This is a genomic window from Shewanella japonica, from assembly GCF_002075795.1.
In the GTDB taxonomy this organism is placed as follows: Bacteria; Pseudomonadota; Gammaproteobacteria; order Enterobacterales; family Shewanellaceae; genus Shewanella; species Shewanella japonica.
Window position 1 is genome coordinate 1,544,457 of the sequence record NZ_CP020472.1, and the last position, 115,343, is coordinate 1,659,799.

98 protein-coding genes (2 of these 98 cut by a window edge) are annotated in these 115,343 nt (G+C 39.9%); 57 read left to right on the forward strand and 41 right to left on the reverse strand.

Annotated features, from left to right (window positions below):
- The 3 genes from SJ2017_RS06665 to mutY all read right to left on the reverse strand — a co-directional run.
- Nucleotides 1-914, reverse strand: partial view of an aryl-sulfate sulfotransferase gene (locus SJ2017_RS06665; protein ID WP_080915245.1) — the 5' portion only. It extends 889 nt beyond the left edge of the window; the window shows 914 of its 1,803 coding nt (coding positions 1-914); the start codon lies at nucleotides 912-914; the stop codon falls past the left edge of the window.
- Between the two features lie 324 nt (nucleotides 915-1,238).
- Nucleotides 1,239-1,517 carry an oxidative damage protection protein gene (locus SJ2017_RS06670; protein WP_055026356.1) on the reverse strand — a complete coding sequence of 93 codons (279 nt, stop codon included), beginning with the start codon at nucleotides 1,515-1,517 and terminating at the stop codon, nucleotides 1,239-1,241.
- A gap of 9 nt (nucleotides 1,518-1,526) precedes the next feature.
- Nucleotides 1,527-2,636 carry an A/G-specific adenine glycosylase gene (mutY, locus tag SJ2017_RS06675; protein ID WP_080915246.1) on the reverse strand — a complete coding sequence of 370 codons (1,110 nt, stop codon included), beginning with the start codon at nucleotides 2,634-2,636 and terminating at the stop codon, nucleotides 1,527-1,529.
- A 268-nt stretch (nucleotides 2,637-2,904) separates the two neighbouring features.
- Here mutY and trmB point away from each other — a divergent pair, with 268 nt between their 5' ends.
- From trmB to SJ2017_RS06700, 5 genes are all read left to right on the forward strand, one after another.
- Nucleotides 2,905-3,621: a tRNA (guanosine(46)-N7)-methyltransferase TrmB gene (trmB, locus tag SJ2017_RS06680; protein WP_080915247.1), complete on the forward strand. Its 717-nt coding sequence runs from the start codon at nucleotides 2,905-2,907 to the stop codon at nucleotides 3,619-3,621.
- A gap of 58 nt (nucleotides 3,622-3,679) precedes the next feature.
- Nucleotides 3,680-4,006: a 50S ribosome-binding protein YggL gene (locus SJ2017_RS06685; RefSeq protein ID WP_055026353.1), complete on the forward strand. Its 327-nt coding sequence runs from the start codon at nucleotides 3,680-3,682 to the stop codon at nucleotides 4,004-4,006.
- An 8-nt stretch (nucleotides 4,007-4,014) separates the two neighbouring features.
- The gene (gene glsB, locus SJ2017_RS06690) at nucleotides 4,015-4,929 is read left to right on the forward strand and encodes a glutaminase B (protein ID WP_080915248.1); all 915 of its coding nucleotides are present in this window, start codon (nucleotides 4,015-4,017) and stop codon (nucleotides 4,927-4,929) included.
- 467 nt (nucleotides 4,930-5,396) lie between these two features.
- Nucleotides 5,397-6,227 carry a YggN family protein gene (locus SJ2017_RS06695; protein ID WP_055026351.1) on the forward strand — a complete coding sequence of 277 codons (831 nt, stop codon included), beginning with the start codon at nucleotides 5,397-5,399 and terminating at the stop codon, nucleotides 6,225-6,227.
- Between the two features lie 499 nt (nucleotides 6,228-6,726).
- Entirely contained in the window at nucleotides 6,727-7,668 is a 942-nt protein-coding gene (locus SJ2017_RS06700) for a LysR family transcriptional regulator (protein WP_080915249.1), read from the forward strand.
- A gap of 642 nt (nucleotides 7,669-8,310) precedes the next feature.
- Here SJ2017_RS06700 and SJ2017_RS06705 read toward each other — a convergent pair.
- The 8 genes from SJ2017_RS06705 to SJ2017_RS06740 form a co-directional block, all read right to left on the reverse strand.
- Nucleotides 8,311-10,158: a DUF885 domain-containing protein gene (locus SJ2017_RS06705; protein ID WP_080915250.1), complete on the reverse strand. Its 1,848-nt coding sequence runs from the start codon at nucleotides 10,156-10,158 to the stop codon at nucleotides 8,311-8,313.
- Between the two features lie 265 nt (nucleotides 10,159-10,423).
- Nucleotides 10,424-11,563, reverse strand: coding sequence for a radical SAM family heme chaperone HemW (gene hemW, locus SJ2017_RS06710; protein ID WP_080915251.1), 1,140 nt, complete (start codon nucleotides 11,561-11,563; stop codon nucleotides 10,424-10,426).
- 5 nt (nucleotides 11,564-11,568) lie between these two features.
- Nucleotides 11,569-12,165, reverse strand: a complete 597-nt coding sequence (gene rdgB / locus SJ2017_RS06715) for an RdgB/HAM1 family non-canonical purine NTP pyrophosphatase (protein WP_055026347.1) — start codon at nucleotides 12,163-12,165, stop codon at nucleotides 11,569-11,571.
- A gap of 180 nt (nucleotides 12,166-12,345) precedes the next feature.
- Nucleotides 12,346-12,780: a DUF4426 domain-containing protein gene (locus tag SJ2017_RS06720; RefSeq protein ID WP_080915252.1), complete on the reverse strand. Its 435-nt coding sequence runs from the start codon at nucleotides 12,778-12,780 to the stop codon at nucleotides 12,346-12,348.
- Nucleotides 12,781-12,978: 198 nt separating this feature from the next.
- On the reverse strand, nucleotides 12,979-13,272 hold the full coding sequence (yggU, locus tag SJ2017_RS06725; protein WP_080915253.1) for a DUF167 family protein YggU: 294 nt from the start codon (nucleotides 13,270-13,272) through the stop codon (nucleotides 12,979-12,981).
- A 104-nt stretch (nucleotides 13,273-13,376) separates the two neighbouring features.
- A complete protein-coding gene (locus tag SJ2017_RS06730; protein ID WP_065109082.1) occupies nucleotides 13,377-13,925 on the reverse strand; it encodes a YggT family protein in 549 nt (182 codons plus the stop codon).
- 175 nt (nucleotides 13,926-14,100) lie between these two features.
- Nucleotides 14,101-14,919 (reverse strand): pyrroline-5-carboxylate reductase, encoded by an 819-nt coding sequence (proC, locus tag SJ2017_RS06735; RefSeq protein ID WP_080915254.1) that lies wholly within the window; start codon nucleotides 14,917-14,919, stop codon nucleotides 14,101-14,103.
- 210 nt (nucleotides 14,920-15,129) lie between these two features.
- Nucleotides 15,130-15,819: a YggS family pyridoxal phosphate-dependent enzyme gene (locus SJ2017_RS06740; protein ID WP_080915255.1), complete on the reverse strand. Its 690-nt coding sequence runs from the start codon at nucleotides 15,817-15,819 to the stop codon at nucleotides 15,130-15,132.
- Nucleotides 15,820-15,854: 35 nt separating this feature from the next.
- Between SJ2017_RS06740 and SJ2017_RS06745 the strand changes: the two genes are divergently transcribed.
- From SJ2017_RS06745 to hemH, 4 genes are all read left to right on the forward strand, one after another.
- Nucleotides 15,855-16,892 carry a type IV pilus twitching motility protein PilT gene (locus SJ2017_RS06745; RefSeq protein ID WP_055026341.1) on the forward strand — a complete coding sequence of 346 codons (1,038 nt, stop codon included), beginning with the start codon at nucleotides 15,855-15,857 and terminating at the stop codon, nucleotides 16,890-16,892.
- A gap of 12 nt (nucleotides 16,893-16,904) precedes the next feature.
- Nucleotides 16,905-18,017 carry a PilT/PilU family type 4a pilus ATPase gene (locus tag SJ2017_RS06750; RefSeq protein ID WP_055026340.1) on the forward strand — a complete coding sequence of 371 codons (1,113 nt, stop codon included), beginning with the start codon at nucleotides 16,905-16,907 and terminating at the stop codon, nucleotides 18,015-18,017.
- 211 nt (nucleotides 18,018-18,228) lie between these two features.
- Nucleotides 18,229-18,771: a glutathione peroxidase gene (locus SJ2017_RS06755; RefSeq protein ID WP_055026339.1), complete on the forward strand. Its 543-nt coding sequence runs from the start codon at nucleotides 18,229-18,231 to the stop codon at nucleotides 18,769-18,771.
- A 149-nt stretch (nucleotides 18,772-18,920) separates the two neighbouring features.
- On the forward strand, nucleotides 18,921-19,934 hold the full coding sequence (hemH, locus tag SJ2017_RS06760; protein ID WP_080915256.1) for a ferrochelatase: 1,014 nt from the start codon (nucleotides 18,921-18,923) through the stop codon (nucleotides 19,932-19,934).
- A gap of 154 nt (nucleotides 19,935-20,088) precedes the next feature.
- Here the strand turns inward: hemH and ruvX are convergent, their stop codons facing one another.
- The 3 genes from ruvX to yciH all read right to left on the reverse strand — a co-directional run bounded on the left by ruvX (nucleotide 20,089) and on the right by yciH (nucleotide 21,571).
- Nucleotides 20,089-20,520 carry a Holliday junction resolvase RuvX gene (ruvX, locus tag SJ2017_RS06765; RefSeq protein ID WP_080915257.1) on the reverse strand — a complete coding sequence of 144 codons (432 nt, stop codon included), beginning with the start codon at nucleotides 20,518-20,520 and terminating at the stop codon, nucleotides 20,089-20,091.
- Between the two features lie 66 nt (nucleotides 20,521-20,586).
- Complete coding sequence (locus tag SJ2017_RS06770) at nucleotides 20,587-21,147, reverse strand: YqgE/AlgH family protein (RefSeq protein WP_080915258.1); 561 nt, start codon at nucleotides 21,145-21,147, stop codon at nucleotides 20,587-20,589.
- 94 nt (nucleotides 21,148-21,241) lie between these two features.
- A complete protein-coding gene (gene yciH / locus SJ2017_RS06775; RefSeq protein ID WP_080915259.1) occupies nucleotides 21,242-21,571 on the reverse strand; it encodes a stress response translation initiation inhibitor YciH in 330 nt (109 codons plus the stop codon).
- Between the two features lie 284 nt (nucleotides 21,572-21,855).
- Between yciH and SJ2017_RS06780 the strand changes: the two genes are divergently transcribed.
- From SJ2017_RS06780 to rfbD, 27 genes are all read left to right on the forward strand, one after another.
- A complete protein-coding gene (locus SJ2017_RS06780; RefSeq protein ID WP_080915260.1) occupies nucleotides 21,856-22,416 on the forward strand; it encodes a DUF4136 domain-containing protein in 561 nt (186 codons plus the stop codon).
- Nucleotides 22,417-22,723: 307 nt separating this feature from the next.
- Nucleotides 22,724-23,218: a transcription/translation regulatory transformer protein RfaH gene (rfaH, locus tag SJ2017_RS06785; protein ID WP_080915261.1), complete on the forward strand. Its 495-nt coding sequence runs from the start codon at nucleotides 22,724-22,726 to the stop codon at nucleotides 23,216-23,218.
- A gap of 536 nt (nucleotides 23,219-23,754) precedes the next feature.
- On the forward strand, nucleotides 23,755-26,496 hold the full coding sequence (locus SJ2017_RS06790; RefSeq protein WP_080915262.1) for an SLBB domain-containing protein: 2,742 nt from the start codon (nucleotides 23,755-23,757) through the stop codon (nucleotides 26,494-26,496).
- Nucleotides 26,497-26,624: 128 nt separating this feature from the next.
- The gene (locus SJ2017_RS06795) at nucleotides 26,625-27,599 is read left to right on the forward strand and encodes a Wzz/FepE/Etk N-terminal domain-containing protein (protein ID WP_080915263.1); all 975 of its coding nucleotides are present in this window, start codon (nucleotides 26,625-26,627) and stop codon (nucleotides 27,597-27,599) included.
- A 223-nt stretch (nucleotides 27,600-27,822) separates the two neighbouring features.
- Nucleotides 27,823-28,899, forward strand: coding sequence for a dTDP-glucose 4,6-dehydratase (gene rfbB, locus SJ2017_RS06800; RefSeq protein WP_080915264.1), 1,077 nt, complete (start codon nucleotides 27,823-27,825; stop codon nucleotides 28,897-28,899).
- A 48-nt stretch (nucleotides 28,900-28,947) separates the two neighbouring features.
- Nucleotides 28,948-29,820, forward strand: a complete 873-nt coding sequence (gene rfbA, locus SJ2017_RS06805; protein ID WP_080915265.1) for a glucose-1-phosphate thymidylyltransferase RfbA — start codon at nucleotides 28,948-28,950, stop codon at nucleotides 29,818-29,820.
- Between the two features lie 2 nt (nucleotides 29,821-29,822).
- Entirely contained in the window at nucleotides 29,823-30,395 is a 573-nt protein-coding gene (locus SJ2017_RS06810) for an acyltransferase (RefSeq protein WP_080915266.1), read from the forward strand.
- Nucleotides 30,382-31,518 carry a dTDP-4-amino-4,6-dideoxygalactose transaminase gene (gene rffA, locus SJ2017_RS06815; protein WP_080915267.1) on the forward strand — a complete coding sequence of 379 codons (1,137 nt, stop codon included), beginning with the start codon at nucleotides 30,382-30,384 and terminating at the stop codon, nucleotides 31,516-31,518. The genes SJ2017_RS06810 and rffA overlap by 14 nt, the downstream gene beginning before the upstream one ends.
- Nucleotides 31,505-32,935, forward strand: coding sequence for a lipopolysaccharide biosynthesis protein (locus SJ2017_RS06820; RefSeq protein WP_080915268.1), 1,431 nt, complete (start codon nucleotides 31,505-31,507; stop codon nucleotides 32,933-32,935). The genes rffA and SJ2017_RS06820 overlap by 14 nt, the downstream gene beginning before the upstream one ends.
- Before the next feature lie 4 nt (nucleotides 32,936-32,939).
- Nucleotides 32,940-33,992, forward strand: a complete 1,053-nt coding sequence (locus SJ2017_RS06825; RefSeq protein ID WP_080915269.1) for a TDP-N-acetylfucosamine:lipid II N-acetylfucosaminyltransferase family protein — start codon at nucleotides 32,940-32,942, stop codon at nucleotides 33,990-33,992.
- Nucleotides 33,992-35,098: an EpsG family protein gene (locus SJ2017_RS06830; protein ID WP_080915270.1), complete on the forward strand. Its 1,107-nt coding sequence runs from the start codon at nucleotides 33,992-33,994 to the stop codon at nucleotides 35,096-35,098. The genes SJ2017_RS06825 and SJ2017_RS06830 overlap by 1 nt, the downstream gene beginning before the upstream one ends.
- An 11-nt stretch (nucleotides 35,099-35,109) precedes the next feature.
- Nucleotides 35,110-36,228: a glycosyltransferase gene (locus tag SJ2017_RS06835; protein ID WP_167692896.1), complete on the forward strand. Its 1,119-nt coding sequence runs from the start codon at nucleotides 35,110-35,112 to the stop codon at nucleotides 36,226-36,228.
- 7 nt (nucleotides 36,229-36,235) lie between these two features.
- On the forward strand, nucleotides 36,236-37,276 hold the full coding sequence (locus SJ2017_RS06840) for a polysaccharide biosynthesis protein (RefSeq protein WP_080915272.1): 1,041 nt from the start codon (nucleotides 36,236-36,238) through the stop codon (nucleotides 37,274-37,276).
- The gene (gene wbjC / locus SJ2017_RS06845) at nucleotides 37,277-38,386 is read left to right on the forward strand and encodes a UDP-2-acetamido-2,6-beta-L-arabino-hexul-4-ose reductase (protein WP_080915273.1); all 1,110 of its coding nucleotides are present in this window, start codon (nucleotides 37,277-37,279) and stop codon (nucleotides 38,384-38,386) included.
- Nucleotides 38,387-38,401: 15 nt separating this feature from the next.
- Nucleotides 38,402-39,532 (forward strand): non-hydrolyzing UDP-N-acetylglucosamine 2-epimerase, encoded by a 1,131-nt coding sequence (gene wecB / locus SJ2017_RS06850; protein ID WP_080915274.1) that lies wholly within the window; start codon nucleotides 38,402-38,404, stop codon nucleotides 39,530-39,532.
- A 67-nt stretch (nucleotides 39,533-39,599) separates the two neighbouring features.
- Entirely contained in the window at nucleotides 39,600-40,808 is a 1,209-nt protein-coding gene (locus tag SJ2017_RS06855) for a glycosyltransferase family 4 protein (protein ID WP_080915275.1), read from the forward strand.
- Entirely contained in the window at nucleotides 40,805-41,401 is a 597-nt protein-coding gene (locus SJ2017_RS06860; RefSeq protein ID WP_080915276.1) for a sugar transferase, read from the forward strand. Before SJ2017_RS06855 ends, SJ2017_RS06860 begins: the two co-directional genes overlap by 4 nt.
- Complete coding sequence (locus SJ2017_RS06865) at nucleotides 41,394-42,044, forward strand: acetyltransferase (protein ID WP_218919244.1); 651 nt, start codon at nucleotides 41,394-41,396, stop codon at nucleotides 42,042-42,044. Before SJ2017_RS06860 ends, SJ2017_RS06865 begins: the two co-directional genes overlap by 8 nt.
- 136 nt (nucleotides 42,045-42,180) lie before the next feature.
- Nucleotides 42,181-43,356 (forward strand): DegT/DnrJ/EryC1/StrS family aminotransferase, encoded by a 1,176-nt coding sequence (locus tag SJ2017_RS06870; protein ID WP_080915277.1) that lies wholly within the window; start codon nucleotides 42,181-42,183, stop codon nucleotides 43,354-43,356.
- 17 nt (nucleotides 43,357-43,373) lie between these two features.
- Complete coding sequence (locus tag SJ2017_RS06875) at nucleotides 43,374-44,540, forward strand: nucleotide sugar dehydrogenase (protein ID WP_080915278.1); 1,167 nt, start codon at nucleotides 43,374-43,376, stop codon at nucleotides 44,538-44,540.
- A gap of 27 nt (nucleotides 44,541-44,567) precedes the next feature.
- A complete protein-coding gene (locus tag SJ2017_RS06880) occupies nucleotides 44,568-45,572 on the forward strand; it encodes an NAD-dependent epimerase (protein WP_080915279.1) in 1,005 nt (334 codons plus the stop codon).
- 310 nt (nucleotides 45,573-45,882) lie between these two features.
- Nucleotides 45,883-47,814, forward strand: coding sequence for a polysaccharide biosynthesis protein (locus SJ2017_RS06885; protein ID WP_080915280.1), 1,932 nt, complete (start codon nucleotides 45,883-45,885; stop codon nucleotides 47,812-47,814).
- 62 nt (nucleotides 47,815-47,876) lie between these two features.
- Entirely contained in the window at nucleotides 47,877-48,755 is an 879-nt protein-coding gene (gene galU, locus SJ2017_RS06890) for a UTP--glucose-1-phosphate uridylyltransferase GalU (protein ID WP_080915281.1), read from the forward strand.
- A gap of 419 nt (nucleotides 48,756-49,174) precedes the next feature.
- The gene (gene glmM / locus SJ2017_RS06895; RefSeq protein WP_080915282.1) at nucleotides 49,175-50,530 is read left to right on the forward strand and encodes a phosphoglucosamine mutase; all 1,356 of its coding nucleotides are present in this window, start codon (nucleotides 49,175-49,177) and stop codon (nucleotides 50,528-50,530) included.
- Nucleotides 50,531-50,879: 349 nt separating this feature from the next.
- Nucleotides 50,880-51,071, forward strand: coding sequence for a hypothetical protein (locus SJ2017_RS06900; RefSeq protein ID WP_080915283.1), 192 nt, complete (start codon nucleotides 50,880-50,882; stop codon nucleotides 51,069-51,071).
- Complete coding sequence (gene rfbC, locus SJ2017_RS06905) at nucleotides 51,055-51,594, forward strand: dTDP-4-dehydrorhamnose 3,5-epimerase (protein ID WP_338057690.1); 540 nt, start codon at nucleotides 51,055-51,057, stop codon at nucleotides 51,592-51,594. The genes SJ2017_RS06900 and rfbC overlap by 17 nt, the downstream gene beginning before the upstream one ends.
- On the forward strand, nucleotides 51,591-52,481 hold the full coding sequence (gene rfbD, locus SJ2017_RS06910) for a dTDP-4-dehydrorhamnose reductase (RefSeq protein WP_167692897.1): 891 nt from the start codon (nucleotides 51,591-51,593) through the stop codon (nucleotides 52,479-52,481). The genes rfbC and rfbD overlap by 4 nt, the downstream gene beginning before the upstream one ends.
- A gap of 83 nt (nucleotides 52,482-52,564) precedes the next feature.
- On the opposite strand, the gene SJ2017_RS06915 is transcribed toward rfbD, so the two are convergent.
- The 3 genes from SJ2017_RS06915 to SJ2017_RS06925 all read right to left on the reverse strand — a co-directional run bounded on the left by SJ2017_RS06915 (nucleotide 52,565) and on the right by SJ2017_RS06925 (nucleotide 56,418).
- On the reverse strand, nucleotides 52,565-53,929 hold the full coding sequence (locus SJ2017_RS06915; RefSeq protein WP_080915286.1) for an RsmB/NOP family class I SAM-dependent RNA methyltransferase: 1,365 nt from the start codon (nucleotides 53,927-53,929) through the stop codon (nucleotides 52,565-52,567).
- Between the two features lie 181 nt (nucleotides 53,930-54,110).
- Complete coding sequence (locus SJ2017_RS06920; RefSeq protein ID WP_244899780.1) at nucleotides 54,111-55,469, reverse strand: BamA/TamA family outer membrane protein; 1,359 nt, start codon at nucleotides 55,467-55,469, stop codon at nucleotides 54,111-54,113.
- Nucleotides 55,470-55,746: 277 nt separating this feature from the next.
- A complete protein-coding gene (locus SJ2017_RS06925; protein ID WP_080915287.1) occupies nucleotides 55,747-56,418 on the reverse strand; it encodes a DUF2461 domain-containing protein in 672 nt (223 codons plus the stop codon).
- A 535-nt stretch (nucleotides 56,419-56,953) separates the two neighbouring features.
- On the opposite strand from SJ2017_RS06925, the gene SJ2017_RS06930 reads away from it, so the two are divergent.
- The 5 genes from SJ2017_RS06930 to SJ2017_RS06950 all read left to right on the forward strand — a co-directional run bounded on the left by SJ2017_RS06930 (nucleotide 56,954) and on the right by SJ2017_RS06950 (nucleotide 61,351).
- On the forward strand, nucleotides 56,954-57,385 hold the full coding sequence (locus SJ2017_RS06930) for an ATP-dependent zinc protease family protein (protein ID WP_065109246.1): 432 nt from the start codon (nucleotides 56,954-56,956) through the stop codon (nucleotides 57,383-57,385).
- A gap of 4 nt (nucleotides 57,386-57,389) precedes the next feature.
- A complete protein-coding gene (gene rimK / locus SJ2017_RS06935; RefSeq protein WP_065109116.1) occupies nucleotides 57,390-58,295 on the forward strand; it encodes a 30S ribosomal protein S6--L-glutamate ligase in 906 nt (301 codons plus the stop codon).
- Nucleotides 58,295-59,305, forward strand: a complete 1,011-nt coding sequence (locus tag SJ2017_RS06940; RefSeq protein WP_080915288.1) for a succinylglutamate desuccinylase/aspartoacylase family protein — start codon at nucleotides 58,295-58,297, stop codon at nucleotides 59,303-59,305. The genes rimK and SJ2017_RS06940 overlap by 1 nt, the downstream gene beginning before the upstream one ends.
- A 204-nt stretch (nucleotides 59,306-59,509) precedes the next feature.
- Nucleotides 59,510-60,187, forward strand: coding sequence for a fumarylacetoacetate hydrolase family protein (locus tag SJ2017_RS06945; RefSeq protein WP_080915289.1), 678 nt, complete (start codon nucleotides 59,510-59,512; stop codon nucleotides 60,185-60,187).
- A gap of 174 nt (nucleotides 60,188-60,361) precedes the next feature.
- On the forward strand, nucleotides 60,362-61,351 hold the full coding sequence (locus SJ2017_RS06950) for a GGDEF domain-containing protein (RefSeq protein ID WP_080915290.1): 990 nt from the start codon (nucleotides 60,362-60,364) through the stop codon (nucleotides 61,349-61,351).
- A gap of 90 nt (nucleotides 61,352-61,441) precedes the next feature.
- On the opposite strand, the gene SJ2017_RS06955 is transcribed toward SJ2017_RS06950, so the two are convergent.
- Nucleotides 61,442-62,002 carry a CBS domain-containing protein gene (locus SJ2017_RS06955; RefSeq protein WP_080915291.1) on the reverse strand — a complete coding sequence of 187 codons (561 nt, stop codon included), beginning with the start codon at nucleotides 62,000-62,002 and terminating at the stop codon, nucleotides 61,442-61,444.
- A gap of 248 nt (nucleotides 62,003-62,250) precedes the next feature.
- On the opposite strand from SJ2017_RS06955, the gene SJ2017_RS06960 reads away from it, so the two are divergent.
- Nucleotides 62,251-62,925, forward strand: a complete 675-nt coding sequence (locus SJ2017_RS06960) for a PilZ domain-containing protein (RefSeq protein WP_065109121.1) — start codon at nucleotides 62,251-62,253, stop codon at nucleotides 62,923-62,925.
- A 37-nt stretch (nucleotides 62,926-62,962) separates the two neighbouring features.
- On the opposite strand, the gene SJ2017_RS06965 is transcribed toward SJ2017_RS06960, so the two are convergent.
- Both SJ2017_RS06965 and SJ2017_RS21690 read right to left on the reverse strand, forming a co-directional pair.
- Nucleotides 62,963-63,352, reverse strand: coding sequence for an MmcQ/YjbR family DNA-binding protein (locus SJ2017_RS06965; protein ID WP_080915292.1), 390 nt, complete (start codon nucleotides 63,350-63,352; stop codon nucleotides 62,963-62,965).
- 5 nt (nucleotides 63,353-63,357) lie between these two features.
- On the reverse strand, nucleotides 63,358-64,005 hold the full coding sequence (locus SJ2017_RS21690) for a hypothetical protein (protein ID WP_244899781.1): 648 nt from the start codon (nucleotides 64,003-64,005) through the stop codon (nucleotides 63,358-63,360).
- 276 nt (nucleotides 64,006-64,281) lie between these two features.
- Here SJ2017_RS21690 and SJ2017_RS06975 point away from each other — a divergent pair, with 276 nt between their 5' ends.
- Nucleotides 64,282-64,701 (forward strand): hypothetical protein, encoded by a 420-nt coding sequence (locus tag SJ2017_RS06975; RefSeq protein ID WP_080917424.1) that lies wholly within the window; start codon nucleotides 64,282-64,284, stop codon nucleotides 64,699-64,701.
- A 160-nt stretch (nucleotides 64,702-64,861) separates the two neighbouring features.
- The gene (locus tag SJ2017_RS06980) at nucleotides 64,862-65,119 is read left to right on the forward strand and encodes a GIY-YIG nuclease family protein (protein WP_080915293.1); all 258 of its coding nucleotides are present in this window, start codon (nucleotides 64,862-64,864) and stop codon (nucleotides 65,117-65,119) included.
- 295 nt (nucleotides 65,120-65,414) lie between these two features.
- Here the strand turns inward: SJ2017_RS06980 and yghU are convergent, their stop codons facing one another.
- The 9 genes from yghU to SJ2017_RS07025 form a co-directional block, all read right to left on the reverse strand.
- Nucleotides 65,415-66,272 (reverse strand): glutathione-dependent disulfide-bond oxidoreductase, encoded by an 858-nt coding sequence (gene yghU, locus SJ2017_RS06985; protein ID WP_080915294.1) that lies wholly within the window; start codon nucleotides 66,270-66,272, stop codon nucleotides 65,415-65,417.
- Nucleotides 66,273-66,547: 275 nt separating this feature from the next.
- Entirely contained in the window at nucleotides 66,548-68,122 is a 1,575-nt protein-coding gene (locus tag SJ2017_RS06990; protein WP_080917425.1) for a methyl-accepting chemotaxis protein, read from the reverse strand.
- A 211-nt stretch (nucleotides 68,123-68,333) separates the two neighbouring features.
- Nucleotides 68,334-69,815, reverse strand: coding sequence for a CotH kinase family protein (locus SJ2017_RS06995; RefSeq protein WP_080915295.1), 1,482 nt, complete (start codon nucleotides 69,813-69,815; stop codon nucleotides 68,334-68,336).
- Between the two features lie 313 nt (nucleotides 69,816-70,128).
- The gene (locus SJ2017_RS07000; RefSeq protein ID WP_055023117.1) at nucleotides 70,129-70,386 is read right to left on the reverse strand and encodes a hypothetical protein; all 258 of its coding nucleotides are present in this window, start codon (nucleotides 70,384-70,386) and stop codon (nucleotides 70,129-70,131) included.
- A 48-nt stretch (nucleotides 70,387-70,434) separates the two neighbouring features.
- Complete coding sequence (pfaD, locus tag SJ2017_RS07005) at nucleotides 70,435-72,063, reverse strand: eicosapentaenoate synthase subunit PfaD (RefSeq protein WP_080915296.1); 1,629 nt, start codon at nucleotides 72,061-72,063, stop codon at nucleotides 70,435-70,437.
- Nucleotides 72,064-72,073: 10 nt separating this feature from the next.
- Nucleotides 72,074-78,133: a hotdog fold thioesterase gene (locus tag SJ2017_RS07010; RefSeq protein ID WP_080915297.1), complete on the reverse strand. Its 6,060-nt coding sequence runs from the start codon at nucleotides 78,131-78,133 to the stop codon at nucleotides 72,074-72,076.
- Nucleotides 78,130-80,409 (reverse strand): PfaB family protein, encoded by a 2,280-nt coding sequence (locus SJ2017_RS07015; RefSeq protein WP_080915298.1) that lies wholly within the window; start codon nucleotides 80,407-80,409, stop codon nucleotides 78,130-78,132. The genes SJ2017_RS07010 and SJ2017_RS07015 overlap by 4 nt, the downstream gene beginning before the upstream one ends.
- On the reverse strand, nucleotides 80,406-88,769 hold the full coding sequence (locus SJ2017_RS07020) for a type I polyketide synthase (protein WP_080915299.1): 8,364 nt from the start codon (nucleotides 88,767-88,769) through the stop codon (nucleotides 80,406-80,408). The genes SJ2017_RS07015 and SJ2017_RS07020 overlap by 4 nt, the downstream gene beginning before the upstream one ends.
- Nucleotides 88,766-89,638 carry a helix-turn-helix domain-containing protein gene (locus SJ2017_RS07025; protein ID WP_080915300.1) on the reverse strand — a complete coding sequence of 291 codons (873 nt, stop codon included), beginning with the start codon at nucleotides 89,636-89,638 and terminating at the stop codon, nucleotides 88,766-88,768. Before SJ2017_RS07025 ends, SJ2017_RS07020 begins: the two co-directional genes overlap by 4 nt.
- Before the next feature lie 372 nt (nucleotides 89,639-90,010).
- Between SJ2017_RS07025 and fusA the strand changes: the two genes are divergently transcribed.
- Complete coding sequence (fusA, locus tag SJ2017_RS07030) at nucleotides 90,011-92,038, forward strand: elongation factor G (protein WP_080915301.1); 2,028 nt, start codon at nucleotides 90,011-90,013, stop codon at nucleotides 92,036-92,038.
- Between the two features lie 193 nt (nucleotides 92,039-92,231).
- Nucleotides 92,232-93,110, forward strand: a complete 879-nt coding sequence (locus tag SJ2017_RS07035; protein ID WP_156003184.1) for a 4'-phosphopantetheinyl transferase family protein — start codon at nucleotides 92,232-92,234, stop codon at nucleotides 93,108-93,110.
- Between the two features lie 193 nt (nucleotides 93,111-93,303).
- Here SJ2017_RS07035 and SJ2017_RS07040 read toward each other — a convergent pair whose 3' ends face one another.
- Entirely contained in the window at nucleotides 93,304-95,298 is a 1,995-nt protein-coding gene (locus SJ2017_RS07040; RefSeq protein ID WP_080915303.1) for an alkyl/aryl-sulfatase, read from the reverse strand.
- 129 nt (nucleotides 95,299-95,427) lie between these two features.
- Here SJ2017_RS07040 and SJ2017_RS07045 point away from each other — a divergent pair, with 129 nt between their 5' ends.
- The gene (locus tag SJ2017_RS07045; protein ID WP_167692898.1) at nucleotides 95,428-96,387 is read left to right on the forward strand and encodes a LysR family transcriptional regulator; all 960 of its coding nucleotides are present in this window, start codon (nucleotides 95,428-95,430) and stop codon (nucleotides 96,385-96,387) included.
- A 38-nt stretch (nucleotides 96,388-96,425) separates the two neighbouring features.
- On the opposite strand, the gene SJ2017_RS07050 is transcribed toward SJ2017_RS07045, so the two are convergent.
- Both SJ2017_RS07050 and queF read right to left on the reverse strand, forming a co-directional pair.
- Nucleotides 96,426-97,064, reverse strand: a complete 639-nt coding sequence (locus SJ2017_RS07050) for a pseudouridine synthase (RefSeq protein ID WP_080915305.1) — start codon at nucleotides 97,062-97,064, stop codon at nucleotides 96,426-96,428.
- 86 nt (nucleotides 97,065-97,150) lie between these two features.
- Nucleotides 97,151-98,005 carry an NADPH-dependent 7-cyano-7-deazaguanine reductase QueF gene (gene queF, locus SJ2017_RS07055; RefSeq protein ID WP_080915306.1) on the reverse strand — a complete coding sequence of 285 codons (855 nt, stop codon included), beginning with the start codon at nucleotides 98,003-98,005 and terminating at the stop codon, nucleotides 97,151-97,153.
- A gap of 59 nt (nucleotides 98,006-98,064) precedes the next feature.
- On the opposite strand from queF, the gene syd reads away from it, so the two are divergent.
- Nucleotides 98,065-98,712 (forward strand): SecY-interacting protein, encoded by a 648-nt coding sequence (syd, locus tag SJ2017_RS07060; protein ID WP_080915307.1) that lies wholly within the window; start codon nucleotides 98,065-98,067, stop codon nucleotides 98,710-98,712.
- Between the two features lie 137 nt (nucleotides 98,713-98,849).
- On the opposite strand, the gene SJ2017_RS07065 is transcribed toward syd, so the two are convergent.
- Together SJ2017_RS07065 and SJ2017_RS07070 are read right to left on the reverse strand one after the other, a co-directional pair.
- Complete coding sequence (locus tag SJ2017_RS07065) at nucleotides 98,850-99,623, reverse strand: Zn-ribbon-containing protein (RefSeq protein ID WP_080915308.1); 774 nt, start codon at nucleotides 99,621-99,623, stop codon at nucleotides 98,850-98,852.
- Between the two features lie 79 nt (nucleotides 99,624-99,702).
- Nucleotides 99,703-100,038: a DNA-binding protein gene (locus SJ2017_RS07070; RefSeq protein WP_080915309.1), complete on the reverse strand. Its 336-nt coding sequence runs from the start codon at nucleotides 100,036-100,038 to the stop codon at nucleotides 99,703-99,705.
- Nucleotides 100,039-100,232: 194 nt separating this feature from the next.
- Between SJ2017_RS07070 and SJ2017_RS07075 the strand changes: the two genes are divergently transcribed.
- A complete protein-coding gene (locus SJ2017_RS07075; protein WP_119968756.1) occupies nucleotides 100,233-100,619 on the forward strand; it encodes a DUF3192 domain-containing protein in 387 nt (128 codons plus the stop codon).
- 13 nt (nucleotides 100,620-100,632) lie between these two features.
- Here SJ2017_RS07075 and SJ2017_RS07080 read toward each other — a convergent pair whose 3' ends face one another.
- Nucleotides 100,633-100,863 (reverse strand): DUF2789 domain-containing protein, encoded by a 231-nt coding sequence (locus SJ2017_RS07080; RefSeq protein WP_055023101.1) that lies wholly within the window; start codon nucleotides 100,861-100,863, stop codon nucleotides 100,633-100,635.
- Nucleotides 100,864-100,990: 127 nt separating this feature from the next.
- Here SJ2017_RS07080 and SJ2017_RS07085 point away from each other — a divergent pair, with 127 nt between their 5' ends.
- Together SJ2017_RS07085 and SJ2017_RS07090 are read left to right on the forward strand one after the other, a co-directional pair.
- Nucleotides 100,991-101,620 (forward strand): GNAT family N-acetyltransferase, encoded by a 630-nt coding sequence (locus SJ2017_RS07085; protein ID WP_080915310.1) that lies wholly within the window; start codon nucleotides 100,991-100,993, stop codon nucleotides 101,618-101,620.
- Nucleotides 101,621-101,677: 57 nt separating this feature from the next.
- Nucleotides 101,678-102,001, forward strand: coding sequence for an Mpo1-like protein (locus tag SJ2017_RS07090; RefSeq protein WP_055023099.1), 324 nt, complete (start codon nucleotides 101,678-101,680; stop codon nucleotides 101,999-102,001).
- Between the two features lie 1,660 nt (nucleotides 102,002-103,661).
- On the opposite strand, the gene SJ2017_RS07095 is transcribed toward SJ2017_RS07090, so the two are convergent.
- On the reverse strand, nucleotides 103,662-104,048 hold the full coding sequence (locus tag SJ2017_RS07095) for a DUF3301 domain-containing protein (RefSeq protein ID WP_055023098.1): 387 nt from the start codon (nucleotides 104,046-104,048) through the stop codon (nucleotides 103,662-103,664).
- A complete protein-coding gene (locus SJ2017_RS07100; protein WP_080915311.1) occupies nucleotides 104,045-105,070 on the reverse strand; it encodes a DUF3549 family protein in 1,026 nt (341 codons plus the stop codon). The genes SJ2017_RS07095 and SJ2017_RS07100 overlap by 4 nt, the downstream gene beginning before the upstream one ends.
- Nucleotides 105,071-105,190: 120 nt before the next feature.
- Here SJ2017_RS07100 and SJ2017_RS07105 point away from each other — a divergent pair, with 120 nt between their 5' ends.
- Together SJ2017_RS07105 and truC are read left to right on the forward strand one after the other, a co-directional pair.
- Nucleotides 105,191-105,508: a YqcC family protein gene (locus tag SJ2017_RS07105; RefSeq protein WP_080915312.1), complete on the forward strand. Its 318-nt coding sequence runs from the start codon at nucleotides 105,191-105,193 to the stop codon at nucleotides 105,506-105,508.
- 10 nt (nucleotides 105,509-105,518) lie between these two features.
- Nucleotides 105,519-106,367, forward strand: a complete 849-nt coding sequence (gene truC / locus SJ2017_RS07110) for a tRNA pseudouridine(65) synthase TruC (RefSeq protein ID WP_080915313.1) — start codon at nucleotides 105,519-105,521, stop codon at nucleotides 106,365-106,367.
- A 228-nt stretch (nucleotides 106,368-106,595) separates the two neighbouring features.
- On the opposite strand, the gene SJ2017_RS07115 is transcribed toward truC, so the two are convergent.
- A complete protein-coding gene (locus tag SJ2017_RS07115) occupies nucleotides 106,596-106,778 on the reverse strand; it encodes a hypothetical protein (protein ID WP_055023094.1) in 183 nt (60 codons plus the stop codon).
- Between the two features lie 157 nt (nucleotides 106,779-106,935).
- Between SJ2017_RS07115 and SJ2017_RS07120 the strand changes: the two genes are divergently transcribed.
- The 3 genes from SJ2017_RS07120 (at nucleotide 106,936) to purU (ending at nucleotide 109,950) form a co-directional block, all read left to right on the forward strand.
- Nucleotides 106,936-107,397 (forward strand): flavodoxin, encoded by a 462-nt coding sequence (locus SJ2017_RS07120; protein WP_080915314.1) that lies wholly within the window; start codon nucleotides 106,936-106,938, stop codon nucleotides 107,395-107,397.
- Nucleotides 107,364-108,821 carry a PTS transporter subunit EIIC gene (locus tag SJ2017_RS07125; protein WP_080915315.1) on the forward strand — a complete coding sequence of 486 codons (1,458 nt, stop codon included), beginning with the start codon at nucleotides 107,364-107,366 and terminating at the stop codon, nucleotides 108,819-108,821. The genes SJ2017_RS07120 and SJ2017_RS07125 overlap by 34 nt, the downstream gene beginning before the upstream one ends.
- A 259-nt stretch (nucleotides 108,822-109,080) precedes the next feature.
- Nucleotides 109,081-109,950 (forward strand): formyltetrahydrofolate deformylase, encoded by an 870-nt coding sequence (gene purU, locus SJ2017_RS07130; protein WP_080917426.1) that lies wholly within the window; start codon nucleotides 109,081-109,083, stop codon nucleotides 109,948-109,950.
- A gap of 105 nt (nucleotides 109,951-110,055) precedes the next feature.
- Here the strand turns inward: purU and dapD are convergent, their stop codons facing one another.
- Genes dapD through map form a run of 3 tightly spaced genes read right to left on the reverse strand, consistent with a single transcriptional unit; the run spans nucleotide 110,056 to nucleotide 114,296 of the window.
- Complete coding sequence (gene dapD, locus SJ2017_RS07135) at nucleotides 110,056-110,880, reverse strand: 2,3,4,5-tetrahydropyridine-2,6-dicarboxylate N-succinyltransferase (protein WP_080915316.1); 825 nt, start codon at nucleotides 110,878-110,880, stop codon at nucleotides 110,056-110,058.
- Nucleotides 110,881-110,900: 20 nt separating this feature from the next.
- Complete coding sequence (gene glnD, locus SJ2017_RS07140) at nucleotides 110,901-113,480, reverse strand: bifunctional uridylyltransferase/uridylyl-removing protein GlnD (RefSeq protein ID WP_080915317.1); 2,580 nt, start codon at nucleotides 113,478-113,480, stop codon at nucleotides 110,901-110,903.
- Between the two features lie 24 nt (nucleotides 113,481-113,504).
- Nucleotides 113,505-114,296 carry a type I methionyl aminopeptidase gene (gene map, locus SJ2017_RS07145; RefSeq protein ID WP_080915318.1) on the reverse strand — a complete coding sequence of 264 codons (792 nt, stop codon included), beginning with the start codon at nucleotides 114,294-114,296 and terminating at the stop codon, nucleotides 113,505-113,507.
- 335 nt (nucleotides 114,297-114,631) lie between these two features.
- Between map and rpsB the strand changes: the two genes are divergently transcribed.
- Nucleotides 114,632-115,343: the 5' portion of a 30S ribosomal protein S2 gene (gene rpsB, locus SJ2017_RS07150; RefSeq protein WP_055023088.1), read on the forward strand. 17 nt of this gene lie beyond the right edge of the window; 712 of the gene's 729 nt are visible here — the first part of the coding sequence; it begins with the start codon at nucleotides 114,632-114,634; the stop codon falls past the right edge of the window.

Below are 115,343 nucleotides of genomic sequence, written 5' to 3' on the forward strand. Positions count from 1 at the left end.
CCGGTATTATCGACCTCGATGATTTGATCTCTAATCGTGTTAACTAGCATGCCATCAGGACGACGATAATCTTTGGCGGCGGCTCTGATAAAGATATTGCCGTTGCTAGCTTCAATACCTTCATGGGATGCATCAATAAAGTTACCTGGTAGGCTATGCTCAGATATCATTCTGCCCATTAAGGACATTTTCTTCCAGCCTTGACCTTGTACCCAAACCATATTGCCATCGGCGGTTATGTTCATTCCCATGGCGTAACCTGCATTTTCAAAACTCTTTGAGTCATGAGTGGTATACGGGTTTAAATACCAGCGAATATCGCCCGCGGTATCAATAATAAAAAAGCCTGGTTTACCGTCCCAAGAAAAAGCACCTGGTGCGTCGGGATTATTGTGCGCTAATTGACCTGTTTTACCGTCAGGGTTGGTCCAATTTACAAAATATAAGCGGTCTTTAAAATCTGCATCGACATGTTCAACTTCAACGATAGGGGCTTTGGCCCATTGGCTCTCGGAAAAGCCCATATCAATATCAGGGGTAAGCATTTGGTAATCATGACTATGTTGTTGGCCATTTTCGGTCCATTTCACGGTAAAGTGATTCATTAGCGCAGGGTATAAACCAAAAATGGGCACACCGCCTTCATTCATGACGCGCATGTCATCGACTTGATAGTTAATCGCAACTCCCGTGTCATCCTTAGCATGAACTGTCACTTCCACATTGGAGATCTTATGACCGTTAAGCGTCACTAATGCTGTTAACGGTGCATTTTCATATGGGTTATGCACGAGATAACCTAAAGGCGCATCCGGTACCGGAATGGGTTTCATACCTAGTGGATCAGCGGCTAAGTTAGGAGCTGATAAGCAAAGGCTTAGTGCTAAAATTGAATGAACGAGAGGCTTAAACATACAAAATCTCTTTAAGGTAATATGCTGCATATTATAGAGAGAAATAGACCTTTTTAATGTTGCCTAACTGACATATTGTTGAGTTTATTTAATTATTAATAGCGGGGTCACGGTTTTAACATTTGATGAAGAACAATTGAAAATAAAGGGAACTTTTAGCAATGAGAGAAATAGTGAGATAGTAATAGTGAGATAGTAATAGCAACCAAATGAGAAAACTGACCGAATAGGAGGTTAGCGCTTATGACTATTAAAACAGTTATATTAAGAAAACTTGTATCAGCGCAGGTTGAACTGATACAAGCAATAAACCAGCGTTAACAATTACTCATCTTCAGCTGGTGGTACATAACCTTCAATTTCAACGTCTTTACCTTCAAATAAAAAGTTAACCATTTGCTCTTCGAGGAACTTACGGTCATCAACATTCATCATGTTCAATTTATTTTCGTTAATTAGCATCGTTTGCTTTTTTTGCCACAAACCCCAAGCTTCTTTACTAATTGAATCAAAAATACGTTTGCCGACTTCACCTGGATAAAGTTGAAAATCGAGTCCTGCTGCTTCTTTGTTTAAATATGCGCAATTAACATTACGAGCCATGATGTTTCCTTAACGGGATCCTGATGTTGGATCTGCTGCTGAAAGTGCGACTAAGTGAGATAAAATCCGCTCTGTTGCTGCGGCTAATCCGACTTTAGCTGGATGATGTATGTTATACCAGAGTGTCTGGTTTTGTTCCATTGTCGTGTTTTCAAATGGGTGATTATTTTGCTCTGTTTCAATCTTTACTAAAACGGGTTGAATATCTAAATGAAAATGACTAAATGTGTGTCTAAACCCAGCAAGCCACTCAGGTTCGCAATGGTCAATGTTTTTATCGCTAAATTCTTTAGAAACATAATCTTGCAAAGCTTGTTGTGACTCAAACTGAGGGAAACACCATAACCCTCCCCAAATACCCGTTGGCGGCCTTTTAAAAAGTATAACTTCGCCTTTATGCTGTTGCACCAACATAAATGCTGACTTGGTCGGTATCGTCTTTTTAGGTTTTTTCCCTGGGAATTCGGTTTGTCTGCCAGATAGCTGCGCTTGGCAATCAATAGCGACAGGGCAGCGTTCACATTGAGGTTTACTGCGAGTACAAACCGCAGAACCTATATCCATCATTGCCTGATTAAATTTTCGTATCTCTTTTTTGGGTGTCAGTTTATCGGTAAGCGTCCAAAGCTGTTGTTCAACAGACTTTTTACCAGGCCATCCCTCTATGGCTCCATGTCTTGCTAGAACGCGCTTTACGTTACCGTCTAAAATGGAATGATGTTGCCCAAGGGAAAGTGACAAAATTGCTCCAGCGGTAGAGCGACCAATACCGGGAAGTGCGATGACATCGTCTATGTTTTCGGGAAACTTCCCTTGGAACTGTTCACAGACTGTTTTAGCCGCTTTGTGAAGGTTTCTTGCTCGTGCGTAATAGCCAAGGCCTGTCCAATGGTGAAGCACATCATCTTCACTTGCTGCAGCCAAGTCAGCGATAGTTGGAAAACTAGACATGAACTTTTCGTAATACGGGATCACGGTAGCAACTTGAGTTTGCTGCAACATGATCTCTGAAATCCATACTCTATATGGGGTTTTATTCAATTGCCATGGCAAGGATTTACGGCCATTGATATCGTACCAAGCGATGATACGCTCGGAAAAAGAGTTAACATTTTTCATCGAGGCAGTGTATATGGCAAGGTTAGCTTAAACAAGTCAGCATGTAATTTGCTGAAACAAAATACTCGTTAAAATGGAGGGTTGAAGCATTAAGGTGATTTTTAGTGGTTCAATATATGTAAATTGCCAAAATAACGATAAGAATCTTGCTATCAAAGTGGCTTAAGTAGTTTAGTCATACTCATTTTACGATATACTTACTGACTATTTTATGATTTGAAGTGACACATTGGGCCACTTTATATAGCACCCAATTGATGAGGCAATAATGAGCGACGTTACTACCGCTGAATATAACGAAGATGGTAAATATCTTCGTAAGATTAGAAGTTTTGTATTAAGAGAAGGGCGCCTGACTAAAGGTCAAGCACAAGCCATTGAGTCATATTGGCCAACGATGGGCTTAGATTATACCCCTGAACCTATCAATCTTACTGAGATTTTTAATCGTGACGCGGATACAGTGTTAGAAATTGGTTTTGGTATGGGGGCATCACTTGTTGAGATGGCTAACGCTGCGCCAGAACTAAACTATATTGGTATCGAAGTGCATAAACCGGGTGTTGGTGCTTGTTTAGTCGATGCTGGTAAAGCTGGGGTAACTAACTTACGTGTTTATCATCATGATGCGATGGAAGTATTAGAAAATAGTATTGCTGATGGTTCGTTAGCGAGAGTCCAACTATTTTTCCCTGACCCATGGCACAAAAAACGTCATCATAAGCGCCGTATCGTACAAGCTGAGTTCGCTCAACTAATCCGTCGTAAGCTTAAAGTTGGTGGTGTCTTCCACATGGCGACAGATTGGGAAAATTACAGTGAACATATGCTAGAAGTGATGTCTGCTGCTGATGGTTATAAAAACCAGTCAGCAACTAATACTGTCGTTGAGCGTCCTGAACATCGCCCATTAACTAAATTTGAAGCTCGAGGCCATCGCTTAGGTCATGGTGTTTGGGACTTGATGTTTGAGCGAGTAAGCTAAGCTTATTCCTCAACTTGTTATAACAATATCTTTATTTAATACTAACTAGGATAAAAACATGGCTAAGAATCGTACTCGCCGTTTACGTAAAAAGTTACGCGTTGATGAGTTCCAAGAACTTGGTTTTGATGTCAACTGGACGTTCGAAGAATCAATTTCTGAAGAGGATATTGATAAAGCTGTTGACGAGTTTATCGATCAAGTTATCGAGCCTCGTAAATTAGGCTTCCATGGCGGCGGTCATAAAATGTGGGAAGGTATTATTGCAACGCAGCAAATCGGTAAATGTACTGAAGAAGACGTTGCTGCTGTGAAAGCATTTTGGGAATCGAAAAAAGTGCCTCAACTTGAAGTTAGTGCACTTTATGATATCTGGTGGGGCTAATATAGCCGATGCCTGAGCAAATATTGCTAGAACAAGTGGTCGACAAAGTTCGGCCACTTATTGGTTCTGGGAAGGTCGCAAACTACATACCAGCATTGGGTAATGTCGATCCGAATAAAATTGCAATAGCAGTCACCACAGCTGATGGTCAAACTGTGGGCGCTGGCGACTATCTTGAGCCATTTTCAATTCAAAGTATCTCCAAAGTATTTAGTTTAACTCTGGCGTTGAGTTTGTATTCTGAAGATGGAATTTGGTGTCGAGTAGGTAAAGAACCTTCGGGTCAGTCCTTTAATTCGCTTGTACAAGTTGAATTAGAACGCGGGATCCCTCGAAATCCCTTTATTAATGCCGGTGCTTTAGTGATTGCCGATTTAATTCAAGCAAGACAAAGCGCCCCTAAGCATCGTATGTTGGAAGAAGTACGAAAGCTTAGTGGTAACTCACATATTTGTTTTGACAAGAATGTGGCTAACTCTGAGTTCAAATTCAGCGCTAGAAATGCCTCTATTGCTTACTTAATGAAGTCTTTTGGAAATTTCGAAGGTAATGTTGATACGGTATTAAAAAGTTGCTTTCATTACTGTTCATTAAAAATGAACTGCGCGGATTTATCAAAAGCGATGTTCTATTTAGCTAATCGAGGGAAAACCTTACAAGGTCATCAGTTGATTACACCTGTACAAACTCGTCAGCTGAATGCTTTGCTTGCTACATCAGGTTTATATGATGGTGCAGGGGAGTTTGCCTATCGAGTTGGTATGCCGGGTAAAAGTGGCGTAGGCGGTGGCATCATTGCTGTAATTCCTGGAGACATGTCCATTTGTGTTTGGTCACCTGAACTTGATCAAAATGGCAACTCACTCGCTGGCACACACATGCTAGAACACCTTTCGCAATCTCTAGGCCGCTCGATATTTTAAAAGCGGCTTAATGCTTTTTTACTTCAATACGTCGTATTTCAAGTCTTTCCTCTTCAATACTTTCAGTCTCAATACTTTCAGTTTCAATACTTTAGGTTTCAAAACCTTCAGCCAAGAAGGCTGAATTATAACCTGCTCTAATTAGGCTATCTATATTCTGCTATCGGCGCAGAAAAGCGCTGATGAACTTATATTATTAATGTGTGAAATAAACCACTTTATGGTTAATTTCACGCAAACTGAGTAAACTTTTTTAGCAATTCCGCCTAATTTGTTGCTATAACATTTTCTTAACCACTTGAAATCTAATGATTTATATATTTTGGCACGCTGTATGCTTTATATGGATTAAGTAAAGCGTTCTTTAACTGGCGCTAAGTCACTTAATAGAGTTTGGGTTCACTTATTATTAAAAATGCAGTCTAGTCGTGAAAGATTGTATTTGTTTAACAGCAAGGAAATGGCTAATGAAAACGTTAAATTATACCAACACAGGGTTACTTAAAGGCATTGCATTATCAGGATTAATTTTTACAGCTGGCGCCTTCAACCCTGCAATGGCTAAACTGTCAATTGAAGATCAGCAATGCAATGTAACCTTAAATTATGATGTGACAGTAGAACCGAAAAAACTACTCGTTAGTGAAAAAGGCCAAGAGTTATATCGTGTCGAAATGGGCGAATTATTTGTTGAAGGTAATAAAATTAAACTTAACGCTAAGCAACAAAACTTAGTGTCAGATTATTCTGAAGGCTTATCTAAGCAAGTTCCAGAAATTATCGATCTCGTTAATGAAGTCGTCGTACTTGCCACCGATGCTGTGAGTTTAGCGCTTACGCCAATTTTTGGTGATGCGACAGGGGCTAAGCTTGATGAAATGTTAGCAGGCATTCAAAGCCGCTTGGATGAAGCTGCTTATCAGCAAGGCGATAAATTCTATCTAGGAGCGACTGAATCATCAATTGAGCAAGCATTTAATGAAGACTTCGAGAAAGAAATGGAAGCGATGATAGAAAATTCTATGGGCAGCTTTATGATGGCCCTTGGTGCTGAAATGATGTCTTCAGAAGGCGGTAGTTTCGAAGAGAAAATGGACTCGTTCGGAAAGAAAATGGAAAAAATGGGCGAGGATATTGAGTTACAAGTTGCTGAGCAATCAGAGGCTATCGAAGCGAAAGCTGAAAAGATTTGTGAAGACTTTGAAGAACTTATGATTATAGAAGGTGAGATGCGCCAGTCTATCCCTCAGTTGTCTGATTACCAATTAGCAACATTAGATCACGAGTTATATGAGTAATTTACTTTGAGTGACTCTTTAAGCTTGAGTGAAGCTTAAGGTAATAACAATTACCTATTCTTTAGCGGTAATTATTCATTATCTTGATTGTTCAATTTATAGCATTGTTAAAATGTACCTGACCTTCCCCTGCAACCTTTTGCAGGGGCTTTTTCGTTATTAATCCGCTTAATCCCCTTATTCAACGACATTTCTAAGAAACTAATTATTTGTTCTGATAAAAAAATTGTATATTATAAATATAGAGCCATTTATAGTTTTTTTGGTATACTCCTAAAATTATAAAACTGAATTGCTAACCTATTAACTTATTGTTTTAGTTTTGGTTGGTTATTCAAGATAACGGATTATCTGTATTTAATTTCTTTTTTGGTGTTCTGTGTATTATTTTTACACTGCATTCCTGACTGATTTTTGCTCAGTTTTGTTTCGGGCAAGTTACAGTTATTTGCATACCAAAAACTATTTTTAATGTCGTAAACAGCGTAAGGCGACTCCAATGTTAGAACTGTTAGAACCTATTGCTATTTTTACTCATGTTGCCCGTGCTGGTAGTTTCAGCGCTGCAGCGAGAAGACTGAGTATATCTAAATCCAAAGTAAGTACTCAGGTTGCTGATCTTGAACATAAACTTGGGGTTCAACTTATTCAACGTACTACACGTAGTTTGAGTCTTACTGAGGCCGGGAACTTACTTTATATCCAAGGTGAAGAGCTGCTAAGAGATGCAGAGCAAGCCGTGGCGAGTGTGCACAATCTTAATGATGCTACTCGTGGTGTATTGAAAGTAGGTATTTCGCAGTCGTTCGGTACTATGCATATTATCCCTGCATTACCTGAGTTTATGGCTAAACACCCTGAGTTAGAGCTACAGGTTAGCTTATTGGATCATAAGGTTGACGTGGTCAGCGAAGGGTTAGATTTACTATTAACTATGTCTGAGCAATTACCTTTGGGCATGGTGGCACGTCCTTTAATGAAGTGTCAGTTCCTTTTAGCTGCATCACCTGAGTATATTGCTCAACATGGCACAATTTCTCGCCCAGAACAGTTAGTTGATCATAACTGTCTTGTATATCAAGGTGAGTGGCATGAACACAGTATGTGGCAGTTCAAGAAAGCTGAAGATTACTGTGAGATCGGTGTTTCTGGTAACTTCCGTGTTGATAATGCACCTGCACTTAAATCCGCCGCTGTCAGCGGCTTAGGCATTGCGTATCTTGCAAGTTACCTCATGGAAGATGAAATTGAGCAAGGGACTTTAGTTCCTTTACTACCTGATTGGCAGTTAACCAATAACTTACCACTTCAAGCGGTTTACCCTCGTCGTAAACATCTTGCACCAAAAGTCAGCGCATTCATTGACTTTATTAAGGGGCACATTGGTAGCACGCCATACTGGGATGCTAAATTTGATCACTTATACAAATTACGTAAATAAATACGCATATAAGGGTTAAATTACGTAAGAATATATGGAAACATTGTTCGAAATTTAAAATAAAGCCGCTCATTATTGTGCGGCTTTTTTATTTTTCATTAAAAAAACAGGTGGTTAATTGTTTGTGTTTGAAAAATGTACAGTGTGTTTTTTGTTTTGTAGCTAAAACAATTTAAACGGTACGACTTGAACTATGTTCTTAAATCAATACAATAGATTTCAGTTGATTCGGAATGGTTTGAGTCACGCATCTTGTTGAGAAATGACCCCTTTTCATCAAAATGTGCAAACCAGCAACTTCGCAAGTTTTGAATCACTGCTGGCAACGGTTTTAAAATTAGAACAATGCCGGCTTTGAAACCATCATCCTAGTTTATATTGGTTTACCCCAGACTTTGTGCTGGGGTTATTTTTATCTAAAATAACCTAGCTACAGTGTTAGGGTGTTGATTTCAAATAGTCTTACTTTGTTACATTAGCTGCTAATGTGAGATTGAGTGACTAGATTCTTCCTATATTCCTAACCCAGAATATAAAGCTATTTTTTTATTCAGCCAACGGCTTGAATGTGAATTAGATAATATAAAAAAGCCACTGATATCAGTGGCTTTTTTGTCTTGAAAGAAAGCAGTCAGCGAGTTGTTACTTACTGGCATTTACCCAGTCAGTTACTTTCGCTTCTAATACATCTAGCGGTACAGGGCCATTTTCTAGGATCAGTGTGTGGAATTGGCGAATATCAAATTTATCACCCAATTGCTTTTTAGCATCTTCACGTAGCTCTAGAATTTTTATCATACCAACTTTGTATGCCGTTGCTTGTCCTGGCATTACAATATGGCGTTCTACCATTTTGATAGCGTCAGATTCCGCATTAGGTGTATTGTCCACATAGTATTGAATACCTTGTTCACGCGTCCACTTTTTAGAGTGAATACCCGTATCAACGACTAAACGACAAGCTCGCCATAATTCCATTGCTAAGCGACCAAAGTCAGAGTAAGGATCGGCATACAAGCCCATTTCTTTAGGGAAGTACTCAGTATATAAGCCCCAACCTTCGATATATGCAGTATAGCCACCGTATTTTCTGAACTTCGGAATGCCTTCTAGTTCTTGAGCAATAGCGATTTGCATATGGTGACCAGGAATACCTTCATGGTAAGCCAATGCTTCCATTTGATAAGTTGGCATGGCCTTCATATCGTATAAGTTTGCGTAGTAGGTACCAGGGCGAGAGCCATCAGGTGCAGGTGCATCATAAAACGCTTTACCTGCTGACTTCTCACGGAAGGCTTCGACTTGTTTTACGATTAGTTTAGCTTTTGGTTTGATGTTAAAGACTTCATCAAGGCGTGACTCCATGTTGTCGATAAGTTCTTTAGCTTCAGTCATGTAGCGAGTTTTACCTTCTGCAGTATCAGGGTAGTAAAACTGATCATCATCACGCATGAAGGCCATAAACTCTTGCAAGTCACCGTCAAATTTCACCTTTTTCATAATTGCACGCATTTCGTCATGAATACGAGCGACTTCCGCTAAGCCTAACTTGTGGATAGTTTCTGAGGTCATGTCAGTGGTAGTCACACGACTTAAGCGCATATTAAAAAAGTCATCACCTTCAGGTAGCTTCCAGACACCATCATGTGTATCAGCTTTTTTCTCAAGCTCATTAAGATAGGCGATAAGGTTGGTATATGCTGGTTGAACACTGGTCAGTAATGCTTGTTTAGCATCTGCAAGTAGCTCATCTTTTTTCGCTTGTGGTGCATCTAATGCAGCAACCTTTTTATTGATATCAGCCCATAGCGTGCTTTTTTCCTCAGTATCGCTAAAAGGAGCACCAGTAATGATATTTTGGCTGTCTGATATGACATAAGGGAATACAAACTTAGGTGCGATAATCCCTTTATCAGCACGAAGTTTTAAACCTTCGACGAGTTGCTCACTGGCAAGCTTAACGCCGTTTAAACGACTGATGTAGGCTTCTGCATCGCTTACACTGGCAACTTGATGTTGATTGATTAAGAAGGTCGCTATGAAGGTATGGCTACCGTACATTTGATTGACTGGGTAAGTATGGTGGCGCCATTTATCATCAGCGATATCTTGCTCTAAACCTTGCTTCATTAGCTTGTAGCTTAGTGCAGTTTGTTCATCGAGTTTGCTAACATCTATGCTATCTAGCTGTGCTAAGTGCTTTTTGGCACGAGCTAAGTCTTCGTCTTGCGCCTTTTCACTAAAATCACCCCATTTGTCGTAATCTTTTTTAATACGCATATAGGTTTGAGAGATAGGGCTAGACATGACATTTTCCATGAAAATGTTTTCAAATAGCTCATTGGCTTTTTCTGATTCAGTGGTCGCTTTTTTAGTTGATTCAGTTGGGCTCATTACCGTTTGTCCGTGAGTTCCATGAGCGATAACTGAAGTCGATAAAAGGCTTGATAGGGCTACGGCTATAAGTGTCGTTTTTGTTTTTAGTCGCATAAAATGTCCGTTAACTTAGTGAAATAGAGTCAATATTAGTAATATTGATAGTTATCCTAATAGAGCAGGATAAAAAAAGGTAAAGTGAAATGTTAGCAATTGTGTATTAATTGTTGCTGAATGAGGTCGAGGGAGATTTAGCGTGCTTTCGTCATGATCTATAAAAGTAATAATGGAATAAAAAAGCCACTAATTGTAGTTGTAGTGGCTTTAATATGTGCTGCTTTGAGAACAGCTGTATTGTTACAGGAATAGGTAAGTGAAGTTAGTCGATAAATTGCGACAAAAGATCATTCACGAACATATGCCCTTTGGTGGTTAATTGCCAATGCGTACTAGAGTCAGTTAATAAACCACGTTCGATAGACTTTTTCATTCCATCATTAAGCACTGTATGAGATAACCCTGTTCGCTGTTCAAACTCTGCTTTTGGAATAGGGGTCATTAAACGGAGCCTATTCATTAAGTATTCCAGAGCCCTATCTTCATGCTCGACAACGCTAGTCTCAAAGGTAAAGTTATCAGTAGCTAAATACCCTTTAGGGTGTTTAATCTTTACGGTGCGGATAATCGTATCTTGTTGGACTTGGGTGATTTTACCGTGTGCGCCACAACCGATACCCAGATAATCCCCGAATTGCCAATAGTTAAGATTATGTCTGCACTGAAAACCTGGTTTGGCGTAAGCTGAAATCTCATATTGCTCGTAACCTAACTGTGCTAATTTCTTTTGCCCTTGCTCATAGATATGCCAAAGGTTTTCGTCATCAGGTAGTTGTGGTGGCTTCGAGTGAAATAGCGTATTGGGCTCAATAGTTAATTGATACCAAGAAAGATGAGGCGGCATTAAGTTGGCCGCCGTATCAATGTCTGCCATAGCTTCATCAAAACTTTGATTGGGTAAGCCGTGCATAAGATCTAAATTAAAGCTTTGATAACCTGCATTTGACGCCGTATTTGCAGCAGTAACGGCTTCATTTTCATCATGAATTCGGCCAAGCAAGTTGAGTTTATCTTTTGAAAAGCTTTGAACACCTATGGATAAACGAGTCACTCCAGCTGCTTGATAGGCGGCAAAGTCATCATGTTCTAAGGTGCCAGGATTCGCTTCCATTGTGATTTCAATATCGTCTTCAAACCCTATTTGAGATTTAGCGGCCTCAAGAATACGTTTGATTTGCGAAGCCTCAAATAATGATGGCGTGCCACCGCCAATAAAAATGCTATGAAGCTTACGGCCTTGTACGTAATGTAAGTCTAAAGATAAATCGGCTAATAGCGCATCGACATATTGCTGCTGCGGTAACTCACCATGTTGCCCATGGGAATTAAAATCACAATAAGGACATTTTTGTACACACCAAGGGATGTGAATATAAAGACTTAACGGAGGAAGCGTCAGCATACTAATTAAATAATTCCTTTCGCTTTTAATGCATCTACTAGCAAATCCAAGGCTAAACCACGATGGCTTAATTGATTTTTTTGCTCGCTAGTCAGTTCTGCTGCTGAACAGTCAAAACCATGTGGAATAAATACAGGATCGTAGCCATGACCTTGTTCGCCTTGTGGCGCAATACTAATTTGTCCTTCCCATGCAGCTTGACAAACGATAGGGGTTGGATCTTTTGCATGACGCATATAAACCAGTACACATTGAAAACGTGCATTGCGGTTTGATTGACCCTCAAGAGCATTGAGTAATTTTAAGTATCTGTCTTTTTCTGTAGCGTTTTCACCGCCATATCTTGCTGAGTATATTCCAGGTGCACCTTGCAATGCATCCACCTCAAGACCAGAGTCATCAGCAATGGCTGGCTTGCCAGTCACTTCGGCGGCATGCCTTGCTTTGATAATGGCGTTTTCGATGAAAGTTGTTCCTGTTTCTGCCACTTCTGGTACGTTAAATTGGTTCTGCGGTAAAACTTGAATGTTGAATTTAGCCAACATTTGATCGAACTCTTTAAGCTTACCTTTGTTGCCACTGGCTAAGACAATCTGTTGCATGAAAAGACCTTGATAAGAAAAATTTTGCTAATGATACCTAAGGGCACAAATGATAGATAGTTTGAATCAAGAGAGTAACGCTTTGGGAAAATTATTTATCCATTGACCAAATGAATTAAAGCCAATACTGAAGGGTATTGGCTTTATGTCATATCAGACTGTTATTGGGGCTCCGCCTAACTATTCAACAAAGAATTTTTGTTTGAACTTGACTGAAGTATTGAGTTTATTGCCATATTTTATGGCTATGTTGAAATTAATTTCTTGATCGTCGCGGTAAGGAACTTGCGCAATGTAATAAATGGCTTTGCCTTCTTTTATTTCTTTAAAATCAAGCGTGATTCTTGCATCAAGTAAATTGTTAGCTATCCCTGATATCTCAACTGCAACAGGTGGGTTGCCTTCTTGGCTGGTATCTAACACTGCAATATTAACAATGCCATTGTAATTGCTTCGTTCAATACCATAGGTTTTGGCAATACTAGGTGTGATAAAGGTGCTGCTTAACGCCATGTAGTGAATATCAAAATTTCCGACTTGCTGTTTTTGCTCAGCAAAAGCATGACTTATTACGGTAAGGCTGAGTAACAAGCTCAATAAAATTGTTCGCAACATAACTAACGTCCTCAATTAACTTATGTGTTTACTGACTGAACAGCTTGCAAGCACATAAGCTTAACAATAATCTTTATAATATAAGTATAGAGAATTTTCCCTCCGCCGACCTTATTTTAATCGTTTCTAAATGTAAGATGCTGATTATATAGTGCATGTTGTAGATACAAAATGATAAGTACAAAAGCTGAAATGAGCTTAACTCAAAAGGGCGGATATTGCCTCTGGTAGCTGTTTTGGTTGGATTATTTTGACTTGTTTGTGGCGCCCTTGAAGTCCTTTTAGCAGCATTACATCCGATTTACTGACTTTAAAGGATTTAGCGAGATACTTGATTAAATGTTGATTGGCTTTACCGTCAACAGGTGGCGCAGTAATTGCGATTTTTAACTCATGGCCATGCAAGCCAACGATAGTATCTCTGCTGGATTTAGGTTGAACATAAAGGTTCAGCAGCAAATCATCTTGCTGCTGAGTAATGGCCTTATTAATGCTATAGCCCTTTAATTATTAACTGATAAGTTGTTACAAATATTGCTTAAGTATTGCTGACTATATTAAGCAAAGGTGCCAAGTACTTATAAGCATGAGTGCCTTTACACTATGTTCCAATATGGAATGTATTGCGCAAATAAGATATTGATAAAGTTCATTGCAATCAGAACAATCATGACTGATAAATCAAGACCACCCATTGGAGGCAATATTTTACGTACCGGGCGTAAAAATGGCTCTGTAAGTTGATCCATAACCATCACAATAGGGTTATGCCCTTGATTGAACCAGCTTAACAATGCACGAATAATCAATACCCAGAAAAGCAGCATTCCAGCTTCTTTTATTACCGATACTGCTGACAATATGATGAGTGAAACGGCATCGATTTTAAAATCGACCAATAGACCTAGTGTGACAAATTTGAGCACAACCACTAAAAATGCCAGTGCAATTGAAGCAGTATCAATACTACCAATTGAAGGTAAAACGCGGCGCATTGGAGCAATAATAGGTTGTGTCGCTTTAACTACAAACTGGCTAAAGGGATTGTAGAAGTCGGCTCTGGCGAGTTGTAACCAAAAGCGTAAAATGACCACCATTAAATAGAGGTCAAAGATGGTGGTGACCAGAAATTGCATTGCATTCATTTTGTTGAGCCCTGTTGTTACAATTTTTAAATAGCTGATATAACTCGTTTAGCAGTAAATCACGTTAATCAGTCATCAATTAATAAAGCCTATTATCGGATTTCTTACTGAATATTGCCTTAATACGTTATCAAACGTAATGGAATATCATCAGTTTGGCTGAAACAGCATTAATTTAAAACGTTTTTGCCATTTCTTCTGCGCGTTTTTTGCAGTTTGTCATAGCTTGGTCAGCTAAACCCCGTAAGTTTCCTTGCTCAAAAGTTTCAACTGCTTGAGCGGTTGTCCCACCTTTTGAGGTGACATTAGTGCGTAACTCTTCAAGTGATAACTGTGGGTTTTGAACCACCATTTGAGCAGCCCCTAAAGCAGCTTGCTGGGCAAGCTCGCGCGCAGTGACTTCATCTAGACCCGTTTTAACGCCGTGCTGAATCATAGATTCAATAAATAAGAAGAAGTAAGCGGGTGAACTACCAGCAAGTGCGATGACCTGATTTAACTCATCTTCTTGTTTTACCCAAACTGTTTTACCACCGCTTTGCATTAAGGTTTCACATATTTGTTTGTTAGCAGCTGAAATCGATTCATCAGCAAAGAGTCCTGTCATGCCAGCACCAATTTGAGTTGGGGTATTTGGCATGGTGCGGACGAGTTTAATGGGTTGTTTAAAGTAATCTTGGTAGCGAGATGCTGGAATACCTGCCGCGATAGTAATCATTAACTTACTTGATAAATCTAGGTGGCTCATTTGCTCACAAACCATTTGCATTAATTGCGGTTTCACACTGAGCACAATCACATCAGCAGCTTGAGCTGCAACAATATTGTCATGAGACACTTGGATGCCAAAATCAGCTTTTAACGCATCGAGCTTTCCCGCACTTGGGTTAGTTGCATGCACAAGCTCTGCAGGATATCCATTTGAAATCAGTCCGCTAATAATTGAACGAGGCATATTTCCTGCGCCAATAAAACAGATTTTTGCTTGAGTCATAAATTAAGATCGCTTTTATTGTAGGGTGAGTCGTGGTTAATGTGTTTACAGATAATGCGTTATTGGTATTCATACGACATTTCTAAATACGGTTAAATAATATATTTGGGTGCTAGTGACTTTTTACAAGTCACTAGAGGTTAAAAAATATTCATAACTTATACGCATTTAATCGTACTAAAGGAGCCTAGGATAAAACGGCAGCCTTATTTATTTTCTAGAGCCAAAAATGGCGGTTCCAATTCTCACCATGGTAGAACCATGAGCGATGGCTACGGTTAAGTCATTGCTCATTCCCATCGACAGTGTATCGACCGTTGGATAATCATTTTGCAGTTGATGGTAAAGCGCTTGAAGCTTGGTAAATTCCGCTTTTTGCACATTAATGTCATCTGTAGCCGTTGGAATTGCCATCAAGCCACGCAAAGTTAGGTTTGGAAGTTGACTGATGGCATTTGCTAATGCGTTTATTTCACTGGCTTGCAGTCCAGACTTAGTGTCTTCATTACTGATATTGACTTGAATACATATTTGCAAAGGTGCTTTGGTTGCTGGACGCTGATCATTTAATCGTTTAGCGATTTTTTCTCGACTCACTGTGTGCATCCAGTCAAAGTGTTCAGCAACAATCCGTGATTTATTTGATTGAAGCGGGCCAATAAAATGCCACTCTATATCAGCGTAGTCTTGCTTAAGTGCAATGACTTTTTCTTCACCTTCTTGGACGTAGTTTTCACCAAAACAACGCTGGCCAGCTTCATAGGCGGCAATAATATCTGAAATAGGTTTTGTCTTACTTACTGCAAGCAAAGTGACTTCTTCACTGTTACGTGAACAATTTTGCGCCGCTTGAGCAATTTGGCTCTGGGCGATTGATATTCGGTCTGCTATTGTTGTCATATTGTTTTTATTTGTTTAAATGGGTGTCATTGACCATGGAAATAACTGAGTTACTTGCCTTTAGTGTAAAACACAATGCCTCGGATCTACACCTTTCAGCAGGTGTTTCGCCGATGATTCGAGTTGATGGTGAAGTCAGAAAGATTAATCTACCTGCCTTAGACCACCAAGCAGTTCATGGTCTGGTGTATGACATCATGAATGATAAGCAACGTAAGGACTATGAAGAGCATCTAGAAATCGATTTCTCATTTGAAGTGCCTAACTTAGCTCGTTTTCGTGTGAATGCTTATAACCAATCTCGTGGTGCTGGTGCGGTATTTCGTACCATTCCAAGTGATATTTTATCATTAGAGCAATTAGGCGCACCTGAAATCTTTAAGAAGATTTCGAGTTTTCCTCGTGGGCTTGTATTGGTTACAGGGCCTACTGGTTCGGGTAAATCAACCACATTGGCTGCGATGGTAGATTATATTAATAATGAACGTCATGATCACATATTAACCATTGAAGACCCAATAGAATTCGTTCACCAAAACAAACAATGTTTGGTCAACCAACGTGAAGTACACAAGCATACCCATAGTTTTGAAGCGGCGCTTCGAAGTGCACTTCGTGAAGATCCTGATGTCATTCTGGTTGGTGAGATGCGTGACCTTGAAACCATTCGCTTAGCAATGACAGCAGCAGAAACCGGTCATTTAGTATTTGGTACCTTGCATACAACTTCTGCGGCTAAAACCGTTGACCGTATTGTGGATGTATTCCCAGCGGGTGAGAAAGACATGGTACGTACTATGTTATCTGAATCATTACAGGCGGTAATTTCGCAAACCTTGATTAAGAAAGTCGGTGGTGGCCGAGTCGCTGCCCATGAAATTATGATGGGCACACCTGCGATTAGAAACCTAATTCGTGAAGATAAAGTCGCGCAAATGTACTCTGCTATTCAAACCGGTATGGCGCACGGAATGCAAACACTTGAGCAATGCTTACAAAACTTAGTTAACCGTGGCTTAATTAGCCGTGATGATGCGATGTCTAAAAGCTCAAATAAACAAGCTAACTTTTAAGGGATAAAGCAGATGGATGTTCGTCCTTTTTTAAAGGTCATGGTAGACCGTAAAGCATCAGATTTATTTGTTACTGCGGGCTTTCCGCCGAGTGCAAAAATTGATGGTGAATTAAGACCGTTATCAGAAAGCAGTTTTACGCCTGAGCAGTCGTTAGATTTTGTAGAGTCTTTAATGACTGATGTGCAAAAACAAGAGTTTCATGAATCTCGCGAATGTAACTTTGCTTTTGCGGCTAAAGAATTAGGCCGTTTTCGTGTTAGTGCTTTTTGGCAACGTGAATCACCTGGTTGTGTGATGCGCCGTATTGAAACAAAAATCCCAGAAGTTGAAGATTTAAAGCTACCGCCCATTTTAAAAGATTTGGTCATGAGTAAACGTGGTCTGATTATTATGGTCGGTGGTACCGGTACTGGTAAATCAACCTCGTTGGCTTCGCTTGTTGGTTATCGTAATTCACATGCTCGAGGTCATATTTTAACGATTGAAGACCCAGTGGAATTTGTGCATGACCATCGTAAAAGCATTATTACTCAGCGAGAAGTCGGTATAGACACTGACTCTTTTGATGCTGCGCTTAAAAGCTCACTTCGTCAGGCGCCAGATGTTATTTTGATTGGTGAAATTCGAACTCAAGAAACCATGGAGTTTGCGCTGTCATTTGCTGAAACGGGTCACTTATGTATGGCAACACTCCATGCTAACAATGCTAACCAAGCGTTAGACCGTATTATGCATTTAGTGCCTGAAAATAAGCATAACCAACTCTTATTCGATTTGTCGCTAAACTTACGTGGCATTGTCGCTCAGCAGCTTGTGCCTAAATCAGATGGCTCTGGGCGTCGCGCTGCTATTGAAGTGTTAATCAACACTCCTCGTGTGGCGAGTTTGATTGCAAAAAATGAGCTGCATTTACTCAAAGAAACCATGAGTAAGTCACGAGAGCAGGGCATGCAGACTTTTGACCAAGCGTTATTGGATTTATACTTGGAAAAAGAAATTAGCTATGCAGATGCGCTGCATCATGCTGATTCTCCAAACGATTTACGCCTAATGATAAAACTGCAAAATAATGAGAGTAGCAGTTCTGGCATTATGGATGGTGTCACGTTAGACATGGATTAGTTGAATGCTGAATGCCTGTCAGTGATTCATAATATGAGACCAAGGTAAGCTATCGTTTACTTTGGTTTTTTTGTTTTAAATTTAGCTAAAATGTTTTCAACAAATGTTGAACCTTCAGCAGATTTATACCGTATTGGCATAACAAGATTCATGCTAACTTTCTTACCATCAAGGTATTGTAAAAAATTAAAGAATTTCAAAAGGGAATATTATGAAAAACAAATTATTAATAACAAGCCTGCTAGCATCTACTACATTACTTAGCGGCGTTACTTTTGCTAATTCTTGCCCAGACTATTTAAATGTAGAAGCGCGCAAGTTGCACTCTGAAGAGACGGTTGATTTATGTGAATTAACTCAAGGAAAGCCGGTGCTTATTGTTAACACGGCCAGTAATTGTGGTTTTACCCCTCAATTTGAAGCATTAGAGGCGGTTCACAAACAATATCAGGATGATCTCGTTGTGATTGGCTTTCCATCAGATGACTTTTTTCAAGAAGAAGATGATGAAGCAAAAACTGCAGATGTGTGCTTTTTAAACTATGGCGTGACTTTTACTATGGTATCGACATCGGCAGTTAGAGGTAATGATGTTAATTCTGTGTTTGCCTATTTAGGTGACAAAACCGCAGCACCTAAATGGAATTTTTACAAATACTTAGTCAGTGCAGATGGCGAAAGTGTGCAGCAATTCAACTCTAGAGTAAAACCGGATAGCGAAGAGATGAAAAAAGCGATAGAGTCTGTTTTATAAATTTTCATTGCTATTGAAACTATTTGTTTACAGTTTGATTACGCTGCTAAGGAATCAATAACTGTGTTAGTTAATAGCCTCTAAAATTCACCATATTGTTGTTTGAACCTCATCAACAAAGTGGTGAATGACTTTTTTCGGAGATAGTTTTGTATAAATTTTCTGGTTTAAGTAAAGAAGACGGTCACAAGTCTCGCGGTAAGACTGGCGTATTATTAATGAACTTAGGGACGCCAGATGAACCAACCCCTTCAGCAGTTAGACGCTACCTTGCTGAGTTTTTATCAGATCCACGTGTTGTCGAAATACCGAAATTAGTATGGATGATTATCTTACACGGGATTATTTTACGTGTTCGTCCTGCTAAGTCAGCGGCGCTTTACAAAGAAGTTTGGACAGACGAAGGCTCACCTTTAATGGATATCAGTTTGCGTCAACAGCAAAAGTTAGCCAAAGTTTTTGAAGATAACGATGTTGATGCCTCAGTTCATTTAGCTATGCGATATGGTAACCCTTCAACGCCATCAGTACTGCAAAAAATGCATAAAGATGGAATTGATAGAGTGATTGTATTGCCGCTATATCCTCAATATGCAGCACCAACAACCGCATCAGCATTTGATGCAATTGCAAAAGAGTTATGTAAATGGCGCTACATTCCTGCACTGCATTTCATTAATACATACCATGACGATCCGACTTTTATTGATGCATTAGCTGAATCGATTCAAGCTGATTTCGATGCTAACGGTAAGCCTGAAAAATTAGTATTGTCATATCATGGAATGCCAGAGCGTAATTTACATTTAGGCGATCCATATTATTGCTTTTGTGTAAAAACAACGCGATTAGTGGTAGAAAAGCTAGGCTTAGACGAGAAAGAATACGTCATGACTTTCCAGTCTCGTTTTGGTAAAGCTAAATGGCTACAGCCTTATACTGACGCAACAATGGAAGCATTACCTAAAGAAGGTGTTAATGATATCGCCGTCGTGTGCCCTGCGTTTAGTGCCGATTGCTTAGAAACCTTAGAAGAAATTAAAGGCGAAAATCGTGAAGTCTTCGAAGAGGCGGGAGGTAAGAAGTTCCGCTATGTCGAGTGTTTGAATGACAATGATGCCCATATTAATATGATGGCGAACTTGGTTAAGCCATACCTATAATTGGCCGTTATAAGTAAATTAAAGGAGCCGTTTGGCTCCTTTATTGTTTCTATTGATATTGCGCTTTACTGTTTTGATGGCCTTTTAAAGCAGACAGCATTAATCTGAGTCCTGATTTTCAATATAGTGGTTTTCAGCTATATTAGTTTTCAAATTATTTGTTCTCAAGATAGTGGTTTTCAAAATAGCTTTCGATGATTAACACGGCCGATACCGCATCAACTTGGCCTTTTGTTAGCTTTTTATAACCACCAAGTTCGAACAAACGAGCTTTGGCATCAGTAGTGGTTAAGCGCTCATCTTGGGTGACGACTTTAATACCAAAACGGCCACTGACTCTGTTAGCAAATTTCCGTGCCCGTTGAGTCATTTCCTGCTCAGTTCCGTCCATGTTTAACGGTAACCCGACAACAATAAAGTCAGGTTTCCATTCTTTGATTACTGCTTCTATTTCATCCCAATTTGGAATACCGTCGTTAGCTTTTATGGCTGACACGGGGGCGGCGCTTGCTGTGACTTCTTGTCCGACAGCAACACCGATACTTTTGGTACCAAAGTCAAAACCTAAAACGGTTTTTGATTGCATAGAAATCAATGCCTTATATTAATCTTAAAATAATGTTCAACATTTAGCTAAACAATTGTGGCTGTATTATGAATGACCGACTTGAGAAGATATTTGCCAAATATCAAATCCGAGCTTTTTAGTTGCCTCTGCCCATAATGCTTCATGATCTTGGCAAAATAGTAACTCTGATGTGGCGGGTATCGTCAACCAGGTGTTTTCAGCAAGTTCTTGTTCAAGCTGATCTTTACTCCAACCTGAGTAACCTAATGCCACAACAAATTGTGATGGTGATTCATTAGTGCCGAGGGCATTCAGTACGTCACGTGAGGTGGTAAGCATACAAAAGTCGCTTATCGCCTCACTATTAACCCATTGTTCTTGTGGTGTATGTAATACGAAACCTCTGTCTGTATCGACAGGGCCACCTAACAACACCGGCCCTTCTAAATCCAAACTCAGTCCGGACTCTTTGGTTAGCCCTATTTGGTCCAGTAACTCATCAATTACGATATTAGTAGGGCGGTTAATCATCACGCCCATTGCACCTTTATCGTTATGTTCACAAATATAGATAACAGAACGTTCAAAGAAGGTATCTTCTAATGACGGCATAGCAATTAAAAGGTGACCTTGTAAGCTATCCATAAGTTTTCCTTTCACAAATTAAAATAGAATGCGGCAAACGTTTTAAAAAATAAAAGCTATACCTTAAATTTGTAAATTAAGGTTATTGAGGTCTTTAACCTCCAGCAAGCTTCACGGTGTAATTTTGCTTCTCTAGCAGTAACTTGATTTTTTCTCTATCGTCAGTTTGTACTTCGATATCGAATCCTTTTACTGTTCCGCCACAGCCACATTGTTTTTTTAGCTTTTGAGCTAGCGCTTTAAGTGCTTTAGCATCAAGCCCTAAGCCTTTAATTACACTTACGCCTTTTCCCTTACGTCCTTTACTGTCTTTATGTATGCGGACAATCCCATCACCTTGAGGAATTACTTCTTTTTGTTTGGGTTGGTCTATTTTGCCGCCATCAGTGCTATAAACTAATGATATGTTTGGATCGATTCTCATAATAAACAGAAGTCATTGGGTGTTAATACCAGTTTAGCAAACTAAATCAGGACGCTAAAGCTCCTTCGTTTGTCGCGTTGGGATAAATTGACCAGATACTAGTTTAATTGTTTATCAGTAAAACGGTGGAAAGCCAAAGCGTTGCATTTAGCTTGTTTAGACACATTTTGTTTATATTATCGGTTGATGATTAAGACTTACCTAGGTAAGCTAAATATTAATCATGAATCCATCTTACATCGTAAATGAAACAAGCCTTTAGCTCGTTATCGTTTGGAGACACTATGAAAAAGCTTTTCGTTGCCGCAGCTGTTTTAGCATTAAGTGCATGTAGTACATTAAAAACGAACTCTGATTATGATCCAGCAGTTTCGTTCGACCAATACAAAAGTTTTGCTTGGGTAGAAAAGAAAACTGAAGACAGCACATACCATCTTGATGGTTTGATGGATCAACGTGTTAGAGATGCAGTTAATAACCAGCTGACTCAAAAAGGCTTATCTAAGGTAGACGTTGAAAAAGCCGATATACTTGTTAATTACCTTACCAAAGTGGATAAAAAGATTAACGTTGACACATTCAACACCAGTTATGGCTATTACCCATATTATGGGCGTCGTGGTTGGGGCGGTGCGGGTATCAATACGCAAACAACAGTTCGCGAATATGAAGTTGGCACGTTAATTATCGATTTTGTTGATAAAGAAACTGGCAAGCTGGTTTGGCGTGGTAGTGTCGCAGATACGATTCGCGACCAAAATACTCCTGAAGAACGCGTTGAAATTATCAATCATGCGATAGGGCAAGTGATGTTGAATTTTCCGCCAAAGCCAGAGAATAACTAATTTTAACGCTACTTTAGTTTAGCACTTTATTTTTGAAGGTTTTGATAGAAACATTGTAAGACATTGTATTAGTGATTGTTAAGCCACCTGGTATTTGAGGTGGCTTTTTTGTTTGTATTTCGTTTTATTTAAAATTAAATGCAATTTGGAATGTGCGTTTACATAGCTGCAAAGTATTTTTTTGTATCAAAACTCGCCAAATAGGAGCATAAAAGCCAAAAGACATTTCTTTACATTACCAGCTTTGCTAAAATCTGCAGCTTGGTGATAACGGAAGTCACCACTGGATGAATGAAGAGTAATTAAGATGAAGTCATGGTATTTGTTATATTGTAAACCACGTAACGAGATACGTGCGCAGCAAAATTTAGCCATGCAGCAAATTGAAAGCTATTTACCTGTCATTCAAGAAGAGAAAACATCTCAAGGAAAAACCAAGCTTGTTGAAGTGCCGCTATTCCCTTGTTATTTATTTATCTATTTTGATCCTACAGAAGTGAGCGTTAGCCGCATTCACTCAACTCGTGGTGCGTCAAGGATAATTGGTTGTCGTGAAGATATGACAGCAATTGATGACAGGATCATTCAAGGTATTAAAAATAGAGTAAAACAACACAAGCCGGATATCGATAATGGTTTGCAACACGGCGATAAAGTTAAGTTTACTGACGGGCCGTTTGTGGATTTAGAAGCGATTTTTGAAGAGAAAAATGCCGAAAAGCGCTGTTTCGTTTTATTTAATATTATGGGGCAGCAAAAACGCATGTCAGTAGAAGAAGCGAGTATTAAAAAAGTGCTTTAGAGGCTGTTTATGTGAATGAGTGAGCAAATAGATTTCAAAGCTTTAGCCGGGTAAGATATTGACAGCTTTTTGTGTAAGACATTCGCTATTGTTTTGGCCTTTAATTTGACGATGTAAAATATTTTCTGGTGTTTTGTTTGTTATTTTGAATGAGTGTGATTAGCAGGAAGGTAGCTACATCCGATTTAGTGAATACTGCTATCAATGAGTCCACTAGAGTCATTTGAATTTTTCAACTAACAAACAACATAGAATAAGATATAGTACATTTCGAAATTGAGACGACTTACTAAAAAGAACTAGTACAAAATGGTTGTTTTAGTCAGTTGTTTTTTACAAATATGAATATCGAATTTTCGATGGGCACTATAGAAGCCGTAATCTATGGGCGGTAGCGTGTCCGAAGGACATCGAATGAATAATTTCATTCGTTTAGTGAAAGCTGAAGGCCTCTGGCCGCCATGCGGCTCGGTAGCATGTCTTAATTACAGTATGTTTGAAGATAAATTGTTCGTCTTAACTTGGAGATTTATAAGGTGTTTCAAAAAGCTAAAAGTTTAGCCATTGCCGCAGTGAGTGCTGTAATATTATTCAGTTTACCTACACAAGCGGTGACTCCGTCTCCACAAATGATTGAACAATTTAAATCATTACCCGCATCAGAACAGCAACGACTTGCAAAACAATATGGCATAGATACTTCAGTATTAAATGGAAGTGTTGGCCAAAGCACTGCCATTTCTGCTCCGTCACAGGTTCCAAGCAGGGATGTTGCAAAGCCTACTAAAGAAAAAGACGTTGAGTTAGATTTTGAGCAGGATAGTAGAAAGACTGAGCTCGCTTTTTTTGGTTATGACATGTTTGCGGGCGAGCCAATGACTTTTTCTCCTGTATCTGATGTTCCTGTTCCGAGTGATTATTTAGTCGGTCCTGGAGATACAGTTAATGTTCAACTTTATGGAAAAGATAACCGTGAATATACACTGACTATTGGGCGTGATGGGACGATCCAATTTCCTGAGTTAGGTCCTATATCAGTAGTCGGATTAAACTTTGTCGAATTACGCGAGTATTTAAGTGAGCGAATTAGCAAGCAGATGATTGGTATTGAATCGAATATCACCATGGGCGAGCTTCGTTCTATTCGTATTTTCATTGCTGGTGATGCATACAAACCTGGAGCATATACGGTATCAAGTTTGTCTACTATTACTCAGGCTTTGTTCGTTGCTGGCGGTGTCAATGAAATTGGTAGTTTAAGAAATATCCAAGTTAAGCGTAAAGGTAAACTGATTGCCTCATTTGACTTATATGACTTACTACTTAATGGGGATGCATCAAAAGATATTAACCTTCGCTCAGGTGACGTTGTATTTATACCTTCTGTTGGAGGTCGCGTAAGCGTTACTGGCGAAATAAGAAGACCTGCTGTATACGAAATTAAGCAAGATGAAACCATTAATGACGTCATCAAAATGGCTGCTGGAGTTAACCCTGGTGCATACCCGAGAAGAAGTAGCATTGAGCGTTATAATCAAAATGGATTAAAAACCATTGTTAATGTTGATTTAACGTCAGAAAAAGCAAAGCAAAAGCAAGCTAAACCGGGTGACTTTATTAGAGTGAAAAGCGCGTCGACCCAGTATGAAGATGCCATCACTTTAGTTGGTGCTGTGGTAAGGCCTGGAAAGTATCAATGGTTCCAAGGACAAAAGATTAATGATTTAATTCCAACCATTTGGGGAGATTTAGCGATCTCAGCAGATTTGAATTATGGACTTGTGATTCGCGAAGTTGATAAATTTGGCAAAATCGAAGTTCACCAGTTTTCACCTGGTAAAGCAATTGCACAACAAGATGTAACACAAAACATCACTCTAAATGCTAGAGATAAAGTGATTGTGTTCAACCATGATGACTCTTCTGTTAATCGATATGAATTAAATAAATTAGTATTAAATCGTGCTAAAAAAATCAAACAATTAAGTGGTGATTCTTTAATTGGATCTGATTTATTTAAAGCGGGCTTCAAATCAATGAATGTTAATAAGCAATCTTCAGTGTTAGGTAAAACTGAGATTGGTGGTGTGGTTATGCCGGGAGCTGTTGCTGAATTAGACGAGGAAGAGAAGCTTGTCGGAGACGAAGTCTCAAAAATGTTGTCAAATTTATTTGAAGACAGAGATCTTATTAAGCTCAGCTCGTCATTAAGTCGTGAAGAGTTATTATTCCCAATAATTACCAAGTTATCTTTGCAAAGTGGTGTATCAGAAAAAGTTAACGTTATTGCCGTTACTGGCAAGGTTAAACACTCTGGTATTTATCCATTAAGTGTTGGCGGCAGAGTTAGTGATTTAATTACTTCTGCAGGGGGGTTAGTTGAAGGCGCTTATACGGCACGTGCTGAATTAACCCGTACAGAAACGGATACTAGCATTTCAGATATACAGCATTTACATATTAATGTTGGCAACGCTATTAATGGAGTCGCAGAAGATAACCTAGCACTTGAAGGCAGAGATATGCTGGTTGTGCTAACAACACCTGAATGGCAAGAGCGCAAGTCTGTTGAAATTCGAGGCGAAGTAAGATTTCCTGGAGTCTACAACATCCGCCGTGGTGAAACATTGGCTGATGTGATGAAACGTGCTGGCGGCTTTACTGATTATGCATTCCCCCAAGCTTCAGTTTTTGTGCGTGAATCAGTAAGAAAACAAGAACAACTAGAAATAAAGAAGTTAGCTGATCAACTACGTCGTGATATTGCAACTCGTGGTGTTTCAAAAGACGGCACTGTAGTTAATTATTCTGAAGCGCAGTTGATGCTAACTGATCTTGAAAATATCCAAGCTCTCGGTCGTTTAGTTGTTGATTTAAATGCTATTCAAGTCGGTATTGAACAAGCTGATTTACAATTAGAAGATAAAGATGTGCTTTATGTACCGACAGTAAAACAGATTGTCTCTGTTATGGGAGAAGTGCAGCATCCGGCAACACATAGATTTAAAGAAGGTATGACATTAAATCAGTACTTAGCTATGTCTGGCGGAGCTCGTGAGCGCGGAGATGACGATAGAACTTATATCATTAAAGCTGATGGTTCCGTTATGTTACCTGAACAGAACTTCTGGTTTAGTAAAACCGCTGCAATTTCTGCTGGCGATACCGTTATTGTTCCACTCGATACCGAATACAAAGATAATTTGACCTTATGGACTCAAGTCACTCAGATTATTTACAACACAGCGGTAGCTGTGGCTACGATTTCAGGTTTATAAATTAGTTAATTAAAACTTCCATCCAACTACAGTATCTAATGTAGGTGCTTTAGTGGGTTAACTATTTTGCAAAATGTTTCTAAGGAAATTAATAAAAAGCAGCTAAGTACTTTTTATTAAAAAATGCGATGACAAAACAGATAACACAAAATTATACCGAAGCAAATTTTGGCTTAAATCAGCAACACAATGCTGATGATGAAATCGATTTAAGAGAATTATTTGCCGTTATTTGGCAAGGTAAATGGCTAATTATTGCAATAACGTCAATATTTGCTGTTGGTTCAGTTATATTTGCATTGAGTCAGCCTAATACCTATAAGTCAGAGGCTTTATTATCCCCAGCTGACTCTGAGCAAGGTGGTGGCGGACTGGCTGCCTTAGCTGGACAGTTTGGTGGCCTTGCAAGTATGGCTGGAATCAACCTTGGTGGCGGTGGTGGAGTTGACAAAACTCAAATGGCCATAGAAGTGGTAAAATCTCGCAAATTTACCAGTGAGTTTATTCAAAAGCACCAAATACTGGCAGACTTGATGGCAGCAGAAAAGTGGAACATGGAATCAGACTCACTGGTTTATGATCCTGAAGTATTTGATATGGATAACCAAAAGTGGGTGCGGGAAGTTAAAGCACCATTTAAACCTGAACCTTCAATGCAAGAAGCATATAAAGAATTCAGTCAGTTAATATCAATCAATAATGATAAAGAATCGGGAATGGTAAAAGTCGCTGTTGAGCACCTGTCACCAACCGTTGCCCAACAGTGGGTAAATTGGTTAGTTGAAGATATCAATTTAGAAATGAAGCAACGAGATGTTGCCGAAGCTCAGCGAAGTACGGCGTTCTTAGAAAATCAAATCGCGCAAACAAATATTGCTGATATTCGCACTATTTTATATCAGTTAATCGAAGAACAAACCAAAACGATTATGTTTGCTGAAGTGCGTGAAGAATACGTATTTAAAACCATAGATCCAGCATTAGTCCCAGAAGAAAAAGCTGGCCCTAAACGAGCCTTGATTTGCGTATTGGGTATCATGTTGGGTGGAATGTTAGCGATAATGATTGTATTAATCAGACACTTTGTAAGAAAAGAAGATTAAAAAAGATACATAAAAGAAAAAAAGAGCCTATTGGGACTGTTTGAAGAAAAACAGTAAAACCTAGGCTTTCTAGGAGATAGCGGCAATGTCGCTGTCTCAAAATGGATAAAAAGTGTCTCAGCTCTGTTTCAAGCGCTGAGATTTAAAAGTGTAACCCTTCAGTATTTGTCACTAAAAGATAACCATTCATTGTGGTTGAATTCATCAAATTCGGTAGTAAAAAATGAAAATTCTAGTCACCGGTGGTGCAGGCTTTATTGGCTCTGCAGTTGTTCGTCATATTATCAAAAATACTCAAGATAGCGTTATTAATGTAGATAAATTAACTTACGCGGGCAATCTAGAATCATTGATTAGCGTTGAAAATGATGAACGATACACATTTGATCAAGTTGATATTTGTGATGCTGTAGAACTTGAACGTGTATTTACAGAACACAGACCAGATGCTGTAATGCATCTTGCTGCAGAGTCTCACGTAGACCGTTCAATCACGGGGCCGTCAGATTTCATCCAAACTAACATCGTGGGTACTTATACACTGCTTGAAGCTACTCGTTCATATTGGAACGAATTATCAGATGAAGCTAAAAAAGCATTTCGTTTTCATCATATCTCTACAGATGAAGTATATGGCGACTTACCTCATCCTGATGAGGTTCAAAGTAAAGATGAATTAACCTTATTCAGTGAAACCACCCCATATGCGCCAAGCAGTCCATATTCGGCATCTAAAGCATCGAGTGACCACTTAGTTCGCTCATGGTTACGAACCTATGGCTTACCTACTATCGTCACCAACTGCTCGAACAACTATGGTCCTTACCACTTTCCAGAAAAGCTGATCCCATTAGTTATTCTTAATGCCCTAGAAGGTAAAGACCTACCAATTTATGGTAAAGGTGATCAAATCCGCGATTGGTTATATGTTGAAGATCACGCTCGTGCCTTATATAAAGTGGTCACCGTAGGTAAAGTTGGCGAGACCTATAATATTGGCGGCCATAATGAAAAGCAGAATATTGAAGTGGTAAAAACAATATGTTCTATTTTAGACAAATTAGTGCCTAAAGAGTCCGCTTATGCAGATCAAATAACTTATGTAACCGATAGACCTGGTCATGATCGTCGTTATGCAATCGATGCTACAAAAATGAGCAAAGAGTTAAATTGGGATCCTGAAGAAACTTTTGAAACTGGATTATGTAAAACTATCGAGTGGTATTTAAGTAACCAAAGATGGTGTAAACACGTTCAAGATGGCAGTTATCAAAGAGAGCGTTTAGGTATTAATGCTTGATTAGTTATTTTGTCTCTAGGTATAACTACCATTAAAAATTGAGGATTTATGAAAGGTATTATTTTGGCAGGTGGTTCTGGTACTCGCTTATACCCATTAACATGTGGTGTTTCAAAACAACTGTTACCAGTATATGATAAACCTATGATCTATTATCCGTTATCAGTATTAATGTTAGCTGGTATTCGTAAAGTTCTGATAATTACCACACCTGAAGATAATTCAAGTTTTAAGAGACTATTAGGTGACGGAAGTCAGTTCGGGATTCAAATCGACTATGCTGTTCAGTTTACTCCAGACGGTTTGGCTCAAGCATTTATTATCGGTGAAGAATTTATAGGAGACGACTCTGTCTGTTTAGTTTTAGGTGATAATATATACTATGGCCAAGCATTTTCACCGATGTTAATAGAGGCAGCGCAACAAAAAATAGGTGCTACAGTTTTTGGGTATCAAGTTAAAGACCCTAAAAGATTTGGAATAGTTGAGTTTGATAAAGAATTAAAGGCAATATCTATAGAAGAGAAACCTATAAAACCCAAATCAAATTATGCTGTTACTGGTTTATATTTTTATGATAATCAAGTTGTTGAAATTGCTAAATCTATTACGCCTTCGGAAAGAGGGGAGCTTGAGATTACAAGTATTAATCAAGAGTATTTAAAACGTGGCTTACTAAATGTGAAGCTACTTGGTCGTGGTTTCGCTTGGTTGGATACTGGAACTTATGAAAGTTTGTTAGATGCCGGTTTATTTGTTTCTACTATTGAACATAGACAAGGCTTTAAAATTGCTTGTTTAGAAGAAATTGCATTTAATCAAGGGTGGATCGATAAAATAAATTTGATGAACATTGCAGACAAATTTAAAAAGAATTCTTACGGTGATTACTTATTGTCATTAGTAAATGAAAGGACTTAGATATGGCGTATTATACTAAACTCGAACTTGAGGAAATAGGTTTTAAGTATCTAGGTAAAAATATAAAAGTAAGCACAAAAGCTATAATTTATGATGCCGAATTAATCTCAATAGGTGACTTCTCTCGAATTGACGACCTATGTATTTTATCTGGTAAAATTGAAATTGGCGCATATTGTCACATTACACCTATGTGCTTAGTTGCAGGTGGAAAGCCTGGAATTAAGCTAAGTGACTTTTGCACTTTGGCTTATGGAGTGAAAATATTTGCACAATCTGATGATTATACAGGGGAGTCGATGGTTAATTCTCTAATTTCAGCAGATTTTAAAAAAGAACATTTTGCAGCTGTTCATTTAGATAAGCATACAATTATAGGTACGAATTCTGTGATATTTCCTGGTGTTACAGTCGGAGAAGGGACCTCTATAGGAGCCATGTCTCTAGTCTTAAAGAGTACAAAGCCATGGGGAATATATGTTGGTACTCCTGCGAAAAGAATAAAAGATAGAAATAAAAATATTTTAAAATTAGAAAGCCAATTTTTATATGAGAAAAATAATGATACCATTTAATATTCCACCTTGTACTGGCACTGAAAAAGAATTTATTTTAGATGTTATAGATGGTAGTAAAATGTGTGGAGATGGCAAGTATACAAATCTTTGTCACGCTTGGTTTGAACATGAATTTGGATGCATAAGAGCTCTATTAACACCTTCCTGTACGGCTGCTTTAGAAATGGCGGCAATATTAATCGATATAAAACCTGACGATGAAGTTATTATGCCATCTTATACTTTTGTATCAACAGCAAATGCTTTTATATTAAGAGGGGCAAAAATTGTTTTTGTAGATATTCGACCAGATACAATGAATATAGATGAAAACCTAATAGAGCAAGCTATTACCAGGAAAACAAAAGCGATAGTACCAGTTCATTACGCCGGGGTGGCATGTGAAATGGATACGATTATGAAAATAGCTGAGAAATTTAATTTGTGGGTCATAGAAGATGCAGCACAAGGTGTTATGTCTACTTATAAGGAGCGTCCATTAGGTACAATTGGGCATATAGGTTGTTATTCATTTCATGAAACTAAAAATTATTCATCTGGTGGTGAAGGTGGTGCTATCATAATAAATGATTCAAGATTTGTAGAGCGGGCAGAGATTATAAGAGAAAAGGGAACTAACAGAAGACAGTTTCTAGATGGTGCTGTAGATAAATATACTTGGGTAGACATTGGTTCTAGTTTTTTGCCTTCAGAATTACAAGCTGCTTATCTTTATGGGCAACTAACTTCAGCTAGACTCATTAATGATAAAAGATTGATGTTATGGTCTAGATACTACGAGGGTCTTTATCCATTAGTGCAGAAAGGATTTTTGGAGATCCCCACCCCGCCAATAGACTGCAAGCATAATGCTCATATGTTTTATATAAAACTAAATGATAAAGATGTCAGAAAACTGATGATTGAATATTTAGGGATAAAAAATATTCAAACCGTTTTCCATTATATACCTCTACATAGTTCGCCTGGCGGGCTGAGTTACAGTGTTTTCAATGGTGATGATAAATATACTACAGAAGAAAGTCTTAAATTAGTAAGGTTGCCTATGTTTTACAGCCTAACGGTTAGTGATGTTGATAATGTTATAGAAGTAATTAAGGCTTATTTTGAAACTTGTTGAAATGTTTAAATACTCAATAGGTCCTGTAGGTGCGGCATTATTAAGTCTATTTACAATCCCTATTATGGCGTGGGTATTTAATGCTGAAGATATTGGGAAGTATAATCTTTACATAGTTTCTACATCATTTGCAATGATGTTTTTAACAATGGGCTTACATCAATCATTGGTAAGGGAGTTTAACGAGTCTGTAAATATTGAATCTTTATTGAAGTCTATATTTGTTCCAATTTTAATATTGCAAATTTCTTCCAACTTTATATTTTTTCTGCTTTATTGTTCTGATTTCGATCTTTCATTTATATTGTTCGGTACAGTTGACTTGCAACTCTCGTTACTTATCAGTACTTCATTCTTTATCATTACATTTAATTGTATTATCTCTCATTTAGTAAGAATGCAAGAACGGCCTTTGCTTTTTTCTTTTATACAGTTTGCTCCTAAGGCCACTTTGTTTATTCTGATTGCTATATCTTATGCATATAATGGTGATTTAGATTATAAGTATCTTGTTTTTAGTTATTTATCTTCGATATTATGCGTTTTTATCGGCCTAGTTTTATTTTACAAAAGGTTATTGATTAGAGTTATTTTTTCAGAATTCAATAAAGAGATAATGGCTAAGTGTTTGAGGTTTGCTACTCCTTTAATGTTTGGTGGAGTAGCTTATTGGTCTATGACTGCCATAGATAGAGCTTTACTCCGTTATTTTAGTGGCTTTAGTGAACTTGGTGTTTATGCTCTTAGTATTAGTCTTGCTAGTTTTACTACGATATTTACCGCCGTTTTTTCAAGTATATGGCATCCAATAGTTTACAAATGGGGGGTGGGGAAAAAAAGCATTGTTAAAGTCCAGGCGGTAACAGATTATTTATTTTTATTTGTTATTTTTATATGGTCACTTGGAGTAATAACATCGATCTTTTTACCTTTTCTATTTCCTGCTGAATTCTCAGACATTCAATTTTTGTTTGTTGCTTGTTTGGCTATGCCATTATTGTTTTTATTGTCAGAAGCTACGGTTGTTGGGATAGGCTTATCTAAACGAACAATATTTTCAATGTATACTTCATTAATCGGGTTCGCCATAAATATTGTGTTAAATTTAGTTTTAATCCCTGTAATCAACGCAAAAGGTGCTGCAATAGCATCTTGTATATCTTTTTTTATATTTTTCATTTTAAGAACTGAGTTTTCATGTATAGCCTGGTACTCCCTGAAAAGAATCAAAATGTATAGTTTTATTACATTGTATATTGTTTTTACCGTTATTTATATTTTATTTGAAAATGTTAGCAGTATTATTATTACCTCTTGGTTTATTTTGTTGTTGTTATGTTGTTTTTTTTATCGTGAAAGGCTTTTTGAGTTAAAGGCAATGATCTTAATAAAAATTAATAGAAAAATAGGTGGATAAATAAATGATTAAGGTACTTCATATTTCTATCAATGCGCATAACTGTAAGAATAAATTTCTACCAAACTATAAAGTATTCTTGGAAGCAGAATTTTCGAAAGTTCATAACGATTTTATTTACTTAGGAGATCACACTGGTTTGGTAATCGATGAGAAAACTTTAATTATTCCTGATGAATTTTATTCAGCTATAAAAATTTTAATTTCTGTAAATAAGTACAATAAGGTGATTTTTCATTCTTTACCTTCAAATAAAATTCTTTTTGTCCTATCATTTTTTATTGGTCGGTTTTCTCACATCGACTTTGTCCTGTGGGGAGGAGAAATTCACCATAAGAATGTTATGGCATCATCAATTCGTTCTAAAGTTAAAAATTATTTTGCTAAACAATTTCTTAGAAAAATAAAAAATTATATAACATATATTAAAAGCGATTTTGAATTGATTCAACTCATATCTAAAAATTCAAACTTGATTAACTTGGGGGCTATTTATCCTAGTAACATCTGTGGCCAAATAGAATCAGATACTATAATTCATAAGACCGATAATCGAGTTTTAATAGGGAACTCTGCGATAAAAAGAAATAACCACTTTGATGTGATTAAAAAGTTAGCCAGTAAAAAACTGAATAATATTGATGTTTATCTTCCTCTAGCTTATGGGAATGTGGGTGATTATTCAGATAGCTTAATTAAGTACACAGCTAATCATTTGAGTTATTGTCGCGTTCATCCTCTTATGAATTTTATTGAATTCGAATCTTACCTTCGGCTTTTGAGCACTATGACTGCAGCCATTTTTTATAATGATGGTCAACAGGCTATGGGAAATATTTTACAATTATTTTATTACAAAGTTAAAGTTTTTCTCAAAAAAGATAGCAATGCTTGGTGTTTAGTTACTGAGTTGGGTTTTGTAGTATATTCAATTGACGATTTCAATCTTGAGTTAGATGAATTAGTTTTGGAGGAAAATAAGAATAATGCTATTCGATTATTTTCCTATCAAACAACTACAAACCATTATGAACGATATTTCAGTAGTATTAAATAATGATATATTTTTTCCCGTTGTTTTTGTTGTGTTCTACTGCTTTCTTAGATTTTTTTTCAAAAAATGTTCGAGCCCTTAATTATTTAAAATTCAGTATTTGCTGTTTTTCTATTGTTTTTCTGTTCACAATGCTAAGTCTTAAGGGAAATATTGAGCCTGATTATATCAGTTATTTCAATATTTTTAATAATACACCGTCACTTTTTGATTTCAATGCCGACTCTATTGCTGTCGCTAAAAAATCAGCATTTGGTATTGAATACGGTATATTAATCATAAATGGTTTCGTAAAAATATTCAGTGATAGGTATCAGTTACTTTTACTTGTTGTTGCTTTTTTAAATATATTTTTGATCATAAAAATCAGCTCATTTTTTAAAGAATGTCGCTATTTTGTTATCTTTGCTTTGGTTGCATTATTCTATCAAGGAATTTTTGTTCAAATTAGATTCGCTCTTTCTTGTTTCTTCTTATATTATTCTATATTGTTGTATCTAAGCTCTAGAGAAAATAACTTACTGAAAGTATTGTCCATAATTAATTTATTTTTTGGTGCCATCCTGCATAATGTTTGGGTAGTGACGATTTTTATGCCGCTTTTATTGAAGTTAAAAGGATTTATTAGAAAATATATACTTTTTTTATTTTTAGCAACGTTGCCATTAGTGTGGGTTGATCTTTTTGCTGTCGCAAAATGGATAGTGCAAAATCTATTTCCAAGATATAATGTATATATTTTGGATTATGATGGATATAAAGCAAGTCCACTCCCATACTTCTGGAGATTGTTTTTAAATGTTTTTCTAATTCTATTATTATACTTCAAAGAATCAAATAGATATAAGGAGTTTTCAAATGTTGATTCCTTGTTACTTTCATTCTTGTTTATGAATCTTCTGATATGGGCTGTAGGTTATAACTTTCCAATATTGTACCGTGTGTCATGGTTTTTTGATATTGGATATGTTTTTTTTATTGTTTCATTCTATAAAAGTCATTTTATGTTTAAAAAAATTACTTTTTTTGTTATTTTTTCTTTATACCTTTTTTACAGAGTATATAATGGTATGGATTCATATGATGAATTTTATTATGATTGGGTTTAATGGTGTTTTTGATGACAGATAAATTATTTGTTTTTAATTGTAGTTCTAATGTAGTTGGAGGTGCTGTTCAAAATTCAGTGAATTTTATCAAACAAATATATACTAGAAACGAACAGGAACAATGGTATTTTATCTTAAGTGAAGTTGTTTTTAGGCAGGTTGGGAGTTTTGTCAGTACCGACCGTCATTCAGTTTTTTCTAGTCCTGCAAAATCCTTTTTGTCGAGAGTTAAAATAAAACTACTAGTAAATAAGTTAAACCCATTTCTAGTATATACTTCAGCGGGGCCTTCTTATATTAATTTTAATTGTACCCATATTATGGGATGTAGCAATCCATATGTTTTAGGTCCGTCAAGAGCTTCATTGTCAATTCTGGGTGGTATTTATAGCCAAGTTAAGAGGAGATTGCATAGCCTTTACCAATTGTATCATTTTAGGAAGTCTGACTATTGGATTGTTCAAACTGAAGTGTCACTTAATCAGCTAATTGCTAAAGGGTTTCCAGAAAAAAATATTTTTGTTGTTTATAATTCTGTGTCGCTTGACTTTTTAACTAAAAAAAATCAATTTGAAGATTTATCAAATAAAAAAGATATAAAAGTACTTGTTCCATCAGCTTATTATCCGCACAAAAATTTGAGTATCATTCCGAAGATATTAAATAAGTTAAATAAACCAGGGGCTACTAAATTTAGTTTTTTCTTAACTGTTGAACCGTCAGCCTATGAATATTTAATTCAAGATCCAGAGTTTAATCAAGTGCAACAGCATCTGACGAACCTAGGGCCATATAAACATAAAGACGCTGTTGATTTATACTGTAGTCACGATGTGATATTTCTACCAAGTTTACTTGAGGTTTTTTCGACTTCCTATATTGAGTCAATGGCAATAAAAAAACCGTTAATCTTGCCTTCTTTAGAGTTTACCCAAGGAATTTGTTCTAATTATCCGTTGTACTATGATACAGATTCTATCGATAGCTGTATTGAATCCTTTAATCAAATTGGTAATTACTATAAATTCTCTGAAAAATATGTTCTTGTTTCAGAAACATTAATAACAAAGTATGGTTCGCAGAATGAAAGATATACCAAAATTTCAAATATTTTATTTAATTTAAAATGAGGCTGTAATGGACTTTAACTGTAAAACTCTTCTAATTACTGGAGGGACTGGTTCTTTTGGTAATGCTGTTTTAAAACGTTTCTTAAATACTAATATTAAGGAAATTCGCATTTTTTCACGTGATGAAAAAAAACAGGATGATATGCGTAAGGCCTTTAATAATGAAAAGTTAAAATTTTACATCGGTGATGTACGTGATCCGCAAAGTATATCCACTGCAATGCGAGGTGTTGACTATGTTTTCCATGCTGCAGCTCTAAAACAGGTACCTTCATGTGAGTTTTATCCACTAGAAGCTGTTAAAACAAATGTTTTAGGGACAGAAAACGTTCTAGAATCTGCTATTTCTCATGGTGTGAATCGTGTTGTTTGTCTTAGTACTGATAAAGCAGTATACCCAATTAATGCTATGGGTATATCTAAAGCGATGATGGAAAAAGTAATTGTAGCTAAAAGTCGTAATTTGGAAGGTACTAATACTGTTATCTCTGGTACTCGTTACGGTAATGTCATGGCTTCTCGTGGTTCAGTAATTCCTCTATTTATTCGTCAGGTTATAGAAAATACACCACTGACTTTAACAGACCCTTCTATGACCCGCTTTATGATGACTCTAGATGATGCTGTCGACCTTGTTTTGCACGCTTTTGAACATGGTAAAAATGGTGATATTTTTGTGCAAAAAGCACCAGCCGCAACGATTGAAGTTTTAACACATGCAATTCTTGAAATGATTGGTAAACCAGAACATAAAGTGAATGTGATTGGTACACGCCATGGTGAAAAGTTATTTGAAGCATTATGCAGTCGTGAAGAAATGTTCGTTGCTCAGGATCAAGGCGATTACTATCGAATTCCTGCAGATAACCGCGATTTAAATTATGCTCAATACACTGAAGAAGGTGAAAAAGATTTATCAGTAATCGAAGATTATAACTCACACAATACTAAACGTTTAGATGTTGAAGGTATGAAAGATTTATTGCGTAAGCTTGATTTCATGCGTGAGATCGAAACTGGTAATATAGTTGTTCCAGAAGGTGTTTAAATGAATATTTTAGTTACAGGTGCTAATGGTTTTATTGGCAGAAATTTATGTATTTTTTTGAAAGAAGCCGGTTTTGTGAATGTTGAAAAAATTACACTTGATGATAACGAAGACAGTGTAGTCAAAAAAGTTAAATCTGCTGATTTTATCTATCATCTTGCGGGTATTAACCGCCCGCCAAATGATGACGAGTTTAAAAAAGGCAACACTGATTTAACTAAAAATATTGTAAATACACTTATTGAATCAGGGCGTAAGACGCCAATTCTATTAACATCATCTATTCAAGCTGAATTAGATAACCCTTACGGAGTAAGCAAGGCTGGTGCAGAGGAAGCTGTCGCGGCATATCAGCAACAAACAGGTGCTGCAACCCACATTTACAGATTACCTAATGTGTTTGGTAAATGGTGTCTTCCAAACTATAACTCTGCCGTAGCTACTTTTTGCTATAACACGATAAATGATTTACCAATCATTATCCATAATCCTGACGCAGTACTCAACCTCGTATATATCGATGACGTTTGTAAGTCTTTTGTAGAGATACTAACTAACGCACCTCAATCAACAGACATGTATAGTATTGTTGAGCCTATTTATGAATCTACAGTCGGTGAAGTTGTTTCATTATTAACAGAGTTTAAAGATAGTCGAGAAAGTTTGATTTCGGCTAAAGCAGGTGAAGGCTTTGTTCGTGCGCTTTACTCAACTTATGTAAGTTATTTGGCACCATCCCAGTTTGATTATTCAGTTACTCGTCATAGCGATGAACGTGGTACTTTTGTGGAGATGCTTAAAACTAAAGAATCAGGTCAGTTCTCATTTTTTACTGCTCACCCAGGCATTACTCGTGGTGGACACTATCATCATACGAAAACAGAGAAGTTTTTAGTTATTAATGGTAAGGCATTATATAAGTTTAGGCATATTGTTACTGGTGAATCCTATGAACTTACTGTTGACGGTGAAGAGTCGCGTATAGTAGAAACTGCACCTGGGTGGACACATGATATTACCAATATTGGAGATAGTGAGTTAGTCGTTATGCTTTGGGCCAATGAAATATTTGATAGAGCAGCACCGGATACAATTACCTGCCCACTGTAAGTAAGAGAAAAAATTATGAAAAAACTAAAAGTAATGTCAGTGGTTGGAACTCGACCTGAAATCATTCGTCTTTCTAGGGTTTTAGCCAAGCTAGACGAACACTGTGAGCATATTTTGGTTCATACCGGTCAGAATTATGATTTTGAATTAAATGAGGTATTTTTTAACGATTTAGGGGTTCGAAAACCAGATTGTTTTTTAAACGCTGCAGGTAAAAATGCAGCAGAAACGATCGGTCAAGTAATCATTAAAGTTGATCAAGCGTTAGAAGAAATCTGCCCTGATGCTATGCTGGTTCTTGGTGATACAAATTCTTGCCTCTCTGCTATTCCTGCAAAACGTCGCAAAGTTCCAATCTTCCATATGGAAGCGGGGAATCGCTGTTTTGATCAGCGAGTTCCAGAAGAAACCAATCGCCGTATTGTCGATCACACAGCAGATATCAATCTAACCTACAGTTCAATAGCAAGAGATTACCTATTGGCTGAAGGTTTACCCGCTGATCGTGTCATTAAAACGGGTAGTCCAATGTTCGAGGTGTTGAATTACTACATGCCTCAAATAGATGGTTCGGATGTTTTAACTCGACTGAAGTTAGAGCAAAGACAGTTTTTTGTAGTAAGTGCCCATCGTGAAGAGAATGTAGACTCACCAAAGCAGTTGGCTAAACTGGCTGAAACCTTAAATACCGTTGCTGCACATTATGATTTACCTGTTATTGTGTCTACTCATCCTCGTACGCGTAACCGTATTGAAGCTCAGGGTGTTGAATTCCACAAGAATATTCAATTACTTAAACCGCTGGGTTTTCATGACTATAACCATCTGCAAAAAAATGCAAAGGCAGTGTTATCAGACAGTGGAACAATTAACGAAGAGTCTTCTATTATGAACTTCCCTGCATTAAACATGCGAGAGGCTCATGAGCGTCCAGAAGGGATGGAAGAAGCATCAGTCATGATGGTTGGTCTTGAAGTTGACCGCGTAATGCAAGCGTTGCAAGTTTTAGAATCACAACCTTGTGGTGATGATCGACTACTGCGTCCTGTTTATGATTATAGTATGCCAAATGTGTCAGCCAAAATGGTTAGAATTATTCATTCATATACCGATTATATTAAACGAGTAGTCTGGAAAGAATACTAATCGAAAAAGTGGGCTCACTAATAGGCATTAGTAAGCCAGTGATTAAACTTTTTATATAGAGGTTAGTTTGAAAATTCTTATTGTTACTCAGTGGTTCGATCCAGAGCCAACTTTTAAAGGTTTGTTGTTTGCTAAGACTCTGGTAGAAAAAGGGCATGAAGTCGAAGTTATTACTGGGTTTCCTAACTACCCGGGTGGCAAGTTATATGATGGGTACAAAATCAGTTTTTATCAAAAAGAAGTGCTTGATGGTGTCATTGTTCATAGGGTGCCACTTTATCCTAGCCATGATAGTTCTTCGATAAAGCGTATTTTTAATTATGTCAGTTTTGCAGCTAGCTCTTTATTTTGTGGTTTATTAAAAGCTGAAAAACCTGATGTTATCTATAGTTATCATCCACCATTAACGACATCCTTATCAGCTCTTTTTATTGGTTTAATTCGAAGGGTTCCTTTTGTTCCAGATATCCAAGATCTATGGCCAGATACCTTAAGTGCAACTGGCATGCTGAATAATACTAAGGCATTGTCAATTGTGGAACGTGTTTGTCAGTTCGTTTATAAACGTTCGGCTAAAATAGTTGTACTTTCTCCCGGTTTTAAAAGCAGGCTAATTTCTAGAGGTATAAAAGAAGATAAAATAGAAGTGATATATAACTGGTGTGATGAGTTATCATTAAGGCACTCTGTTGGTAGTTCAGTTAACCTACCTGATAATGGACGTTTAAATTTAGTTTTTGCAGGTAATTTAGGTTTTGCACAGGGTTTGCCAAGTATTATAAATGCTGCAGAAAAATTACATTCCAAAAATATACCTATCAATATTGTTTTAATTGGTGATGGTGTTTCTAAAGCTGATGCAGTAAAGAAAGTTAAAGAGTCTAAAGTCAACAATGTTTATTTTCTGCCACGAGTTCCAATGAATGAAGTGGGTAGTTTATTAGAAAAAGCAGACATGCTTTTAGTTCATCTAACTGATAATGAACTTTTTTCTATAACAGTTCCTTCTAGAACTCAAGCTTATTTGGCAATGGGGAAACCTATTATTATGGGAGTTAATGGAGATGCGGCCTCTTTAATCGAAACATCCAAATCTGGGATTTGCTGCCAAGCTAATTCTTCCACGTCACTAGCGGAAGCAATTGAGCAGATGGTTTTTCTTCCTCAGAGTGAAAGGAAGGTTATGAGTGATAATGCGAAGCAGTTTTACAACGAAGAGTTATCATTGAATAAAGGTGTCAATAAGTTTATTTCGGTTTTTAAGGAAGTAAAATGAAACGATTTTTCGATATTATAGTATCTCTATTTGTGCTTATTATGCTTTCACCAGTAATTCTAGTTACTGCGATATTTATTAGAATTAAACTAGGTAGCCCTGTACTCTTTAAGCAGCAACGTCCTGGTCTCTTTGGTAATCCATTTTACATGTTAAAATTCAGAAGTATGTTGGATTCTGAAGGGAAAGATGGTCTACCGTTACCTGATGATCAACGCTTAACTCCTTTTGGTCAAAAACTACGTGCCACTAGTCTAGATGAACTCCCAGGTTTAATCAGTGTCCTAAAAGGTGATATGTCTTTAGTTGGCCCGAGACCTTTATTAATGCAATATTTGCCTCTCTTTAATCAACGACAAGCTACTCGACATAATGTTCGGCCTGGTATTACCGGCTGGGCGCAAGTTAATGGACGTAATGCAATTAGCTGGGAACAAAAATTTGAATATGATGCTTGGTACGTAGAAAACCGTTCATTTAGGTTAGATATTAAAATTTTATTGTTAACGGTTAAAAAAGTATTTCTTAAAGAAGATATCGCTGCTGATGGGCATGTAACTATCGAACCTTTTAAGGGGAGTGATAATGATTAAGCGTTGTGCCATTCTAGGGGCCAGTGGTCACGGAAAAGTGATCGCTGAAATTGCAGAACTTAATCATTTTACAGAAATACATTTTTTTGATGATCGTTGGCCGAAATTACAAAATATTGAGCATTGGACTGTTTTTGGAGATACTCTAGAACTACTCTCATTAGTTGATCAATATGAGTTAGTTGTAGTTGCAATTGGAAATAATGAAATTCGTCTTGATAAAGTGAATTTGTTAAAGTCCTCAGGTGCTAAGCTTTCTGTTTTAACTCATCCATCTGCAATAATCAGTAGTTATTCCCAATTGGGAGAAGGCTGTGTTGTTATGGCTAATGCCGTCGTAAATCCATTTTCTTTAATAGGAAATGCCTGCATAGTCAATACTAGCGCGACAATTGATCATGACTGCATAATCGCCAATGGTGTTCATGTCAGCCCCGGTGCAAATCTTGCTGGCGGCGTCAAAGTAGGAACTATTAGCTGGATAGGGATTGGTGCGCAGGTAAAACAGTTGGTTAAAATTGGCGAGAATGTTGTTGTTGGGGCTGGTGCAACGGTATTACATGATGTTGCAGACTCTAAGACCGTTGTTGGTTGCCCAGCTCGTCCTTTACATATCAATTTTAAAACAATTAGCAAAATATAATAGTAAATTTTTCATTGGTTTTGTGGTTATTAGTATCAGAAACTAGTTCGTTCAAAGTATCTTTTTTTTAAAGCTCTTGAAATAAGTGTTTTAGTATTTAGTGCTCAAGAATTATATTTTTATTTTGGAATAAATAATGCTCAATACAGAATTTTCTCCTTGGCCTTCTTTTTCACAAGAAGAGGCAGATGCAGTCAGTCATGTTTTATTGTCAAATAAAGTCAATTATTGGACTGGTCAAGAATGCCGCAATTTTGAAACTGAATTTGCTGCTTGGGTTGATTGTAAGCATGCGATTGCTTTAGCTAATGGTACGCTAGCGTTAGATCTTGCTCTAAAAGCATTAGACGTGGGGGGTGGCGATGAAGTTATTACGACTCCGCGTACATTTTTAGCTTCTGTATCTTCAATTATTACAGCAGGCGCGATACCAGTTTTTGCAGATGTTGATTTAAATAGCCAGAATATCACTGCTGAAAGCATTGAGGCTGTATTAACAGAAAGTACTAAAGCTGTGATTGTCGTTCACCTTGCAGGTATGCCTGCTGAGATGGATGCTATCATGGCACTTTCTGACAAACATGGTTTCAAAGTTATTGAGGACTGTGCTCAAGCCCATGGTGCTAAATACAAAGGCCGGAGTGTTGGTTCTATTGGTCATATCGGTGCATGGTCATTTTGTCAGGATAAAATTATGACTACCGGTGGTGAAGGTGGCATGGTTACTACCAACGATCAATCTTTATGGTCAACAATGTGGTCTTATAAAGATCATGGCAAAAGTTTTGACGCTATATATAACCGTGTACATCCACCAGGATTTCGTTGGCTGCATGAAAGCTTTGGTACTAACTGGCGGATGACCGAAATGCAAGGCACGATTGGTCGCATTCAATTAACCCGTATTCATGACTGGACAACCAAACGGCAATACAATGCAAAAACATTAGACGAAGCTGTTTCGGATATTAATGTAGTACGTACCATTGTCGTGCCTGATTATATCGATCATGCAGAATATAAGCATTATATGTTTGTTATTCCTGAGAACTTAGCTGAGGGGTGGTCGAGAGACCGTATAGTGGATAACATAATGGCTCTTGGCGTACCAGCTTTTCAAGGTAGTTGCTCAGAGGTGTATTTAGAAAAAGCTTTTGATAACACACCGTGGCGTCCTGAACAGCGCTTAAAAAATGCGGTTGAATTAGGGGAGAATAGCTTAATGTTTTTAGTCCACCCAACCCTAACGGATAACGAAGTACTTAAAACAAGTCGTATAATTAAACATGTCTTGTTAAAGGCCCAGAAGTAATACAAGGTTATAATTGAATGAAAATAGCAGTTGCTGGTACAGGTTATGTCGGTTTATCAAACGCAATGCTCTTGGCTCAAAAGCACGAAGTTGTTGCGGTTGATATAATCCCTAAAAAAGTAGAAATGCTTAATAAAAGAGTATCGCCTATTGTTGATAGAGAAATAGAAGATTTCTTAGCTAATAAAACTCTTAACTTTAAAGCTACACTCGACAAGCAAGTTGCGTATCAAGATGCTGACTATGTGATTATTGCCACTCCTACTGATTATGATGTTGAAACAAATTATTTCAATACTTCTTCAGTAGAAAGCGTAATTAAAGCCGTTATGACAATTAACCCTAAAGCGGTGATGGTCATCAAGTCTACTGTTCCGGTTGGTTATACAGCACGAGTTAAGGAAGAGTTAGGTTGCAATAAAATTATATTCTCGCCAGAATTTTTACGGGAAGGTCGAGCACTTTATGATAATTTGCACCCTTCGCGAATCATCGTTGGTGAGCGAAGTGAACGTGCAGAAGTATTCGCCAACCTCTTAGTTGAAGGCGCTGTAAAAGATAACATTGAAGTTTTGTTTACCGATTCTACAGAAGCGGAAGCTGTAAAATTGTTTTCAAATACTTATCTTGCTCTTCGTGTTTCATATTTTAATGAGCTAGATACTTATGCTGAGAGTCATGGTTTAGATACTCGTCAAATTATCGAAGGGGTTGGCTTAGACCCTCGAATCGGCTCTCACTATAACAACCCTTCATTTGGTTATGGCGGCTACTGTTTACCAAAAGATACCAAGCAGTTACGTGCAAACTATGCTGATGTACCCAACAGCATAATTGGGGCAATTGTTGATGCTAATACAACTCGTAAAGATTTTATTGCTAGTAGTATTTTGAAGCGCAACCCAAACCGTGTCGGTATTTATCGATTGATTATGAAGTCTGGTTCCGATAACTTCAGAGCGTCGAGTATTCAAGGCATCATGAAGCGACTAAAAGCCAAAGGCATCGAAGTAGTCGTGTATGAACCCGTGTTAGAACAAGATGAATTTTTCCATTCAAAAGTGATTAAAAGTTTAGATGAGTTTAAATTATCTTGTGATGTCATTGTTTCAAACCGAATGGTAGATGAAATACGCGATGTGAGCACTAAAGTGTATACTCGTGACCTTTTTGGTTCAGATTAGTACTTTAAATTAAGTTTTGAGAAGTTTATGAAATATTTAGTCACAGGCGCCGCAGGTTTTATTGGTAGCGCTGTTGTTGAAAAGTTAACCTCAGATGGTCATGAAATTATTGGTGTTGATAATATCAATGATTACTATGATGTTAATTTAAAACTTGCGCGTTTAAAGCGTATTGAAAATGAAAAATTTCGTTTAATCGAGTTGGATGTCGCTGATAGAGATGCTATTAAACAGTTATTCGAAATTGAGAAATTTGATCGAGTGATTCATTTAGCTGCACAAGCAGGTGTTAGGTATTCGATTGAGAATCCTCATGCCTATGCAGATTCGAATTTAGTCGGCCATATAAATATTTTAGAAGGTTGTCGCAATACTAAGGTGAAGCATCTAGTGTATGCATCTTCTAGCTCTGTTTATGGGTTGAATGCTAAAACTCCATTCTCAACTTCAGACAGTGTAGATCACCCTGTTTCACTTTACGCGGCTACAAAAAAGTCTAATGAGTTGATGGCACATAGTTATTCACACTTGTATGACATTCCAACTACAGGTCTACGTTTTTTTACTGTATACGGAAGTTGGGGGCGTCCTGATATGGCGCCGTTTATCTTTACTAAAAAGATATTAGATGGCGAGACTATCGATATCAATAACAACGGTGATATGTGGCGTGATTTTACTCATGTCGATGACATCGTTGAAGGAGTAGTTCGTATTGCTGATGTTATACCAAGTCGAGATGTTTCTTGGACTGTCGAGAAAGGTTCTCCCGCGACAAGTTCTGCTCCATACTCCATCTATAACATAGGTCACGGTTCACCTATTAATCTGATGGGGTTTGTAAAGGCCATTGAAGATGAGTTAGGTATTGAAGCCAATAAAAACTTTAGAGAAATGCAACCTGGTGATGTGTACCAAACTTATGCGGAAGTAGCTGACTTATTTGAAGCTACTGGCTATAAACCGAGTGTAGGTGTCAAAGAAGGTGTTGCTGAATTTGTAAAATGGTATCGAGAGTTTTATAACAAATAGAAATATCGATTATGATTTTGGCACTAGTGTATTCATTTATATGTACTTGCGCTAATTGATTCTGTCTCATTATAAAAAAGCCGATTAAAAGATGTCTCATCGGCTTTATTATTACCTTTGTATTTACCATCATTAACCCTCGAGTAGTCCACAATTTAAGAACTTTTTTTCGCGTTCTTACTCACTGTCACATATAATACACTAAGCTAATTGTACGCATTACTCATGTTATCCTGTCAGTGGTATATTGATGTGGCGTTCGTATTTAAAGAAGTAATACACTATGATTTTTAAGTTTATGGAGCGGAAAATGGATTTTTTGCAAAGCTTGTTTCGTTTAGAACGTAGTCAGAAACGTTTAGTGAGTATCGCAATTGATACGGTTTTTCTAGGTTTTGCTTTTTGGGCAGCATTATTAGTCAGACTTGATGACGTCACAGTGTTACAAAATACGCAATATTGGTTGTTGTTCGCCGCCACTCTGCCTTTGACGATATTCGCTTTTGTTAAGTTGGGTTTATATCGCGCAGTATTACGTTATATGAGCTTACAAGCATTAACAGCTATACTCTTGGGAGTAATAACATCGACTATTTTTATGGTGTTAGTTGGTTATTATTCTGACGCACAACTTCCTAGGACTGTCCCGATTATTTATGCCTCTTTCGCGTTAGTATTCGTCGGAGGTACACGAGCACTGTTACGTTCTATGATTGGTTCAGGTGTTAAACGTGATGGTGAGCCTATTATCATCTATGGCGCAGGCGTGAGTGGTAGACAGTTACTTAACTCTTTAGTGTTAAGCCATGAGTATCATCCTTATGCATTTGTCGACGATGATACGTCTTTACACGGCACCGTAATTCAGGGGGTGTACGTTCACTCTCCATCAATCATCCGTAAGTTAATCAAACAAAAAGAGGCGACCAAAGTATTGCTGGCTATTCCTAGTGCTACCAGGGCAAAAAGAAAAGACATTCTATCGCGTTTAGAGCCGCTTTCGATACAAGTCTTAACCATACCCGCAATGGCCGATTTGGTGAGTGGAACCAAGCTTTATAGTGATATAAAAGAAGTTGAAATTGATGATCTTTTAGGGCGGGATTCAGTTGCACCACGTCAAGACTTACTGACGGCTAATATTACCGATAAAGTTGTCATGGTAACTGGCGCTGGAGGCTCTATTGGTTCTGAGCTTTGTCGTCAAATCCTAAAAAAATCACCTAAGAAATTAGTACTTTTCGAATTATCAGAATACTCATTATATGCAATTGAGCGCGAGCTTACTTCAATTGCTCAAGAGTTAAATTTGGATGTTCGAATTCTACCTATGATGGGATCTGTTCAACGAGAGAATAGAGTACAAACCATCATGGAGTCGTTTGGGGTTCAGACTGTATATCATGCAGCTGCTTATAAACATGTTCCATTAGTTGAACACAACGTGATTGAAGGCATTAGAAACAATATTTTTGGTACTCTTTACACTGCTAGAGCTGCTATTGCAGCCAAAGTTGAGACGTTTGTATTAATTTCTACTGATAAAGCCGTTCGCCCAACTAATGTTATGGGCACTACTAAACGAATGGCAGAGCTTGTATTACAAGCTTTTGCTAAAGAAGAACATCAAACCCGATTTTGCATGGTAAGGTTCGGAAACGTATTAGGCTCTTCAGGGTCTGTTGTACCATTGTTCAGAACTCAAATCGCAAATGGAGGTCCGGTTACCGTTACTCACCCTGAAATTACTCGTTTTTTCATGACCATACCAGAGGCATCTCAGTTAGTTATACAAGCTGGTGCAATGGGGAAAGGTGGTGATGTATTTGTGCTAGATATGGGCAAGTCGGTTAAAATTGTTGATTTAGCATCTAAAATGATCAGATTAAGTGGTTTTGAGGTTCGTGATGATAATAACCCTGAAGGAGATATAGCAATTGAGTTCAGCGGATTGAGACCTGGTGAAAAGTTATATGAAGAATTGTTAATTGGTGATGATGTTACAGGTACTGAACATGAGCGGATAATGACAGCGAACGAGTTAAATTTGAGTTGGAATGAGTATTCTAAAATTTTAGAGCGTCTCGATAGAGCTTGTCACAATGTCGATCATGAAAGTATTCGCGATATTTTGCTTTCAACACCAACAGGTTTCGCACCAACAGATGGCATTTGTGATCTTTTATATCATCAAAAAGCAAAAGTATCTGATTCAAATGAGAACGTTATCAAGTTAGCTTAGTTTGGCAAATTTATTGCTTGTTTTTTATCTTTAATCGAATTACCACAAGACAAGGTTTTTTTATGAAAGTCGTTATTCCAGTTGCTGGTCTCGGGACAAGAATGTTGCCGGCGACAAAAGCTATTCCTAAAGAGATGCTTCCAATTGTTGATAAACCGCTTATTCAGTACATTATAAACGAGTGTGTCTCCGCTGGCGTTAAAGAAATTGTTTTAGTGACTCACGCCAGTAAAAATGCCATCGAAAACCACTTTGATACATCTTATGAACTTGAATCAACACTTGAAAAACGTGTTAAGCGTCAGCTTTTAGAGGAAGTTCAATCAATCTGTCCAAAGGATGTTTCCGTTATCAGTGTTCGCCAAGGTGAAGCTAAAGGATTGGGGCATGCAGTGTTATGCGCTAAGCCATGTATTGGAAATGAACCATTTGCTGTTGTGTTACCTGACGTCATTTTAGACGAATATACGGCTGACCAGAAAACAGAAAACCTTGCTGCTATGATAGCTCGATATCAAACAAGTTTCGCAAGTCAGATTATGGTCGCACCCGTACCAGATAATGAAGTGAATAAGTATGGTATTGCTGATTGCAGTGGTGCAGAAATCGCACCTGGTGAGTCAGCTAAAATTACAGCTATGGTAGAGAAACCTGCTATTGGCAACGCTCCATCAAATCTTGCAGTTGTAGGCCGTTATGTTTTGTCTGAAAAGATTTGGTCTTTGCTTGCTAAAACTCCAGTAGGGGCAGGTGATGAAATTCAATTAACAGATGCGATTGATATGTTAATTGAGCAAGACAGAGTTGAGGCTTTTAATATGACCGGTAAGTCACACGATTGTGGCGATAAGCTCGGGTATATGAAAGCCTTCGTAGAGTATGGACTTCGTGATAAAAAGCTAGGCAAAGAATTTGCTGAAATGATAAAGCCTTTACTATAACGGTAGCATTAGTACTTTGTCTAATTAAAGCCAACTCAATTGAGTTGGTTTTTTTGTTAGGTTCGAATTTATAGTTCTGGTTTCAAGAGAGTAGGGTATCGTGCTTAACAAGTAACGCTTGTGGGACTTATCAAATCAAAATTCAGTATTAGAGTATTATTTGTTCAATTATTATGGAGCTTCTAGTTAAAGTGTAATCGAAGTGCGGAGATTTTTTCTCGTATAATCTTTTCGTGTATCGACATTTATTAAACCTTAAATTCATGTATTAACATGAAAAGCAGCTTCTTATGTTAACTGCTTTAAATAATCATTACAGAGTGAATAATTTCACTCCAGTTTGGTATATAATTCTTTCGATTAATCGAGTATTTATTTTTTTGTTGTCACCAAAAGGATTTTTGGTTTTTGGAGTGGTTATGTCTCGTAAGTATTTTGGCACTGATGGGGTGCGTGGCAAGGTTGGTGAGTTTCCAATTAACCCATCATTTGCAATGAAGTTGGGTTGGGCTGCTGGGACGGTTTTAGCGTCAGCAGGCACCAAAGAAGTGATTATTGGTAAAGATACTCGTATCAGTGGCTATATGATTGAAACTGCGATGCAAGCAGGTTTCTCTGCAGCAGGCATTAACTGTGCGTTAGTTGGGCCTATGCCGACTCCAGCTATTGCGTACTTAACCTCTACATTTAGAGCTGATGCAGGTGTTGTTATCAGTGCATCTCACAATCCTTATTATGATAATGGCATTAAGTTATTTTCAAATTCTGGGACAAAATTGAATGATGCCCAAGAACTAGAAATTGAACACTTACTAGAGCAAGCGATTAACCATGGCGCTATGACGTGTGTAGATTCAGCTAAACTCGGCAAAGTTCGCCGTATTGGAGATGCAGCCGGTCGTTATATTGAGTTTTGTAAAGGTACATTCGATAAAAATAAGTCATTAACTGGTTTAAAAATCGTAGTAGATTCTGCCAATGGCGCAGCATATCACATTGCTAAAGAAGTCTATGCTGAGTTAGGTGCTGAAGTGATTAGTATCAATGATAGCCCTGATGGTCTTAATATTAATGAGCGTTGTGGTGCGACACATTTAGATAGCTTGCAAACTGCTGTAATGGTGTATGAAGCTGATTTAGGGATTGCGCTTGATGGTGATGCAGATCGAGTGATGTTTGTTGATCATAATGGACATATCATTGATGGTGATGAAATTATTTTTATACTTGCACAAGCCTTTAAAATTTCAGGAGAGCTTGAAGGTGGTGTTGTTGGTACATTGATGTCAAATCTTGGTTTAGAGATCGCGCTTAAAGAAATGGATATTCCATTTGTACGTGCCAAGGTTGGAGACCGTTATGTTGTTGAGCAGTTAAAAGAAACTGGCTGGCAACTTGGTGGCGAAGGTTCAGGGCATATTTTAAGTCTTAAACATACTACCACGGGAGATGGTATTGTCGCTTCTCTTCAGGTTCTTGATGCCATTATTGAGTCAGGGAAAAGTTTAGCTGAAGTTAAGTCTGGTATGACCAAGCTACCTCAAGTATTAATAAATGTTAAATTGAAGGCTGATAATGCTGATGAAATAATTGCATCTGATGCTGTTCAAGCTTCTGTGTCAGCTGCTGAGACATTCATGGGCGAACGTGGCAGAGTGTTATTACGTAAATCTGGCACTGAACTGCTAATTCGTGTGATGGTTGAATCTACTTGTGCAGAAATGACGCAAACTCAAGCTCAAACTATCGCAGATGCTGTGAAGCTAGCGGGTTAAAACTTGCTGTTGTGAATGACTTTTACATCATTTGAGGTGATTTAGCTCTTTAGCGATAACATGATTAAACTTTAAAATGCCAGCGTAATTAACGCTGGCATTTTTGTTTTATTTGATACAATCCAATTTTAATTAGTGACTATAGCGAAGTTATTAAAGACTATTTAATGTGATTCGTTAGTTACTTCATTATTGCTTTAACAGGGTAAATGTGACTTTAGTCACAGGTGGTGCCGGTTTATTGGCGTCAATTTAATTCGTTATATTTTAGATTAAACTAATAAGTCTGTGGAGAATATAGGTTTATTATTTTATTTTGTTAATCATTTTTAAAAGTTAAGGGGGGAAATTGGAAGCTATCTTTGTTCATGCTCTTGAAAAGCGACAAGGGTTGAAAGTTGCTTGCTTAGAAGAAATTGCTTTTATCAATAATTGGATAGATACATCAGTGTTGAAGCAACAAGCACAAAGGCATCAACAGACTGCTTATGGTGATTACCTTTTTCAACTTGCAAAGGAAAGCGATGATGAAGGTTATTAAAACCCGATTGCCTGATGTAAAGGTAATCGAGCCGAGAGTATTCAATGATGAGCGAGGGTTCTTTTATGAAAGTTTTCAATCATCCCGGTATATGCAAATACTCGAAATGACTAAACCCTTTGTTCAATCTAATATCTCACAATCAAAGTATGGGGTATTAAGAGGGCTTCACTTCCAGCACCCCAAACCTCAAGGTAAACTCATTAGCGTGACACGAGGGCATATTTTTGATGTCGCAGTGGACTTACGGCTTGACTCAGAAAACTATGGTCAATGGGTTGGCGTTGAATTGTCAGAAGAAAATAAACGTCAAATATGGATACCTGAGGGCTTTGCCCATGGTTTTCTTACTTTATCTAGCATTGCGGATGTAGAGTATAAATGCACAGATTATTACTCGCCACAGCATGAAGCCTGCTTAAAATGGAATGATCCAGAAATCGGAATAACCTGGCCGATAAATGATCCCATTTTATCAATGAAAGATCAGTGTGGGTTTCAGTTAAAGGATTTAGCTTTGTGAAAGTGTGGTTAGTTGGCGCTGAAGGCCAGTTAGGCAAGAGCATTATTGCTCACGTCAATGAGCATTGTGCGGTTTATAAGGCATCACTGCATTTAGTGTGCTCCTCAAAAAAAGACGTTGATATTTGTCATTTCCCGTCTGTATCAGATTTTGTCACTGAGCATTCTCCCGACATTATCGTTAATGCCGCTGCTTTCAGTGATGTAGAATCAGCTGAGAATAATTTAAAACGCTGTCAACAAGTCAACGTCACTGGCGTAGCTAATCTAACTAATGCAGCTAAAGCATTAGCGATTCCAATAATTCATATTTCAACGGATTATGTTTTTGATGGGAATAGTTCAGTGCCTTATATTGAAACTGACTCAACACACGCGCTTAATGTGTATGGGCAATCGAAATGTGAGAGTGAAGCGCTAGTTCAGCAAATATCCGACAAATATATTATCCTTCGTACAGCTTGGTTAGTAAGCTCTTTTGGGCGTAACTTCGCTAAGACTGTCATGTCTTTATCAAAGCAACATTCACAGTTAAGTATGATTTCAGATCAACTAGGTTGTCCCACTTTTGCCGACGATTTAGCAACAACCATTTGTCATATAATACTGGCAATCGAAAAAGGTAAATCTGATTGGGGCATATTTCATTATTGTGGCGATACAGCAATGAGCTGGTATGAGTTAACTGAGAATATCTTAGATGAAGCCGTGATTCAGCAAAAGATAACATCTAGGCCAGACGTATTTGCGATAACCTCTGATGAATATTCAGCCGAAGCAATTAGGCCTAAATATTCTGTCATGAACTGTCAAAAAATACATGATATCTGGGGCATAGTTACCCCAGAATGGAAGGACTCTCTTAAACGATTGGTTCAAAATTTATAGAAGATGTATAAACTCATTGTTTGAATCGCGTTTATATATTTCATTTAATCTTTTTATAATTTTGCATCTTTAGATCAAAGGCACTACTTCTTAACCATCTTCGCGACATACATTCCATCGCTGTTTGCTTCATATGGCCATACGGTAATATGCTCACTTTGCTGCTCTGTAAAAGGGTGAGTGCTTACTACTAAACTGAAGTCTTTATTGTTAGATAAAAATGCGTCTACAACGGCTTCGTTCTCTAAAGGTGATAATGAACAAGTAGCGTAAACAAGATGAGAGCCTGTTTTTACGGCTTTAGCACTACGACTCAATATGTCTAATTGCAAGGCAGGTTTATCATCCACACAACTTCTATCATCAATCCAGCGCATGTCAGGATTTCTGCGCCAAGTACCAGTGCAGCTACAAGGTGCATCGACTAATACACCATCAAGGTAGCTCTCTGAGACAGGTAAATTGTCAGACTTCCATTTAGCGATTGTAATGCCATCAAAACCTGCTCGTTTAGCGCGCTTGTTTAACTCTTCTAGTGCTTTTGTACGAATGTCTGATGAGGTAATCGACCCTGTTGAATTATTTTCAACGTCTTGCAGCATAAGTGAACGAAGTTGTAAGGTCTTGCCGCCAGCGCCACTGCACGTGTCCCACCATTGCTCATTTGCTTTGGGCTTACACACATTGCCAATAACTTGAGATGCAAGATCTTGAATTTCAACTTGGCCATTTTTATACAGTTTTACGTCATTTAAGTTAATACTTTTACTGCCTAAACTAATGGCATCACCAAAGTATTCGCACAAGCTTGCATCTATGCCATCTTGTTGTAATTGGGATACTGCTTTATCTGTGGCTAATTTTTGCACCCTTGCCCAAATAGGCGGTCGAGAGCTCATTGCCTCAACGAGTTTAAGTTGTTGCTCAGCTGACTCAATCGGGCAAACCTCCCAATACCAGTCTGGTAATAGTTGACTTGGCTTAACGGTTTTCCCAGTAAATACATTATTGAGTAACAGACTCTTTTCAATAACAGTGTAAGTATTCGCTTCGCCTGTGGCTTCGACATGTTCATCTATCACCGCTAATTGCTCTGGTGATAGCTGAGCAAAATGTTGCCAAGCTTCCGCAAAATTACGCCACATGTGTTGCTCTAACAGTGCACAGCTACTGAGCATTGCGAACCAAGTTTGCTCATCGTGTTGTGAGCCTATTTGTTTAAGCCAGCCCCACCAACGAAATAGGCCGAATAACGTTTCGCGAATGACTCTGCGATCTTTTGAACCATGCTTTTTGTGTTCACGAAAGTAATTAGCCACGATTCGGTCAGCGGGCATTTTAGTATCTAACACTTCATCAAATAACATTTTGATGGTGGTTGAATAGCTCAAAGCACGTTTTTGTGCTGGAGTGGTGGCGATAAGGTTTGATTGTGGTGCTACTGGCATGGCTGACTCAAGAGTGGCAAAGGTGACAAAGCATGTGTGTCACTTAAAAGTAATGGCATATTTTAGCATGTCTTTAAAATCGGTTGAATATCTATCCTACAGAGTATTCAACCGAGCAGTTAATGACAATGATATCGAAGGGTAAGGGTTTTAAAGATAGACGCTATCTCGAGTCACAAGGCTAAAATGGATGATCCACCATAACCCAAGCATTGGTACTCTCATCTGATTGCGCGACATCAAGCCTCACTACAATACCCGCTGTGAGGGCTCTTAACGACACTTCATAGTCATATTTGATGTCGGTGAGTAATTCGCTGGCAGTATAAGATTCACCCACTCTGCCAGCTTCAACAAATCCAACGAGTTGAAACCAGTCTAAACGTAAAAATTTAAGCCAATTCACATCTTCTATTGGATTGTACTTGAAGGTGTAACGATACTCCGCTGTCGCATAAATAGAGGCTTTATCGTGAAAGCGATTATTATCAAATCCACGCATGCGATAAAATCCGCCTAATGAGGCACCTTCACTATAAGGGGCGTTATTATTTACCTTTCTGGCACCGGCTTCATCGTATTCAAGTTCCCAAGAAGGTGAATAGCCTGTCCAAAAATTCATAGCGAGTATTCGTTGTGATGCGTAATCAGATTCGCCAAAAGAAAAGTATTTACTGGCCTCGAACTCAATAAAAGTCCAAGAGTCAACGGATTCTAACCAACCTGAATCGTGAGATATTGCCACATATTGCTTGCTACCATAACTTGGATTGATTGAAAAATCGGTATTGTCATATAGTAGCCCAAGCTCAAGCGCATGAATGGTACCATCGAGCTCTTCATCCTCAAATTCGTAGCTCTCATAACGATTAAATTGTCTGAGTACGGCTACAGTTGCACCTGATTCAAATGGGTTCCATTTATCTCCGCCGGAAGGCTTTGACGTCAGTAAGCCATTCGTTAACTCGTAAGTGACTTGGCCTTTATCACGTGTAGCGCCTATTGGTAGGGCGTATTCAAGTTTAATTTCCCACCAGTTTGATGAACCATCTGCTTGTAAAAACTGCTCATTCGACGAGTCATTACTACCAGGTAAAGGTGTATCAGCTGGGATAAAATTACTTGCGCCACCAGCGTAAGCCTTTTGTTGTGGGTAATAGCCTAAAAAGCCGTATACACTTAAAAAGAACCGCTCAGTTTTAGGGATTTTGTAATTCCAGACTCCACCCCCTGCGCCATAACTGACATCCCCGCCGTACACAGTACCGCCAATTGTCATTTGCTCTTGGTGGTAACCACTGACCATAGCACCTAAGCCAATGTTTAAGCCCATAGAGTCCGTACTAAATACATAGGGAAGTAATAACTTTTCAGTACCAGTATTAGGCGTTTCTGAGCGATTGACTGCTGACTTTACATTGGCTGAGGCAGCAAAAGTTGACGGGATAAATAGTAAGAATAAAGCGGAAGCGAATATGGTTAATACTCTTGTTTGATTCGTTAGGGTTATTAACCCGTCATAGCGGCGTTTTTTCATCATTAGCAGCCCTGCCATTACTTCATGCCCAAGAGGAGGTGTTGAATAATTGTAGCTATTTTATTGAATAATATAGGTTGTTGCGTGCTAAAGGTACAGTGACTTAATGATTAAATTGCGATTTATCACTATTGAGTATGAGGCGTTAAATAACCCTATTGATCACTACAGTACGAGAGTTCGCACTGTTTGTTGGTTTTACTCCACTATGCGCTTAAAAAGATTAATGATAGGAAGTCATTTTATTCAATGTAAAACGACCTCCTGCAGCTTCATGGATCTAGAAATCTAACGAAAGGGCAAAGCAAAGGTAATGCATTAATTTGAGCGTGTGTTCAAACTCTTGAGTGCAAAAGTCAACAAAGTCATCGCTGCACACCTGTTCAATAGAAATGGGTTTGATGGCGATAAAGTCTTTTCGCTTTAATTCATCAATGAGTGGATGCTCTTTATTAAAACCTCTTGGTGGTCTGACTAAGCTATCCCCAGATAGCTCAAAACCTGCTTTTTTTAGTTCTACTAAGGCTTTTTTATACCCATTAGGGTTTTCATCAATGCACTGCCTTATAGCGTTTAAGGCTTTAGATTCGGGATGCCAAATACCTGCAGCGATAAAACAGCCATCATTTGCTAGGTGCAGGTAAAGACCTGGTGCATGAACATCCTTCCCTTGAAAGTGCCTAAATTGAATTCCAACATTAAGTTTGTAGGGACTTTTATCTTTACTAAAGCGACTGTCTCGTTGTGGTCGCATCATACTGCCGCCCACTTTTTTAGCCACAGCGGTTAATCGTGGTGAAAATTTAAGGATAGGCCCCTGCATAGCTTCAATAAATTGTAATGTAGGTGTGCGGACGGTTTCTTCATAGCGTAACTGATTCGTTTTAAACCATTCTCTATTATTGTTATCGGCAAGCTGAGTTAAAAAGTCAAAGCTGTGTTGAGTAAACATGAGGAATCCTAAAATGTTAGCGCTAAAAAGTATAAAAACTTTGCTAATTTATCAGGTTGAATAGTCATTTTCGATGTTTTTCATACTGGGAGTTAGCGCTGTGTTTTTTGTTTAGCGGTAAATAATAGCTGCAAAAACATCTGGTTGATTTATACTCGATTTAATAAGGCGAATTTTGTTTGATAAATCAACATATCTCAATTAACTTGTGATAAATAGTATTATATTGCTTTGTTTTCTTATTGTTTTGGCTGTTTCATATAATTGAAAAAGTTATCTTATTTGCTGTTACCTATAATTTTTTTATTTTTTAGTGTTTTTTTTAGTAGCAATTATCAACTTTAGGAGTATTATGCGCTTCCAAATTGATACAGGGTCATTTTTATAATGGCTTTTTACCTTGTCGCTAGGCTGTTTTTGTTTAATCTGACTGGTTAAAGTCGTTTAAAACAGCTAATTGAAGCCGTGTTATCGCTCTTTGAGGCTGTAATATGGCATGTGACGAATGATTAATTTCTTTATGCAAGGGTTAAACATGACAAAAAATGCATTAGATATTCTTGGCTGGTGTGAATGGGCGACGTTTCCTGAAATTGGCAATGAACGGGTTAATATGAAAATTGATACCGGTGCCAAGACGTCATGTTTACATGCTTTTAGAATTAAACCGTTTATTAAAAATGAACAAGACTGGATTAAGGTGTGGATACACCCAGAACAGGATTCAAATAGAGAAGTCATACATGAGTTCGCGGTATTTGATCGTCGACACGTGAAAGATTCTGGTGGGCATATCACCAATCGATATGTCATTAAAACGCCAATTATTATTGGCGAGCAACAATTTGATATTGAACTCACGTTAACACAGCGTGACAACATGCAATTTAGAATGCTTTTGGGTCGAAGAGCGCTTGCTGGGCGTTACTTAGTTGACTCTTCGGCAACGTATTTACTTGGAGCTTAAGCCCATGCGCATTGCAATTATGTCTCGGAATGAGAATTTATACTCAACTCGCCGTATTAAAGAAGCGGCGGTTGCACGAGGTCACGAAGTACAAATCGTAGACCCACTAGCCTGTTACATGAACATCAATATGATGGCGCCTAGCATTCATATGCGCGGTGAAGAATTACCTAAATTTGACGCGGTGGTTCCACGTATCGGTGCTTCGGTTACTTTTTATGGAACGGCAGTATTACGTCAATTTGAAATGATGGGCGTGTCTCCATTGAATGAATCAGTGGCAATTTCACGTTCAAGGGATAAATTACGCTCATTGCAGTTGTTATCTCGCAAAAGCATTGGCTTACCTGTGACAGGTTTTGCGAACAAGCCTGCAGATGTGCCTGATTTACTCGATATGGTTGGCGGCGCACCATGCGTGATTAAACTACTTGAGGGGACTCAAGGGATTGGTGTGGTACTTGCCGAAACCCGTAAAGCGGCAGAAAGTGTTATTGAAGCCTTTATGGGCTTAAAAGCCAATATTATGGTGCAAGAGTATATAGAAGAAGCGGGTGGAGCCGACATTCGTTGTTTTGTGATTGGCGATAAAGTCATTGCGGCAATGAAGCGTCAGGGGGCAGAAGGCGAGTTTCGTTCTAATTTGCATCGTGGCGGCTCAGCCACTGTTGTTAAGTTAAGCCCAGAAGAGCGCTCAACAGCGGTTCGTGCAGCTAAAACGATGGGGCTAAATGTAGCGGGTGTTGATATTTTACGCTCAAAGCATGGGCCCTTAGTGATGGAAGTGAACTCATCGCCTGGTCTTGAAGGAATTGAAACGTCAACGGGTATTGATGTCGCAGATAAAATTATTCAATTTATTGAAAAAAATGCCAAAGCCAAAAGCACCAAAACCAAAGGAATGGGTTGATGGCGCCTAAGCGTGAAGCGTTCACAATTGGTGAGTTTAGTATTGATGCTGGCACCCGTGCCAGTATCAAACTGCCCGCAGCAAAATTGTATAACGACACGCCTTTAGAGCTGCATGTTGAGGTGTTCCATAGTAAGAAACCTGGGCCAGTGTTATTAGTATGCGCTGCTATTCATGGTGATGAACTGAATGGCATAGAAATTTGTCGACGCTTAATCGATAAAATCAGCATCAGAACACTGACAGGAACCTTGATGGTTGTACCCATTGTTAATGTGTTTGGCTTTATTCATCAATCGCGTTACTTACCAGATAGGCGTGATTTAAACCGCTGCTTTCCTGGGAGTGCAAAAGGTGCATTAGCGAGCCGTTTAGCGCATTTGTTTTCAAGCGAGTTGATGTCTAAAGCAACGCATATTGTCGATTTGCATACAGGGGCTATTCATCGTGATAACTTCCCGCAGATCCGTTGTGATACTGATGATGAAGTCATGATGGCAATGGCTACGGCTTTCGGGGCTCCGGTGATTATGGACTCAAAGTCCGTAAAAGGCTCGATGCGTGGCTACGCTAATGAAAAAGGCATCGCATGTATTTTATATGAAGCAGGTGAAGCCCTAAGGTTTAGTGAGCTGTCGATAAAGTCTGGTGTCACTGGTGTACTGAATGTGATGCGCTATTTGGGGATGTTGAATAGTAAACTAAAACCAACAGCATCTATTAATGCGAGCCGCAGTTATTGGTTACGCAGTGAAGCAGATGGATTGGTGAATGTGAAACGCAAAATAGGGGCTCGTGTGAGCAAAGGATGCTTACTTGCCAATGTGGTCAATCCACTGGGTGGAGAAGTCACTGAGTTACGTTCTCCAACCGATGGCATTATTATTGGCTTAACCAATATTCCAGTCGCTAACGAAGGTGAAGCGTTATTTCATATTGCTCAGTTTGTTGGTGATGATATTGAAATTGCCAATGAGCATTTAGACGAGTTTATCTCAACATATGCTTAAACCTTAGTTTGACTTTCAAACACTGCAGTATCTTCCGGTATTGCAGTGTTTTATGTCTATGTTAATGCTTTACTCAATTCAGAATCACCGTTATTCCTCAGTTTAATAAAACAATTTTTCTGCCTTCTCAATTACTTTACATGTTTGATTCGATTTAACTAAATCAATATGCTGATAGGAATTGATATCTAGAGGCTTAAGCAAATGTTAAACACAATTCAATATGACTCAAATAGTGAAGCGACGTCACCGTCTAAAATTATCTGTATTGGTCGTAATTATGTGGATCATATCCATGAGCTGGGTAATGAGGTGCCTTCAGATATGGTGGTTTTTTTAAAACCTAACTCTGCGATTTCCACGCAGCTGATCTCATTTCATCAAGAGCCGATTCATTTTGAAACAGAGCTATGTTTTTCAGTGCGTAATGGGATGTTTCATGGGGTAGGGGTGGGATTAGACCTAACCAAGAGAGAATTGCAGTCCAAACTTAAATCACAACAGCTACCATGGGAGCGAGCTAAGGCATTTGACGGCTCGGCTCTATTTAGTGATTTTGTCAGTTTATCTTCATTGTCGTTAACTGCCGGAGCTACATTTTGCTTTCAATTGACAATCGATGGTGAAGTCAGGCAACTCGGTCATAGCGATTTAATGATGTACAGTGCTGACGATATTCTAGCTTCGGTGAATGAATTTATGACGTTAGTGGATGGCGACATTGTGATGACAGGTACACCTAAAGGCGTTGGCCAGGTTGCTTTAGGGGCGGTGTTTGAGATTAAGCTTTGGGCCAATGTCGATTATTCATCACAAGAGCAGTTAGCTGAGCAAGTATCCCAAATAAAGCCGTGTATCGAACATAGGTGGACAGCGGTTTAATGCATTTATTAGCGGCATTTATTAACGACATTGTTTTGAGCTAAATGAGAGGCAAACAGGAAATTACGTAAACAGGGTCTATAATCATAGTAGTTTTGCTGATTCATTTTGCTAAAGGGAAAGTTAGTTGCGTAAGTGACTAATGGTTAGCTTGAACAAAGTGGCTAATCAATTATGACGTTTCCAAATAAGCGAATTGAAAAATATTATACGCTTTATCAAGAGTTATTAAGCTTTTCAGGTGTTTCCTGGTGGCTAATAGACTTAGAAGATAATAGTAATGTTTTTTACTGCAACAGTAACATGCGTGACATGTTCTCTTTAGACTCAAATACCCTTCAACATTCTGTTAGTAAGACTTGTCCTATCGCTGGGGATTACAATAAAAATATTGCGGTAAAAGATGCCCATAAAGCTAAGCGAATTTTTGAAGATTACTGTGACTTGCGCTTAGGACGTATCGATGAATACCATAATCGTTTTCCTTATTATGACGCTAACCAAGGTGAGATCCTTTACTTTACGAGTAAAGCGAGAGCAATACTTCGAGACGATTGCGGAAATGCACAATTACTTTTTGGGATTATTGAGCGTGAACGTACGAGTGCTAAATTGTTTAAGCTTTCAAAGCTTGATGCATTAACAGGGCTGAACAATCGCAGAGAGTTCGATTCTCAATTGGACTTTATTATCAATCTAGCACGAAGAGAGCGACAATTAGTGTCATTAATCATGTGTGATATTGATTGTTTTAAAGCTTATAACGATTTCTTAGGCCACTACCAAGGAGATCAATGCTTAATACAAGTATCGCAAGCAATAGCTGAGGTATGTGTGCGTTCAACCGATGTGGTATGCCGTTATGGCGGTGAAGAGTTTGCTATTATTTGTTACGGACAGCAAGAAAGTGTGTCGCAACTCGCTGAAGATATTCGTTTGAAAATTGCCGAACTCGGCATCCCGCACCCAAGATCAAAAAGTAAAATCGTCACCTTGAGTTTAGGTTTTACTTCTTGCATACCTAGCAACTTCACCTCAGCGAAAGAGATTATTCAAAAAGCGGATTTGGCCCTATATCAAGCTAAGACTTATGGTAAAAATCAGTGTGTTGCTTTCGATAATCAGCTTGTTGAACAAGAAAGCCAACTAACACAGCAAGGCTAGTTTCTGCGTATATTCAATAAGGTTTATCGTCACTTACCTGAGATTTGTCAGGTAAGTGGCTCCGTGATTTATATCGTTTAGGCAAAATCATTAATGGGCATTAGAGAAAATTTGGCTGAAAGAAGGCCGTTGATGTATTTCTATTGGCATATTGAGTTTTCTGGCTAAGTCACTCGCTGCAATCAGCCCTCGGATATGATGCAATTCATGATCGATGACTAGCATGTGGTGCAAATTATTTTGTTGCAAAAGCCTGACTATATCACTGACTTTGGCTGTTGAAATTTGTTGATAGTCAAACGCTTGTAGCTCTTCTCTTGGCACCATCACTTCTGTGACTAAAAGCTCATCTACAGTAAGGTCTAGCTTTTTCGCGGTAACAAATAAATTATGGTCAGACAATTCTTGCAGCGTTATCACCCCTAAAAATTTATTATTCTTATCAACAACTAATCTCATAAATGCATGGGTTTGTTCCATGATTATTGCTGTGGCCACTGCGCTGGTGGATGCATCAACGACAATAGGACGTGCTACATCAAAATCAGTAAATACGTCTAACGCTGGAGAGTCTAAGCTGGGTGAGTCAGTGCTGGTAGACCAAAGTAAGTGATCGATAGATGCTGTGCTGAATAATTCTAGATTTCTCATATGTTAACTCCGTTACCTTATGTCAACGGCTGAGGCGACTGAATCTGACGACCGTCAATATTCAGGTTTGGTGCAATGTCTTTTATGTTTTACATCAAAAACCTTAACCTTGTGATATTCACCATAGACCTCTAGATACAAGAGGTGCAAGCACATGAATAACATTTAATTAAGGTTAACTCACTGTTGTGTATGTTAAATCTTGTGCTAATCTTTGATTGGGAAATAAAAGGTTCAGGGAAGGTAAAATGACCACAAAACAAATCAATACTAAAGAGGGTTTGTCTAAAGAATTTAAATACTTATTGGCTGGTACGCCTGTCAATATTGATATTGTGACTCCTGCAGGTAAAAAAGGGCGTTTTCGTACCATTTTTATCGGTTATCTACCTGAACAATTCATACTAATTCAATTTCCAGATGCAAATAAATTGGGAGGCTACAGCCAGTACATTACTCAGGGCTCACAAGTGACTGTTCGTGGTTTAGTGGAAGGTCATGAGGCATCTGTAATCGCATTTATTTCAACAATCAAACAAACCTTGAGTCAGCCATCTCGTATTATGGTATTGAATTTCCCAGATAATATGGTTATTCACAATTTACGTTCGACCAAACGTGTGTTGACAGATTTAACCGCCAATATCGCTTTAGGTGATAACCAATGGCAAGTTAAAATCACCGATGTTTCACTTTCAGGTTGTCATATTGAAGTTAGTGAAGGTGGAAAAGATGAGTTAACAGAGGGAGAGCAGATTGAAATCGTGATAGAGGCTACAGAACAAGAAAACCTCACCATTAAAGCCAGAGTGTGTAATGTTAAATTATTCGAAAATGGTGTCGAGTTTGGTTGTCAGTTCTTAGGTGAGCAAGACAATACTATCGAAAAAATAGTGCACACAGCTCTGCTTTCTGAAAAATAGTCTTGCTCAAACCCTATAAAGCGCTTTGATTTGTTTGTTATAAATGCAGTTTGATGGCTGTTTGTTGCTTCTTAGGAAGTTTGTCGACGACTAATAGGTATGAATTATCAATAATGCGCAATACCTCACCATCTGGAATTAATCGAGATTCTTTAGATTTATCACTCCCAGTTGACTGTAAATAGATAGAAATCCAATGTTTCTTGTCCATATGATATCCCGTCGTAATATTGCTAAATATCTCTCTTAGGGCGAATGAGTCTTCAGGATCGCACTTTACATTAACCATCAAAGCATCATTTCGCCATGACATTAGTGCAAACATCTTCGAGTGAACTTTAAAAACGTGAGTAGATTCTCCGAATGGAAAGTCTTCTGTAGCAAAAGGTTTAGTCAGTAAATAATCTCTTATTGTGTCAAATTCCATGTGAGCTATTTCCGTTTAAGTGAGATATCACCACTGGTGACATTGAGCAGCTTGCCATCAATTGTGACAAGTTTCGCCTCTATATGCATCGACATTGGAAAGTTGATGTCAGGTTGCTTAATTATCACTTGGGCATAAGTACGGTATTGGTTAGATAATACATAAAAATCATTATCAATTTGACAGTCAAAGAAGAAATGTTTTTCACTTAAATTAATGTTTTCCAGTAAATTATTGGATTGCATTAAATGCTCTTCTGTTGTGGTTATATGGCAAACATGCTGACTATTTCTCTGGCCGAACTCAAACGAAAGTGCGGCTTTGTTAGCTAAATTTGTACTATGTCCGCCTAAATAAGTCTCCAAATGCAAAGCGGTTTTAAGCGGGGAAATCGTTTGAAGATGCCTTGTACTGTTAAGGTGCTCATCCGTTGCATGTACGCTAAAAACAATGCCGTTAAATAAGTAACAAATGATGATACTTGCTGATTTGATTTTAGCGTTAGCTGGACTTTTGCTGTTAAAGCATGCAGCGATGAGGTGATTCGCTGTCGCTAACAAGTTTAGTTGGCTGGTATTAAAGTGGGTGCTTTTGCAGAGGTTGAAGGTGTCATAAATCCTCGTCACTGCTCTAAGTATTAGTAGCTTGTTCATATTTACCTCATATGAAGGTGCTGATAGTACTGGCGCAATTTTGCTTTTATCTGTGTTGCTAGTGTGCGCTTTTTACTCTTTAAGCGTTCTAATTAGCTGGTTTACATAGTTAACTTTGCGCCTAAAATTCAATGAAATCAATAAAAAAGTCGTTATGATTAGCGTTATTTGAATATGATCTATATTGAAATAAACAATAAAGGTACTTAGTACGGTTTACTTTGTAGGGAAACTTAATTAGTATATACACATGTGTATTAAGTGCCTTTGTTCATTATGCGAAAATTTCTTGTATCAAATATAGCTGATCGTCCACACCGAAAAATATATGCATCGCTTGGTAACAATGCTTTTTTCGATTTAGCACCTGGCCAACATGGCTGGGATGACTTTTGTTCAATCTCAAAAGGAGATTGGGTTTATGTCATCAATGCAAACCGTAAAATTCCAGTGGCTTATCAAGTTGTGGCCATATTAGATGAGATAGAAACTGAAGAACATCAGATGCTAGGTAGTCGACTGGTATCTGCTATCGGAGGAAATACTCGAGTGTTATTTGGTAAGCCTGTTAAAAGAGTAGATACAATTTATACCAAGTTTGTTAGTGATAATGCTGTAACAAGTTCGAAGTTGAGGCCTGATGGCCAGATGTACCAGGGGTTTAACTGCGCTGAGGTCGTAGATGAATACCTTTAAAATGGGCAGTATTACATTTACTCATATCGCTAATATCAGTTGATCTCAAGCATGGCTTGTTAATCGTAATAGCGAAACTTATGGCTTATATGACTTTGAGGGTAATGAGTATGCAACAAGAAAGCACTGGTTTTCTCTGTTACCAAGAGACATTTCGGGGGTGTATTTTTTCAAGAAAGGAGATCAGGTTTTATATGTCGGCGAGAGTGGTCTACTTGGAAAACGTATTTGGTCACATGGTACGGCTGGCAGGTTAGTTAAAGAGGAGTTAATACGTGATATGGAGCTATGGATTGCGACTAACGTAACTGTACCTAGTCCGCTAAATGGTGAGCCTGTTTGTGTAAGGGGTGCTGTAGAAGCACAGCTAATGGCGATGTATTCACCTCAATATAATCGAAAAGAAGAGCGATGCTGATGTATAAGCAAACACAATCTTATGTCCGTTTAAATATTGGGGATTTTTGCCCGCATTGTGGTTTTATCATTACTTTACCGCCAGACGTACAGCCGACGTGCTTATGTTGTTGGAACAAGCTTGAAAGTGGTTAATCGGTAAAGGGGTTGTTGGTTAGCAATAATGCGATAAGCACTTGATGGTGTGCCTACCGCTTTATCAAACTTCATTCCCAATGAGAGTGAATCACATCAAAGGTAAAGGCTCACATTATCAAAATTGAGTGATCTACCAATGGATTGAGAAATTGTGAGTGTTATGGCTGACGTTTAAGCACATTATCAATATCTTCGGCGCTATGACGATTCGCTAGTTGTTCCCACTCTTCCCCCCAGGTTCGATTAATGATTCTGCCACGCGCGACAGCTGGACGTTGTTCAATGTCTTTTGCCCAGCGCATTAGGTTAGGGTAGCTTTCAACATCTAAAAACTCTGCTGCTTCATATAGGTTTCCAAGCACCAAATTTCCGTACCAAGGCCATGTCGCAATATCGGCAATACTATACTCATCACCACCCAAGAAGCGGTGTTTAGCTAATTGCTTGTCAAGTACATCAAGTTGACGCTTGGCCTCCATAGAGAACCTGTCGATAGGGTATTTAAACTTTTCAGGGGCGTAAGCATAAAAGTGACCAAAACCGCCACCTAAATAAGGAGCCGAGCCCTGCAGCCAAAACAACCAATTCATGACTTGGGTTTTAGCAGCTAAATCTGTTGGTAAGAAGCAGCCAAATTTTTCAGCGAGGTAAAGTAAAATAGCGCCTGACTCAAATACATTAATAGGCGTTGAGGTACTGTTATCTAATAATGCCGGTATTTTTGAATTTGGATTAACGCTAACAAAACCTGATGAGAATTGATCGCTATCACCAATGCTAATCAAGTGAGCATCATATTCTGCGTCAGTGATCCCTGCGGCTAACAGCTCTTCCAACATAATCGTGACTTTTTGGCCGTTTGGGGTGCCCATAGAGTAAAGCTGCAGTGCATGCTTCCCAACCGGTAAATCTTTATCATAGCGCGCACCAGAGTCAGGACGGTTTATACTGGCAAACTTGCCGCCATTTTCCTCTTCCATTACCCATTTTTTAGGTGGAATAAATTCGTTTGTCATTGTGTACCCTCACTTTGAATCGCTTTAAACGGCTTTATAAGCATGGCTTAACGTTAACTGTATATATGATATTAGGGCATTTTTTAAATTAAAAAGTCTTATCAAAAAATAAACTGTCACAACAGGAAAAAATGACAATCAGAAAGAGGGGGCAATAGTCAATCAGCCGCTAAATCTCGCGTTATCTGCAAACATGGGGAAGTTAATCAGTGTTGAGCAAGATTGCGTCATAATCAACATGTAGGTTATGACGCTTTGGGTAATATTGGAGGTATTTATTTGGTGCGTTCGATTGTTTGCGTCCAAAATTGTCTCGATAAATGACGAGTTTTATTGGCTAATCGGCTCATTTGTTCACACTTGTTTTGGGTGTCATCGGTTTGAATTAAGGTCAGGTTTGAAATCTCATCTATCTGTAAAATAGATTGGCTAATTTCTTCTGCGACCGCTGTTTGTTGGTTCATGGCTGAAGAGTTAAGCTCAGCCATTTCGTGTATGCGATTAATTGAGTTAAGGAGCTGAGCAAAGGTGTCATCCGCTTCTTCTGCTAAGGATACTGATAAATCGGCTTGCAACTGACCAGACTCCATTGCTTGAGTCGCTTCCTTTGTGGTTTTTTGAAAGTTCGTGACTATGTGTTCAATTTCTGATGTGGAATCACTGGTGCGAATTGATAATTGCCTTACTTCGTCCGCCACAACGGCAAACCCACGGCCAGTTTCACCTGCTCGAGCCGCTTCAATGGCAGCATTTAACGCTAATAAATTAGTTTGTTCTGCGATGCCTTTAATCTCTCCTAGGACCGATGCGATTGATTGGCTGTCTTTTTCAATTGTATTGACCACCGTTGAGAAATGAACCACTTCTTTTCTAAGCTCGCCAATTGCATTGACTACTTTGTCCATACTATCGTGACCTTTACTAGCAGCCTCTTGGCTGGTGGTAATTTCTTGTGCTGTATTGCGGGTATTTTGATTAACTTCAGTGAAGCTTGCCGTCATTTGCTCCATTGCTGTTGCGGCCTGACGGGTTTGGTGTGTTTGTTCTTTAACCCGTTCACGAGTGGTCGATATAGTTTGATTAAGTTGCTGGCTTTCTTCGCTAATGGAGGTGGCTGAATCTGCCATCCTGCCGACAACACCACCCATTTCAGTGACTAAGTAGTTTAAGGCTAATTCAATTTTGCCCAACTCATGTTGACTCGATGAAAAAATCCCGCAAGCAATTGGGTCGTCGATAATTTTTGTGGCCTTATTTTCAAGTTCTTTTAACGGCCTCGTTAAGTAATACATGACAAATCCAGCCATTAAGGGAATGAAAAAAGCGGCGACCAAAGTTGGCATGAAGAGCGAAGACACTACCCCTATCAAAGAAATAACGGTTGCCCAAAGGCAAAGTGAACCCGTAAAGCTAAGCAGTGGTGCTGTGGTTTCTCTGGGGGCTTTACCTTGATTTAACTGTTTGTAAATTTTTTCAGCGGAATTGATGTGTTCACGACAAGGTTTACGTCGAACAGACTGTAGTTCATGCATTTTGCCGTTTTCAAAGACTGGCGATATATAGGCATTAACCCAATAATACTTGCCTGTTTTGCTTTTATTTTTAACGATACCAAACCAAGGTTTTCCGTCTTTGACCCGTTGCCACAAGGATTCAAAAGCTGCTTTAGGCATATCAGGGTGACGAACAATATTGTGTGGTTTTCCGTGGAGTTCATCTGTCGTGAACTCAGAGATATCTGCAAAGGCTTGATTGGCGTATTTGATATTACCATTCAAATCAGTGGTAGAAAGTAAAATGCACTCGTCCGTCAGCGGTTGCTCTATATTGTTTGCCTTGATATCACTCATTGGAAATAACCAAACTAAAAAATAAAGAGGCATAGTGCCTTAGCTTTTTCACATTATGTTTGATTTAGGTCAATGACTTGTTAAGGTGTTATTTTTTAATAAGAAAGTGTGCGCTAGTAAACGGTTTTGAATTGATAGCAACAAAAACGAAAGTAGCCAGTGCTGCTTTCGTTTTCATTGTATCTGCAAAATGACAGAAAAAATCTACAACCTATTGCGTGTTTAAGTAATCGATTACGGCGTCTGTTCGACTTTCAGCATGTTCAGATAAATCATCAACTGCTTGATAAAAGTCATTTGCAGACTCTAAAAATGAGTAACCTGTTAACTCTGTTGTGGCATAAGGCTCTATTAATGCTGAGTAACTGTCATAAATTGCCTGCATTTTATTGGTTTCATAGCTATCGCTAATAACGTCAGATAAATACTGGTTATAGCGTTCCCGGTATGTGTCATCAGCATAGATTTTGGCTATCAATGGCCAAGAATTTGAGTCTAAATCAGAGAAATTAAGTTCTAATGCACCGCCCATTTTACCCGTTTGTAATGCCTCATTATTATCCCATGGGATCCAAGTTAATTTGTTTGTGTCTGGATCGTTGTAAAGATAATAATTATGGGGCATTAATCCGTAAGTATCCCAGTTTTGAATTACGCCATTCACTGCGAGATATTTCAAGAACACATCAACATCAAATATAGCTTCAAGGTTTTCACGCCAAGTAACAGGATCGGAAGTCGCTGTATCATCATGTAATGCGTCGAATAAAGCTAAAATATCTGACCAATCTTCATCATCTTCATTGGTTTTCTTTTCAAAACTGTCTTCACTGAAAGATCCTTCAATAAAGGTCGCACCATCATCCTCAGGCTTATATAAGTTACCATCATCACTGCTAAATTGAGTATCAATTACCGTGTCATCGACTTCTTCCACAAGGGTATATAAGCCAAAGTATTCAGGGCCATCACCATGGTCGATATATAAAGTATAAAAAGCGGTGTGAGAGACGGCTAAACCTGCATCTTTAAATACATCGGCGGCAACTTTTTCACGTAACTGCGACTCATCATCGTAATTATTTTTAAGACTTAACTTTTTAAAGCCATAAAATCGTTGATTGTCGATTTGTGGGTAGTAGTCTTCAAACTCATCAAAATCTAACTTAAAAGATAACTTGAGTACGCCTTGTTGCCAGCTGGTTTGCAGTGACGAGTTTCCCTTAAAACGGATACCAACTCGATACCACTGTTTGCCTTCGTAATAAATATCAGCTGGCACCATAATGGGGTTGTCATCTGTATCTACAAGGTTGTTTGAATTAGTCGTTGTACCAAAAGTGCCATAAGTATCAGTCATATCGTTAAGCATGATGGTCCAGCGATCTTCAGTGACCACCACATCAAGGCGTTTTACTTCATTGTCAGCAAATACTTCATCAAAGTTGGCATCTGCACTTTTGCTATGGGTGTCATCGGTCCAATCGCTTGCTTCAAAATCAGTATCGTTATACTCCTCAACCGGTGTTTCAATTTCAGTGTCAGGTACTGTTATTACAGTCTCTTCGCTGCTGGTATCATCTGAGCTATCACAAGCAGTTAATAGGCATAAGCTAGTAAGCGGTATAATTAATAGTTGCCGAAATGGTTTACATCCCGTTTGAAAAAGCGAATAGAGAAGGGGACTGAACATAAGTAAACTCCTAAGTTAACCCGTAGTTGATAATGGCTATTATGAGTTTTTAATGTTATGTGATTAAAGTGCAGAAACCGTGCAGGAACCGTGAAGCAATGAAGTATATTTTAATTACCTAATTTGAACCGTATCAGTAACAGCATTCCCTAAACTCTCAATTCTAAATTCACTATTCTGAATAACTTATTTTGGTGAGTGATTAGGTAAGTCGCCACTTGATAAAGTGGTCAATTAATTGCAATAAAAAGGCATCTTTCGATGCCTTTTTTAAATGGTAATGATGAAATAATCTATGGGTTATTTCATCGTATTATTTTAAAAGTGCCACAGCTTCCATATCCAGTTCAATATCTGTGCAGCCTTTTGCGCAGTATATCCCAGGTGCTTTTTCGGCAGGTTTGGCATTTTTAGTATTAGGCGGTAATTGCAGCGTTAGTGGCTTGTTACATTCAGCACATGTTGCGCTGTTGCCTTTTAGCATGCGTTTAATCAGATTTTTTTGTTGGTTGAACGACTCAAGTGTTGTGCCATTAACCACTGAAAAATCAAGTTTTTGTGTTTCGCTCATTACCGCTACCTATATCCAAATGACTTAGCTTGATGACGCTTGGCAGGCTTACTTAACCTGATCAAGCGGGCTCCAACGCTGTAATTCAACAGGCAGTGCCACACCTTGAGCGGTAAGTAAGTTTACACGCGCTTGATAAGCTGCGCCGTGCATCAAGTGTTTTGCTAAGTCTACCGCATTTCGCTGGGTATAATCATCTAAATAGCTGCCTTTTGCCCATTCGTTGAACGCGCCCAGTGCTGGACCGGCCCAAATTTGATAATCCATCTCACGGCCAGCTTCACCAGAATTAGACCAACGGCTTGATAAACCTAAGTACCAACGGAAAATAAGCGCCATTTTACGCTTAGGGTTACCTTCTGCGCGCTCGATTTGTTTTGGATCGCGTTCATTAAAGTGCGCCACAGTGCCAGCCCAAATATCATCAAGGGTCGAGCGGAAGACTTGTTTTTCAAGCTTTTCACGTTCTTCGGCTGGGATGGCTTCAATCGACTCATAACGGGTATAAATTTCATAAAGTTTATTAGCACGCATTGGGAATAAGGTGCCACGTTTTACTACTTGTAGCTTAACGCCCATCTCGAACATATCAGCAGCAGGCGCCATGGTGACATCGGCCATTTCAGTCGTAGCAAGTAGTTTACGCGTGTGTTCACTGGCACCCGCTTCAACACAAGCTTGGTTAATTGAGCCTGTCACAATATAAGCTGCGCCCATATTAAAGGTTGCAAGTGCTGCATCAGGGGTGCCGACACCGCCGCCACAACCGACACGAATAGGTGTTTTGTATTGGTACTCGGCTTGGATTTTATCTTTAAGTGCCAAAATTGTTGGCAATAGCGTCACTAATGGACGGTTATCAGTATGACCGCCAGAATCGGCTTCTGCAGTCACGTCATCAGCCATTGGCACTAATTGGGCAAGCGCCATTTGCTCTGGGGTGATTAAGCCTTCATCAACCAGTTTTTGCAGCATTTTAGCAGGAGCTGGTTGCATAAACTTACTCGCCACTTCTGTGCGGCTCACTTTGGCAATAACCTTGTTGGCAATTACCACTTCACCTTGGGCATCACGGCTTAAACCTGCAGCGCGGTAATAGACAATTTGCGGGGTTAAGCCTAAAAATGCAGAAGCTTCTACCGTGCGCACTTTATGTTTTAAAAACAGCTCAACACTGCCACGTTCTAGTGCTGGCTCACTTGGACTATGGATTAAGTTAAACATGTACGGGCCATTTGGAAGTGCGGTTTGAATGCGGTTAATGGCTTGTTCAACGCGTGATGGAATTAAGCCAGCTGCGCCGAACGAGCATAAAATGCCTGCTTGACCTAATGCAATCACTAACTCTTCAGATGAAATACCATTGGCCATCGCACCAGCATAATAGGCGTATTTAACACCGTGAACGCGGCGGAAGTTACTGTCGCCTAGGCTTTGAGTGCCTAAAGCAGGGGCAAATGCACTGACAGGTAAATCCTGTTGGCTGTTTATGCTTTCAGTCATTACTTGTGCGTTTTGCGAAATACCTAAGCCTTTTTCAGGGTGACTCACTAAATAACAAGCTTGAGTGAGTTCTTTTAATTTATTACCGATAGTGGCAGTGTCAAAGCTGGCATCACTTGGCGCAACTTGCCAAGGCCATGGAGAAAGCTTTTCGTTTTGAGTGCTAATAGTCATTATTATTCCTTTATGCCTCTTCGATACAGATAGCGATATCTTTTACTTCGTAAATGCGTAACCCGTCTTTGCTCAGGTTGGCGTCGCCTACGATGATGCGTTTGCCGTTTTCATCTTTGACTGCACTGATGTGCACATCTAACGACATTTGCTTATTCAATGGGTTAATTTGGCCACGGTACTTCCATTTGATGTCAGATAAAATCTGGCCAAATTTCGGGTTTGTGAAACCTTTACCTAGGTCTTTGCTAATGGCGTAAGTTTGCATTAACTCGATAATGGCTTCAACGCCTAATGAACCTGGCATCACTGGATCTTGATGGAAATGGAATTGGAAGAACCAATCACTTGGGTCAATGGTGCGAGATGCCGACAAGTAACCTAAGCCATTTTTACCGCCTTTATCAACTATTTCAGCTTTGTCGATAAAGTTAAGTTGACCGCCAGCTAAGCGATAATGTGGTTGATTAGCGGGAGCATGGAACACGCGAGATTGCTTATCAAGTAAATCAACAGTGATATCAGCAGGGACGTTATTTTCAACATGCCATGGTTGAGTGATACGGCCGTTATCAATACCTAACTGGTTTTTAAGCGCATCGCCTTTAAAGTAGCCAAATACCGCACTGCCTTTGTAGAAGGGCTCGCCGTCAACACTTAAATCAAATGTGAAGCTTTGAATGATGTTGCTACCAGCAATAACGGTTGATAATAGCTTTGAATCATTAACGATGGTTTTGCCACGTAAATCAACATCACGTAATAGTTCACCACTACCGTCTAAGTTACGGAAGAATAACTCTTCACCAGGGAACCCTAATGTGGTGCCCATGTAGCCTGAAATAAAGCCGTTAGGTTGCAGTGAAATTTCCATCAACACTGAATAAGGTATGACCGAGGCGTGGCTGTTTTTAGCGAAATACCATGCATCAGTTGGCACTTCGTATTCTGCGATACACGATGATGGCTTTTTCAATTCGCCACGTTTACCTTGAATATCAACAATACGAGTCGTTAGCTGTAAGTCGCCACATGGTGTGCGCGGTGGAATGAAACCACGGTAAATACTAAAGTCCGGTCCAAAGCAGTTTTCAATATTGCCAGTGGCAAATTCGAACATGTGATACGCCGTGAATGGCAGGGTATCAGGAGTACGATTTGGATAATCTGGAATTATCGGCGCTTCAACATGTTGCAGTGGGATAACGCCTTTATTCGTTGGGGCATTCAAATCAGGCAGTTGAGCCATGAGTGGCGCATTGGTTGAAGCCGCTGGGTATAGAATATTATTGGTTGCTGAATTAATTCGATCAGCTGAGGCATCGACAGCGGGCGTATCATTAAGGTAGCGCGTACATTCGCTTTCTTCTTTGATCATGACACCTAAGTTTTGGAAGTCGACAACCGCTTTACCGTTAAGCAAAATATCAATATTCGCTTTGGCATATGGGCGAGGGTGAATGCCAATTTCAGTGATTTCCATCCGGTAAGTCAGTTCACCGTGCTGCGGCAGAACTTGACCACGACAACGCACTTTTTGTGAAGCATTTTCAAGTGGTTGGAAACGGCCATTTTCAACGAGCGTGTGCATACCAATGTGCAGCATAAAGAATTGCAGTAATTGACCACAACCTTCAGCCATTAATGACCCCGCCATGACTTGGTCACCTTTAAAGTGACATGGGAAATACCAATGATCAGGTGCCAGTTGCTTATGACCTTCAATAAAGCCTAAGCCCCATGCGCCGCCATGAACATCAAGGTTGCCTACTTGCTCAATCATCAAGAACTTTTCAGAAGCAAAACACAGTGAATCTTGCTTACCTGAAGCTTGTTGATGGTTGTGATGCTCGCCCGCGAAACAGCCACCTATATCTGCATTTAACAAATGATGAATTTGACCATAATCAAACTCAGTTTGGGCGCAATGCAATAATGGCTCAAAGCGAGGCTTATTAGGATTGTTTAGCGCAGTTTCACGCAGCTTAATCTCATCGTCGGTGCGAATAACGCCTTTACCGTCATCCAATTCTTGGTCGGTAAAGAAGCCTGCACAACCGCCGTCCATTTTCAGAATCATCTTGTCGCCAACAAAACACTCATACGAGAAGAAGAATAGTAAGGTGTCGCCATTCTTAGCGAAGTTATTAATCTTGATGTCGTAGCGCAGTGTGTCACCGCCGCGTGGTAAGTCATCTAAGAAGGTTAAGGTACAGTCAAGTAAGCGATAAACACGTTCACCTTTGTTTTCAAAATCAATCCCTAAGTAGCTGATCAACATTAAATCACATTGGCCTGATTCAACGGCGACCGCCCATGGAATTTGACCATCGACAAGGTACGGCGCATCTTCAGGGATGTCGTACTCTGTTGTCATGCTGCACGGCTTATATTGATTCATGGTCGCATCGAGTTTAGTCACGCGAGATACCAGCAAATAATCAGTGGTCGGTAGGCGAACACGGCGCGAGTAGTTATCAATCACAGCGTAATCAGGGCCGAATACCTTAGCGATATCGCCTTCAGCGTATTCAACTAAATCAGCGTAATTCCAAATACATGGCTTATCAGCAGGAGTCGGCGCTGTGTAAGGTGGCACATTTGCATGATCCGGACGCAAGATTGGAGCAGATGCTACAGGCTCGGCTAACACATTTGCTGCTTGTACAGCTGCAGTAGGTTGTGCAATCGGTTGGGCAACATAAGGCTGACCATTTGCTTGTGCTACCTGCTGCTTTAAAAGCGCATCAGCGACTTTTAAGCCTTGCTCACGGCTGTTTAAAAATGCTAATTGCGCTTTATGGGCTAACCATTGATTTTGCTCGAAAGCCGTTAAATGTGCTGGTGGCACTTGGTTTGCTGTTGTTACGTTTGCTGTCGTCACGTTAGCTTTAACGTTGGCATTAGCTTTGGCACTATCTTTGGCATTAAGCGCTGCAGCTTTAGGAGCTGGATTAAACTGGGTAGAACGATCTGAAAACGGCATAGAAGTCTCTGTTGTCATAGCGTTATTCTTGTCGAACATTGGTGCTAAAGGAGTTAGTTGTGGAGACACAAACTGACCTCGCTCAAGCATGTTCGTCGTTGTATTGGTTACGGCAGGGATAAGATTTGCCGTTTTAGCGCGAATATTGTCAATGTCAGCTAGTGGCGTATCGACAATATGCTGATAAATATCATGTCCACCTAAGCTCACTTGTTTAACAAGGCTCAGTTTTTTAGCGGTTTGCTGCCCAATATCAGTATTAATTCGACTGTTTAAAGCCGAGATCTGTTCAGCAGTTTGACTCATCAGTAGCTGTGAACACTGGTTCTCACTGAGTGTGGCGACAAGGGTATTTAAGGGTTGAACCGTTTGGTTTGAATGCGCATCTTGTTTTTGAATGAGCAGTCCGTGCAGCAAGCTTGCCATTCCTGAAGCGGCAAAAGTATGGCCGATACATGATTTGGCTTGAGTTGTTGCTGACTGACTATAAAGTTGTGATAGCGCTTGCGCTGAATCAATATGGGTTAAGTCTGGAGCTTGGTTTAGCTCTAGCTTGCCGATATCACTTGTAGATAAGCCCGCAGGGGTGAGTAATTCATCACTGATGGCTTCAAGTTGGCTAATGTGACCAAATGATAAACTGTTGATTGTAGCGTAGCTGTTTAACGCCCCGTGGCTGTTAAGGGAATCACTGCTGATTCGTTCTGTTGAACCTGATATTGCCGCAGATGGTGTGTCCACAGCACCAAGTGCTTGATGAATTAAATCCAGTGGCTCAGAGTCTGTGGCTGTTTGGTCGGCAACCTGCAGTACTATTGCACCCGCACCTTCACCAATACTGAGCGGAAGTAGTTGACCTGTTTTAGCGAGACTTGCCGTTTTCAGGACGATATTTTCAATACTGCCAGATAAATCAACTGCTGCGATGATCACGGCATCTAGCGGCTCTTGACGTGACTCCATAGCCAATAGGTTTTGCGCCACATCAATACAACGATTTACCGACTGCTCGCCTGCTGAAATCGTAAAGGCTGGGCCATTAAAATCCCATAACGATGAGATCCGCGACGCCATAATATTACCAATAAAGCTAGTGTATTGGTTCAGCTTGGCCGCATCTAAAACACTGTCCATCGCAAGGGTTTCGAGGGCTTGGTACTCATCGTCAGATAGGCTGACACCGTGCGCATTTAAGCTGGCTGCGATTTGAGTATGCAAATTAACTCGCCCACGGAATTGATGCAGTTCAAGCTCGGTTTCCATTGCAACCAGTACAGCAACCTTGCTGCCAGATGCAAGTTTGGCATCATGAATCGCTTCGTCTGCAACTTTCATCAACAATAACTGCTGCGAAATCAGGCGGTCGTCTTCATTCGGTGGCACTTTAAAACGCAAGAAGTCAAAATCAAACTGATCAATATAAGCCCCTGTTGGCGGTGTTTGCGCCAAACCAAGCTGCTGCAATAACTCAGGATGTTTATCTAAGCCTTTCCAGCGTTTTGCCGGTAGCGGAGTAAAGGCCGTTTGTTGCTGGTTTATTGCATTGGCAAAGCGGTTAATATTATTCAGCGGCCCAAAGTGTGATGCCATGCCTGTAATATGCATAGGCAACTGTGCATTAATGGTATTAGCAGCTGGAGCTGTTGACGTTTGTCCGTGATATGACTCAATCAATAAGTGGGCATTACAACCACCAAAGCCGAATACTGAGACACCAGCATGACGAGCACGATTGCCCGCTTTATCAGGCCACGGCAATACATCATTAGGTAATGTAGCAGGGCCAAACATCTGATTTGGTGATGTAATTGGCGAACTAATATTGATACTGGGTGGCAACATACCTTGGCGCATGGCAAAAATCATTTTCATGATCCCAGGCATACCCGCAGCCGTCAGCAAATGACCTAAGTTTGATTTAGCTGAGCCAATCAATGGCGTATGGCTACCATTGAGTTTGTCGTTAAAAAAACGTTCCATCGAGGTCAGTTCAACTTTATCACCCAGCGGTGTGCCAGTGGCATGACACTCGATGACCTCAATATTATCAGGGCCGAAATGTTCATCATGCATGGCTGCATCTGCATAGGCACGCTCAAAGGCTTTGACTTGACCATCACTGTTTGGGCTCAGTACAAATTGACCTTTACCATCGTTGGATAAGCCAATGCCGCTAACTAGTGCATAAATATGGTCGCCATCACGCTCAGCATCTTCAAGACGTTTGAGCACTAAAACGCCAGCACCTTCACCTGCAAATAACCCTTTTGAATTACTATCAAAAGGCGCTGAAATGCCATGGTCTGGGTAAGCATGGAAGATAGAAAAACCCATGTTAATAAAGAAGGGATCTGCGCCTGAAACCGCACCAGCAAGCATCATGTCAGCTTTGCCTGTATGCAAGTAATCACAAGCTAGCTTTAATGAGTAAACTGAGCTCGCGCAAGCGGCATCAAGGCTGAGTTGTGCTGCGCCTAACCCTAGGGCATCGGCCACTAATTTTGATGCATTATGTGCAATGGCGCCATTAGACAAAGAGGCTGGCGTTGTTTGCTTGCTATATCCCTCACTATCAAAAGGCTGCAATGTGAAACTGGGTTGTTGCAGCTTATCTTGTAGCGCTTTTTCAACGGCGCTGTGATAAATCGGCACAAACAATTCGTTAGATTTTGCCGTTGGGAACGACAAGGTACCCATGACAATACCAGTGCGATTTAATATCGCATTATCTTGACTGTTAGTGATATCCACACCAGCATCATTGAGTGCTTTACGCGCCGTGTCTGTTGCCCATAAAAAACTGTCGTCAAGACCATTAAACTGCGCAGCTGGAATACGGTAACCATTGGCATCAAAACTAAAGTCTTGAATGTAGCCACCTTTGTCACAATAAAAACGGTCAGACTGGCCTTGAACACCTTGAAAGTCAGCTGGGTTTGCATTGAGCTTTTGCTGACTAATGGTGCTGCGAGAGTCTTTTTTATCTAATAAATTTTGCCAGAACTTTGCTGGCGTATCAGCATCGGGGTACTGAGTCGCTAAACCGACGATGGCAATTTTGGGAACGTTTGATTGAGAACTCAAGATTGTTCTCCTTCTAATTGTGGAGCTAACTGAGCGGTTTGGCTTTGCTGACGGTTTTCGCGAGTAATGCTAGCGGTCAACAAATGGGATAAATTCTCAGTTAGATATTGTAGAGATAAAGGCACTTTATGCGAGATAAGCTGAGCGATACATTTAAGCAGCGCTGTTTGATCATCACCTTTGGCATTGATTGCAATGGCTGACAGTGGCGCGTTTAAATGTGAATCGGTATTAGCTGCAGTGCGGGCAATTTTATCTATCAAGGTACTGGTTTGCCTATCTGCGCCAATTTCAACAAATAAACGTGCACCTAAATGACGAGCATTATTCACCAGTTTAGTGAAGTTCAGTGGCTGACAAAATGTATCTGCAATGGAATTGGCGATGTCCTGACTGGTCAATGAAATAGGTATTTGACTCGCAGCACTAATGAATTTGATGCTACTTGCTTGTGCATCAAGCACATCTTGGTCGTGCAAAGCTTGCTGATAAAACGCTTGAACATTATCACGAATAAGCATGGCGGGTTGCGTGTGCATGGCTGTGACACGATTTGCTGCAATGCCACGTTTACCGATTTGTTTCAATAAGGCTTTACAGCTTTGCTCACAACCCGCTAATACACAGGTATCACCTTGTATAATCGCTAAATATGCGCGAGGGTAATCGGCAAGCACGGCTTCTATTTCAGTCGGCGCAGCACGCACAACAAAGCTATTCCAAACAATATCTTCACCCTGTTCGAGTTGCCATGCTTGACGGACGCAGTCGAGTCGGCCTGAAATATCAGAGGTGAAAATACTATTAGTTTGAGTGGCTTCAATCATATTGTGAGGCGTTTTCCAGACATTAAGGCTGGCCCACATTGATGCTTCACCCATAGAATAGCCCATTGCAAAATCAGGCTTAATGGCAAAGTGTTCGGTAAGCACTTTAGTTAATATATAACTTGCGCCAACCCCAGCAATAGCAAGCTCGCCTAAATTCATGTCTGAGGTTTTGGCATTTTCTGCATAAATACAATCAGCTTGAAGCATGGCTTTTACATCGCCATCACGTTCAAGTTGAGCAAACAGAGCGGGGAAGTACTGTGGCAGTTGTGCAAACATTTGCGGATAAACCGTACCCACACCCGGATACACAAAACACACGCCGCTGCGACCAAGCGCTTCATGATGAGTGATGGTTAAACAACTACCCGAAGGCGTTTTGTACTCAAGTTCATTTATCGATCCAGAGGTGTCATCACTTGCTGTACTGATTTTGGCTAACATGGCCTCAATTTCTGCGATTGCAGTGACTACAGAGTTGGCTATGATAACTGCAGACAAGGATTTGGTTTGATCAAATGCCTTTAAGTAATTGAGCATTAAAGAGATAACATGGCTAGGCTTGTTTAGAAGCCGCTGGCTGTCTAACGGATTGCTTTGTTGCTGATTAAGCCTATTGAGCGCCACTAATAGCTCATGCAAAGATTGGATCATGCAAGCAGATGTATTGGCTGCTAAGGGGAAGAATAGTCTGTTTTCATCAAGCATCGAGCTGGCCTGGGCCAGTTCAGTACCTTGAACAAAAACGGCAGCGTGTTGCTTGCCATTTTCTGTAAAGTTAAAGCTAGCAACACGGTTTTGGTGCATTTGGGTAAACCAATATTTGGCATTGGCTTGATTGCTATTGTTCTGCTTGTCACTAGTGACAGTAGGCAATGTAGTGTCAGGTAAACGACGCGCAGCAATACGGCTTATCAACATGACAAGCTGAGTAAACTTGTCTTTATAACAAGTTAACTCAGTGACATCGACCAAGGTAGGAGTAATGTGCTCACGTTTAGCTTGTGCTAAAGCGTTTTGCATAGCGCATTGCATATCATCAGCTTCTCCCAAACCCGTTAAATAGGCATGGGGATGACAGCGATGCTTAGCTGCAACAATCGCTGGCATCATCAATACTCGATACGGTATTGCTGGATGGCTCAGTAACACAGTATGTTGCTGCTCAATATGGGCAATCGCTTGGGCAAAATAATCACTAAAGCTAAGCGTTTGTTGGCTTGCTGTAGCAAGGTTATCTATGCCTGCATCTAAGCTTGATACATCAATTTCAAGGTCAATGGCAGACTCGCCAATGACCTGCGCTAATGAACACGGTTTTATGGCTGAAAATATGTCATCAGCATTTTGTGCTGGTGCGAATGATGTTTGATCATTCGCGACCAGTTTTAAGGCTATACGAATACTATTGATTGCAGCCGTTTTTGCAGTCAGTTGAGTGCTCACACAGACTCCTGCAAGTCAGCAATTGCTTTAGCAGGGGCAAGAAATGCCTCATTTAAGCTTTTGCTAATTGTTGTTTTTGCACTGCTCATAGTGCAACTCAAGCGACCATCTTGGTGATAAAGTGCAATATCAGCTGTTAACGAACGGCTGGTACTCTTAAGCACAGATAACACCAAGTAACCTTTATCGCCTGATGCAAATGGTGAATAAGTCGTTAACTTACCAATAGTCGATGGTAAGCTTGCAGCATCATGGTTAATTCGTGCCCACACTAACATGGCTTGCAGTAGCAAATCTTCAGCAAATGCTTGGCTGCCACCTATGGACAGATTAGGCGCAAAGCCTGCGCAATCTGCGGAACTAATATGTGGTAATTCCACGTTGCAAACCAGTTGTGTGTCATCAGCAATCAAGACTTGCTTGATGCCTTGCAGGCGTGGTCCATGAAATAAGCTACCGTTTGAATAAAGTTCGCTGTCAGTGCTAATCACTTTACCTGCACTTGCTAACTGTTGTGCATCCGCAACGATAGTTGGCTGTGTTGTTAAAGTTTGACCGTTAATGACGGCTTCATTGATCACAAGGTTTGCTTGATACTGAGGTCTTAGCAAGCTATCCATTGGATCGCGATGCATACGACTCGCGATCAGTGCTTTTAAGCCTGATTCAGTTTGCGTCAATGTTAGCGTTAATACTTGCGGCTCTTTAGTCTCGAAAATAATGCCTTTCAGCAATTTATAATCTTGAACAGTCACAGGCAGACCACACAATTGTTGCGCTGTTTCACGCATCCATTGTATGGCGCACACTGTCGGTAGTACTGGATTACCCGCGATGCAATGATCTTCAAGGAAGGGCATTGCTACTGGGTTTAGTACACGTTCAACAGTAACCGCGTTGTTGACAACACGGTTAGCAGGAGTAGTAAAAGAAAGAATCAGCGAACCCTCGGCATTAAGCGAAGAGTCCGCATTAAGCTTTTTTACAGCTGCGCCTGTTTTATCTGCTGAGCTTGAGCCCTGCATGCTTGAACCAATTAATAACTGTACGCCCGACTCAGACAATAGGCTGTGAGCAAACAAGTTTGCGCCTTTATCGAGTGGAATAACGTATACGCCGCGCTCAACAAACATTTTCTTCAATGCTGAACTGACCATTCCGCCATCCCAAGGGCCCCAGTTAAAGCTCATTACTTTAGCTTGCGGGTAGTTAGCTGCAAGTTGAAGTGCTGTCTTGTTGAGGATCTCATTAGACATTGAGTAGTCACTTTGGCCAGTATTGCCATAGAAGCCGGCTGCTGATGAGAACATAGCAACCAGTTTTAACTTGCTTGCATCAATCGCATTGATGATACCTGCAAAGCCCGACACTTTAGTGCCATATACACGGCCTAACTCAGCTAAGGTTTTGTCTTGAATATGTTTATCAGCGAGTACACCTGCACCATGAATGATGCCTGTAATCGGTTTAACACCTGCAAGAGATTGCTTGATGGCTGCATCTGAGCTGACATCCATGCTGATGTACTCAGCACTTGCACCGACAGCTTTAAATGCTGCTAATGAGCGATCAATTTCTAAACTGCTGGTAATCGGCCAAACTAAGGCATCAATTTGCTTAGGTGTTGGCTTGTTACCTTGAGATTGAATAAATCCGATTGCTGCTGCTTTTAACTGACTTGTGTTTACTTCACTAACGTTAGGCGCAGCCGCTATGACACTCTTTGCCCAAGTCGGTAAATTACCGGCTAAATGCTCACTGCGACCCGCTAAAATAAAGTGCGACTGAGTTTGTTTGGCAAGAGTAAGGGCACATTCAAATGTGACGCCTTTAGCACCGCCAGTCACCAATACAGTATCTTCACTGTTTAAAGATGTGGTTTGGTAACGGGTTTGAGCAGTTGCCGTAGCTGATAAAGTATGACGACCTTGGTCGCTAATACCCACTTCAGCTGTTGCTGTATCAACATCAAATAGCTCTGCAATAACGGCTTGTGCTAACTCGACAGCTTCAAAGCTTGGGGTAATATCCAATGCTCTACAGAACACAGTTGGCCACTCATGACCTAATGTTTTAGTTAAACCTGATAATGCAGCTTGGTTTAGCTCTGCTTTGGCAAGTTCAGCCGTGTTTAAGTAACCAAAGCCACCATCGATGCGGCTGACAGTCATAAAGCTGACACGCTCAGTTTTTGCTAGCTCAGCAAATGGTTTCTGTAGGTGTTTAGCCATCAAGAAAGCTTGCTCTACTGCTACAAAACCAGCATCACTTAAAGGCAAAGCTCCTTGTGCTGTTAGTTGAGGTTGTAGGTGAACAAAACCGGCGATCTTATGCTGCTTGCTAATTTGAGCAATGACATCGCTAATCGCGTCGTCATTGACCGCAGATAAAGTGAAGCTGGCAATATCACTGCTAAGCGGTGATTGCGCAGATGTCACTGACTCAGGGCTACGAATAACGGCGACGGTTAGGCCTGTTGCTACTAATTTTTCAGCTAAAACACCTGCGTTATGGCCGTCATCATTGATAACGATACAGGCGTCTTTTGAAAAACCGTCAACTAACTTATCCGCCGCTGGTAGCTTTTTTAGCGCAACTTCCTGATGAGGAGGTAAGTCAGTTGCTAACTCTGCTGCGGGTGCAGATTGAGTTTCAACGCTCGCTTGCTTTTTGTTCATAGCGCCTGCGGCTGGCAGTTTAGCGCCCATATAAGATACGATTTCGCCTAGGGTGCGACACTCTGCTAAATCTTCAGGATTTAATTCAGGTAAGCCCGGAAGCTCGTCTTGAACCGTCCCTAAAATTTCAACACGCTTGATTGAATCGATGCCTAAATCCGCTTCCATATCCATGCTCAATTCAAGCATTTCAGTTGGGTAACCGGTTTTTTCAGCAACCACAGTCATCATGGTGCTTTGAACTTGCTCAGCGCTCAGGGCTGTTTCTGCGGTTGAGGCAGCTACTTGAGAAGCGCCTGCTGCGGCCTGTGTATTAGCGCCTTCAGCAGGTAGCTTAGTGTTCATAGCGCCTGCGGCGGGTAGTTTACCACCCATGTACGAAACGATCTCACCAAGTGTACGACACTCAGCTAAATCTTCAGGGTTAAGTTCTGGTAGCGTCGGAAGTTCATCTTGAACTGTACCTAAGATCTCAACTCGCTTGATTGAATCGATGCCTAAATCCGCTTCCATATCCATGCTTAATTCAAGCATTTCAGTCGGGTAACCGGTCTTCTCAGCAACCACTGTCATCATAGTGCTTTGAACTTGTTCCGCACTTAAACCTGATGTTTGAGTAGCTGCTACTTGAGCAGCGCCTGCGGCGGCCTGTGTATTAGCGCCTTCAGCAGGAAGCTTAGTGTTCATAGCGCCTGCGGCGGGTAGTTTACTACCCATATAGTCAACGATCTCGCCAAGAGTACGACACTCAGCTAAATCTTCAGGGCTGAGTTCAGGTAGTGTTGGCAGCTCGTCTTGAACAGTACCTAATATCTCAACACGCTTGATTGAATCGATGCCTAAATCGGCTTCCATATCCATGCTTAATTCAAGCATATCAGTCGGATAACCAGTCTTTTCAGCAACGACTTCTAGCATGGTATTCAAAACTGTTTCAGCGCTAAGACCAGATACCGGAGTCGCAGACTGAACTGGTGATGCAACTGGGGCAGAACCAGCAGCGGGTAGCTTAGAGTTCATGTAGTCAACGATTTCACCAAGAGTACGACACTCAGCTAAATCTTCAGGGCTTAGCTCTGGCAGTGTTGGCAGTTCGTCTTGAACAGTACCTAATATTTCAACACGTTTAATTGAATCGATGCCTAAATCGGCTTCCATGTCCATGCTGAGTTCAAGCATTTCAGTTGGGTAACCGGTTTTTTCTGCAACGACTTCTAGCATGGTATTCAGAACTGTTTCAGCGCTAAGGCCAGATGCAGCTTGAACTGGCGCGGTTTGGGGTTGAGCTACTTCAGCGGCACTTGCAGGAAGTTTAGAGTTCATAGCGCCTGCGGCGGGTAGTTTACTACCCATATAAGATACGATTTCACCCAGTGTACGACACTCAGCTAAATCTTCAGGGCTTAGCTCTGGCGGTGTTGGCAGTTCGTCTTGAACAGTACCTAATATTTCAACACGTTTAATTGAATCGATGCCTAAATCGGCTTCCATGTCCATGCTTAGTTCAAGCATTTCAGTTGGATAACCTGTTTTTTCTGCAACCACTTCAAGCATAGTGTTGAGTACTGTTTCTGCGCTAAGACCTGAAGCGGCAGGGGCGGAAACGGCTGTGTGAGTTGCATTTGCAGTGTCGCTGTTCATAGCGCCTGCGGCCGGTAGTTTACTACCCATATAGTCAACGATTTCGCCCAATGTACGACACTCAGCTAAATCTTCAGGACTGAGTTCTGGCAGTGTTGGTAGTTCGTCTTGAACAGTACCTAATATTTCAACACGTTTAATTGAATCGATGCCTAAGTCTGCTTCCATGTCCATGCTAAGTTCAAGCATTTCAGTTGGGTAACCGGTTTTTTCTGCAACCACTTCTAACATAGTATCCAGAACTTTTTGTGAGCTCAGGGCTGTTTGTGCGCTTAAGCCAGCAGGGGTAGGAACTACAGGTGCACTTACTACAGGAGCGGCTACAGGAGCAGGTGCTTTAATTGGTTCAACAGGTGGGGTTGGAGCGGCCATCGCAGCAGGTTGAGCTACAGGTGTGGCCTTTACTGCTGGTACTACTGGCGTGTTTACGACAGGAGTTTGTACAGGAGGTGCTACTTTCACCGCTTCAACTACTGGTGAATTAACAATTGGTGCGTTAACAACAGGAGCAGTAACAGGTGTTTGACCCGTTAGCATGTTTAATGCATTTTGGCTTGCCTGAGCTTGTTGTTCTAAAAACAGGGTGTGACTTTGTAGCGTTTGCGCTTGATGCTGATGGAATAACTCAATCGAGCGTTGCAAGCTTTCAGGAATGGCTTGGCCTGCAGCAACCATTTTACTTTGCTCTGCCATCAAGTGAGTAAAGGTGTCACCATATTGCTGCGGAATCGCTAAGAATTGCTGATGCAGATCAGCGGCTTGCTGTTGTGCATTAAAGAACGCTTCTAAACTGCCAGAAGCAGGAGCAGCCTGAGCTGATGCATGAGGTGCTATTGCTTGAGGCGCAACGTTAGACACTGTTGTTGCGCCAGATGTGGCAACTTCAACATATTCAGTTTTAATGACTTCTTTTTCCACGATCTTCTCTACTACTTTTTCAACAGGTTTTTCGATAACTTTCTCAACAATTGTTTCGACAACTTGAGAGGTTACTTGGCCTGTTGCTAATGATTTTTCCATCTTGGCACGAGTAGGTGCACTGATGTGGTTGGTTGCATTGAGTTTAACGTTCATGCCTTTTGGTACCGCAGGAGCTGCGATTTCAGCTTGATAAGGGTCAATGCTTGAGAGTGGCGCACCTAAAACGCTAAGTTGCATAGCTGCAACACGAAGTTGCACATCACTGTTGCCCTTAGGGTTTGGATTGATACTGATAACGGATACCGCTTCAGCTTTATTACCTAGGGTCGCTTCAACCAGTTTTTGCAGAATGTTCTTAGGGCCGAACTCGACAAATACGCGCGCTCCCGCATCGTACATATTGTTCAGCTGATCAGTAAAACGAACTGATTGCAGCATATGTTGCTTGAAAGCGGCTTTAATTGATTTAGCGTCACTTGGGTGTTTGTCACCAGTGGCATTTGAGAACAGGTCGACTTTGCTCGCCGTGAACTTAGCTTTATCAATGGCTTTAGCAAATGGCTTTTGCGCATGCCCCACAAGTGGTGTGTGGAAGGCGCCAGAAACAGGTAGCGCGATAGCTTTAAAGCCTAAAGCGGCAATGGCTTTAGCTGCATCGGCGCAGCTTTGTGTTGGGCCTGCAATAACTAGCTGAGTGGCTGAGTTGTAGTTAGCCACCTTAACGCCTTCAAACTCGCTAATGCAGCTTTCTAATTTAGCGATGTTATCGCTATTTGCTGCATCATTTTCATTAGCTGGCAAGATAATGGCGTACATCGTGCCTTTATCTAATTCATTGCCATCTTTATCAACTGCTGATGCGGCCATTGAAGCGCCGCGAGCATAGGATAATTGGTAGTAGTCGTCATTAGAAATAACGCCAGCAGCGCAAAGAGCTGAAAGCTCACCAAAGCTGTGACCTGCAAACATATCTGCGCTAAAACCTGATTGAGTAAACAGTTGGTATTGGCTCATGCTCATTACACCAATGGCGCTTTGCGCGTTATCAGTGCTGGTGAGTAAAGCTGCTTGCGCATCTTTATCTGCTTTTTCAAAGGCTGGAATTGGGAACATCACTTGCGATAATGGCGTTTTATCAAAGCTTGCAAATACCTTGTCGGCTTTGATTAATTGCTGGCGCATTTCAGGGAAGTGACAAGCAACATCAATCCCCATGTTGACGTACTGAGAACCTTGACCTGCAAATAATGCTGCTACTTTCGGTGTGTTAGCTGCTTTTTTACCTTTAGTCGTCTTTTGGTTGGCATTAATCGTGATGAGCGCAGATGAGCGATAGCTCGTACCTGATGGTAATTGCCATGCTTCAGCGTCGTTACTTAGCTGCTTTAACGCTAAACCAAGTTGAGTGGTTAATTCATTAAGGCTTGAGACCACAAGACCCAAACGGGCTGCTGAAGTATCTAAAGTGCGAACAGCATATAGTTTAGCAATGCGGGCAAGTTCAGCTTGTTCGATGCTGCTGTTATCTGTGCCTTTAAGCGCGCTGATGTCAGCGTTAAGCTTGTTGATTTCTGCAATGAGCTCAGCTTTATTGTCAGCGCTAATCAATAAGCTTTGTGCTACTTGGCGCTGACGATATTTCTCATCACGGCTGTGCTCTGGGCTGTATTCTTCTAGTACTAAGTGGAAGTTTGTGCCACCAAAACCGAACGAACTTATACCAGCTCGGCGTGGTGTGCCATCAGGGCGAGGCATCCAAGGGCGAGTTTCAGTGTTAATGAAAAACGGTGAATCCTCAACATTAAGCTTAGGGTTAGGCTTAGAGACGTTGATGGTTGGCGGCAGCACTTTATGATGCAGTGCTAACGCCGCTTTAATCACACCCGCGGTTCCCGCAGTTGATTTAGTATGGCCCACTTGTGACTTAACTGAACCTAAAGCAATGTGTTGCTTTGTTGAGTCATTCTCACCAAATACAGATTTAAGACCATTAAATTCTGCCACATCACCCGCTGCAGTGCCTGTTCCGTGAGCTTCAATTAAGCCAACGGTTTCAGGTGCAAAGCCGGCGTCATCATAAGCACGCTTCAGCGCTTTAGCTTGGCCTTCAGGTCGAGGTGCATAAATTGATTTGAACTTACCATCAGATGAAGCGCCGACCCCTTTAATGACTGAGTAAATACGGTCACCGTCACGCTCAGCATCTTCAAGACGTTTTAATGCCACCATGCCAATGCCTTCACCAATCATCATGCCTTTTGAGTCGATATCAAATGGCTGAATCGTTTCATTGGTGGTAAACGCTGGGGTTTTTGAAAAACTCATGTACATCGATGGCGAGTTATCGGTACATACGCCACCAGTGATCATCATTTCGCTGCGGCCTTCAACCAGTTCGGTTAACGCCATACGCATTGCCGCAAGTGAACCTGCACATGCCGCATCAACCACACAGTTCATGCCGCCTAAGTCAAAGCGGTTAGCAATACGACCAGCAATAACATTACCAAGCGATCCTGGGAACGAGTTTTCTTCCCAGTGAATGTATTGGTCTTGGAATTTTTTGATAAGCATGTCGCTGTCGGCATCGCTTAGGCCGCTGCTTTTAAATACTTTTTTAAGCACAGGGTATTGCAGACGTGCTGTTAGGCTGGCATTAATTTTTTGGCCACCGCCCACACCTAAAGTAATACCGATTTTATCAGTGTCATATTCAGAAGTGACACCAGCATCTGCTAGCACTTCTTTGGCAATCACTAATGACAATAATTGCGAAGTATCGGTCAGTTCTAGGATATTTGGCGGCAGGCCAAATTCCATTGGGTTAAAGTCCACTTCAGGGATAAAACCACCGCGTTTACAGTAGCTCTTATCTGGGGTGCTCTTGTCAGCATCAAAGTAATCTTCAGCGCGCCAGTGGGTATCAGGTACTTCGGTAATAGCATCAATTTTTTCGCTGATTAAGTCCCAAAACTTATTCAGGTAACGAGAGTTGGCAAAGATACTGGCCATGCCGACAATGGCAATGGGCATGTCTTTAAGACGTTTATTCAGTCTTGTATCTTGCGACTCGTTATTATCTTGAGAGCTTGTCTCAGGATTTGTAGGGGCTTGGCTCATTTTGAGTCTCCAGTGTTCAGCTGATCCTTAGCTGATTTATTTTTTTGGTTTGCCGCTTCCGTGGATTGTAAAACTGTTGCGCCAGGAAAGCGGGCTAAAAAGGTGTGGTAATTTTTGACTAATAACTTACGTAAATGAAACGGGCCGTGCTTTAACACATAAGCGATATAACGATTTGTCGCTTGTGTGTGATTGTCTTGATATATGTCGAGATACACCCAGTCGGTTGCAAAGTCGACACCGAGCAAAATGGAATAACTGTCCGCTTGAGTGAGTTGAGGTGGAATCGTTAACGATACAACCTGTACAACGTTATCTGGTGTCGCTTCAGGTAATGCAAGGGTTTTAGCGAGCGTTTCAGGGTTCAGTGTATAAGTCGCTACATCTGTACCCTGAACAATAGGCAGCTGATTAAAATAACACTCAGGCACATGAGGGCTTTCAAATTCATCTAGTTTTGATATGCCGTAGCGCTTTAAACATCGGGCTAAACCAGAGCGAGAGACGTTAGGGTTGATAAATTGTTGTGTGACGTGAAGCAATCTATCCAGTGACATTTTTAATTGATAACGAAGTCCCACAACCACGTATTCTTCCATTGGTGAAAGCGTGGTTTTCAAATGATGTGGAGTATTGGGCGTATCACTGATTGAGTCGCGCTTGCGCCACTTTCTGACAGTGGCTTCCGAGATATTAAGAATCTTAGCCAATTGACTAACACTGAAATCAGAAGTCTGAATAAATTGACGCATTTCAGGAGTCGTTGTTGCATTGCTATGGCGAACAGGGGCCATCGCAACATCGGTTTCTGATGTGGCTTTCTTAGCGGCTGTTTGAGTTACAGCGTGAGCTTTTCTATTTGCGGTCATTTAAGGACTGCCATAGTTCGATGAATACTCCGTACAATCTGTTGGGACTCGGTATAAAAACGTGAAGATTAACGTTTGTTCATCTTCAAAATTAGCGTTTTAGCACAATCGAGCATGCAGAGTACCTGAGGTTTCGGGTCGATACAATCACCCGAAACTAATTAATCACTGATACGACCAGAATTAGCTAACACTTGTAAGCCGAATGGGTGATTTTGTTATAAAAAACGTTGCCGATGTAAACACTGATCTAGGTCAATTCATCTGAGTTGTTAGCCCCGTATGCTATTTTTATGCGCAATAAATAGCCAAACGTAAACAAAGTTAGACAAGAATATGGAAAGTTTAATAATGTGAAAACAGGAGGCCATTATGGCTGAGTTTACTACTGAGCAAACCCGTAATTTGGCTGTGCTCGGACATGTTGGAGCAGGCAAATCATCCTTGCTTGAAGCATTGCTGTATAGAGCTAAGGCAATATCGTTAAAAGGCAGGGTCGACAAGGGCACAAATCATGCTGATTTCACTGCCCAAGAAAAATCCCACCGTCACAGTTTAGAGCCTTCATTTTTACACCTTCAGTATCAACAGCATCATATCAATTTTATCGACACGCCAGGTTTACCTGACTTTTTCGGGCGAGCCTTATTACCTTTGCCTGCCGTTGAGTCAGTACTGTTGGTTATTAATGCCGCCGTTGGTATAGAGTCTGTGACTAAACGTGCTTTTGAAGCTGCAAGAGCGCAAGGTAAAGCGGTGATTATTGCCATTAACCACCTCGACAGTAATCTCACGCGAGTGTCAGATGTGATGATCGACATTCAGCATCAATTTGGACACCGATGTTTACCGGTTAACTTGCCCAGTGCCGATGGAAAAGCCGTTGTTGATTGTTATTTACATTGTGATGAAAGTGCAGAGACATTATTTAGTCAACCTGCTAGTGCTAGAGATGAGCTAGTTGATACGGTACTTGAAGAAGATGAAGCGTTAATGACCTTGTATTTAGAGCAAGGTGAGTCGTTAACGCCTCAGCAGCTTCATGCTCCGCTAGAAAAAGCACTCAGAATGGGGCACTTAGTGCCAGTCTGCTTTACAAGTGCAGAACAAGATATTGGGATTAGTTCATTGTTAGAAATGTTGATCAAACTCATGCCAAGTCCACTTGAAGCCAATGCACCACAATTTATGAAAGGATTTGGTGAACAGTCGACACCAGTAACAGTGACACAAAAGGCAACAGATCATGTTTTAGCCCATGTGTTTAGCGTTTCAATTGACCCATTTTTAGGAAGACTGGGCGTATTTAGGTTGTACCAAGGGACGCTGAATGTTGGCATGAAGCTGCTTATTGGCCAAGGCCGCAAACCTTTCAAAGTCTCTCACTTAATGAAGCTTCAAGGCGATAAACAAATTAATGTATCCCAAGCGTTTCCTGGCGATATTTGCGCTATTGCAAAATTGGATGCATTAAGTGTTGGTTCTGTACTGCATGATAGCCATGATGAAGATGAATTTCATTTACCAGAACTGGAAGTGCCGCAACCTATTTTTGGTTTGGCTGTATCAGCCAAGCGTCGTGGTGATGAACAAAAGATCTCCGATGTTCTCAATAAACTGGTCGCTGAAGATCCAAGTTTACACATCACTCGAAGTGAGGTTGAAGGGCAAACCGTATTGCAAGGTCAAGGGGATTTGCATTTAAAAATTGCGCTTGAAAAAGCGCAAAATATGTTCCACCTCGACATGGATACTGATACGCCGGCGGTGGCTTATCGAGAAACCATCACCGAGAAAGCACAATGCCGTTATCGCCATAAAAAACAATCAGGCGGATCTGGCCAATTTGGTGAAGTTGAATTAGCCATTGAGCCACTTGAGCGTGGTGAAGGCTTTGAGTTTATTTCGAAGGTGGTTGGTGGCTCAGTGCCAAGTCAATATATTCCAGCAGTAGAGAAAGGCGTGCGAGAAGCCATGCTAGCCGGTGAGTTAGGTGGCTATCCATTACAAGACATAAAAGTCACGTTATTGGATGGCAAACACCACAGTGTAGACTCTAAAGAAATTGCTTTTGTGATGGCGGGTAAAAAAGCTTTTATAGAAGCAGTATCGTTAGCAAAACCTGTAATGTTAGAACCATTAGTTGATATGAGCATTTTAGTTGGGCAAGAGCATGTCGGCGAAGTGACAGGTGACATTAGTGCATCTAGAGGCATTATTTGTGGAACGCAGGCAAATGCCAATGGACTTGTTGAAGTCAGCGTTGAAGTGCCACTTGCCAATGTCAGTAGCTACTCTTCAAAGCTTAAATCTATGACAGGTGGAGAAGGTCAGTTTTCAATGCAGTTTAGCCGTTATGATGTTTTACCTAAAAAGGCGGTAAAAGCACTGGTAGATTGATTGGCTAATACTTATTGAAATAACAGATGATATGCAAAGGGTTAAGGATGGCTTAACCCTTTTTTATTTGTCTAAACCTTCCTTTATTTGTTTAAACCTTAGACGACATTTTCAATCAAGATTGTTTATGTGTTGAATTAGCGACCTAGAACAAGCGACAATGTCTTATTGCTATTATAAATGCGAGTTTGGTTTGAGCCCTTTACCCACTATTCAATTATTTTTTTGTCCTTTAGATACCAATTTATTAGATGAGAAAACCGTCTCTACAGTGCGTTCATGGTTATCTGATGCTGAGATAAATAAAGTGGATCGTTTTATTCAACAGGCTGCTCAACAGCAAGGGTTAATGGTGCGTGGGTATTTGCGCAGCGTATTATCGAACTTTGCAAATATCGAACCAGACGATTGGCAATTTGAGTATGGTGAGAAGGGCAAACCTAGGCTATCGGCTGTGCAATATAAACAAACGGGCTTACAGTTTAATTTAAGTCACAGTGGTAACTGGTTGCTTATTGGTGTCATTCACTCCAAAGAGGACGCTTCAATGCCCATTCAATTGGGGGTCGATATTGAACGTCGCCGAGAAAGCACGAATATCCATTCAATTTTACATCACTATTTTTCAAAACCAGAAGAAACTGCATTATTGGCGTTACCTGAAAGTCAGCAGCGTGAGCGATTTTTCGATTTATGGGCACTGAAAGAATCTTATATTAAAGCAAAGGGACTGGGACTGGCCTTGTCGCTTAAATCGTTTGCATTTGACTTATCTGCACCGAGCTTAGCTAACTTAACAATAGATGATCAGTTGTTGCCAATTCAGCATGATATTTCACTTAGCTTATTGAAGCCTACAGACGTTGATGAGCTTGAACAGACTAATGATGTTGAGTCTTTTTATGAAGTCTCACCTTTATGGCAATGTTGTTTAGGTAAGCTTAATAATTCATATCGATTTGCTGTGAGTGTGGGCGAGTTCGCTTTTGGCGAAAAGCCATTAACACTTCAATTAAAGGCAAAAAAAATCAGCTGGCATGAACAAATAAAAATGTTCATAAAAACCAACTGATTTATCGAACTGTTAAGGTTTTTTGGATGTTTAACTGCTAATCAAAAACGGCTTATCAGAACAATCTTCCCTCACTTGTCTTAGTCGGTCATTTTTGCTTTAAACTCTCATGCCATTACTCTTGGTAAACTAGTGAATATAAGCAAAGAAGCAGAGTGAAAAACTTCGCAGCCGAATTTCGTTAAGTTATGAGCTAATGAGTATGCTGTAGCGGTACGATTTCAAAATCAGGATTAAATTGCACCAGTGTTGATGCAATTTTGGCAAATGCTAATTTGTCACCTTGCATACTCGCAGCTCCTGATTGCATTAACGCTTTCATATCTGCTTTACCTAATAATATTGCAACGACATCAGACTTATTAATTGTCAGTGTGGCATCGGCTTTTTTAGCCTCGTCTACTTTGATATTACTCAAGTTTCCGTTACTTAACTCTACAAAGAGCGTGTCAGTTTTATCGCCGCTTTGTGTCACCACATTTAAAGTGATATTGCCAAGCTTGGCGGCGTTAATGCTGTCAACTTTAACCGCGAGAAAGTCAAATAAAGTGGACATGTCCATTTCGCTGATAACATCAGCGGATGCGGATTTAGGTGCGCCAGGTTTAATGCCAATACGTAACTCTTGCGCACCTGTTAAGTAAATATTTCGCCAACCAGCTCCTTCGGCTTGGTAGCCAAGTTGCTCATAGGTATCGGCAAGTAATTCTCGGGCTTGGGGGTGTTGTGGTTCGGCCATGACCACCTTATTTAATGCAGTGGCGACAAACCGATACTCGCCTTGATTGAAGTCTGCTTGCGCTTTTGATACTACATTGTTGGCGCCGCCCATATATTCTACAAACTTAATTGCTTCAGCCTTTGTAGGTAAGGGGTTTAAGTTGGCTGGATTCATATCAAAATAGCCTAAATACATGTTGTACACAGCTTTAGCGTTATGGCTGTATGTACCGTGATAACCATTGGTGTACCATTCGTCTTGGACATTTTGTGGAATGGTTTCCATGATTGCATCACCAATATCTTGTATTACCACACCTTCATTGGCTAAACGTAAAGATTGATTATGAACGAGGCCATAATTATCTCGCTGCATGCGAAGGTAATGATTAATTTCTTTATTTCCCCATACCGGCGCAGAATGTGAAGCAAATAGTACCTGAACATTTTCGCCAAATGCATTAATCATCTCGTTAATGTCTTTAGACCATTTTAATGCGTCGCGAACTTTAGCGCCTCGTAAGGTATAAATATTGTGCATACCATCATATGTTAATTCGCCTGACCATAGCGCCTTCATAGATGGTATATATGTGATCATTTCACTGGCAGCTTCAGTGCCAGATGCATCCATAAAGACCATTTCAAGACCATCAATGGTCAAGGTTTCCCATTTGCCTTGATGATGAAGTTCATAATCAGGTTTGACGTAAGTGATTTCGCCTTTTGATAAACCTTTTGCTAACGCTGCATCGACAATTCCGTGATTGTGTTTATCGAGTGTAACGCCGTATTGGTAAGCAGCTCGCCGGCTCATGACATTACCCGCGAGTACATTTTCATCCACTATCTCTTGGGTAATATTATATGAACCATACACTTTGACATCAGGGTAGCGTTCCTGAACGCCACGGGCACCACCGAAATGATCTGCATGGCTGTGAGAGTAAATCATTGCCACAACAGGTAAATCTTTGCCCTCAGGCAAGTGAGCAAAAGCAAATGTTAATGATTGCTGAACAGCTTCTTTAGTTAATAAAACGTCATATACAATCCAACCCGTTTTACCTCGAATAAGGGTTAAGTTAGATAAGTCAGTGCCTCGTACTTGGTAAATGCCATCAGTCACTTTATAGAGCCCGTCTGGTACCATATTAAGTTGAGCTTGGCGATATAACGAAGGGTTGACTGAATCAGGAAGCGTGTCACTGATAAAGTTAAATTCTGCACGCAGTATCTTGGCGGTGGCTTCATCAAAAGAGGCAATTTTATGTCGACTAAAGCGCTCAAAAGCGGATTTATCTTCGAACGGTAACTTTTGTGCTATGGCTTTGTTGTGCTCTGCGGTAATGGGCGTCGCAGGCTTACCCTGGTAATCAAGACTGATGTGGTCATGTTCGTGCTGCGCAGCAGCCACTGCATTGGTAAATGATAAACTGATGACTAAAGCAACTCGTGTTTTTCTCATGTAGGCCTCGGGTACTTTTTATTGTTAAAGATAAGTTAACAATAAAAAGCCCAAATATAACTATGGCTAAAAATGGTTAATACATTTACCGTGTGAATGTATTTGGCGATATGTGTTATGGGAGAAGTGATGAAGCAAGAGAACTTAGAGTCTGATGCTCTTATGCAACAACAATTACTTAAGTTGGATCTTAACCTTATTAGAGTTTTTTGCTGTGTATGTGATTATCAATCTATTACGCTTGCAGCGGAGCACCTTGCATTAACTCAGTCGTCAGTCAGTAATGCTATCAATCGGTTTAAAGCGGTTGTGGGTGTTGAACTATTTATTAGGCAAGGAAGAGGGATAGCTCTCACTGCGATAGGTCAGCACTTGCACCGACAGTTAAGTTTGCCACTCATCGAAATCGAACAATGCATTAATAGCGTTAAAGCCTTTGACCCTTCGTTGTCAAAACGGATATTTCATGTCAGCGCTAATGAATCAATTATTGATTTGATTGAAGCAGATATCGAAAAGTCACTGACGGATAAAGGCGTTGAAATCATTTTTACAGAAGCGATTTTAGATGAGGGTAATTTATATCAAGCCCTTAAAAATCAGCAAATTGATTTAGCGCTAGATATTGTTGCGCCAACTGAAGCGAGCTTTACCAGTAAGCAAATTGCCACCGAAAAGCTTGTTTGTGTTGCTAGGGCTGAGCACCCGCAATTTAAACATGGAATAGATGAAGTGTCGTACTTCGCTGCTAAGCATCTGTTTTATCGACTTCATCGTCATAACCAGCGAGTTGCAGAGATGATTTCAACAGACCATTTACCTGAACGAGATATGTATGGTGAAAAATCCTCTTTACTGACGATGTTATCTGGCGTGAGTAAATCCGATGCCATATGTATTGCGCCTTATACCTACGCGAAAAACTATCAATCTATTTTTAATTTAATTTTGATGGACTTGCCTTTTGAAAGCCAAGTGATTTCGATTTACAGTATTTGGCCAACACGTAATCATCAAGACCCTGCGATAAAGTGGTTACGGGAGCTGGTGGAGTCTGCGATGGAGAAAGTGTATTTAACCAATAACTAGTAAGGTAAGCCGATAAATGAATAGCCCCGTTTTATGGGTTAGCTAAGGTTAGGGTTTATTACTGAATCTAAGTTATTGAGTTCAATAACGTCGCCAGCTCGCATATCATCAATATGTATATTACCAATTCTGACCCTAACAAGCCTTAATGTGGCAAAGCCAACGGCAGCGGTCATTTTTCTGATTTGACGGTTTTTACCTTCAGTTAATGTGATTGAAACCCAGCTGGTGGGGCCATGTCTTGGATCGCGGATTTTTTTACCGCGTGAGGGAAGTATTGGCTCTGCGTTTAGCTTGACTGCTTTACAGGGCTGAGTGAGATATTTCGTGCTATTAATGCCAATTTCAACTCCGTTTTGTAGTTGTGACATCGCCTTGTCATCGATATCGCCATCCACTTGAACATAATATTCTTTTTCGATGCCTTTACTTCTCACTTTATGGCTCATCATGCCGTCAGTTGTTAGCAGTAATAAGCCTTCAGAATCATGGTCTAATCGACCAATTGCCATGGTTTTATCTGGAAACTGACATAACTCGCCCAATAAGTGTTTTTTCTTTCGAGTTTCAGGCACAAACTGACTTAAAAAACCAAAGGGTTTAAATATTTTGAAATGCTTATGGGACTGAATATCGTCAGTTGTTGGTGTTAAACAAGTAACATTGTCTGTAGGCATGAAGGGCTCGGTATTACGACAGAAAATAAATGAATAAAGCCTAGGGATTAGGCTTTATTCATTAAGCTGATTGATGAATAAGCTATTTATTGTCTTGCTAAACGGTGCGTCTCTGGAGGTTGCTCAAGGTCGCTTCTGAATGGGTTGATATCCAATCCACCGCGGCGAGTATAACGTGCATAAACAGTGAGCTTAGTACAATGACAGTATCGTTTTAGGTCGGTAAAAATACGCTCTACACATTGCTCATGAAATTCATTATGTTGGCGGAATGAGATTAAATAGCGCAATAGCTTTTCATGATTAATCTTTGGGCCTTGATAACGGATCATCACACTTCCCCAATCAGGCTGTGAAGTGATTAAACAGTTAGATTTTAATAAGTTTGATGTGAGTGTTTCGACAACATTTTTCTCTTCAGTGCTGTCTTGCAAGTACTCAGGGTTAAATTCATAATCATTGACTTCAATATCTAGCTCATCGATACAATTGCCAGGTAGTTCAACAATACGTTGAGTATTGAAATGCTTAGGCTCAATCACTTTCACTGTTACCTTACCATTAGCGCATTGGCTTAAGTCAGTGGTTAAGGTTTGCTGAACGTGGTCTACACTGTCAAAACGTGTTTGGTTAAAGCTGTTTAAATACAACTTGAACGATTTTGATTCGATTAAATTATCACTTTCGATAGCAAGGTAAACTTCAATCATTGCGACCATAGGTTTACCTTTGGCGTTCAACCAAGATAACTCGTAGCCAGTCCAAATATCTGCCCCTTGAAACGGCAGAGTATCAGTTAATTCAATAGCGTCGCGATTAAGTTTACGAGGAACCCCTTGCAGCAGTGAAGCATCATATTCTGCTTGATATTGCGTCGATTGACCTAAAGTGAGTCCTTTAAGTGCATCTGCATCACTATAGGGGTCGTGATTGTGTGTCATCTAGTCTGTTTCCGTGTCAAAATAGACTTTTATTATAACCCAAAACTGGAGCATCTTAAGTGTCTTGTTCAACTTCATTGGAACATTTTTCTAGCCGTTATATACAAGCTTATCAGGATGTATTAGACGAGTTACCCCGTTATTTCCCACTTGGGCAAGGATCCGCTTGTATTGAAGGCAAGTATGATCTTGAATCTGACGGTGCGGTTTTTTGGAAAGCGGTAAAACGAAAAAGTAATTCAGATTTCAGTAATGTAGAACATGCATTAGACATCAAGCTTCATCAAGACATTAATGCCTTTTATGGTGAGTTTTTTTCTGCGCCACTTTTTTTCGATTCTAAATGGGGCGAAGGGGAGTTACTGCAGGTTTGGAACCAGCAAGATTTTGAATCTTTGCAACAAAATGTAATTGGCCACTTAATGATGAAGAAAAAGCTTAAACAAGCACCAACTTGGTTTGTTGGCGTTTTAGGTGATGGCGAACAGATGATTACTGTCGATAATGAAGATGGCAGTGTGTGGATTGAAATTCCAGGTGATAGGCCCAAAGATAAATTAGCCGATAGTCTTGCGGAATTTATTGATGCGCTAACACCACGAGTAACGCCGCCGGTAGAGCCGATTGTAGAGGAATATGTTGCTCATCCAGGTATTTGGCAGCGAATGAAAATGATGTGGAATGATTTGATTAAAGGCAAGAAATAATTGCTTATTCGGACATAAAATAAAAAAGCCAGGCTATAGATCAGGCTATAGATGCGGTCTGGCTTTTTTATTGAATGAACCGATAATGCGTTATCAGCTAACTCGTTGTATTAGTATCTATTGACGAGAAGATAATTTTACTGATGATCCCATGAGATATTCGATACAATTCGACATGGCTCGCACCTAAAGTGGAACATGTCTAATAATGGCTCATCTAAACGCCACGCTTTTGAGCCGCAACGTGGACAAGCTCGGTTTTTTTCACTGGCAAGGTTTTCGCCACCGACACGGTATAAATAATAATAAGTTGGGATTTTAGTTAAATACTCAACTCCGCCCCTGATATCCCAGCCCCGTCTAAATAAATCACTTTGATGACTGGTAATTTCTTCTAATGCTGCAAATTCAGCCTTTGTGGCCGCTGCCATTTGTAATTCATCACAGGCTTGCCACTCTGTCTGCCAGCGAATGACGCGTTTATGATCGCCGTTAAAGGTTGCAGGCAGCTGATACAGTGGAATGGGGAGTAAGTTATCGCCAGATCGGATAGGTGAACACATATGTACATAGCTGGTATATAACACTTGCCAGCTAGGCTGCTCCGTATTGCTGACTTCAGAGTTAATATCTTGGCCTATATATTTCTCGCGCGGTGCTAACAGTTTTGCGTCTGTTAATTGTTGTAAGGCTTGTTTAGTCCAAGGACTATTGTGACGAGTTGCTAAGCTGGTTTTTTCTGGCATCAACAATCGCACTTTAAACTCACCTTCGTTAAAGGCGACTGCAAATTCTCTTCCCAATATTTGACCGTTTGCTCGTAATGATTCGAGATAATGGTTGATGGCTTTTTCTGCCGCGGTGATGGTGGTATCCGCAAAACATTCAAATCTGAGCTCAGTGACAAACATGGGAGTTCCGTTAATGTGTTAAGTGTTTGGGTGTCGTTAAAAAGTCTTGTGGTCAATCTAATTTAAACTAATAACAGCCTTATGATTGATTTTCTAATTGGGCGATACGCTGTTCTAGCGATTCAATTTTTTTGTCAAAGTCAGCTTTCATTTGTTGAATTTGCGTTTGAAATAGTTGCTCAAGTTGTTGTCGCTCAGTATTGGCTGTTTGTTTGGTCGACTCTAGCGCATCGCCTAGATCTGGCAAGGTTTGCCACTGATCTTTTGGGATAGCTTTAAACTGTTGCAAGCCTTGGATTAACAAAGGCATTGGCACTTTACCACCCAGTTTTCCTTTTACTAATGCCATCGTCGGAGTGTGGCCATTCATTGCAATGGTTTTGGCCGCTGCGAGGACTTGTTCGATTGGACTCATAATTAGTGAAAATCCTCAATGTTGATTGGTGAAAATGATGATTTAATCAAATGTTATTTTAAAAATATAATAAAATCAATAATATAACTTTTGGCATGCTTTTAGCTTAATCATAATGGACAACATTATAACGTATCTCAAAAACAGTTTGAGTAGAAATTACGTGAGAATCATTTTAATAATAAGGAAGTATCATGAAAGCAAAATTGGGTTTAGCATTGTTAATGGCTGTAAGCAGTCTTTCATTGAGTGGTTGTGTGTTGAATGTGGGTGATCACGAAGGTAATCGCAGCAGCTCTTATTGGGAAAAACAACAACAAACTAATCGTACTAATTTATCTAAGTTGACGATTGGTATGGCGCGAGATCAAGTAACGACTCTAATGGGTACTGCTGATTTCAGTGAGGCTTATGTTACTCAAGCTGACGCAGACAGTCCGAAAAAAGAAGTCCATGTATTCTTTTATCGTACTCAGTGGAGCAAAGGTGATGGTAAAACCACTAAGGATGAATGTACTCCTGTGGTGATCAGTGATAATAAATTAGTTGGTTGGGGCGATACGGCTTACCAAAAAATCTAGACTGTAGTTACTGTTATTGCCTTAATAATACGTCCAGTTGGTCGACGAGTTCTGACCACTGGGCGTCTTGCGTTAAGGCCTCTGTAATAAATGCTTTTTGTGCTTCATTCCAAAAGCTAGCTTGGGTAATTGGTATTTCGTTAGGAATGTTATGCGTAGTAATAAAGTGCTCAATTCCAGTCGGTGATGCATCCAGTCCGAGTTGTTCAAATAGGTGGTTTAACGTTATTGAGGTGGTATCCATGATGACGACCTTATTAAGAAGTGAATGGACTTATCTGCATTAAGCCTAGGCGAGCGGATTAAAATTGCAATATGTTTCAAACTTGTTAACTTGTAACTATTCACTGAACTTCAATGAGACTGAAATTATGGAACAGACTACTATGGCGGAATATCGTGCAGTGTACCTGACAGCAGAAGATTTACGGGTGGCTGCGTCGATAATATATAACGCCTATCATGATGATCCGTTTTTCATTGAAGCCTTGTCCACGGCTAATAAAGCCAGTTACGAGCAAAAATTACGTGCCGCTATCAGGGAAGAATTAACTGAATTATGGCAGCAAGAGCAACCTTTAATTGGCTGGTTTAATGGTGAAAGATTGATTGGTGTTGCGTGCGTGATTACTCATCAAGTGCCATTAGGTGAAAGCCGCTATTGGCATTGGCGTTTGAAAATGGTGCTGGGAACCGGTTGGAGCTCCACGCAAGCATTAATCAACAAAGAGAATAGTATTTTAGAAAGCCTACCAAGTAATCAATATGGCATTCTGCAGTTTATAGCGTTATCGCCCATTGAACAGGGTAAAGGGAATGGCGCTAAATTGATTCACGCTGTGTTAAGTTGGTGTGATGACCAACCTGAACTCGATGGTATCGGCGTGTTTATTAATAATCCTAAACACAGTGAGTTATTTATCCGTGAGGGTTTTCAGCACCTTTCTCAACTAACGATCGGCACTGTAGATGGTGAAGTATTGATATATTCGAGTAAATAACTCGGTTCGCAGTTTATATAGTGAGCGTATTGATTTAATCGCTAGGTAGGATGGAAAATGAGCACGAAAAAATACCAAGACTTTAATTCTTTTTATCCTTTTTATTTATCTCAACATCAAGATGTAACATGCAGACGACTTCACTATATCGGTAGCGGAATTATTGTGGTCATGTTGATTATAGTGTTGTTATCACAACAATGGTGGCTTTTATGGACATTGCCCGTAATCGGTTATGGCTTTGCTTGGGTTGGTCACTTCTTCTTTGAAAAGAATAAACCCGCCACATTTGAGTACCCCTTTTATAGTTTACTTGCTGACTGGGTCATGTTTGCACAAATGTTAAAAAATAAACTCGGCCTCAAGAAAAACTCTGGTTAAGTGTTAATCAGGAATGTAAGAGATCTCTCACCTTACTGTAGGTTTTCATATTCTTTAATCGAGTTAATTTCTTTTATTTAATTTTTATGTTCTTTTAAAACAATAATTTAGTTGTTTTAGTTTGACGTAGGCTATTGTGAATATTTTGTTTCATCCACTTTTTTCCATTTTTCTATTACATGATTTCAATACAATAAAGTCACTAAGCAATTAATTGAATGACTAAACAAATCGTTACAGGAAGTAACTTTTTAAAAAGTCAGTGAACAGTAATAGTAGTGCTTAGAAAGTATTTGGCGATTAACACTCAGGATGAGAGTTATTGATACGAATACATGTAATGATTTTCAGGATGAAAGTAGGACACGCTCAAGGAGTGGGCAAAAGCTCAGTTAAGGATTAACTGAAACATGGATGACCCCAAGTCAGGAAGATATGGGTAGCAGGAAGCAAATACCAGGAAGGTAATTTTAGGAGTTAGATTCGGTCAAAAGGATTGACTGTTCAAAGGATTGAGAACTCAAGTATGGCTTAAAAGGCATATACAAGGATATTGAGTAAAAAAGGAATAAGGGAGCAAGGAGCAAGACGATTCGCAAGGATGGAGCAGGGAGCACAACTTAGCAGGATGGCTAACAAAGCGTAAAACTGGCGCAACCTTACATGTTAGGGTTGCGCTTTTTATTATATGAGATATTCATTTGTTAAATATGTGAACAGCTTAACCGCTTCAAAAGTGCATTTGTCTACCCGATTTGTAAGAGATATCTCACAAGAGATGTGAGAATAATCGCTTTTAAAATAGACTTACACTAAACGATTTTTTTAAGTTGTTGATAATTATGGCTTTATGATGTTTGTTCGAAATTCGCAGTGTTGTTTTTTTGTTAATTTGCTGTTTTGTGCATATTTATTTATTCGTACATCTCTTAAAATATACCCAAGCAGTAAATGCACGAGAGAGATAATTTGTTCATCAGGATGATGATTAAGAATACACTTTCTCGACGACAGTAAAACAACCGTTATGGATAACGGCAGTGTCAAAGGATGATACTGACATCATTAAGATGAAAGGTTTTATTGTAGAAAAGGATTTTTAGGACATCAATAAAAGGATTTACGCTGTTATGGATAACAGTGATTGCATTGGATGCAAATGATTGAATCATGGATGTCATGGAAGAAAACCAAGGACGAATTAAAGGACACGCTTAAGGATTTGAGCAGGCTCGGTCAAGGGATAATCGAGTAAGAGGGACAGTACTTCAGTGTACAAGGAACATCAAGGATTGAATAAGGATAGCGCACGGAGCAAGTTAGACGCATGGATGGTGCAGGGAGCACAAAAATAGCAGGAAGGCTTAACAAGAGTACAAGAGGCCGCGGCAATTTATTGTCGCGGTCTTTCTTTTGGAATTTGTAAAGTTTGGACTCAAGTTTATTTCGGCAAGGTGAAGCTTTAATTACCGTTATTTTTTACTTTTTAAAGGCGTGCATTGGTTCAGGCATTCTGGTGTAAGTGAAAACTCTACTTTACCTCTACTTTTACTATGACTTTTCACGCTTATTATCGTGTTTTTAAAAGTGTTAGCGACAGATATAAAAAACGCCATCAAAATGATAGCGTTAGTGATAATAAAGCGCATCAATGTTGTTATTATCGGCATTTACCCGAATTGCAGCTCGAAGCACCGCCGCAGCCACCAAATTTGCCTTTAGCCATTGGTGCGTCCATCCATTCAGGCTCTGGGAAAATTGGCCAATTAATTTTTTCAATTTTTTTGCCGTGCATGTTGATATGACCACGGTATTGGTTAATACCGTCGGTGCTGAACTCAAACATGAATTTAGCTCGCCAACATAACCCTGTTGTACCGCCAATACTCGGTTTTGCCGACTCCATTGCGATAGCAAGCAGTTGAACCTTCTGACCGGCGCAAGACTTTTCAGCATAACGGCGGCTGATCTCTGCCATTTGGCGTAATTGCCAAAAAAATGCAGCGACCACTACAACGGCAACGATTAATATAAAATCTGACATCATTGGCTTACGGCCCTAAATAATCCGCCAATGGCGGAAGAAAGTGTGGCGCTGCGGTCGGTACTTCTTAAGTCTAGTAATAGCGATTCTCGCAGGCTTGGTATTGCTACGATATCAGCAAATACTTGATTAAAGAAGTTTTGCGGTTGATTGGCTAAAACTTCTAGATAAAGTTTGCGAGTTGCATCATCTTTTAATGCTATCCAGCTTCTTGCTGCAATAGTGATCAATAAGTTTTCATCTAATTGCTGAAAATTAACCAACTGTTTAATGGCTTTTTGGGTTAATTCAGGCTGAGACGATAGCGCTCGCAGATAGATATGTTTGTGCTCAATGTCTGCTGCCGATAATTTATCAAAAATGGTTTCGGCCAACGATTTTGAGATGGTGACATGTTCTAAACACTGACACACAGCAGCTTGTACTTCTAAAGGCGCGAATGAAAATGATGCATTGATGTGTTTGTCATGATCAAATTTGTCTAAACGAACACAGACATCAGCAATGCCCTGTAAACCCAATTGTTGCCAATTATCGCTTTGGGCTTGTGTTTCATCTAACTGTGCAAAATATTGAGCCGCATATTCATATTGTGCAGATGCTTGTTGGCTTAGCTGTTTTTTTACCAATGCGTTAAATAATGCTAACTTTTCTTGGCTTGGTTTAAAGCTAAATGGGTGATTGGCGTAGCGTTCTTGTTCTTCATCAGTTAACGCTTTTGTTGGATCACGTCCTAGTGCTTCTAAAATCATTTTAATGAACTGACTACGTTGTGCTGGTGACAGTAATCCTCGCTCATCTAACGGGAGCTTTAAAAACCAGATAAAAGGTGGCTGGTCTTCACGCCAAAATACAATGGCAAATTGAGCGTGACCTTGAATTGGATAAGGGTAAGGCGTGTTTAGCGCTTCAATTTGGCTAAATAGCACAGGGTCGATATTGGCTACTCTGCGGCCTAAATCATAAACCTGAAATTGGGTATTAGCAGTGTCGAGGAATTGGCTTAAGGTTTCGAGTTGTGTCATGAGAGCTTATTTTTCGCGATTAACTTGCCGCTATTATAGGGTTAACTGCCGCCTGATGATATGATTAGTCGCACAAACACCTGTGATATTTTCAAACCGTTTAAGCGATAATCTTCTGTTATGCCTTATATTCAAACTGTTCAATTACTAGAGTCGCTGGAACAGCAACTTAAAATCAATCATTTATGGTCAATCCAATCGCCATCTGATGCTGAGCTTGCCAGTGTCGCTCCATTTGCCTGTGATACGTTACGTTTCGAGCAATGGCTGCAATTTATTTTTATTCCTAAGATGTCGATGTTGATCCGAACACAATCGCCGTTACCTAGCAAAATTTCACTGGCTCCGATGGCTGAGCGTGTGTGGGGCAATCGAGCTGAACTCGCTGAGTTAACCAAGCTTTTAGCTGTATTAGATAATCTGTTAACGGGTCAATAAGGTGAAAGTGATGACTGAAGAAAAATACATAAGCCCGTTTGCTGATGATGAATATATTGGTACCGATACTGAGGTTGCTGAAGACGCTGAGAATGATGAAGTCGCGCCAGAGTTGGAAATATTATTTCAAGATGAGCATATCGTTGCGATTCATAAGCCTGCAAGATTATTAGTTCACCGCTCATACTTGGCAAGAAAAGAGCGATTTTTTGCGATGCAACTTACTCGTGATCTCGTCGGTTGTCATGTTTTTCCGGTACATAGGCTCGATAGGCCGACATCTGGTGTGCTGCTGTTTGCCAAAAGTAGTGAAGTAGCACGGGCCTTGTGTGAGCAATTTGAGCAACATCATGTGAAGAAACAATATTTAGCATTAGTGCGTGGCAATATGCATAAAGCAGCGAGATTAGATTATGCTCTTAAGGTTGAGCTGGATGATGTCGCGGATAAAAAAGCCCGTAAAGATAAACCTGCCCAAGATGCTGTTACAGACTATGAGCCGTTATTAAATGCTGAGATCCCTTTTAGCTCTGGCCGATATCCTACCAGCCGTTTTTGTTTGATTAAATTAACGCCTCAAACTGGTCGAAAGCATCAATTGCGCCGCCATATGGCTCATTTACGTCACCCCATTATCGGTGATACGACTCATGGCGATGGCAAACAAAATAAGTTTTTTAGAAGCCACTTTGAAATTAACCGACTTTGGTTAATTGCTAAGTCGCTGCAGTTTACTCACCCGGTGACCAACGAGTTAATGCATATTGAAACCGAGCTTGAACAGGAATGGTCAACTTTATTTGAGCAATTTGGTTGGCAAGAACATTTGGATATTGATACTCCCCTAGACATAGCTTAATTGGCTCTATTCACTATAAAGGCTTGGTGTGGACTTAATAATGCTTGGTGTGGACTTAATAAGGCTTGGTTTAGGCTTAATTTAGGCTTAGATTTGAAATATCAAAGAGATACTCGATGCAGTATCTCTTTCTAATGCGTTACATTATTTATCCGCTCACAGCATATGTATCTTTTATGCACTTAATATAACCATTCTCGATACGAGTTTAGCGCTTATGCGTCTGCGTTAACTGGCTTTAAAAGGTGCTTTGGTATGCTCAAGTAAAACTGATTTAAGCTTTTCAAACTCTTCAATCTTCTCAAGTGGCTTACTGGTATCTTGTTGCTCAGACCGAAAATAGAAGTTACGCCTAATGTGAGCGGACTTATGTTGCAGCTTAAACAATCTGTGCCTGTTGGCTTGACGCATAACAGTAACCTTAACGTATATGTAAGTTATTACTTTTGTTTGTATTTCATACTTGCAGCTTAGCGTGAGAATACAGTATGGTGAAGTTATCAACCTCATGTCTTAGCCGCTAGCTAAGTGAATAATAGAAGTTAGTTAACTTGAAGAGAAGTATAACATGGAAAAAGTTAATTTAGTGTTTGGCACCGTATATGGCAGTGCTCAGTTTGTTGCTGAAACACTGACAAGCAAAATTGCTGAACTTGATTTTGAAACTAACCTTATTCAATCATCTGATTTAACGGGATTTGTGCCTAAGGAAGACGAACTATTAATCATAGTTACTTCAACTACAGGTCAAGGTGATTTACCTGATGATATTGCGCCTTGGTTTGCTGAAATGAAGTCCGCAGCGCCTTATCTTCCTGGTTTACGTTACAGCATTATTGGTTTAGGTGATTCAAGTTACGAGACTTTCTGTGGCGCGGCTAAACAATTCGATGAATTATTTGCTGAACTTGGTGCCAAACCGCTAACAGCGCGTTTAGATATTGATGCATGTGAAACCATGGAGCCAGAAACTGACGCGGTGCAATGGATATCAACATGGCACTCAGCCGCTCAGTCTCTCAATCAATAAGACGATTAAGTCAGCAGTGGTTTAAATTTGCTCAGCGCCTCAGTCAGGCGCTGCTCATTCCTATTGCCATTTTACCTGCTGCTGGTGTGATGTTGGGCTTGTCATATAATCCACTTCCTTTTATTCCTCAAGAACTTGCAACGGTATTTTCAGCTGTTGGTAATTTAATCTTCACCATGATGCCATTGTTATTTGCGGTAGCAATTGCCATTGGTTTTTGTAAAGACCAAGGTATAGCGGCTTTTGTGGCAGTGTTTGGTTTTGGTGTTTTTATCTCGTCAATGGGGGCATTTACTGTAATTTATCAATTGCCTGCTCGACCCTTATGGGGAATTGACACCATAGATACAGGTATTGCTGGCGGTATTTTAGTGGGGGCGATGACATGTTTTGTGGTGAGAATGAGCCAAGATGTCAAATTGCCTGCGATGTTTTCATTTTTTGAAGGTCAGCGAAGTGCCGGTTTGCTTATTATTCCTTTTGCAATGGCATTGGCATTTTTGTTGGCTCACATATGGCCGACGCTCGCTTATCAGATAGATAGCTTATCACTATGGGCCGTTTATCAAGATCCTGCATTAGCTTTTGCCGTTTACGGCACGATAGAACGTTTTTTGATTCCGCTGGGGCTTCATCACATTTGGAATGCACCATTTTATCTTGAAGTGGGTCAGTACTTCCATGAAGGTAAAATGGTTAGAGGTGAGATAGCACGTTATCTTGCTGGCGACCCTTTAGCGGGAAATCTAGCGGGAGGCTACTTGATTAAAATGTGGGGATTACCTGCCGCAGCGCTTGCGATTTGGCGCTGCGCTGATAAACCCGAACAAAATCGGGTTGCAGGAATTATGCTTTCTGCTGCGGCAACTTGCTGGTTGACTGGTATCACTGAGCCTATTGAATTTGCTTTTATGTTTGTCGCGCCGCTGTTATTTATTATTCATGCGTTACTAACTGGTGCGGCTTATGCGATTTGCATCTTGCTTGATATCAACCACAGTGTGGTGTTTTCTCATGGCTTGATTGACTTTAGCGTGTTATTTGCACAATCAAGTAATACCAGTTGGTTTTGGTTTTTAGGCCCATTAACGGCGTTTATCTATTATTTGATATTTAGGGTCAGTATTGTTGCGTTTAACTTGAAAACTCCAGGGCGAATAGCAGCAGAAGATACCGGAAATAAAGAAAGTTTACGTGCAATGGTCAGTGCATTGGGTGGTCCTGAAAATATCATTGAGCTTAATGCTTGTTTAACCCGCCTAAGAATAGCTGTAGTTGATCCTAAATTAGTTGATAAGCCACGTTTAATGAGATTAGGTGCTAAGGGAGTGATTAAAGTAGGTAAGGGCGTGCAGGTCGTTTTTGGCACAAAAGCAGAAAGTTTACGCAAGTTACTACAAAGGTACTTGGATACAAGGCAGTAATGCTTGCTCTGGCTTATATTTCATAAGGCTGGGTTATCTTCTAAGTGAGCTGTATTATTGGTCATCTCTAGAGCGTATAAGATAAACAATTCATAATTATTCCTCCTTTAAATTAAAGATTCTGTATATGGCTTACCTTATTTATCAAATTACCCATAAATATTGATGTTCTTATCTTGTGCTTGCCCTAGCTGTGTTATTAATGAATTAATTTAGTTTGAAAGGCCTGTTGGCAAAAATTGATGTGAGTCGTGTAGTTATGAAAAAAAACCAATCTGATACCCCTGCATTAAGTGTAGATCGTAAAATTCTTATTACTGATTGTGAAGATGCACAAGGCTTGATTGCCAAAATTACCGGGGTATGTTTTGCCCACCACCTAAATATTGTTAAAAACACCGAGTTTGTAGACCATCAACAAGGACGCTTTTTTATGCGTACTGTGCTTGAAGGTCATATTGATGATGATGCTTTGCTAGCCGATCTTAGGCTGGTGCTGCCTGAGCAAAATCATATGAAATTGGTAGATGCTGGTCGTAAGCGCATCGTGATTTTAGTGACCAAGGAAGCGCACTGTTTAGGTGATATTTTAATGAAGTCCTATTATGGCGGCCTTGATGTGGAAATTGCTGCAGTTATTGGTAATTACGATAACCTGCAAGCATTAACTGAGAAGTTTGATATCCCGTTTCATCATGTTTGCCATCAAGGGATTGATAGACAACAACACGAAATGGCCATTTTAGAAATCATTAAGCAGTACTCGCCTGATTATATTGTATTAGCAAAATTTATGCGTATTTTGACGCCAGAGTTTGTTGCTCATTATCCAAACACGATTATTAATATTCACCATTCATTTTTGCCAGCCTTTATCGGTGCATCACCATATCGACAAGCATGGGAGAGGGGGGTAAAAATTATTGGCGCAACTGCGCACTTTGTGAATAACTGTTTAGATGAAGGGCCGATTATTAAGCAGGATGTGATTAATGTTGATCATAGCTTTAGTGCAGAAGAATTGGCGCATAATGGCAGAGATGTTGAAAAAAGCGTTTTGAGTAAAGCCTTACAATTGGTACTAGATGAGCAAGTTGTGGTGTATGGCAATAAGACAGTGGTGTTCTAACTATGCTTGTATTTTGTTACTGCAAATAGTCACAGTAAAATGTTAAGTTTATAAAAAAGGCCTCATTACGAGGCCTTTTTTGAATCATTTATCAGATGATTAATATTAATCAACGATACGTAATAACTCGTTAATACCGACTTTTCCGCGGGTTTTAGCATCGACTTTCTTAACGATGATTGCCGCATATAAGCTGTAAGTGCCACATTTAGAAGGTAGGTTACCTGAAACCACTACAGAGCCTGCTGGTACGCGACCGTAATGTACTTCACCAGTTTCACGGTCAAAAATACGGGTACTTTGACCAATGTAAACACCCATTGAAATTACGCTGCCTTCTTCAACAACAACGCCTTCAACAATTTCACTGCGTGCGCCGATAAAACAGTTATCTTCAATGATGGTTGGGCCGGCTTGTAATGGCTCAAGTACACCACCAATGCCGACACCACCAGATAAATGCACATTCTTACCAATCTGTGCACAAGAACCAACGGTAGCCCAAGTATCTACCATAGTGCCTTCATCCACATAAGCACCTAGGTTTACGTAAGATGGCATGAGTACGGTGTTCTTTCCGATGAATGAACCTTTACGTACCGTTGCAGGTGGTACAACACGGATTGCTTCTTCTATAAATCTTTCAGCTGTGTAATCAGAGAACTTTTGCGGTACTTTATCAAAGTACTTAGTGTCACCACCTTCAACCACTTCGTTGTCAAAGATACGGAAAGAAAGTAGTACTGCTTTCTTTAACCATTGGTGTACGTGCCATTCGCCATCAATCTTCTCTGCAACACGAGCTTGGCCTTTATCAAGCATGCTAATGACAGTTTCGATATCTGCACGAACACTTGGCTCAACTGTGCTAGGTGTGATGTCCTGACGAGCCTCAAATGCAGCTTCTATGCGTTGGCGTAATGCCTCCATTACTATCTCCCAAATTGTGTTTATTGATGTAAAGGTTGAGAAAGCGCTCCTGAAAGCGCTTCGGATAATTGTGTTTGTTGTTCTTCATTTAACGCCTGTCCATCTGAAGTTTGCAGAATGAAGAAGTCTTCAGCTCGTTCGCCAATAGTGGTGATTTTAGCTGATAATAACGTGGTATCGCAGCGATATAATACATCACCGACTTTGGCCAGTAATCCCGGGCTATCCAATGCAATAAGCTCCATCATACTTGTATCATGCTTTGCACCTGGCAAGAAACTCACTTGTGTACGAACGTTAAAAGGTTTCATGATACGGGCCATTTTCCTAAATTTAGGTGGTTTAGGTTTTTGGCTCGCTAATGCTTTTTCAAGCGACTTTTTAATCGATTGAATTCGCGAGAGCTGAGTGATGGGTTCGCCATCTTGCTCTAAGATAACAAAGGTATCTAGGGCGTAATCATCATTTGATGTCATGACATTTGCATCATGAACATTAATATTTTTATTGTCTAATACTGTCATCACAGTGGCGAATAACTTTGGCTTGTCTTTAGCATAAACAAATAGCTCGCTGCCGCCACGAGTCGTATGCTTTGAAATAAGCACTAATGGCTTTTGCTTGTCATGCTTGAGCAAGGCTTCTGTGTGCCACGAGACTTGATTAGGCTGATGGCGTAAAAAGTAATCGTCTTTAAAGCGTAGCCACAGCTCATTGATGCTTTTTTGTTTAAGGCCACGTCTAAGTAGCTCTTTTTGCGCTTTTTGTTGGATTTCTAATACGCGATCAGCAACATCAATAGGTTTCTCTTTACCGCGCGACAGCACCCTTTGAGTTGAAAAATATAAGTCTCGCAGTAATGAACCTTTCCAGTTATTCCATGCTTTGTGATTAGTCGCGCATATGTCTGCCACAGTTAGACAGTACAAATAACTGAGATGCACGGCATCTTGCACTCTATCAGCAAAAGTGGCGACAACATCAGGATCTGAAATATCACGACGCTGCGCTGTTACCGACATCACCAAGTGATTTTCGACCAACCAAGCCACGAGCCGTCCGTCATGATCGCTTAATCCATGTAACTTACAAAAATCAAGTGCATCAGTCGCGCCGAGTTTACTGTGGTCTCCGCCACGTCCTTTAGCGATATCATGAAAGATTGCGCCTAGCACCAATAACCCTTTCTTTGGTAATTGGTTGATCAAAATCGCCCCGAGTGGAAACTCATCTTTCTGATCTGCTTGGGAAAATCGGTCGATATTCAGCAGCAATCGATGTGTATGTTCATCAACAGTGTATGCATGGAACAAATCAAACTGCATTTGGCCTTCAATTTTGCGCCAAGCAGGTAAGTAAGAAGATAAAATCCCATGCTTATGCATTAATGACAAGGCGGCAATTCCACGAGGATGCTTTAATATTGCCATGAAATACTTGCGGCATTCAGGATTATCTTGCAAAGGACCTGTGAGTTTACGCCTTGCTTGTCTTAAAAGGCGCAACGTCGGGGCGTATATTCGTTGAATATTAGAGTTACGTGCCACTTGTAAAAAGAGATTAAGAATTTGTTCTGGCTGGTTTTCAAATACACTTTCATCCAAAACTTCAATATAACGGCCGCGGCGCTGAAATTGATTATTGATAGGGTATATCGTTAATGACGTCGTTTGATTAAGTGTTGCCCGTTTAAACAATTGCAACAGCATTTCATTCAGCTCCATCACACGTCTAACCGTGCGATAGTAACGCTTCATCATTTGCTCAACAGCCAGTTGAGTGGCATCTTCATAACCCATTGCTGTCGCTACTTGGCGTTGTAAATCAAATAGCAGCCTGTTTTCATTTCTACCCGACGTCATATGCAGAGCAAAGCGTAGTTGCCATAAAAAATCACGACATTCGAGCAGCTCAGTTAATTCAACAGGAGTTAGGAAATCATGCTCAACTAAATCTTGTAATGAGGCAGCATCAAAATGACGCATCGCTACCCAAGCAATGGTTTGAATATCTCTTAAACCGCCAGGGCAAGATTTGATATTAGGCTCTAAATCAAAAGCGTTGGCTTTTTCGTGGCGCAGATCTTGTTCTTCTTTTTTGCCTAAAAAGAACGCTTGTGAAGGCCAGAAGTCAGGCTGGCGGATAGCATCGTATAATTCGTCGTATAAACGGTTATCACCCATTAATAACCTTGCTTCCAACAGATTGGTAGCAATAGTGATGTCTTGAGCACCTTGAGAAAGAGTATCTGCAATAGTGCGAACACTATGGCCAATTTCTAACCCAGAGTCCCACAGGTAAGTGATGAACTGACTGATGGCATCTTTGGCTTGCTGACTGGTTTCATCAGATTGGGATAGCAGTAGTAGGTCGATATCTGAATGCGGATGCAGTTCTCCTCGACCATAACCGCCCACAGCGATTAAGCAAATAGATGCTTGGTCTAAACCAAACTTTTGCCAGCTGTCGAGTAAAAGAGCATCAACAAATTGGCAGCGCTGCTGAACTAAGTCCGTAATTGGCTGTTTAGCAGTAAATTGCTCCAATAAGCGCTGGTTGAATTCGATGAGGGTGTTTTTTGCTACCAGCGCTGTGTTCATTGATGTCCTTATTGAGTGTTTAAGTTATATGGTTCTTGGGAAGTCTTCTTCGCCACGTAAGGTTAATACCTCAACACCAGTTTCTGTAACGAGTAAGGTATGTTCCCATTGAGCTGATTTTTTACCATCTGACGTGGTGACTGTCCAGTTATCTTCTTTATCTAAAACAGTTGTATAACGTCCTGCATTAATCATTGGCTCAATTGTGAAACACATGCCGGCTTTTAATACAGTATTGTCATTGTTTTTGTAGTGAACCACTTGAGGTTCTTCATGGAAGCCTTCACCAATTCCATGACCACAATAATCTTGCACAATTGAGTATTTGTCCAAGCCTGATTTACTTGCTTTGATGAATTTTTCTATTGCAGTACCAATTTCACCTAATTTAACACCAGGTCGTACTTTTTTAATCGCAAGATATAAGCTTTCTTGAGCGATACGAGCAAGACGTCTGTCTTTCGGGCTAACATCGCCAATTAAAAACATTTTTGATGTGTCACCATGGAAACCATCTTTAATGACAGTGATATCGATATTTAGAATGTCGCCATTCTTGAGTTGGTAACCGCTTGGTATGCCATGACAAACGACTTCATTGACTGAAGTACAAATTGATTTGGGGAAACCATGGTAATTTAATGGTGCTGAAATCGCGCCTTGTTCTTCGGTGTATTTAGCGCAGATATCATTGAGTTCATCTGTGGTCACACCGACCTTGACGTGAGGTGCAATCATTTCCAGTGCTTCTGCTGCTAATTTACCCGCAGCACGCATTTTTTCGATTTGTTCTGCTGTCTTGATGACTATGCTCATGAATATTCTCTTACCCTTGTATCGGTCAAAAAAGGCGTAAATAAATTTGTCAAAATTTGTGCTTTTTACCCAGTTATGGTATAAAGCGCGCCGTTATGTTTAAGTCTTAATGACGAGTCATTTGAATTAAGTATAAATACTTTCTTCACTTACTGCTTCACTAAGCGTAAAATATGGCGGCCATTATACATGTTATAGATGGCAATTTAACTAAATACTAAATCACACACGTATCGACACATTCTTCGGGGTGCTCTTAGTGCGCTATTTTAGCAAGCAAGAGTCGAAGGTATGGGATTCGTGGAGGTCTAACCCCCCAAATTAAGGTATATAAAATGACTACTGTTTCAATGCGCGACATGCTTCAAGCTGGTGTTCACTTCGGTCACCAAACTCGTTACTGGAATCCTAAGATGAAGCCTTTCATCTTCGGTGCACGTAATGGTGTTCACATCATCAACCTTGAGCACACTGTGCCAATGTTCAACGAAGCATTAGCATTCATTAGCAACGTTGCTTCTAAAAAAGGTAAAATCCTTTTTGTTGGTACTAAGCGCGCTGCTGGCGAAGCTATCAAAGAAGCTGCAATCTCTTGTGACCAGTACTACGTTGATCACCGCTGGTTAGGCGGTATGTTAACTAACTGGAAAACTGTTCGTCAGTCAATCAAGCGTCTTAAAGAGCTAGAAAGCCAGTCAGTTGACGGTACTTTCGACAAGCTTACTAAGAAAGAAGCGTTAATGCGTACTCGCGAGCTAGAGAAGTTAGAAAAATCTTTAGGCGGTATCAAAAACATGGGCGGTTTACCTGACGTATTATTCGTTATCGGTGCTGACCATGAGCATATTGCTATTAAAGAAGCTAACAACCTAGGTATCCCAGTTGTTGCTGTTGTTGATACTAACTCTGCTCCAGACGGCGTTAACTACATCGTTCCTGGTAACGATGATGCTATGCGTTCTATCCGTTTGTACACTACTTCTGTTGCTGCAGCTGCTAACTCAGGCCGCGGTCAAGATTTAGCTGTTCAAGCTGAGCAAGACGGTT

Excerpts from the sequence above, each read along its gene's own strand:
- SJ2017_RS06670 (WP_055026356.1), bottom strand. The coding sequence starts at position 1,517 with ATGGCTCGTAATGTTAATTGCGCATATTTAAACAAAGAAGCAGCAGGA.
- mutY (WP_080915246.1), bottom strand. The coding sequence starts at position 2,636 with ATGAAAAATGTTAACTCTTTTTCCGAGCGTATCATCGCTTGGTACGAT.
- trmB (WP_080915247.1), top strand. The coding sequence starts at position 2,905 with ATGAGCGACGTTACTACCGCTGAATATAACGAAGATGGTAAATATCTT.
- SJ2017_RS06685 (WP_055026353.1), top strand. The coding sequence starts at position 3,680 with ATGGCTAAGAATCGTACTCGCCGTTTACGTAAAAAGTTACGCGTTGAT.
- glsB (WP_080915248.1), top strand. The coding sequence starts at position 4,015 with ATGCCTGAGCAAATATTGCTAGAACAAGTGGTCGACAAAGTTCGGCCA.
- SJ2017_RS06695 (WP_055026351.1), top strand. The coding sequence starts at position 5,397 with ATGAAAACGTTAAATTATACCAACACAGGGTTACTTAAAGGCATTGCA.
- SJ2017_RS06700 (WP_080915249.1), top strand. The coding sequence starts at position 6,727 with ATGTTAGAACTGTTAGAACCTATTGCTATTTTTACTCATGTTGCCCGT.
- SJ2017_RS06705 (WP_080915250.1), bottom strand. The coding sequence starts at position 10,158 with ATGCGACTAAAAACAAAAACGACACTTATAGCCGTAGCCCTATCAAGC.
- hemW (WP_080915251.1), bottom strand. The coding sequence starts at position 11,563 with ATGCTGACGCTTCCTCCGTTAAGTCTTTATATTCACATCCCTTGGTGT.
- rdgB (WP_055026347.1), bottom strand. The coding sequence starts at position 12,165 with ATGCAACAGATTGTCTTAGCCAGTGGCAACAAAGGTAAGCTTAAAGAG.
- SJ2017_RS06720 (WP_080915252.1), bottom strand. The coding sequence starts at position 12,780 with ATGTTGCGAACAATTTTATTGAGCTTGTTACTCAGCCTTACCGTAATA.
- SJ2017_RS06730 (WP_065109082.1), bottom strand. The coding sequence starts at position 13,925 with ATGAATGCAATGCAATTTCTGGTCACCACCATCTTTGACCTCTATTTA.
- proC (WP_080915254.1), bottom strand. The coding sequence starts at position 14,919 with ATGACTCAAGCAAAAATCTGTTTTATTGGCGCAGGAAATATGCCTCGT.
- SJ2017_RS06740 (WP_080915255.1), bottom strand. The coding sequence starts at position 15,819 with ATGACAACAATAGCAGACCGAATATCAATCGCCCAGAGCCAAATTGCT.
- SJ2017_RS06745 (WP_055026341.1), top strand. The coding sequence starts at position 15,855 with ATGGAAATAACTGAGTTACTTGCCTTTAGTGTAAAACACAATGCCTCG.
- SJ2017_RS06750 (WP_055026340.1), top strand. The coding sequence starts at position 16,905 with ATGGATGTTCGTCCTTTTTTAAAGGTCATGGTAGACCGTAAAGCATCA.
- SJ2017_RS06755 (WP_055026339.1), top strand. The coding sequence starts at position 18,229 with ATGAAAAACAAATTATTAATAACAAGCCTGCTAGCATCTACTACATTA.
- ruvX (WP_080915257.1), bottom strand. The coding sequence starts at position 20,520 with ATGCAATCAAAAACCGTTTTAGGTTTTGACTTTGGTACCAAAAGTATC.
- SJ2017_RS06770 (WP_080915258.1), bottom strand. The coding sequence starts at position 21,147 with ATGGATAGCTTACAAGGTCACCTTTTAATTGCTATGCCGTCATTAGAA.
- yciH (WP_080915259.1), bottom strand. The coding sequence starts at position 21,571 with ATGAGAATCGATCCAAACATATCATTAGTTTATAGCACTGATGGCGGC.
- SJ2017_RS06780 (WP_080915260.1), top strand. The coding sequence starts at position 21,856 with ATGAAAAAGCTTTTCGTTGCCGCAGCTGTTTTAGCATTAAGTGCATGT.
- rfaH (WP_080915261.1), top strand. The coding sequence starts at position 22,724 with ATGAAGTCATGGTATTTGTTATATTGTAAACCACGTAACGAGATACGT.
- SJ2017_RS06795 (WP_080915263.1), top strand. The coding sequence starts at position 26,625 with ATGACAAAACAGATAACACAAAATTATACCGAAGCAAATTTTGGCTTA.
- rfbB (WP_080915264.1), top strand. The coding sequence starts at position 27,823 with ATGAAAATTCTAGTCACCGGTGGTGCAGGCTTTATTGGCTCTGCAGTT.
- rfbA (WP_080915265.1), top strand. The coding sequence starts at position 28,948 with ATGAAAGGTATTATTTTGGCAGGTGGTTCTGGTACTCGCTTATACCCA.
- SJ2017_RS06810 (WP_080915266.1), top strand. The coding sequence starts at position 29,823 with ATGGCGTATTATACTAAACTCGAACTTGAGGAAATAGGTTTTAAGTAT.
- rffA (WP_080915267.1), top strand. The coding sequence starts at position 30,382 with ATGATACCATTTAATATTCCACCTTGTACTGGCACTGAAAAAGAATTT.
- SJ2017_RS06825 (WP_080915269.1), top strand. The coding sequence starts at position 32,940 with ATGATTAAGGTACTTCATATTTCTATCAATGCGCATAACTGTAAGAAT.
- SJ2017_RS06830 (WP_080915270.1), top strand. The coding sequence starts at position 33,992 with ATGATATATTTTTTCCCGTTGTTTTTGTTGTGTTCTACTGCTTTCTTA.
- SJ2017_RS06835 (WP_167692896.1), top strand. The coding sequence starts at position 35,110 with ATGACAGATAAATTATTTGTTTTTAATTGTAGTTCTAATGTAGTTGGA.
- SJ2017_RS06840 (WP_080915272.1), top strand. The coding sequence starts at position 36,236 with ATGGACTTTAACTGTAAAACTCTTCTAATTACTGGAGGGACTGGTTCT.
- wbjC (WP_080915273.1), top strand. The coding sequence starts at position 37,277 with ATGAATATTTTAGTTACAGGTGCTAATGGTTTTATTGGCAGAAATTTA.
- wecB (WP_080915274.1), top strand. The coding sequence starts at position 38,402 with ATGAAAAAACTAAAAGTAATGTCAGTGGTTGGAACTCGACCTGAAATC.
- SJ2017_RS06860 (WP_080915276.1), top strand. The coding sequence starts at position 40,805 with ATGAAACGATTTTTCGATATTATAGTATCTCTATTTGTGCTTATTATG.
- SJ2017_RS06865 (WP_218919244.1), top strand. The coding sequence starts at position 41,394 with ATGATTAAGCGTTGTGCCATTCTAGGGGCCAGTGGTCACGGAAAAGTG.
- SJ2017_RS06870 (WP_080915277.1), top strand. The coding sequence starts at position 42,181 with ATGCTCAATACAGAATTTTCTCCTTGGCCTTCTTTTTCACAAGAAGAG.
- SJ2017_RS06875 (WP_080915278.1), top strand. The coding sequence starts at position 43,374 with ATGAAAATAGCAGTTGCTGGTACAGGTTATGTCGGTTTATCAAACGCA.
- SJ2017_RS06880 (WP_080915279.1), top strand. The coding sequence starts at position 44,568 with ATGAAATATTTAGTCACAGGCGCCGCAGGTTTTATTGGTAGCGCTGTT.
- SJ2017_RS06885 (WP_080915280.1), top strand. The coding sequence starts at position 45,883 with ATGGATTTTTTGCAAAGCTTGTTTCGTTTAGAACGTAGTCAGAAACGT.
- galU (WP_080915281.1), top strand. The coding sequence starts at position 47,877 with ATGAAAGTCGTTATTCCAGTTGCTGGTCTCGGGACAAGAATGTTGCCG.
- glmM (WP_080915282.1), top strand. The coding sequence starts at position 49,175 with ATGTCTCGTAAGTATTTTGGCACTGATGGGGTGCGTGGCAAGGTTGGT.
- rfbC (WP_338057690.1), top strand. The coding sequence starts at position 51,055 with ATGATGAAGGTTATTAAAACCCGATTGCCTGATGTAAAGGTAATCGAG.
- SJ2017_RS06915 (WP_080915286.1), bottom strand. The coding sequence starts at position 53,929 with ATGCCAGTAGCACCACAATCAAACCTTATCGCCACCACTCCAGCACAA.
- SJ2017_RS06920 (WP_244899780.1), bottom strand. The coding sequence starts at position 55,469 with ATGATGAAAAAACGCCGCTATGACGGGTTAATAACCCTAACGAATCAA.
- SJ2017_RS06925 (WP_080915287.1), bottom strand. The coding sequence starts at position 56,418 with ATGTTTACTCAACACAGCTTTGACTTTTTAACTCAGCTTGCCGATAAC.
- SJ2017_RS06930 (WP_065109246.1), top strand. The coding sequence starts at position 56,954 with ATGACAAAAAATGCATTAGATATTCTTGGCTGGTGTGAATGGGCGACG.
- rimK (WP_065109116.1), top strand. The coding sequence starts at position 57,390 with ATGCGCATTGCAATTATGTCTCGGAATGAGAATTTATACTCAACTCGC.
- SJ2017_RS06940 (WP_080915288.1), top strand. The coding sequence starts at position 58,295 with ATGGCGCCTAAGCGTGAAGCGTTCACAATTGGTGAGTTTAGTATTGAT.
- SJ2017_RS06945 (WP_080915289.1), top strand. The coding sequence starts at position 59,510 with ATGTTAAACACAATTCAATATGACTCAAATAGTGAAGCGACGTCACCG.
- SJ2017_RS06950 (WP_080915290.1), top strand. The coding sequence starts at position 60,362 with ATGACGTTTCCAAATAAGCGAATTGAAAAATATTATACGCTTTATCAA.
- SJ2017_RS06955 (WP_080915291.1), bottom strand. The coding sequence starts at position 62,002 with ATGAGAAATCTAGAATTATTCAGCACAGCATCTATCGATCACTTACTT.
- SJ2017_RS06960 (WP_065109121.1), top strand. The coding sequence starts at position 62,251 with ATGACCACAAAACAAATCAATACTAAAGAGGGTTTGTCTAAAGAATTT.
- SJ2017_RS06965 (WP_080915292.1), bottom strand. The coding sequence starts at position 63,352 with ATGGAATTTGACACAATAAGAGATTATTTACTGACTAAACCTTTTGCT.
- SJ2017_RS21690 (WP_244899781.1), bottom strand. The coding sequence starts at position 64,005 with ATGAACAAGCTACTAATACTTAGAGCAGTGACGAGGATTTATGACACC.
- SJ2017_RS06975 (WP_080917424.1), top strand. The coding sequence starts at position 64,282 with ATGCGAAAATTTCTTGTATCAAATATAGCTGATCGTCCACACCGAAAA.
- yghU (WP_080915294.1), bottom strand. The coding sequence starts at position 66,272 with ATGACAAACGAATTTATTCCACCTAAAAAATGGGTAATGGAAGAGGAA.
- SJ2017_RS06990 (WP_080917425.1), bottom strand. The coding sequence starts at position 68,122 with ATGAGTGATATCAAGGCAAACAATATAGAGCAACCGCTGACGGACGAG.
- SJ2017_RS06995 (WP_080915295.1), bottom strand. The coding sequence starts at position 69,815 with ATGTTCAGTCCCCTTCTCTATTCGCTTTTTCAAACGGGATGTAAACCA.
- SJ2017_RS07000 (WP_055023117.1), bottom strand. The coding sequence starts at position 70,386 with ATGAGCGAAACACAAAAACTTGATTTTTCAGTGGTTAATGGCACAACA.
- pfaD (WP_080915296.1), bottom strand. The coding sequence starts at position 72,063 with ATGACTATTAGCACTCAAAACGAAAAGCTTTCTCCATGGCCTTGGCAA.
- SJ2017_RS07020 (WP_080915299.1), bottom strand. The coding sequence starts at position 88,769 with ATGAGCCAAGCCCCTACAAATCCTGAGACAAGCTCTCAAGATAATAAC.
- SJ2017_RS07025 (WP_080915300.1), bottom strand. The coding sequence starts at position 89,638 with ATGACCGCAAATAGAAAAGCTCACGCTGTAACTCAAACAGCCGCTAAG.
- fusA (WP_080915301.1), top strand. The coding sequence starts at position 90,011 with ATGGCTGAGTTTACTACTGAGCAAACCCGTAATTTGGCTGTGCTCGGA.
- SJ2017_RS07040 (WP_080915303.1), bottom strand. The coding sequence starts at position 95,298 with ATGAGAAAAACACGAGTTGCTTTAGTCATCAGTTTATCATTTACCAAT.
- SJ2017_RS07045 (WP_167692898.1), top strand. The coding sequence starts at position 95,428 with ATGAAGCAAGAGAACTTAGAGTCTGATGCTCTTATGCAACAACAATTA.
- SJ2017_RS07050 (WP_080915305.1), bottom strand. The coding sequence starts at position 97,064 with ATGCCTACAGACAATGTTACTTGTTTAACACCAACAACTGACGATATT.
- queF (WP_080915306.1), bottom strand. The coding sequence starts at position 98,005 with ATGACACACAATCACGACCCCTATAGTGATGCAGATGCACTTAAAGGA.
- SJ2017_RS07065 (WP_080915308.1), bottom strand. The coding sequence starts at position 99,623 with ATGTTTGTCACTGAGCTCAGATTTGAATGTTTTGCGGATACCACCATC.
- SJ2017_RS07070 (WP_080915309.1), bottom strand. The coding sequence starts at position 100,038 with ATGAGTCCAATCGAACAAGTCCTCGCAGCGGCCAAAACCATTGCAATG.
- SJ2017_RS07075 (WP_119968756.1), top strand. The coding sequence starts at position 100,233 with ATGAAAGCAAAATTGGGTTTAGCATTGTTAATGGCTGTAAGCAGTCTT.
- SJ2017_RS07080 (WP_055023101.1), bottom strand. The coding sequence starts at position 100,863 with ATGGATACCACCTCAATAACGTTAAACCACCTATTTGAACAACTCGGA.
- SJ2017_RS07085 (WP_080915310.1), top strand. The coding sequence starts at position 100,991 with ATGGAACAGACTACTATGGCGGAATATCGTGCAGTGTACCTGACAGCA.
- SJ2017_RS07090 (WP_055023099.1), top strand. The coding sequence starts at position 101,678 with ATGAGCACGAAAAAATACCAAGACTTTAATTCTTTTTATCCTTTTTAT.
- SJ2017_RS07095 (WP_055023098.1), bottom strand. The coding sequence starts at position 104,048 with ATGATGTCAGATTTTATATTAATCGTTGCCGTTGTAGTGGTCGCTGCA.
- SJ2017_RS07100 (WP_080915311.1), bottom strand. The coding sequence starts at position 105,070 with ATGACACAACTCGAAACCTTAAGCCAATTCCTCGACACTGCTAATACC.
- SJ2017_RS07105 (WP_080915312.1), top strand. The coding sequence starts at position 105,191 with ATGCCTTATATTCAAACTGTTCAATTACTAGAGTCGCTGGAACAGCAA.
- truC (WP_080915313.1), top strand. The coding sequence starts at position 105,519 with ATGACTGAAGAAAAATACATAAGCCCGTTTGCTGATGATGAATATATT.
- SJ2017_RS07115 (WP_055023094.1), bottom strand. The coding sequence starts at position 106,778 with ATGCGTCAAGCCAACAGGCACAGATTGTTTAAGCTGCAACATAAGTCC.
- SJ2017_RS07120 (WP_080915314.1), top strand. The coding sequence starts at position 106,936 with ATGGAAAAAGTTAATTTAGTGTTTGGCACCGTATATGGCAGTGCTCAG.
- SJ2017_RS07125 (WP_080915315.1), top strand. The coding sequence starts at position 107,364 with ATGGCACTCAGCCGCTCAGTCTCTCAATCAATAAGACGATTAAGTCAG.
- purU (WP_080917426.1), top strand. The coding sequence starts at position 109,081 with ATGAAAAAAAACCAATCTGATACCCCTGCATTAAGTGTAGATCGTAAA.
- dapD (WP_080915316.1), bottom strand. The coding sequence starts at position 110,880 with ATGGAGGCATTACGCCAACGCATAGAAGCTGCATTTGAGGCTCGTCAG.
- glnD (WP_080915317.1), bottom strand. The coding sequence starts at position 113,480 with ATGAACACAGCGCTGGTAGCAAAAAACACCCTCATCGAATTCAACCAG.
- map (WP_080915318.1), bottom strand. The coding sequence starts at position 114,296 with ATGAGCATAGTCATCAAGACAGCAGAACAAATCGAAAAAATGCGTGCT.